Origin of the sequence: Pseudomonas sp. 34 E 7, assembly GCF_900005715.1 — a bacterium.
In the GTDB taxonomy this organism is placed as follows: Bacteria; Pseudomonadota; Gammaproteobacteria; order Pseudomonadales; family Pseudomonadaceae; genus Aquipseudomonas; species Aquipseudomonas orientalis_A.
Genome location: NZ_CVTX01000149.1, coordinates 3,678 through 117,180, shown reverse-complemented (window position 1 = coordinate 117,180; position 113,503 = coordinate 3,678). Strand labels below are relative to the sequence as shown.

General features: G+C 59.4%; 103 protein-coding genes, 1 tRNA gene and 6 pseudogenes (1 of these 110 running past the window's edge). 39 read left to right on the top strand and 71 right to left on the bottom strand.

Annotated features, from left to right (window positions below; translation table 11 throughout):
* The 4 genes from BFP96_RS17040 to BFP96_RS17030 form a co-directional block, all read right to left on the bottom strand.
* Nucleotides 1-87: the start of a VUT family protein gene (locus BFP96_RS17040; protein WP_065891540.1), read on the bottom strand. Its footprint begins 381 nt before the window's first position; the window shows 87 of its 468 coding nt (coding positions 1-87); its start codon is at nucleotides 85-87; the stop codon falls past the left edge of the window.
* A 125-nt stretch (nucleotides 88-212) separates the two neighbouring features.
* Nucleotides 213-428 (bottom strand): DUF1289 domain-containing protein, encoded by a 216-nt coding sequence (locus BFP96_RS29300; RefSeq protein ID WP_083216653.1) that lies wholly within the window; start codon nucleotides 426-428, stop codon nucleotides 213-215.
* Entirely contained in the window at nucleotides 425-949 is a 525-nt protein-coding gene (locus BFP96_RS17035; protein WP_065896364.1) for a gamma carbonic anhydrase family protein, read from the bottom strand. Before BFP96_RS17035 ends, BFP96_RS29300 begins: the two co-directional genes overlap by 4 nt.
* Before the next feature lie 35 nt (nucleotides 950-984).
* Nucleotides 985-1,587, bottom strand: a complete 603-nt coding sequence (locus tag BFP96_RS17030; protein WP_065891538.1) for a CoA pyrophosphatase — start codon at nucleotides 1,585-1,587, stop codon at nucleotides 985-987.
* 147 nt (nucleotides 1,588-1,734) lie between these two features.
* Here BFP96_RS17030 and BFP96_RS17025 point away from each other — a divergent pair, with 147 nt between their 5' ends.
* The 7 genes from BFP96_RS17025 (at nucleotide 1,735) to nagE (ending at nucleotide 10,244) form a co-directional block, all read left to right on the top strand.
* Nucleotides 1,735-2,283: an NUDIX hydrolase gene (locus BFP96_RS17025; protein ID WP_065896363.1), complete on the top strand. Its 549-nt coding sequence runs from the start codon at nucleotides 1,735-1,737 to the stop codon at nucleotides 2,281-2,283.
* Between the two features lie 37 nt (nucleotides 2,284-2,320).
* Nucleotides 2,321-2,824: a L,D-transpeptidase family protein gene (locus BFP96_RS17020; RefSeq protein ID WP_065887515.1), complete on the top strand. Its 504-nt coding sequence runs from the start codon at nucleotides 2,321-2,323 to the stop codon at nucleotides 2,822-2,824.
* 261 nt (nucleotides 2,825-3,085) lie between these two features.
* On the top strand, nucleotides 3,086-3,844 hold the full coding sequence (locus BFP96_RS17015; protein WP_065891536.1) for a GntR family transcriptional regulator: 759 nt from the start codon (nucleotides 3,086-3,088) through the stop codon (nucleotides 3,842-3,844).
* Between the two features lie 10 nt (nucleotides 3,845-3,854).
* The gene (gene nagA, locus BFP96_RS17010; protein WP_065891535.1) at nucleotides 3,855-4,961 is read left to right on the top strand and encodes an N-acetylglucosamine-6-phosphate deacetylase; all 1,107 of its coding nucleotides are present in this window, start codon (nucleotides 3,855-3,857) and stop codon (nucleotides 4,959-4,961) included.
* Nucleotides 4,942-5,964 (top strand): SIS domain-containing protein, encoded by a 1,023-nt coding sequence (locus BFP96_RS17005; RefSeq protein ID WP_139113416.1) that lies wholly within the window; start codon nucleotides 4,942-4,944, stop codon nucleotides 5,962-5,964. Before nagA ends, BFP96_RS17005 begins: the two co-directional genes overlap by 20 nt.
* A 30-nt stretch (nucleotides 5,965-5,994) precedes the next feature.
* Entirely contained in the window at nucleotides 5,995-8,520 is a 2,526-nt protein-coding gene (ptsP, locus tag BFP96_RS17000; RefSeq protein WP_065936635.1) for a phosphoenolpyruvate--protein phosphotransferase, read from the top strand.
* A 26-nt stretch (nucleotides 8,521-8,546) separates the two neighbouring features.
* Entirely contained in the window at nucleotides 8,547-10,244 is a 1,698-nt protein-coding gene (gene nagE / locus BFP96_RS16995) for an N-acetylglucosamine-specific PTS transporter subunit IIBC (RefSeq protein WP_065936634.1), read from the top strand.
* Between the two features lie 115 nt (nucleotides 10,245-10,359).
* Here the strand turns inward: nagE and BFP96_RS16990 are convergent, their stop codons facing one another.
* The 5 genes and pseudogenes from BFP96_RS16990 to purL all read right to left on the bottom strand — a co-directional run bounded on the left by BFP96_RS16990 (nucleotide 10,360) and on the right by purL (nucleotide 16,845).
* Nucleotides 10,360-10,629 (bottom strand): DUF6124 family protein, encoded by a 270-nt coding sequence (locus tag BFP96_RS16990; protein WP_065891531.1) that lies wholly within the window; start codon nucleotides 10,627-10,629, stop codon nucleotides 10,360-10,362.
* 485 nt (nucleotides 10,630-11,114) lie between these two features.
* A complete protein-coding gene (locus BFP96_RS16985) occupies nucleotides 11,115-12,053 on the bottom strand; it encodes a pectate lyase family protein (protein WP_065891530.1) in 939 nt (312 codons plus the stop codon).
* A 213-nt stretch (nucleotides 12,054-12,266) separates the two neighbouring features.
* Nucleotides 12,267-12,383 (bottom strand): annotated as a pseudogene (locus BFP96_RS31815) (DUF6124 family protein); the annotation flags it as partial.
* A 249-nt stretch (nucleotides 12,384-12,632) separates the two neighbouring features.
* On the bottom strand, nucleotides 12,633-12,944 hold the full coding sequence (locus tag BFP96_RS16980; protein WP_065891529.1) for an NGG1p interacting factor NIF3: 312 nt from the start codon (nucleotides 12,942-12,944) through the stop codon (nucleotides 12,633-12,635).
* Between the two features lie 4 nt (nucleotides 12,945-12,948).
* Nucleotides 12,949-16,845, bottom strand: a complete 3,897-nt coding sequence (gene purL, locus BFP96_RS16975; protein WP_065891528.1) for a phosphoribosylformylglycinamidine synthase — start codon at nucleotides 16,843-16,845, stop codon at nucleotides 12,949-12,951.
* A gap of 287 nt (nucleotides 16,846-17,132) precedes the next feature.
* On the opposite strand from purL, the gene mltF reads away from it, so the two are divergent.
* Nucleotides 17,133-18,593, top strand: a complete 1,461-nt coding sequence (gene mltF, locus BFP96_RS16970; RefSeq protein WP_065891527.1) for a membrane-bound lytic murein transglycosylase MltF — start codon at nucleotides 17,133-17,135, stop codon at nucleotides 18,591-18,593.
* Between the two features lie 127 nt (nucleotides 18,594-18,720).
* Here mltF and BFP96_RS16965 read toward each other — a convergent pair whose 3' ends face one another.
* The 5 genes from BFP96_RS16965 to treP form a co-directional block, all read right to left on the bottom strand.
* A complete protein-coding gene (locus tag BFP96_RS16965; RefSeq protein ID WP_065936633.1) occupies nucleotides 18,721-19,011 on the bottom strand; it encodes a PTS transporter subunit EIIB in 291 nt (96 codons plus the stop codon).
* Between the two features lie 2 nt (nucleotides 19,012-19,013).
* Nucleotides 19,014-21,545: a phosphoenolpyruvate--protein phosphotransferase gene (gene ptsP / locus BFP96_RS16960; RefSeq protein ID WP_065936632.1), complete on the bottom strand. Its 2,532-nt coding sequence runs from the start codon at nucleotides 21,543-21,545 to the stop codon at nucleotides 19,014-19,016.
* 171 nt (nucleotides 21,546-21,716) lie between these two features.
* Nucleotides 21,717-22,937, bottom strand: coding sequence for a maltoporin (locus BFP96_RS16955; protein ID WP_065887501.1), 1,221 nt, complete (start codon nucleotides 22,935-22,937; stop codon nucleotides 21,717-21,719).
* 164 nt (nucleotides 22,938-23,101) lie between these two features.
* Entirely contained in the window at nucleotides 23,102-24,748 is a 1,647-nt protein-coding gene (gene treC, locus BFP96_RS16950) for an alpha,alpha-phosphotrehalase (RefSeq protein WP_065891523.1), read from the bottom strand.
* A gap of 118 nt (nucleotides 24,749-24,866) precedes the next feature.
* Complete coding sequence (gene treP / locus BFP96_RS16945; RefSeq protein ID WP_065895825.1) at nucleotides 24,867-26,309, bottom strand: PTS system trehalose-specific EIIBC component; 1,443 nt, start codon at nucleotides 26,307-26,309, stop codon at nucleotides 24,867-24,869.
* Between the two features lie 255 nt (nucleotides 26,310-26,564).
* Between treP and treR the strand changes: the two genes are divergently transcribed.
* Nucleotides 26,565-27,269 (top strand): trehalose operon repressor, encoded by a 705-nt coding sequence (gene treR / locus BFP96_RS16940; protein ID WP_065887498.1) that lies wholly within the window; start codon nucleotides 26,565-26,567, stop codon nucleotides 27,267-27,269.
* Between the two features lie 176 nt (nucleotides 27,270-27,445).
* Nucleotides 27,446-28,750, top strand: coding sequence for a helix-turn-helix domain-containing protein (locus tag BFP96_RS16935; protein ID WP_065936631.1), 1,305 nt, complete (start codon nucleotides 27,446-27,448; stop codon nucleotides 28,748-28,750).
* Nucleotides 28,751-28,890: 140 nt separating this feature from the next.
* Here BFP96_RS16935 and BFP96_RS16930 read toward each other — a convergent pair whose 3' ends face one another.
* Both BFP96_RS16930 and BFP96_RS16925 read right to left on the bottom strand, forming a co-directional pair.
* Nucleotides 28,891-29,523 (bottom strand): NAD(P)H-dependent oxidoreductase, encoded by a 633-nt coding sequence (locus BFP96_RS16930; protein ID WP_065895827.1) that lies wholly within the window; start codon nucleotides 29,521-29,523, stop codon nucleotides 28,891-28,893.
* A gap of 81 nt (nucleotides 29,524-29,604) precedes the next feature.
* Complete coding sequence (locus BFP96_RS16925) at nucleotides 29,605-30,585, bottom strand: sterol desaturase family protein (protein ID WP_139113415.1); 981 nt, start codon at nucleotides 30,583-30,585, stop codon at nucleotides 29,605-29,607.
* A 723-nt stretch (nucleotides 30,586-31,308) separates the two neighbouring features.
* Between BFP96_RS16925 and BFP96_RS16920 the strand changes: the two genes are divergently transcribed.
* Together BFP96_RS16920 and BFP96_RS16915 are read left to right on the top strand one after the other, a co-directional pair.
* Nucleotides 31,309-33,381, top strand: coding sequence for a TerD family protein (locus tag BFP96_RS16920; RefSeq protein ID WP_065936630.1), 2,073 nt, complete (start codon nucleotides 31,309-31,311; stop codon nucleotides 33,379-33,381).
* Between the two features lie 420 nt (nucleotides 33,382-33,801).
* Nucleotides 33,802-34,125, top strand: coding sequence for a hypothetical protein (locus BFP96_RS16915; protein ID WP_371914772.1), 324 nt, complete (start codon nucleotides 33,802-33,804; stop codon nucleotides 34,123-34,125).
* An 85-nt stretch (nucleotides 34,126-34,210) separates the two neighbouring features.
* Here BFP96_RS16915 and BFP96_RS31810 read toward each other — a convergent pair whose 3' ends face one another.
* Complete coding sequence (locus BFP96_RS31810) at nucleotides 34,211-34,978, bottom strand: methyl-accepting chemotaxis protein (protein WP_371914771.1); 768 nt, start codon at nucleotides 34,976-34,978, stop codon at nucleotides 34,211-34,213.
* An 87-nt stretch (nucleotides 34,979-35,065) separates the two neighbouring features.
* Nucleotides 35,066-35,953 (bottom strand): annotated as a pseudogene (locus tag BFP96_RS31805) (cache domain-containing protein); the annotation flags it as partial.
* Between BFP96_RS31805 and BFP96_RS31345 the strand changes: the two are divergent.
* Both BFP96_RS31345 and BFP96_RS16905 read left to right on the top strand, forming a co-directional pair.
* Nucleotides 35,954-36,175: a hypothetical protein gene (locus BFP96_RS31345; RefSeq protein WP_237140444.1), complete on the top strand. Its 222-nt coding sequence runs from the start codon at nucleotides 35,954-35,956 to the stop codon at nucleotides 36,173-36,175. It begins immediately after the preceding pseudogene.
* Nucleotides 36,176-36,473: 298 nt separating this feature from the next.
* A complete protein-coding gene (locus BFP96_RS16905) occupies nucleotides 36,474-36,785 on the top strand; it encodes a hypothetical protein (RefSeq protein ID WP_065891518.1) in 312 nt (103 codons plus the stop codon).
* A 142-nt stretch (nucleotides 36,786-36,927) separates the two neighbouring features.
* On the opposite strand, the gene guaA is transcribed toward BFP96_RS16905, so the two are convergent.
* The 4 genes from guaA to BFP96_RS16885 form a co-directional block, all read right to left on the bottom strand.
* Entirely contained in the window at nucleotides 36,928-38,505 is a 1,578-nt protein-coding gene (guaA, locus tag BFP96_RS16900) for a glutamine-hydrolyzing GMP synthase (protein WP_065887494.1), read from the bottom strand.
* A gap of 81 nt (nucleotides 38,506-38,586) precedes the next feature.
* Nucleotides 38,587-40,056, bottom strand: coding sequence for an IMP dehydrogenase (gene guaB / locus BFP96_RS16895; protein WP_015885726.1), 1,470 nt, complete (start codon nucleotides 40,054-40,056; stop codon nucleotides 38,587-38,589).
* A gap of 242 nt (nucleotides 40,057-40,298) precedes the next feature.
* Nucleotides 40,299-40,847, bottom strand: coding sequence for a sugar ABC transporter ATPase (locus BFP96_RS16890; RefSeq protein WP_065891516.1), 549 nt, complete (start codon nucleotides 40,845-40,847; stop codon nucleotides 40,299-40,301).
* Between the two features lie 143 nt (nucleotides 40,848-40,990).
* Nucleotides 40,991-41,758 (bottom strand): sulfite exporter TauE/SafE family protein, encoded by a 768-nt coding sequence (locus BFP96_RS16885; RefSeq protein WP_065936628.1) that lies wholly within the window; start codon nucleotides 41,756-41,758, stop codon nucleotides 40,991-40,993.
* 123 nt (nucleotides 41,759-41,881) lie between these two features.
* Here BFP96_RS16885 and xseA point away from each other — a divergent pair, with 123 nt between their 5' ends.
* The 3 genes from xseA to leuA all read left to right on the top strand — a co-directional run bounded on the left by xseA (nucleotide 41,882) and on the right by leuA (nucleotide 46,086).
* On the top strand, nucleotides 41,882-43,261 hold the full coding sequence (xseA, locus tag BFP96_RS16880; RefSeq protein WP_065891542.1) for an exodeoxyribonuclease VII large subunit: 1,380 nt from the start codon (nucleotides 41,882-41,884) through the stop codon (nucleotides 43,259-43,261).
* 3 nt (nucleotides 43,262-43,264) lie between these two features.
* Nucleotides 43,265-44,086, top strand: coding sequence for a M23 family metallopeptidase (locus BFP96_RS16875; RefSeq protein ID WP_065891514.1), 822 nt, complete (start codon nucleotides 43,265-43,267; stop codon nucleotides 44,084-44,086).
* 320 nt (nucleotides 44,087-44,406) lie between these two features.
* The gene (gene leuA / locus BFP96_RS16870) at nucleotides 44,407-46,086 is read left to right on the top strand and encodes a 2-isopropylmalate synthase (RefSeq protein WP_065891513.1); all 1,680 of its coding nucleotides are present in this window, start codon (nucleotides 44,407-44,409) and stop codon (nucleotides 46,084-46,086) included.
* A gap of 167 nt (nucleotides 46,087-46,253) precedes the next feature.
* On the opposite strand, the gene BFP96_RS16865 is transcribed toward leuA, so the two are convergent.
* From BFP96_RS16865 to trmJ, 22 genes are all read right to left on the bottom strand, one after another.
* A complete protein-coding gene (locus BFP96_RS16865) occupies nucleotides 46,254-47,045 on the bottom strand; it encodes an amidohydrolase (RefSeq protein WP_065891512.1) in 792 nt (263 codons plus the stop codon).
* A complete protein-coding gene (locus BFP96_RS16860; protein WP_065936627.1) occupies nucleotides 47,033-48,181 on the bottom strand; it encodes a pyridoxal phosphate-dependent aminotransferase in 1,149 nt (382 codons plus the stop codon). Before BFP96_RS16860 ends, BFP96_RS16865 begins: the two co-directional genes overlap by 13 nt.
* A gap of 135 nt (nucleotides 48,182-48,316) precedes the next feature.
* Entirely contained in the window at nucleotides 48,317-49,786 is a 1,470-nt protein-coding gene (gene der / locus BFP96_RS16855; RefSeq protein ID WP_057723953.1) for a ribosome biogenesis GTPase Der, read from the bottom strand.
* Nucleotides 49,774-49,980, bottom strand: a complete 207-nt coding sequence (locus BFP96_RS31800) for a hypothetical protein (protein WP_158254504.1) — start codon at nucleotides 49,978-49,980, stop codon at nucleotides 49,774-49,776. The genes der and BFP96_RS31800 overlap by 13 nt, the downstream gene beginning before the upstream one ends.
* Nucleotides 49,981-50,040: 60 nt before the next feature.
* Nucleotides 50,041-51,192, bottom strand: coding sequence for an outer membrane protein assembly factor BamB (gene bamB, locus BFP96_RS16845; protein WP_065887486.1), 1,152 nt, complete (start codon nucleotides 51,190-51,192; stop codon nucleotides 50,041-50,043).
* Complete coding sequence (locus BFP96_RS16840; RefSeq protein ID WP_065887485.1) at nucleotides 51,185-51,826, bottom strand: YfgM family protein; 642 nt, start codon at nucleotides 51,824-51,826, stop codon at nucleotides 51,185-51,187. The genes bamB and BFP96_RS16840 overlap by 8 nt, the downstream gene beginning before the upstream one ends.
* A gap of 41 nt (nucleotides 51,827-51,867) precedes the next feature.
* On the bottom strand, nucleotides 51,868-53,157 hold the full coding sequence (gene hisS / locus BFP96_RS16835) for a histidine--tRNA ligase (RefSeq protein ID WP_065895833.1): 1,290 nt from the start codon (nucleotides 53,155-53,157) through the stop codon (nucleotides 51,868-51,870).
* Nucleotides 53,158-53,180: 23 nt separating this feature from the next.
* Nucleotides 53,181-54,290, bottom strand: a complete 1,110-nt coding sequence (gene ispG, locus BFP96_RS16830; RefSeq protein ID WP_065936626.1) for a flavodoxin-dependent (E)-4-hydroxy-3-methylbut-2-enyl-diphosphate synthase — start codon at nucleotides 54,288-54,290, stop codon at nucleotides 53,181-53,183.
* 2 nt (nucleotides 54,291-54,292) lie between these two features.
* A complete protein-coding gene (locus BFP96_RS16825; protein WP_065895834.1) occupies nucleotides 54,293-55,273 on the bottom strand; it encodes a RodZ domain-containing protein in 981 nt (326 codons plus the stop codon).
* The gene (gene pilW / locus BFP96_RS16820) at nucleotides 55,273-56,031 is read right to left on the bottom strand and encodes a type IV pilus biogenesis/stability protein PilW (RefSeq protein ID WP_065892370.1); all 759 of its coding nucleotides are present in this window, start codon (nucleotides 56,029-56,031) and stop codon (nucleotides 55,273-55,275) included. The genes BFP96_RS16825 and pilW overlap by 1 nt, the downstream gene beginning before the upstream one ends.
* Before the next feature lie 12 nt (nucleotides 56,032-56,043).
* Nucleotides 56,044-57,192, bottom strand: coding sequence for a 23S rRNA (adenine(2503)-C(2))-methyltransferase RlmN (gene rlmN, locus BFP96_RS16815; RefSeq protein WP_065887481.1), 1,149 nt, complete (start codon nucleotides 57,190-57,192; stop codon nucleotides 56,044-56,046).
* 29 nt (nucleotides 57,193-57,221) lie between these two features.
* On the bottom strand, nucleotides 57,222-57,647 hold the full coding sequence (gene ndk / locus BFP96_RS16810; protein ID WP_003175956.1) for a nucleoside-diphosphate kinase: 426 nt from the start codon (nucleotides 57,645-57,647) through the stop codon (nucleotides 57,222-57,224).
* A gap of 92 nt (nucleotides 57,648-57,739) precedes the next feature.
* Entirely contained in the window at nucleotides 57,740-57,940 is a 201-nt protein-coding gene (gene iscX / locus BFP96_RS16805; protein WP_003238461.1) for a Fe-S cluster assembly protein IscX, read from the bottom strand.
* 14 nt (nucleotides 57,941-57,954) lie between these two features.
* A complete protein-coding gene (gene fdx / locus BFP96_RS16800; RefSeq protein ID WP_015885743.1) occupies nucleotides 57,955-58,296 on the bottom strand; it encodes an ISC system 2Fe-2S type ferredoxin in 342 nt (113 codons plus the stop codon).
* A gap of 3 nt (nucleotides 58,297-58,299) precedes the next feature.
* Nucleotides 58,300-60,162: a Fe-S protein assembly chaperone HscA gene (hscA, locus tag BFP96_RS16795; RefSeq protein ID WP_065936625.1), complete on the bottom strand. Its 1,863-nt coding sequence runs from the start codon at nucleotides 60,160-60,162 to the stop codon at nucleotides 58,300-58,302.
* A gap of 53 nt (nucleotides 60,163-60,215) precedes the next feature.
* Nucleotides 60,216-60,737, bottom strand: a complete 522-nt coding sequence (gene hscB, locus BFP96_RS16790; protein WP_065936624.1) for a co-chaperone HscB — start codon at nucleotides 60,735-60,737, stop codon at nucleotides 60,216-60,218.
* An 8-nt stretch (nucleotides 60,738-60,745) separates the two neighbouring features.
* On the bottom strand, nucleotides 60,746-61,069 hold the full coding sequence (iscA, locus tag BFP96_RS16785) for an iron-sulfur cluster assembly protein IscA (protein ID WP_003175963.1): 324 nt from the start codon (nucleotides 61,067-61,069) through the stop codon (nucleotides 60,746-60,748).
* Between the two features lie 28 nt (nucleotides 61,070-61,097).
* A complete protein-coding gene (gene iscU / locus BFP96_RS16780; protein WP_003175965.1) occupies nucleotides 61,098-61,484 on the bottom strand; it encodes a Fe-S cluster assembly scaffold IscU in 387 nt (128 codons plus the stop codon).
* A 99-nt stretch (nucleotides 61,485-61,583) separates the two neighbouring features.
* A complete protein-coding gene (locus tag BFP96_RS16775; protein WP_065887478.1) occupies nucleotides 61,584-62,798 on the bottom strand; it encodes an IscS subfamily cysteine desulfurase in 1,215 nt (404 codons plus the stop codon).
* Between the two features lie 50 nt (nucleotides 62,799-62,848).
* The gene (gene iscR / locus BFP96_RS16770) at nucleotides 62,849-63,340 is read right to left on the bottom strand and encodes a Fe-S cluster assembly transcriptional regulator IscR (RefSeq protein WP_003194020.1); all 492 of its coding nucleotides are present in this window, start codon (nucleotides 63,338-63,340) and stop codon (nucleotides 62,849-62,851) included.
* Nucleotides 63,341-63,640: 300 nt separating this feature from the next.
* Entirely contained in the window at nucleotides 63,641-64,423 is a 783-nt protein-coding gene (gene cysE, locus BFP96_RS16765) for a serine O-acetyltransferase (protein ID WP_065892373.1), read from the bottom strand.
* Between the two features lie 2 nt (nucleotides 64,424-64,425).
* On the bottom strand, nucleotides 64,426-65,196 hold the full coding sequence (gene trmJ, locus BFP96_RS16760; protein WP_065936623.1) for a tRNA (cytosine(32)/uridine(32)-2'-O)-methyltransferase TrmJ: 771 nt from the start codon (nucleotides 65,194-65,196) through the stop codon (nucleotides 64,426-64,428).
* Nucleotides 65,197-65,341: 145 nt separating this feature from the next.
* Here trmJ and suhB point away from each other — a divergent pair, with 145 nt between their 5' ends.
* Nucleotides 65,342-66,157 (top strand): type III secretion system regulator SuhB, encoded by an 816-nt coding sequence (gene suhB, locus BFP96_RS16755; RefSeq protein ID WP_003175971.1) that lies wholly within the window; start codon nucleotides 65,342-65,344, stop codon nucleotides 66,155-66,157.
* A 222-nt stretch (nucleotides 66,158-66,379) separates the two neighbouring features.
* Here suhB and BFP96_RS16750 read toward each other — a convergent pair whose 3' ends face one another.
* From BFP96_RS16750 to queA, 6 genes are all read right to left on the bottom strand, one after another.
* Complete coding sequence (locus tag BFP96_RS16750) at nucleotides 66,380-66,922, bottom strand: glycine zipper 2TM domain-containing protein (protein WP_005791197.1); 543 nt, start codon at nucleotides 66,920-66,922, stop codon at nucleotides 66,380-66,382.
* 123 nt (nucleotides 66,923-67,045) lie between these two features.
* Entirely contained in the window at nucleotides 67,046-67,960 is a 915-nt protein-coding gene (gene secF / locus BFP96_RS16745; RefSeq protein WP_065892375.1) for a protein translocase subunit SecF, read from the bottom strand.
* Between the two features lie 9 nt (nucleotides 67,961-67,969).
* Nucleotides 67,970-69,838: a protein translocase subunit SecD gene (gene secD / locus BFP96_RS16740; protein ID WP_065892376.1), complete on the bottom strand. Its 1,869-nt coding sequence runs from the start codon at nucleotides 69,836-69,838 to the stop codon at nucleotides 67,970-67,972.
* 62 nt (nucleotides 69,839-69,900) lie between these two features.
* A complete protein-coding gene (gene yajC / locus BFP96_RS16735; protein ID WP_003175975.1) occupies nucleotides 69,901-70,239 on the bottom strand; it encodes a preprotein translocase subunit YajC in 339 nt (112 codons plus the stop codon).
* A gap of 43 nt (nucleotides 70,240-70,282) precedes the next feature.
* On the bottom strand, nucleotides 70,283-71,398 hold the full coding sequence (gene tgt / locus BFP96_RS16730) for a tRNA guanosine(34) transglycosylase Tgt (RefSeq protein ID WP_162303237.1): 1,116 nt from the start codon (nucleotides 71,396-71,398) through the stop codon (nucleotides 70,283-70,285).
* Between the two features lie 5 nt (nucleotides 71,399-71,403).
* Nucleotides 71,404-72,453 carry a tRNA preQ1(34) S-adenosylmethionine ribosyltransferase-isomerase QueA gene (queA, locus tag BFP96_RS16725; protein ID WP_065936622.1) on the bottom strand — a complete coding sequence of 350 codons (1,050 nt, stop codon included), beginning with the start codon at nucleotides 72,451-72,453 and terminating at the stop codon, nucleotides 71,404-71,406.
* 108 nt (nucleotides 72,454-72,561) lie between these two features.
* On the opposite strand from queA, the gene BFP96_RS16720 reads away from it, so the two are divergent.
* Nucleotides 72,562-72,646 (top strand) — tRNA-Leu (locus BFP96_RS16720).
* Between the two features lie 165 nt (nucleotides 72,647-72,811).
* Here BFP96_RS16720 and BFP96_RS16715 read toward each other — a convergent pair.
* Nucleotides 72,812-73,120: a DUF3077 domain-containing protein gene (locus BFP96_RS16715; protein ID WP_065936621.1), complete on the bottom strand. Its 309-nt coding sequence runs from the start codon at nucleotides 73,118-73,120 to the stop codon at nucleotides 72,812-72,814.
* A 436-nt stretch (nucleotides 73,121-73,556) separates the two neighbouring features.
* On the opposite strand from BFP96_RS16715, the gene BFP96_RS16710 reads away from it, so the two are divergent.
* The 4 genes from BFP96_RS16710 to BFP96_RS16690 all read left to right on the top strand — a co-directional run bounded on the left by BFP96_RS16710 (nucleotide 73,557) and on the right by BFP96_RS16690 (nucleotide 78,082).
* Nucleotides 73,557-74,261, top strand: coding sequence for a DUF6602 domain-containing protein (locus BFP96_RS16710; protein ID WP_065936620.1), 705 nt, complete (start codon nucleotides 73,557-73,559; stop codon nucleotides 74,259-74,261).
* 555 nt (nucleotides 74,262-74,816) lie between these two features.
* The gene (locus BFP96_RS16700; protein ID WP_065936650.1) at nucleotides 74,817-77,198 is read left to right on the top strand and encodes a PAS domain-containing protein; all 2,382 of its coding nucleotides are present in this window, start codon (nucleotides 74,817-74,819) and stop codon (nucleotides 77,196-77,198) included.
* 51 nt (nucleotides 77,199-77,249) lie between these two features.
* The gene (locus BFP96_RS16695) at nucleotides 77,250-77,582 is read left to right on the top strand and encodes a hypothetical protein (protein ID WP_065936618.1); all 333 of its coding nucleotides are present in this window, start codon (nucleotides 77,250-77,252) and stop codon (nucleotides 77,580-77,582) included.
* 131 nt (nucleotides 77,583-77,713) lie between these two features.
* Complete coding sequence (locus BFP96_RS16690) at nucleotides 77,714-78,082, top strand: cupin domain-containing protein (RefSeq protein ID WP_065892381.1); 369 nt, start codon at nucleotides 77,714-77,716, stop codon at nucleotides 78,080-78,082.
* Nucleotides 78,083-78,197: 115 nt separating this feature from the next.
* Here BFP96_RS16690 and BFP96_RS16685 read toward each other — a convergent pair whose 3' ends face one another.
* From BFP96_RS16685 to BFP96_RS16670, 4 genes are read right to left on the bottom strand one after another with little or no spacing between them, the layout of a single operon-like run.
* Nucleotides 78,198-79,400: a Wadjet anti-phage system protein JetD domain-containing protein gene (locus tag BFP96_RS16685; RefSeq protein ID WP_256549060.1), complete on the bottom strand. Its 1,203-nt coding sequence runs from the start codon at nucleotides 79,398-79,400 to the stop codon at nucleotides 78,198-78,200.
* On the bottom strand, nucleotides 79,397-82,756 hold the full coding sequence (locus BFP96_RS16680; RefSeq protein ID WP_065936617.1) for an ATP-binding protein: 3,360 nt from the start codon (nucleotides 82,754-82,756) through the stop codon (nucleotides 79,397-79,399). Before BFP96_RS16680 ends, BFP96_RS16685 begins: the two co-directional genes overlap by 4 nt.
* Nucleotides 82,753-83,418: a DUF4194 domain-containing protein gene (locus BFP96_RS16675; RefSeq protein ID WP_065936616.1), complete on the bottom strand. Its 666-nt coding sequence runs from the start codon at nucleotides 83,416-83,418 to the stop codon at nucleotides 82,753-82,755. The genes BFP96_RS16680 and BFP96_RS16675 overlap by 4 nt, the downstream gene beginning before the upstream one ends.
* Nucleotides 83,415-84,869: a DUF3375 domain-containing protein gene (locus tag BFP96_RS16670; RefSeq protein ID WP_065936615.1), complete on the bottom strand. Its 1,455-nt coding sequence runs from the start codon at nucleotides 84,867-84,869 to the stop codon at nucleotides 83,415-83,417. Before BFP96_RS16670 ends, BFP96_RS16675 begins: the two co-directional genes overlap by 4 nt.
* Before the next feature lie 310 nt (nucleotides 84,870-85,179).
* Here BFP96_RS16670 and BFP96_RS16665 point away from each other — a divergent pair, with 310 nt between their 5' ends.
* Nucleotides 85,180-85,509 carry a hypothetical protein gene (locus tag BFP96_RS16665; protein WP_065892385.1) on the top strand — a complete coding sequence of 110 codons (330 nt, stop codon included), beginning with the start codon at nucleotides 85,180-85,182 and terminating at the stop codon, nucleotides 85,507-85,509.
* On the opposite strand, the gene BFP96_RS16660 is transcribed toward BFP96_RS16665, so the two are convergent.
* Nucleotides 85,477-86,118: a LysE/ArgO family amino acid transporter gene (locus BFP96_RS16660; RefSeq protein WP_065892386.1), complete on the bottom strand. Its 642-nt coding sequence runs from the start codon at nucleotides 86,116-86,118 to the stop codon at nucleotides 85,477-85,479. The two genes, BFP96_RS16665 and BFP96_RS16660, sit on opposite strands and share 33 nt — an antisense overlap.
* Before the next feature lie 25 nt (nucleotides 86,119-86,143).
* Entirely contained in the window at nucleotides 86,144-86,950 is an 807-nt protein-coding gene (locus BFP96_RS16655; RefSeq protein ID WP_065892387.1) for a 2OG-Fe(II) oxygenase family protein, read from the bottom strand.
* 230 nt (nucleotides 86,951-87,180) lie between these two features.
* Here BFP96_RS16655 and BFP96_RS16650 point away from each other — a divergent pair, with 230 nt between their 5' ends.
* Entirely contained in the window at nucleotides 87,181-87,873 is a 693-nt protein-coding gene (locus BFP96_RS16650) for an NBR1-Ig-like domain-containing protein (RefSeq protein ID WP_065898241.1), read from the top strand.
* 1 nt (nucleotide 87,874) lies between these two features.
* Here the strand turns inward: BFP96_RS16650 and BFP96_RS16645 are convergent, their stop codons facing one another.
* On the bottom strand, nucleotides 87,875-88,510 hold the full coding sequence (locus tag BFP96_RS16645) for a LysE family translocator (RefSeq protein ID WP_065936614.1): 636 nt from the start codon (nucleotides 88,508-88,510) through the stop codon (nucleotides 87,875-87,877).
* Nucleotides 88,511-88,635: 125 nt separating this feature from the next.
* Here BFP96_RS16645 and BFP96_RS16640 point away from each other — a divergent pair, with 125 nt between their 5' ends.
* Nucleotides 88,636-89,007 (top strand): PH domain-containing protein, encoded by a 372-nt coding sequence (locus BFP96_RS16640; protein WP_065892390.1) that lies wholly within the window; start codon nucleotides 88,636-88,638, stop codon nucleotides 89,005-89,007.
* 66 nt (nucleotides 89,008-89,073) lie between these two features.
* Here BFP96_RS16640 and BFP96_RS16635 read toward each other — a convergent pair.
* Together BFP96_RS16635 and BFP96_RS16630 are read right to left on the bottom strand one after the other, a co-directional pair.
* Nucleotides 89,074-89,487: pseudogene (locus tag BFP96_RS16635) on the bottom strand (PIN domain-containing protein); the annotation flags it as partial.
* Nucleotides 89,484-89,954 carry a helix-turn-helix domain-containing protein gene (locus BFP96_RS16630; RefSeq protein WP_065892392.1) on the bottom strand — a complete coding sequence of 157 codons (471 nt, stop codon included), beginning with the start codon at nucleotides 89,952-89,954 and terminating at the stop codon, nucleotides 89,484-89,486. The gene BFP96_RS16630 and the pseudogene BFP96_RS16635, both read right to left, overlap by 4 nt.
* 186 nt (nucleotides 89,955-90,140) lie before the next feature.
* Here BFP96_RS16630 and BFP96_RS16625 point away from each other — a divergent pair, with 186 nt between their 5' ends.
* Both BFP96_RS16625 and BFP96_RS16620 read left to right on the top strand, forming a co-directional pair.
* Complete coding sequence (locus BFP96_RS16625; RefSeq protein ID WP_065936613.1) at nucleotides 90,141-91,295, top strand: S-type pyocin domain-containing protein; 1,155 nt, start codon at nucleotides 90,141-90,143, stop codon at nucleotides 91,293-91,295.
* A 7-nt stretch (nucleotides 91,296-91,302) separates the two neighbouring features.
* Complete coding sequence (locus tag BFP96_RS16620) at nucleotides 91,303-91,560, top strand: colicin E3-like toxin immunity protein (RefSeq protein WP_065936612.1); 258 nt, start codon at nucleotides 91,303-91,305, stop codon at nucleotides 91,558-91,560.
* A gap of 111 nt (nucleotides 91,561-91,671) precedes the next feature.
* On the opposite strand, the pseudogene BFP96_RS31795 reads toward BFP96_RS16620, so the two are convergent.
* Together BFP96_RS31795 and BFP96_RS16615 are read right to left on the bottom strand one after the other, a co-directional pair.
* Nucleotides 91,672-91,779: pseudogene (locus BFP96_RS31795) on the bottom strand (LysR family transcriptional regulator); the annotation flags it as partial.
* Nucleotides 91,780-91,984: 205 nt separating this feature from the next.
* Complete coding sequence (locus BFP96_RS16615) at nucleotides 91,985-92,359, bottom strand: c-type cytochrome (protein ID WP_065885091.1); 375 nt, start codon at nucleotides 92,357-92,359, stop codon at nucleotides 91,985-91,987.
* A gap of 174 nt (nucleotides 92,360-92,533) precedes the next feature.
* Between BFP96_RS16615 and BFP96_RS16610 the strand changes: the two genes are divergently transcribed.
* The 7 genes and pseudogenes from BFP96_RS16610 to BFP96_RS16580 all read left to right on the top strand — a co-directional run bounded on the left by BFP96_RS16610 (nucleotide 92,534) and on the right by BFP96_RS16580 (nucleotide 100,299).
* Nucleotides 92,534-92,914 carry a response regulator gene (locus BFP96_RS16610; protein WP_065885090.1) on the top strand — a complete coding sequence of 127 codons (381 nt, stop codon included), beginning with the start codon at nucleotides 92,534-92,536 and terminating at the stop codon, nucleotides 92,912-92,914.
* Nucleotides 92,915-93,110: 196 nt separating this feature from the next.
* Nucleotides 93,111-93,725, top strand: coding sequence for a biliverdin-producing heme oxygenase (locus tag BFP96_RS16605; protein WP_065936611.1), 615 nt, complete (start codon nucleotides 93,111-93,113; stop codon nucleotides 93,723-93,725).
* Nucleotides 93,722-95,965 carry an ATP-binding protein gene (locus BFP96_RS16600; protein WP_065892395.1) on the top strand — a complete coding sequence of 748 codons (2,244 nt, stop codon included), beginning with the start codon at nucleotides 93,722-93,724 and terminating at the stop codon, nucleotides 95,963-95,965. The genes BFP96_RS16605 and BFP96_RS16600 overlap by 4 nt, the downstream gene beginning before the upstream one ends.
* Nucleotides 95,966-96,126: 161 nt before the next feature.
* Nucleotides 96,127-96,333 (top strand): hypothetical protein, encoded by a 207-nt coding sequence (locus tag BFP96_RS16595; RefSeq protein ID WP_065898245.1) that lies wholly within the window; start codon nucleotides 96,127-96,129, stop codon nucleotides 96,331-96,333.
* 111 nt (nucleotides 96,334-96,444) lie between these two features.
* Nucleotides 96,445-98,334 (top strand): alkaline phosphatase D family protein, encoded by a 1,890-nt coding sequence (locus BFP96_RS16590; protein WP_065892397.1) that lies wholly within the window; start codon nucleotides 96,445-96,447, stop codon nucleotides 98,332-98,334.
* Nucleotides 98,335-98,452: 118 nt separating this feature from the next.
* Nucleotides 98,453-99,466 (top strand): annotated as a pseudogene (locus tag BFP96_RS16585) (diguanylate cyclase domain-containing protein).
* A gap of 116 nt (nucleotides 99,467-99,582) precedes the next feature.
* Nucleotides 99,583-100,299, top strand: coding sequence for a hypothetical protein (locus tag BFP96_RS16580; protein WP_065898248.1), 717 nt, complete (start codon nucleotides 99,583-99,585; stop codon nucleotides 100,297-100,299).
* Between the two features lie 119 nt (nucleotides 100,300-100,418).
* On the opposite strand, the gene BFP96_RS16575 is transcribed toward BFP96_RS16580, so the two are convergent.
* On the bottom strand, nucleotides 100,419-101,513 hold the full coding sequence (locus BFP96_RS16575; RefSeq protein ID WP_065936610.1) for a pyoverdine biosynthesis transaminase PtaA: 1,095 nt from the start codon (nucleotides 101,511-101,513) through the stop codon (nucleotides 100,419-100,421).
* Between the two features lie 214 nt (nucleotides 101,514-101,727).
* Between BFP96_RS16575 and BFP96_RS16570 the strand changes: the two genes are divergently transcribed.
* Both BFP96_RS16570 and BFP96_RS16565 read left to right on the top strand, forming a co-directional pair.
* Nucleotides 101,728-102,330, top strand: a complete 603-nt coding sequence (locus tag BFP96_RS16570; RefSeq protein ID WP_065892401.1) for a helix-turn-helix transcriptional regulator — start codon at nucleotides 101,728-101,730, stop codon at nucleotides 102,328-102,330.
* Entirely contained in the window at nucleotides 102,317-103,189 is an 873-nt protein-coding gene (locus tag BFP96_RS16565; RefSeq protein ID WP_065936609.1) for a queuosine precursor transporter, read from the top strand. The genes BFP96_RS16570 and BFP96_RS16565 overlap by 14 nt, the downstream gene beginning before the upstream one ends.
* Nucleotides 103,190-103,330: 141 nt before the next feature.
* On the opposite strand, the gene queC is transcribed toward BFP96_RS16565, so the two are convergent.
* The 6 genes from queC to cyoA all read right to left on the bottom strand — a co-directional run bounded on the left by queC (nucleotide 103,331) and on the right by cyoA (nucleotide 108,979).
* Nucleotides 103,331-104,029, bottom strand: coding sequence for a 7-cyano-7-deazaguanine synthase QueC (queC, locus tag BFP96_RS16560; protein WP_065892839.1), 699 nt, complete (start codon nucleotides 104,027-104,029; stop codon nucleotides 103,331-103,333).
* Nucleotides 104,030-104,151: 122 nt separating this feature from the next.
* Nucleotides 104,152-105,039, bottom strand: a complete 888-nt coding sequence (cyoE, locus tag BFP96_RS16555; protein WP_003176002.1) for a heme o synthase — start codon at nucleotides 105,037-105,039, stop codon at nucleotides 104,152-104,154.
* 11 nt (nucleotides 105,040-105,050) lie between these two features.
* Nucleotides 105,051-105,386, bottom strand: coding sequence for a cytochrome o ubiquinol oxidase subunit IV (cyoD, locus tag BFP96_RS16550; protein WP_003194051.1), 336 nt, complete (start codon nucleotides 105,384-105,386; stop codon nucleotides 105,051-105,053).
* Entirely contained in the window at nucleotides 105,386-106,012 is a 627-nt protein-coding gene (locus BFP96_RS16545; protein ID WP_003194052.1) for a cytochrome o ubiquinol oxidase subunit III, read from the bottom strand. Before BFP96_RS16545 ends, cyoD begins: the two co-directional genes overlap by 1 nt.
* A gap of 3 nt (nucleotides 106,013-106,015) precedes the next feature.
* Nucleotides 106,016-108,034, bottom strand: a complete 2,019-nt coding sequence (cyoB, locus tag BFP96_RS16540) for a cytochrome o ubiquinol oxidase subunit I (protein ID WP_065885079.1) — start codon at nucleotides 108,032-108,034, stop codon at nucleotides 106,016-106,018.
* Nucleotides 108,035-108,037: 3 nt separating this feature from the next.
* Nucleotides 108,038-108,979, bottom strand: coding sequence for a ubiquinol oxidase subunit II (gene cyoA / locus BFP96_RS16535; protein ID WP_065885078.1), 942 nt, complete (start codon nucleotides 108,977-108,979; stop codon nucleotides 108,038-108,040).
* Nucleotides 108,980-109,006: 27 nt separating this feature from the next.
* On the opposite strand from cyoA, the pseudogene BFP96_RS31790 reads away from it, so the two are divergent.
* A pseudogene (locus BFP96_RS31790) lies at nucleotides 109,007-109,298 on the top strand (hypothetical protein).
* Between the two features lie 473 nt (nucleotides 109,299-109,771).
* Here BFP96_RS31790 and BFP96_RS16530 read toward each other — a convergent pair.
* Nucleotides 109,772-110,278 (bottom strand): disulfide bond formation protein B, encoded by a 507-nt coding sequence (locus BFP96_RS16530; protein WP_065892841.1) that lies wholly within the window; start codon nucleotides 110,276-110,278, stop codon nucleotides 109,772-109,774.
* A gap of 221 nt (nucleotides 110,279-110,499) precedes the next feature.
* A complete protein-coding gene (hmpA, locus tag BFP96_RS16525; RefSeq protein WP_065936608.1) occupies nucleotides 110,500-111,681 on the bottom strand; it encodes an NO-inducible flavohemoprotein in 1,182 nt (393 codons plus the stop codon).
* Between the two features lie 147 nt (nucleotides 111,682-111,828).
* Here hmpA and norR point away from each other — a divergent pair, with 147 nt between their 5' ends.
* The gene (norR, locus tag BFP96_RS16520) at nucleotides 111,829-113,373 is read left to right on the top strand and encodes a nitric oxide reductase transcriptional regulator NorR (protein WP_065936607.1); all 1,545 of its coding nucleotides are present in this window, start codon (nucleotides 111,829-111,831) and stop codon (nucleotides 113,371-113,373) included.
* Nucleotides 113,374-113,503: the final 130 nt, after the last annotated feature.

Below are 113,503 nucleotides of genomic sequence, written 5' to 3'. Positions count from 1 at the left end.
GGACCAGATCACGTCCAGGTGCGGGGCGGTGGAAAAGGCGAAGTTGATCAGCACGACGCTGCTGATGTAGGCGATCAGGAAGAGCATGGGGCGAAAACCTGTAGGAGCGAGCTTGCTCGCGAAAAACGTTAACGATGACGCGGGGAATCTGACTATACGCGGTGTTCTTGGGTTTTTCGCGAGCAAGCTCGCTCCTACAGGGGGGGCAGCAGTCAGGCGCCGGATTTACCAGAAACCATAAACACTAACCCACTCGCCACCGCCCGCTCATGGCACAACCCCAACACCAGCCGGCGTTCGGCATTGTCCATGCGGCTCCAACACGTAATCTCGTCCACGGTACGCTGGCAACCAGTACAGATATCGTCATCATCTAGTGCGCAAATACTCACACAAGGCGAAGCGACAGGCCGTTCAACCGTACTCATTGTTCCTGCTCGACCAGATCACGCGCATACCGCTGCGCGTTATGCACATAGTGCGCGGCGCTGGCTTCGAGCATGCGTTTCTGCGCTTCGGTCAGCTCACGCACCACCTTGCCGGGCGACCCCATCACCAGCGAGCCATCGGGAATTTCCTTGCCTTCGCCGATCAGCGAATTGGCGCCGATGATGCAGTGCTTGCCAATCTTCGCGCCATTGAGGATCACCGCGTTGATGCCGATCAGGCTGTAATCATCGACGGTGCAGCCGTGCAGCATGGCGTTGTGGCCGATGGTCACGCCGGTGCCGAGAGTCAGCGGGTAGCCCATGTCGGTGTGCATCACGCTGCCGTCCTGCACGTTGCTGTTCTTGCCGATCAGGATCAGTTCGTTGTCGCCACGCAATACCGCGTTGAACCAGACGTTGGCGCCCTCCTCCAGCTTGACCTTGCCCACCAGCGTGGCATTGGGTGCTACCCAACTGTTGGGATGCGTCTCGACGCGGGCATCGCCCAGGCGGTATTTCATGGTTGTTCCTCACGGCTCGCCATTCAAACGATGGCTCAGATGTTGATGAAGCTCTTGGGTGGCTGATGCAGGCTGATCTTGGCGTCGTCGTAGAGCAGGTTGATCAGCTCGACGATCATGATTGCCGTCAGGCCCCAGATCTTGTATTCGCCGAACCTGTAGCTTGGCACATACCAACTGCGACCCTGATAGTCGATGCGGTGGGTGTGCTCGCGTGGGTCCTGGCGGAAAAAATCCAGGGGCACGCTGAAGACAGCGGCAATTTCGGCGTCGTTGGCCAGGTACTCGACGTAATCAGGGACCACGCCCACATAGGGCGTGACACGGATACCGTGCAGGGAGATCAACGGGCTCAATGGGCCAATGACCTCGACCAGACCCGGCGGCAGGCCGATTTCTTCTTCGGCTTCGCGCAGGGCGGTAAAGATCAGGTCCGGGTCTTCGGGGTCACGGCGCCCGCCGGGAAAGGCCACTTCGCCGCCATGGGTCGACAGGCCACTGGCGCGCAGGGTCAGGATCAGCTCGGGTTCGTCACTGCGGGTAATCGGCACCAGCACCGCGGCCTCGGGGAAACGCCCGTCGGTCTCCAGCGAGTGGGGGGTGTGATTGCTTACCCGGCGAAGTAGCTCGTCCAGCATGAGTCATCTCGGTCTGTTGGCTACCTTGCATCATGCACCAAAGCGCGCAGGCGCCCAACCCCAAAACCACCGGGGTGTCGCGAAACGACAACTTGCAGGAACGCCTGGCACCAAGCCAAGATGTGCCCACTCTCCAGGAACCCCAGCATGAATTTCTGCAGCCAGTGCGGCAAACCGGTCACCCAACGCATTCCCGAAGGCGACGCGCGCCTGCGCTATGTGTGCGATCACTGCTCGACCATTCATTACCAGAATCCCAATATCGTCGCCGGTACCGTACCGGTATGGGGCGACAAAGTGCTGCTGTGCCGTCGCGCCATCGAGCCCCGCCTGGGTTACTGGACCCTGCCCGCAGGCTTCATGGAAAACGGCGAAACCGTGGAACAGGCCGCCATGCGCGAGACCCTGGAAGAAGCCTGCGCCCGCGTGCGCGACCTGAGCCTCTATACCTTGATCAACGTGCCGCACATCAATCAGGTGCATATTTTCTATCGCGCCGAGCTGGCCGACCTGGACTTTGCCGCAGGCATCGAAAGCCTGGAAGTGAAGCTGTTCGCCGAGGCCGACATCCCTTGGTCCGAGCTGGCTTTCCGCACGGTCGGGCGTACCTTAGAATGCTTCTTCGCTGACCGTGCGCAACAGCTGTTCCCGGTGCGCAGCGAGTCCGTGCCGCCCCAGTCCAAGCCCGCCCAATAACAAGCCGGCCACTCGTCGCCAAAGGGAAATCGTTTCAATGCGTTGGTTGCTTGCTCTGATCTGCCTGTCGTTCGCTGCCCTGTCCTCGGCCTCCACGGTGCAAACCCTCGGCGGCAAACCGGTCGAAAAGGTCCTGGTGCTCAAATCCGCCCACCAGTTGCAACTGATCAACGACGGCAAGCCGCTCAAGACCTATCGCATATCCCTGGGAAAAAACCCGAAAGGTCACAAACTGATCGAGGGCGACCGTCGCACGCCTGAGGGCTTCTACTGGATCGACTGGCGCAAGACCAGCGAACGCTTCAACCTGGCCATGCACATCTCCTACCCCAATATCAGCGACGCCGCCCGCGCGCGCCGCGAAGGGGTGAAACCGGGCAGCATGATCATGATCCACGGCACGCCCGACACCGAAGACTACCCGGAACAGTGGTTCCACACCCTGGACTGGACCGACGGCTGCATCGGCATGCGCAATGTGGACATGCGCGAAGTCTGGAGCCTGGTCAAGGACGGCACCCTGATCGAGATTCGGCCCTGATCTGCGACCGCTCGTAAAATAATTCGAAAATATTTCCTGCCCAGGGCAGCGCCTGCCGGTGAATACCAGTTCACCGCGCGCGCTGTGCGTTTGTGCGCGCAACAAAGACCTCTCTAATACCACTTGATACCATGCACCATTAGCAAGCCCTGAAACCGGGGTTCGCACCGTTTTGGCAGCATTGACATGGTATTTAAGTGGTATTAATTTCCGGCCATTACCGGGCGACAACATTCCAATAACGCATCGGAAACCTGACAGATGAATCCCATCCTGGCCCTGCGCCCCGACGACAAGCAATCCACGCCGCTGTACCTGCAACTGGCCCGCAGCCTTGAAGCGGCGATCCATGCCGGCCAGTGGAAATCCGAGCAGGCCCTGCCCTCGGAGCGTGCGCTCAGCGAGCAGTTGGGCATCTCGCGGGTGACCGCCCGCAAAGCGCTGGAGGTGTTGCTTGCCCAGGGCCTGATTCGCCGCAGCCAGGGCTCCGGCACCTTTATCACGCCGCGCCTGGAACAACCGTTGTCGCGCCTGTCGGGGTTCAGTGAAATGTTGCGGCTCAAGGGCTTTGTGCCCACCTCCCAATGGCTGGAGCGCGACATCACCCCGCCGACCCACGAAGAACTGATCCGCCTGTGCCTGTCGCCCACCGACAAAGTGGCGCGCCTCAAGCGTCTGCGCAAAGCCGATGACACGGTGATGGCAATTGAAATGACCACCCTGCCCGCCTCGGTGCTGCCCCAGCCGCAAGCCATCGGCAATTCGCTGTACGAATACCTGGAAGGCATCGGCAAGCCCATCGTGCGCGCCCTGCAGCATATCCAGGCGATCAATGCGTCGGACGAGTTCGCCAGGCTGGTGGGCATCGCCCCCGGCACCGCCATGCTGCTGATGACCCGCGTGGGCTACACCGCCGACAACACGCCGATTGAAATCACCGACACCTACTGCCGCAACGACTACTACGACTTTGTCGCAGAGCTGCGCCGTCATGACTACTCCGCCGAATTGCGAATTTAGAGAACTGCCCATGTCAGAAGACAATATCCTCACGCCCAGCGGCTGGATGCGCGGCCGCCTGGTGCACGAGCACGGCAAGGTGGTCGCCGTTGAAGGCACCCCGTGCGACCCGGCCGACAACGAGCTGCCTTACTTGCTGCCAGGCTTTATCGACCTGCATGTGCATGGTGGCGGCGGTGCGGACATCATGGAAGGGGCGCACGCCTTCCAGACCATCACCCGTACCCACGTGCGGTTCGGCACCACCTCGCTACTGGCCACCACCATGACGGCGCCGGTGGAAGAAATCACCAAAGTGCTCGGTGAGCTCGGCAAGTTCTGTGAACAACGTCCGACGGGCAGCGCCCGGGTCCTGGGCGTGCACCTGGAAGGCCCCTACATCAATCCAGGCAAACTCGGCGCCCAACCCAACTTCGCCCACACCGCCTTGATGGCCGAAGTCGAAGCCTACCTGCGCCTGGCGCCGATCCGGGTGATCACCATCGCCCCGGAAATCGCCGGCCACGACGGCCTGATCCGCGCCCTCAGCGAACGCGGCGTGCGCATGCAGATCGGCCATACCCTGGGCAGCTATGAAGAAGGCGTCGCCGCCCTCGCCGCCGGCGCCACCAGCTTCACCCATTTGTACAACGCCATGAGCCCGCTGCATCACCGCGAGCCGGGCATCGTCGGCGCCGCGCTGGCCCACGCCCAATACGCCGAATTGATCCCGGATTTGCTTCACGTGCATCCCGGCGCGATGCGCGTGGCCCTGCGCTCGATCCCGTGCCTGTATTGCGTCACCGACTCCACCGCCGCCGCCGGCATGCCCGATGGCGAATACAAGCTGGGCAGCCACACCGTGACCAAATGCCTGGGCGGGGTGCGCCTGGCCGACGGCACCCTGGCCGGCAGCACGCTGACCATGGACCAGGCGCTGCGCAACCTGGTGAAGATCGGCCTGCCCATCAGCGAAGCCTCACAACGCCTGTCGCAATTTCCTGCGGACTACCTGGGCCTGGAAGAACGCGGCCGCCTGCAACCCGGCAGTTTTGCCGACTGCGTGCGCCTGGACCGCTCCCTGACACTCACCGACGTAATGGTCGAAGGAGAAACCATTGACTTCAAAAATGCTTGAAGAGGCCCTGGCCTCCTGCGACGCCGTCGCCGCACAACTGCAACGCCTGGACCCGTTGCTGGAGGAAGTCGCCGGTCGCCTGCGCCGCCAGCCGCCGCAAGTGGCGATGACCATTGCCCGTGGCAGCTCGGACCATGCCGCCAGCTACTTCGCTTACCTGGCCATGCAGCATGTGGGCATTCCGGTGGCGTCGTTGCCGATGTCGGTGGTGACCCTGTTGCAGGCGCCAATGAAAGTCAGCGGCCAAGTGGCGTTCGGGTTCTCCCAGTCGGGGCAGAGCCCGGATTTGGTCAACAGCCTGCGCCTGTTGCGCAAACGCGGGGCCTTGAGCATTTCGCTGGTGAATGCCGAAGATTCGCCGCTGGAAGCCGCGTGTGAATTCCATGTGCCGCTGTGCGCCGGGCCGGAACTCAGCGTGGCCGCGACCAAGAGCTTTATCGCCACCCTCAGCGCCAGCGCGCAGTTGATCGGCCACTGGAATCAGGAAGCCGATCTGCTGCAAGCCTGCCAGGCGCTGCCCGACGGCCTGCGCGACGCCGCCAGGCAGGATTGGCGCCTGGCCGTCGACGCCCTCAAAGGCAGCCAGCGCTTGATGGTCATCGGCCGTGGCGCCGGTTTCGCCATCGCCCAGGAAGCTGCGCTCAAACTCAAGGAGACCTCGGCGATCCAGGCCGAGGCCTTCAGCAGCGCCGAAGTGCGCCACGGGCCGATGGCCTTGATCGACGAACACTACCCGCTGCTGGTGTTCGCCCCACGCGGCGCCGAGCAGGCCGGCCTGCTGAGCCTGGCGGCCGACATGCGTCAACGCGGTGCCCGCGTGCTGTTGGCCGCGCCCGACGATATCGCCGAACGCGACCTGACTCTGAGCCGTGCCGAACACCCGAGCCTGGACCCGATCCTGGCGATCCAGAGTTTCTATGTGATGGCCGCCAGCCTGGCTGAGGCACGGGGCATGGACCCGGACCAGCCGCGCCACCTGAGCAAAGTCACCCGCACCCACTGAAGCGGCGTTTTCCTGATGAGTACCGTGCCCATGTCCAACAACAATAATGTACTGACCCTCAGCGCCCCCTTGAGTGGGCCGGTGCTGGCCCTGAACAGCGTCCCCGACGAAGTGTTCGCCAGCGGCGCCATGGGCGACGGTATCGCTATCGACCCGTTGAACGACTGTCTGCAGGCCCCCTGTGACGGCGTGATCATCCATGTCGCCCGCACCGGGCACGCCCTGACCCTGCGCGCCGACAACGGTGCCGAGGTGCTGATGCATGTGGGCATCGACACCGTGGAACTCAATGGCGAAGGCTTTGCCTTGCTGGTCAAGGAAGGCGCACGGGTCAGCCAGGGCCAGGCACTGGTGCGGTTTGACCTGGACCGTATTGCGCGTCAGTGCAAGAGCCTGGTGAGCCTGATCATCCTGACCAACAGTGATCGCTTTGAGCTGACGCCGGTGCCGCTGAAGACGGTCAAGGTCGGTGAGCCGTTGATGCACATTGCCGCGCGCTCCACCGCCACCGTTCAAGCAGCGGTGGATAACTCCAATTGCGAAGCCGGCTCCGAAGCCAGCGCCAGCGTACGCATCACCCACCGGGGCGGCTTGCATGCCCGCCCCGCCGCCTTGATCCGCAAGACGGCCCAGGGTTTCAGCAGCCAGTCGCACCTGCATTTTGCTGACAAGTCGGCGTCGTGCGACAGCCTGATTGGCTTGATGGGCCTGGGTATTGGCGAAGGCGACGAAGTGCGCGTGAGTTGCCGTGGCAAAGACGCCGAGGCCGCCTTGCAAGGGTTGCTCGCGGCATTGTCGGTAGCGGTCAGCGAAGCCCATCACGCCCCCGTGGTCGCTGCTGCGCCCCGTCGTGCCAGCGTAGAAGCCGATGTGCTGCAAGGTGTTTGTGCAGCCCCCGGCCTGGTGTGCGGTCCGCTGTTCCGCCTGACCGGCATCGAGCTGCCGCAAGACACCGGCAACCATTCGGCCGCCGAACAACAACAGCGCCTCGACACGGCACTGGAGCAGGTGCGCGATGAAATCCACAGCACCCTCGAGCATGCCCGCCAACGCAAGAACGTCGAGGAGGAAGACATCTTCGCCGCCCACCTCGCGCTGCTCGAAGACCCGGCGCTGCTGGAAGCGGCCAGCGCCGCCATCGCCCACGGCAGCGCCGCCACCCATGCCTGGCGCGATGCGATCCAGGCCCAGTGCGCGGTGCTGTTGGCACTGGGCAAGCCCTTGTTTGCCGAGCGCGCCAACGACTTGCGCGACCTGCAGCAACGCGTATTGCGTGCCTTGCTGGGCGAGGCCTGGCACTTCGAACTGCCCGCCGGGTCGATCGTCAGTGCTCACGAACTGACCCCGTCGGATTTGCTGCAGTTGAGTGAGCAGCAGGCCGTGGGTATCTGCATGGCCGAAGGCGGCGCCACGTCACACGTCGCCATTCTTGCGCGGGGTAAAGGCTTGCCCTGCGTGGTCGCGTTGGGTGCCGAGGTGCTGGATGTGCCCCAGGGCCAGCGTGTGGTGCTGGACGCCGTCAATGGCCGACTGGAACTGGCCCCCACAGACGCGCGCCATGCTGAAGTGCAGCAGATTCGCGACGCGCAAAAACTGCGTTGCCAGCAGCAGCAAGCCCAGGCGCAACAACCGGCACGCACCATCGATGGCGTGAGCATTGAAATCGCCGCCAACGTCGCCTCCAGCAGCGAGGCGCGGCTGGCGTTTGAAAACGGCGCCGATGGCGTCGGCCTGTTGCGCACCGAATTTCTGTTCGTCGACCGCCGCACCGCGCCGGATGAACAGGAACAGCGCCAGGCCTATCAGGCCGTGCTGGATGCCATGGGCGACAAATCCGTGATCATTCGCACCATCGACGTGGGCGGCGACAAGCAGCTCGACTACCTGCCGCTGCCTGTCGAAGCCAACCCGGTGTTGGGTCTGCGCGGCATTCGCCTGGCCCAGGTGCGCCCGGAACTGCTCGACCAGCAACTGCGTGCCCTGTTGCAAGTCTCGCCGCTGGCGCGTTGCCGCATCCTGTTGCCGATGGTCAGCGAGGTGGACGAACTGCTGCAGATCCGCCAGCGCCTGGATGAGTTGTGCGTCGAGCTGAAACTGACGCAGCGCCCCGAACTGGGGGTGATGATCGAAGTGCCCGCCGCCGCGCTGATGGCCGAGCAATTGGCCGAACACGCAGACTTTTTGTCCATCGGCACCAATGACCTGTCCCAGTACACCCTGGCCATGGATCGCGACCACGCAGGCTTGGCCGCCCGCGTCGATGCGCTGCACCCGGCCTTGCTGCGGCTGATCGCCCAGACCTGTGCCGGTTCGGCCAAGCATGGGCGTTGGGTCGGTGTGTGTGGCGCCCTGGCCTCCGACCCGCTGGCCACGCCGGTACTGGTCGGTCTGGGCGTCAGCGAGCTGTCGGTAAGCCCGCCGCAGATCGGAGAAATCAAGGACCGCGTCCGCCACCTGGACGCGGCGCAATGCCGGCAACTGAGCCTTGAGCTGCTCAACCTGAGCAGCGCCAAGGCCGTTCGCCAAGCCTGTCAACACCACTGGCCGCTGAGCTGAAAACAACAAGAATAGGGAGACACGCCATGTACCAACACTTTATCGAAGGCCTGCAACGCCTGGGCCGCGCCCTGATGCTGCCGATTGCGATCCTGCCAATCGCCGGCCTGCTGCTGCGCCTGGGCGACACGGACTTGCTCAACATCGCGGTGATGCATGATGCCGGGCAGGCGATCTTCGCCAACCTGGCGCTGATCTTCGCCATCGGCATCGCCGTCGGTTTTGCCCGCGACAACAACGGCACGGCCGGCCTGGCGGGGGCGATCGGCTATCTGGTGATGATCTCCACGCTCAAGGTGATGGACACCTCCATCAACATGGGCATGCTCGCCGGTATTGCCAGTGGCCTGATGGCGGGCGCGTTGTATAACCGCTTCAAGGACATCAAGTTGCCGGAGTACCTGGCGTTCTTTGGTGGGCGACGGTTTGTGCCGATTGTCACCGGCTTCAGTGCAGTCGGTCTGGGGGTGATCTTCGGCCTGATCTGGCCGCCGATCCAGCACGGCATCAACAGCTTCGGCGTGTTGCTGATGGAAAGCGGCAGCCTGGGCGCCTTCGTGTTTGGCGTGTTCAACCGCCTGCTGATCGTCACCGGCCTGCACCACATCCTCAACAATATGGCGTGGTTCGTGTTCGGCACCTTCACCGACCCGGCAACCGGCGCGGTAGTGACCGGCGACCTGACCCGCTACTTCGCCGGCGACCCCAAAGGCGGCCAATTCATGACCGGCATGTTCCCGGTGATGCTGTTCGGCCTGCCCGCCGCGTGCCTGGCGATGTACCGCAACGCGTTGCCGGAGCGCCGCAAAGTGATGGGCGGGATTTTCCTGTCGATGGCGCTGACCTCGTTCCTGACCGGGGTGACCGAGCCGATTGAATTTGCCTTCATGTTCCTGGCGCCGTTCCTCTACTTGCTGCATGCACTGCTCACCGGCCTGTCGATGGCCGTGACCAACCTGCTCAATATCCACCTCGGCTTTACCTTCTCCGGTGGCTTTATCGACATGGTGCTGGGCTGGGGCAAGTCCACCAACGGCTGGCTGGTGGTACCGGTAGGCCTGGCCTACTCGGTGATCTACTACACGGTGTTCAACTACTGCATTCGCCGCTTCAACCTGAAGACGCCGGGTAGGGAAGATATACAGGTGGTGCAGGCCGAAGCGATGAGTGATAACCAGCGTGCCACGGCTTATATCCAGGCGTTGGGTGGTGCTGAGAATCTGCTGAGTGTGGGTGCTTGCACCACGCGGCTGCGGCTGGACATGGTGGATCGCAACAAGGCGGTGGATGCGCAGTTGAAAGCGCTGGGCGCCATGGCGGTTGTGCGGCCGGGGAATGGGGGCAGTTTGCAGGTGGTGGTTGGGCCGATGGCCGATAGCATTGCTGATGAAATTCGCTTGGCGATGCCGGGGTTTGTTGCCGCAGCGCCTGTAGCGGTTGCGCCTGTGGATAAGCCGGTTGCAGTGAATGTGCAAGAAGCCGAGCAATGGCTGAATGCGCTGGGTGGCCGGGGGAATGTGCGCCAGCTGGAAGCGGTAGCGATGACTCGGTTGCGGGTGGAGTTGGGTGATGATTCAGGGTTGTCTGAGGCTCAACTTACTGCGCTCGGTTGCCAGGGTGTGAGTCAGCTTGAGAGCGGTGTTTGGCACCTGTTGATTGGGGACAAGGCGTCCGGGTTGGGTGAGGCGCTGGAACGGTTGGTTGCCCGCCCAATCAACGCCTGATCGATCGTTCCCACGCTCCGCGTGGGAATGCCGCCCCGGACGCTCCGCGTCCCGCCGTGCGCAAGGGTGACGCAGAGCGTCACAGGATGCATTCCCACGCGGAGCGTGGGAACGATCAGTTGGCGGTGGCTGTTGACACTTCGTGAAGATCCAGCACTCGATCCACCATCAGCTGGATCCCTTCCACCATACGATGAATCCCCAGCACTGCATCACGCTGGGGGCCGTCAACATCAAAAGCCAGATTCCCCGCCAGTGCCTGTACGGATGCCAGGTCTTGGGAGGCGTTGGCGAGCAGGGTTTCGCTGTTCAGGTGGGTCAGGACGGTGAAGATTTGGTCGGTGGGCGGAGAATCAGATGGGGGGGTTGGGCTGTCTTTGATCATGGTAAACCTCCTGAAAAATAGGAGCTGCCAGCATCACTTGCAGATGATGGGTGGCAGCTGTGCGCGGGCCTGCAAGACCGAGTCAGAAGCACCTCGGCAGACCCAAAGGTCTCCCGCGCACAGCCACCAGAAAACGATGACCATGAAAAGCGCCACGATTATAGCGGCGCTTCCGAGCCTCTAATATTATTTCGGCGGGCTTGCAGTCCCGGTCACTGAATTGGCAGCGACTCGAGAAGGTTAGTTGTGCGAGTTCCGACAGACAACCTGAAAGGCTTGTCGGAAATGTCTGAGGCGCCTGGGCGGACGCCATCGGGGGCAAGCCCCCTCCCACAGTTGACCGAGTTTCATCGTTTGAATGCAGTTGAATGTGGGATGGGGCTTGCCCCCGATGAGGCCCTTGCAGCCAACAAAAAACCCACCGGCCAAACTGGCCCGGCGGGTTTCTTGTTTATGCAGCCAGCCGATCAAGAATCCGCCAGGCTTTAGCCACCGAACACCAGGCTTACCGACTGGGCCCCCGCATTCTTGACGGTGAAATCCTTTGCCTGCGCGGCGGTCCTCAACGTGTAGGTGTAATTGGACGACGCGGTCCACTGTGCTTTGGGCGACTTCTGATTCGTGATAGCAGGCACGCTGCCAATATCGGTAAACGTACCGTTGCCTTTATCATCCAACATGCCGTTGCTTGCGCTGCCTTCGCCAAAGTTGTTGCTCTCGGAAAGAATGTTGGCGTTTTGCGCCAGTGTAAAACCGAGATGAAACTTGTTGATGTAGTTGTTATAGACATGGAAGTAGCCATAACGCATCAACCCCGGTGCGCGCACTTCCATATTCTCGAAGCGATTATGGCAAATAGTCAGCCGTGGGAAGCCATTGAAGGCTGTGTTGTTGTCATCGCTCGGATGGCCCAGGATCAGGCCATACTTGTGATTGCCGAAAAAACAGTTGCTGATGGTCGCGTAGTCGGCCTTGTCGCCGATGTATAACAGCTTGTCGAGGCTGCCATCGTTGGCGGACCAGTCATGGCCGTCAAAGGAGCAGTGATCGATCCAGTACTTGCTGCCGTAGTTGAGGTACAGCTGGATATCATCATTGGCCTTGATACCCGCCGAGTGCTGGAAAACGATGTTCTGAAAAATGATGTTTTGCGACTCAGGTGTCGCACGCAAGTGAATGTTGTTGAGCGTGCGGTTCTGGAACGAGCCGACCAGGGTTTTATTTGAACCCATGGAGACCTTGGTCAAACTGGACGCCGAGATATTGCTGTTGATCACCAGCACGCGGGGTGTGGAACCGGCAATATTGGTTTTGAGCTGATCCAGGTTAGTGATGCTGACAACCGGACCGGACCAGCCGCCAGTGACCTTAGCGGCTTTGGCGAAGCCGGTCATGCCGGTGAGTTTACTTTCTGGATAAGACATAGGAGTTCCCTCTCTTTCAACATGGGACCCGATGATCGAGTCAAGGATGAAACATGACCGTCCTGGTCATGTGCACAGTGGGATGAGCGGCGGCGCAACCTACCGAACGTGGCAAGTTACCGCAGCCCCGCAAACTGTACATTTATACAGTGTCATGTGAAAGAAATGGCGTCAAGCGTGGATTGATCGTTGCCATGTTCCGCGCGGGAATGATCAGTTGGCGGGGGCTGCTGACACTTCGTGAAGATCCGGCACTCGATCCCCCATCAACTGAATGCCCTCCACCATCCGATGAATCCCCAGCACTGCATCACGCTGGGGGCCGTCGACAATCGAGATAGTCGCAGGGAGGCTATTGAGACAGGTTCCGACGGGCAACCTGAAAGGCTTGTCGGAAAGGTCTGAGGCGCCTGGGCAGACGCCATCGGGGGCAAGCCCACTCCCACAGTGGAGCGAGTTTCATCGTTGGAATGCAGTTGAATGTGGGAGGGGGCTTGCCCCCGATGAGGCCTTGAAAGGCAACAAAAAACCCGCTGACCAAACTGGCCCAGCGGGTTTCTTGTTTATGCAGCGTGCGAATCAAAACTCCGCCAACTGCCACACCTCATACGCCGGTGTCTCATACGGATGGCTCAGTTTCAACGCAGCCACAACCGCCACGATCAACGCATCCGCCACCACCAGCTCAACCTTCCACTCCTCAACCACTTCAACCTGGCCCACTTGCCCGATGAACGGCTGACTGCCGTCCAACGCGCGGAATTGGCCCTGGCCCAGCACTTGCCAGGCGCAGCTGTCGTAGTCGCCGATGCGCCCGCCGCCGGCTGCGAAGACGGCGGTTTTCACCGTCTCCACGTGGCTGTCGGGTACGAAGAAGGCGAGCTTGTACACCGCCTTAGTTCACCCACACACGGGCGTTGCGGAACATGCGCATCCAGGCGCCGTCTTCGTTCCACTCTTCCGGGCGCCACGAGTTCTGCACGGCGCGGAATACGCGCTCCGGGTGCGGCATCATGATGGTGACGCGACCGTCGCGGCTGGTGAGGCCGGTGATGCCGCGCGGCGAGCCGTTCGGGTTGGCCGGGTAGCTTTCGGTGACCTTGCCGTGGTTGTCGACGAAACGCAGGGCCACGGTGCCGGACAGGTCGGCTTCGAGCAGGGCTTCTTCGCTGGCGAACTCGGCATGGCCTTCACCGTGGGCGATGGCGATCGGCATACGCGAACCGGCCATGCCCTGCAGGAAGATCGAGTTGGATTCCTGCACCTGCACCATGGCGACACGGGCTTCGAACTGCTCGGAACGGTTACGCACAAAGTGCGGCCAGAACTCGCTGCCCGGGATCAGTTCGCTGAGGTTGGACATCATCTGGCAACCGTTGCACACGCCCAGGGTGAAGCTGTCGTTACGCTCGAAGAAACCCTGGAACGCGTCGCGGGCGCGGCTGTTGAACAGCGCCGACTTGGCCCAGCCTTCACCGGCACCCAGCACGTCGCCGTAGGAGAAACCACCGCAAGCTACGAGACCTTTGAACTCATTGAGGTCAACGCGACCGGCGAGGATGTCGCTCATGTGCACGTCGATCGCATTGAACCCGGCACGGTCGAACGCCGCCGCCATTTCCACCTGGCCGTTGACGCCCTGCTCACGCAGCACGGCAACCTGTGGGCGAATACCCTTCTTGATGTAGGGCGCGGCGATGTCCTGGTTGACGTCGAAGCTGAGCATGGTGCTCAGGCCCGGGTTGTCTTCTTCCAGGATCGCGTCGAATTCCTGCTCGGCGCAGTCGACGTTGTCGCGCAGGCGCTGGACCTGGTAGCTGGTCTCGGCCCACTGGCGCTGCAGCAAGCGGCGCTGACCGGTAAAGACCGTGTCACCGTTGAACGAGATAGTAACTTCGCCGTTGTTGATCGGCTGGCCAATGACCGCCACGCACTCGGCAAGACCGGCAGCGCTGAACTGTGCGAGCACGTCCGGGGTAGCGTCCTGGCGCACTTGAATCACCGCACCCAACTCTTCGTTGAACAGGATGCCGTTGATCTCGGCGGCATCCTCGGCAACGCTGTCGAGCACGATGTTCAGGCCGCAGTGACCGGCGAAGGCCATTTCTACGACGCTGGTCAGCAAACCACCGTCGGAACGGTCGTGGTAAGCCAGCAGGTGACCGTCGGCATTCAGGCCCTGGATCACGGCGAAGAAGGCCTTGAGGTCTTCGGCGTCGTCGACATCCGGCGCGTGTTTGCCGAGCTTGCCGTGAGTCTGCGCCAGGATCGAGGCGCCCATGCGGTTCTGGCCACGGCCCAGGTCGATCAGGATCAGATCGGTGGTGCCCTTGTCCATGCGCAGTTGCGGGGTCAGGGTCTGGCGGATGTCGGTGACCGGCGCGAAACCGGTCACGATCAACGACAGTGGCGAGGTGACGCTCTTGTCGGTGCCGTCTTCGTTCCAACGGGTGGCCATGGACATGGAGTCCTTGCCCACCGGAATGGTAATACCCAGTTCAGGGCACAGCTCCATGCCGACCGCTTTAACCGTGTCGTACAGGCGCGCATCTTCACCCGGGTGACCGGCAGCGGACATCCAGTTGGCCGACAGTTTGATGTCGGACAGCTTACCGATACGCGAGGCCGCGATGTTGGTCAGGGTTTCACCAATGGCCATGCGGCCCGACGCCGGAGCGTCCAGCAGGGCCAGCGGCGTGCGCTCGCCCATGGCCATGGCTTCACCGGTGTACACGTCGAAGCTGGTGGCGGTGACGGCAACGTCGGCCACCGGAACCTGCCACGGGCCGACCATTTGGTCACGGGCCACGAGGCCGGTGATGGTGCGGTCGCCGATGGTAATCAGGAAGCTTTTGCTCGCCACGGCCGGGTGGTGCAGCACGCGCTCGATGCTGTCGGCCAGCTCAAGGGGGCTTGGGTCGAAATCATCGCCCAGCTCGGCTTCACGCACGGCCGAACGGTGCATGCGCGGGGCTTTGCCCAGCAGTACTTCCAGCGGCATGTCCACCGGGCTGTTGCCGAAGTGGCTATCTGTAACAGTAAGCTGCGGCTCGGCAGTGGCTTCGCCGACCACGGCAAACGGGCAGCGCTCACGTTCGCAGATGGCCTGGAAGCGCGCAAAATCTTCAGGGCCGACGGCCAGCACGTAGCGTTCCTGGGATTCATTGCTCCAGATTTCGTGCGGGGCCATGCCCGGCTCGTCGTTTGGAATATTGCGCAGTTCGAAACGGCCACCACGCTCGCCATCGTTGACCAGTTCCGGGAAGGCGTTGGACAAACCGCCAGCACCGACGTCGTGGATGAAGCTGATCGGGTTCTTGTCGCCCAACTGCCAGCAACGGTCGATGACTTCCTGGCAGCGGCGTTCCATCTCGGGGTTTTCGCGCTGTACGGAAGCGAAGTCCAGGTCCGCCGAGCTGGTGCCGGTGGCCATGGAGGACGCCGCGCCGCCGCCCAGGCCGATCAGCATGGCCGGGCCGCCGAGTACGATCAGCTTGGAACCGACCAGAATCTCGCCCTTCTTGACGTGTTCTTCACGGATGTTGCCCATGCCGCCGGCCAACATGATCGGCTTGTGGTAGCCGCGCACTTCATCGCCACGGGGGGTGGTGATGGACTGTTCAAAGGTACGGAAGTAACCGGTCAGCGCCGGACGCCCGAATTCGTTGTTGAACGCGGCGCCGCCCAGCGGGCCTTCGATCATGATGTCCAACGCGGTGACGATGCGCTCAGGCTTGCCGTACGGCACTTCCCACGGCTGTTCGAAGCCCGGAATCTGCAGGTTCGATACGGTGAAACCGGTGAGGCCCGCCTTGGGCTTGGCGCCACGGCCGGTGGCGCCTTCATCGCGAATTTCGCCGCCCGAACCGGTGGCTGCGCCAGGGAACGGGGCAATCGCGGTCGGGTGGTTGTGGGTTTCAACCTTCATCAGGATGTGCACCGGCTCCTGCACCGCGCCGTACTGGCGGGTTTCCGGGTCCGGGAAGAAGCGCCCGGCGACGGAGCCGACGATCACCGAGGCGTTGTCCTTATAAGCCGACAGAACGCCTTCGCTGTGCATCACGTAGGTGTTCTTGATCATGCCGAACAGGCTTTTTTCCTGGCTCTGGCCGTCGATGTCCCAACTGGCGTTGAAGATCTTGTGACGGCAATGCTCGGAGTTGGCCTGGGCGAACATCATCAGTTCGATGTCGTGGGGGTTGCGCTTCAAGCCGTTGAAGGCGTTGACCAGGTAGTCGATCTCGTCTTCGGCCAGGGCCAGGCCCAGTTCGGTGTTGGCCTTCTCGAGGGCGGCGCGGCCACCGCCAAGCACGTCAATCGCAGTGAGCGGCTTGGGCTCGGCGTGGCTGAACAGGCCGGCAGCCTGCTCCAGCTGGCTGACGATGATCTGGGTCATGCGGTCGTGCAGGCTGCTGGCGATCAGCTCGGCGTCGGCGTCGCTGAACTGGCCGGCCACGTAGAACGCGATACCACGCTCCAGGCGCTGGATTTTATCCAGGCCGCAGTTGCGGGCGATGTCGCTGGCCTTGCTCGACCACGGCGAGATGGTGCCGAACCGCGGCAGAACCAGGAACAAGCGGCCGGTCGGCTCTTGGACGGGAACGCTTGGGCCGTACTTCAGAAGGCGTGCGAGCACTTGCTGTTCGTCGGCGGTCAAGACGCCGGTTACGTCGGCGAAGTGAGCAAATTCAGCATACAGGCCTGTAACAGCTGGAACCTTCTGGCTCAGTTGCTCAAGGAGTTTGCTGTGGCGAAAGGCAGAAAGGGCAGGAGCGCCGCGCAGGATCAACATCTTCGGGACAGCCTCGGGAAGGGGGTGTGCTTTGAGGCCGTGCATTCTAGCGTAAACCTTCGCCCACGGCACCCGAAACGCTACCGCTGGCCGCTGCCGAACGTCAGTTGGCACGGTTTGCGCGGCGCCGGGGGATAATCCATGGCCTCGGGCGCAGATATTTTAACCGTCACAATCACGCGCCAGGCCGCGTTTCTGCGGGATACAGCACAGTTTTGCAGCGACTAGCAGACAAGTGTGCCGCTGTCGAGATATGGCGCTGTGGGCCGTTTGCGTATACTGCGCAGATGTTCTCCCCAACTGCTTTGCGCCCGCGATGCGCCAAATGGCTCATCGCAACCGGACTCTTCCTGATGCTCAGCGCCTGTGTTGATAAACCCAGCACGCTCGAGCGAATCAAGGAGGATGGCGTATTGCGGGTGGTTACCCGGAACAGCCCCGCTACGTATTTCCAGGACCGCAACGGTGAAACCGGTTTCGAATACGAACTGGTCAAGCGCTTTGCCGATGACCTGGGCGTCAAGCTGGAAATCGAAACCGCCGATAACCTCGATGACCTGTTCGGCCAGTTGGGCAAGCCCAACGGCCCGGTGCTCGCCGCTGCCGGCCTGGTCAGCAGCGAACAGCGCCAGCAGCAGGTGCGTTTTTCCCACCCGTACCTCGAAGTGACGCCGCAGATCATCTACCGCAACGGTCAGTCACGGCCGACCAATGCGGCGGACCTGGTCGGCAAGAAGATCATGGTGCTCAAGGGCAGCACCCACGCCGAGCAGTTGGCGGCGCTTAAAAAGCAGAATCCTGCCATCGAATACGAAGAGTCCGACGCCGTTGAAGTAGTCGACTTGCTACGCATGGTGGACGAAGGACAAATCGACCTGACCCTGGTGGACTCCAATGAAGTCGCCATGAACCAGGTGTACTTCCCCAACGTGCGGGTCGCATTCGACCTCGGCAATGCCAGCAACCAGAGCTGGGCCGTGGCCGCCGGCGTTGACAACAGCCTGCTCAACGAGATCAACAGTTACCTGGACAAGGTCGAGAAGAACGGCACCCTCCAGCGTCTGAAAGATCGCTATTACGGGCACGTCGATGTACTGGGTTATGTCGGCGCCTATACCTTCGCCCAGCATTTGCAACAGCGCCTGCCCAAGTACGAAAAGCACTTTCGCGCCTACGCCAAGGAAGAAAAGGTCGACTGGCGACTGTTGGCGGCCATCGGCTACCAGGAATCGCTGTGGCAGCCGGCGGTGACGTCCAAGACCGGCGTGCGCGGCCTGATGATGCTGACCCAGAACACCGCCCAGGCGATGGGCGTGTCCAATCGCCTGGACGCCAAACAAAGCATCATGGGCGGCGCCAAGTACCTGGCCAAGATCAAGGACGAGCTGGACGACAAGATCGCCGAGCCCGACCGCACCTGGTTTGCCCTCGCCGCCTACAACGTCGGCACCGGGCACCTGGATGACGCGCGCCTTCTGGCCAAGAAGGAAGGCCTGAACCCGAATAAATGGCTGGATGTGAAGAAAATGCTGCCGCGCCTGTCGCAGAAGCAGTGGTACAGCAAGACACGCTACGGTTATGCCCGGGGCGGCGAGCCGGTGCATTTTGTGGCGAACATCCGGCGCTACTACGACATTCTGACCTGGGTGACCCAGCCGCAGCTGGAAGGTAACCAGGTGGTGGAAGGCAACCTGCATGTGCCGGGTGTGGACAAGACCAAGCCGCCGGAAGAGACCCCGCAGTTATAAACCCGATGCTCCAGACACCATAGAGCAATGTGGGAGGGGGCTTGCCCCCGATGGCGGTGGATCAGTCACCTTATGTAGTGACTGACACTCTGCTATCGGGGGCAAGCCCCCTCCCACATTTTGATCTCTACTTGGCTTGGAGGCCGGTGAGCAGATGGACGACGCCTCCCGTCAACACCATGACGCCCGGTACGCCCGCTGCCTTCAGCGCAGCCTCATCCAACCGCCCCGCCTCTTTCAACTGCACCCGCACCCGCGTCAACGCCACGCGTTGTTGCGACGTGAGGTTGGCCTCGCCGCCCAATGCATTCAACACATCGACCGGTAACAGGTTCTCCCCCGCCGGCGCCGCGACCGTTTCCGCAATCAGATCCGGCGTCAGGGCTTTCCAGAACGCCTGCTGCAATTTCTCGAACATGCTCAATGCTCCACGACAGATGAGGTTTCAACGGTGGCGGCGTGGTACAGGCGCAAGGCCTCACGCACCTGGCCGGCTTCTTCCAGGCCCAGCACCTGACGGGCGATGATCTGGCAGTCGGCCAGGTCCAGTTCACGCACGGTGGCCTTGATGCTCGGGATCAACGGCACGCTGACCGACAGTTCATCCACACCCAGCCCGATCAGCACCGGCACCGCCAGGGTTTCGGAGGCCAGTGCACCGCAGACGCCCACCCACTTGCCATGGGCATGGGCGGCCTTGACCGTGGCCGCGATCAGGCGCAGCACCGCCGGGTGAAAACTGTCGGCCTGGCTCGCCAGGCGGGGGTGGTCGCGGTCCATGGCCAGGGTGTATTGGGTCAGGTCATTGGTACCGATGGAAAAGAAATCCACATGGGGCGCGAACACATCCGCCATCAACGCGGCGGACGGCACTTCAATCATGATGCCCAGCTTGGGCAACTCGCTGAGCCCGAGTGCCCGTGCTTCTTCCTCGAGCACCTTGCGCGCCAGGTGCAATTCCGAAAGCAGGCTGACCATCGGCAACATGATGTGCAGCCGCGCCAGCCCGGCGCAGGCAAGGATTGCGCGAAACTGTTCGCGCAACAGTTCCGGGCGCTCCAGGCACAGGCGAATACCGCGCAAGCCCAGGAACGGGTTGGTTTCGGCTTCCATCGGTACATAGGCCAGGGGTTTGTCGCCGCCGACATCCAGGGTGCGCACCACAAGATTGCGCTCGGTGCCCAGGGCACGGGCAATCGCACGATAGGTGCCGGCCTGCTCGGCGGGGCTGGGCGCGCGGTTGCGGTCCAGGTAGAGGAATTCCGAACGCAGCAGACCGACGCCCTCGCCGCCCAGGGCCAGGGACTGCTCCACTTCCTGCAACGAGGCAACGTTGGCCGTGACGTCGACGTGACGGCCGTCGCGGGTGACGGCAGCCTGGGCGGCCGCGGCCACTTCGCGCTGACGTCGCAACCCCTGCCGCGCACGGGCCGCCTGCAAGTGGTCAATGTCGACCTGATCCGGCGCCAGGTGCAGTTCGCCCTTGTCGGCGTCGAGCAGCACGTGCGTACCCTCGGCCAACGCCAATACGTCAGTGGGCGCACCGCAGAGGGCGGGCATGCCCAGCGCACGGGCGAGGATTGCGACGTGACTGGTAGCCCCGCCGCCCACCGTGACAAATCCCATCACCTTGCGGGTATCGAGATTCGCCGTTTGCGAGGGGGTCAGTTGCTCGGCGATCAGGATCGCCTGATCCGGCAGCGCCCAGGCACGATCCTCGACACCCAGGATCAGTTTAAGCACGCGCCGGCCGACGTCGGACAGGTCTGCCGCACGCTCGGCGAGCAACGTATTACCCAGGCCCTGGAACAATTTAGCCGTGGCGGCGGTGGCGCTGTTCCAGGCGAATGCTGCGCTCTTGCCCTTGGCCAGCAACAGGTGGGCCTGCTCAAGCAGCGTCGGGTCTTCAAGCAGCTCCTGATGGGCGCGGAAGATATCCGCCTGGGCACTGCCGGCGGCGCCGGCCTGCAAGCGTTGCAACGCCTCGTTGGCCGCCAGCAGGCCACGCTTCAATGCATCGCGCTCGGTGGCTTCGCCTGCACCGGCTTCATTGACTACCAGCTCAGGTTCAGCCACCTGGACCACCTGGCCGAACGCCGAGCCCGGTGATGCACATACGCCGCGCAGCAGCGTGGCCGACGACACCGGCGCGACAGGTTCGACCGGCTCGGTCGTAGCCACCACCGTTTCGCCACACCCCTCGGCCAACAACGCCGTCAACGCCCGGATCGCGGCCTGCGCGTCCTCCCCCGCCGCGCTCACCTGCAAGGTATCGCCCTGAACGGTTTGCAGCGCCATGATCGCCACCAACGACTTGGCGTTGGCGCTCTGGGTCTGCTTGTGCAGGTAGAGGCTCGAACTGAAGCCTTTGGCCGCCTGGGCCAGCACCGCCGCAGGGCGAGCGTGCAAGCCGTGGGCATTGAGCAAGGTCAGCGGTTTGGAGAACAGCGCCGAGCCCTGCGGCTCATTCGCGTCTGCCGCTGCCTCGCCGGGCGACAGTCGCAGCACCGGTCGGCCCTCTTCAACCATGTCGCCCTGCGCCGCCAGCACCACAAACGGCTCGCCACTGACCACCAGCATCAAAGTCAACAGACTGCGCGCATTGAGCGCCACATAGTCGGCGTCGAACTCGATCAACGGCTGGCCGGCCGTCACCCGCTGGCCCTCTTCGACCAGGCGGGTAAAGCCCTTGCCTGCCAGGCTCACGGTGTCCAGGCCGATATGCATCAGCACCTGTACGCCGTTGTCGTCGGTGACGCTGACCGCATGGCCGCTGTCCTGGATATTGCTGATCACTCCGGCGAGCGGTGCACAGAGGGTCTGCGAGGTGGGATCGATGCACACACCATCACCGATCATGCGGCTGGAAAATACCGGGTCCGGCACCTGATCCAGCGCCAGCAGCATTCCGGACAGGGGTGCCAGCAGTTCCAGGGGTTGAGAGGGGTTCATGGCTTCACCTGTAGTGTTGTCTTTAACATTCATTGAGTGGATACGAATCCTGGGATTGCGCAGATCAAATGTGGGAGGGGGCTTGCCCCCGATGACGGCGGACCAGTCAATGCATGCGTTGACGGTGACACCGCATCACGGGCAAGCCTGCTTCCACATTAAAGTCGCGGGTCATTTCCACCAGTATTCAACTTGCACCCCCATGTTCGACCCATGCCGCGCCGTGCCGTAGGCACCGGTGTCGGACAACGCCGAACCTGCCGCCAGCTCATTCGCCGCGCGCTTGGCCGCCTGGTTCCAAGTGGCATAGGTGTAGTACAAGCGCACTTCCGGCCGTGCCCAGAATTCCGGGCCCTTGGGCGACCAGGTCGGCGCGAAGGTGAATTTGCTCAGCTTGCGCGTACCGCCCGTGGCCTCGACCTGATCGTGCCCCAGCTCGGTGACCAGTTTGAATTGCTCGCTGATGGCATACGCCGGGCGCACGCCGAGCGACAGCCAGTTCAGGTCCTGACGCCCGGGCCGCACATCCTTCTGGTACACCGCCTGCACCTGCCCGCCAAAACGCGGGGTCAGTTGCCAGTCGAAAAACTCCACGGCACGGTAGCTTTTGCTGCTGTTGTCCAACCGCGTATTGCCGGTGTAGCCCAGGCCGGTGCCAGGACCTTCGCCATACTGCAACGCGAATTTGTTCTTGCCGCCCAGGAACGCGCTTTGCACATGCTGCGCGGTCAACGCCCAGCCGCTGTTGGTGTCACGCCCGCCAGCCTTTTGGATGTAGCTCAAGCCAAGCTCCAGTTCGCCGCCAGGGTTGGTGTTGAAGCCGGCCACGTTGAAGTCATGCCGGGTGGCGTATTCCTTCTGGTAGAGGTTGTCTTTGCGTGACAGCGCGTAGCTGTATTTCAAGCCGCCGATCAACACATCCTCGATCCCGCCACCGGTGGCGCTCTGGTTCCAGTAGTAGAAGTCGGAGATATGGATGTCGTTACGCTTGTAGTAACGCCGCCCGGCCCACAGCGAACCGCCATTGAGGCTGGGCAGGTTGGACCATTGCGCATACATCTGCGGCATACGCGCAGAGCCGTTGTCCTCGCCCTGGAATTTGAGGGCGCGGTCGTACTTGTTATAGAGCGACGCCATGGCATCGACGCTGAGCACCGAGCCATCGTCGAAGGTCAGCAGGTCCTGGCGCAACTCAAGTTCGCCGTACTGCTCGCATTCGTTGCCCAGGCGGTATTTGGTTTGCGCGCCCGGCAATTGGAAGCACTGCTGCTTGCCGCTGCCGGTAGAGGTGCCGGCGCCGCTGCGCAGGTAACCGCCAAACTCCAGGGCTTGAGCACCAAAGGGCAGGCTCAGGCAGGATGCAACGAGGCCCAGCTTTATTGTTGTTTTCATAAAGCACTCCGATATTTTTATTGTTTTTCTTACTGTCTTGCGTGACGCGATCGCCTGTAGGAGCGGGCTTGCTTGCGAAGCACTTCCAGGCTCCGCGCTGCACCTGGAAGGGCGCGTTATCGTTGACGATCTTCGCGAGCAAGCTCGCTCCTACAGGCGGCATTTCAACCAGTCAGGTGCAGCACAAACGATTCGTACGGGCGCAGCGCCACCGCGCCGGTACGCACCGGGCAGTCGGGGTAATTGCTGATCAGCAAGCGTTGCTCGCTCGCTGCGTTGACGAGCTGATCGGGCAACTGGATTTCACATGGCGTGCCGTAGAAGTTGTTGACCACCAGCAAGCGTTCGCCCCGGCCTTCGCGCAGATACGCCCAGACCTGGGGATGGCCTTGCAGCAGTTCGCGGTAAATGCCTTCCTGGATCAGGGGTTCACGGCGACGCAAGGCGATCAGCGCGCGGTAGTGATGCAGCACCGAGTCAGGATCATCCCGTTGGCGCTCGACGTTGATCTGCGCCGCATTGGCCGGGATGCCGATCCACGGCTCGCCGCTGCTGAAACCGGCGCCGGGCTGACTGTTCCACTGCATCGGCGTGCGACCGTTGTCGCGAGACTTCTGCATGATCGCGGCCATGCTCGACGCCTCGGATTCACCGGCATTGCGCTTGAGGCGAAAGATATTCAGGGTCTCCACATCACGGTATTGGTCGATCCTGTCGAAGCCCGGATTGGTCATGCCCAGTTCCTCACCCTGGTAGACATAAGGCGTGCCCTGGAGCAAGTGCAGTGCGGTGGCGAGCATCTTGGCCGACACCACGCGATGCTCGCCGTCATCGCCAAACCGCGAGACCACCCGGGGCTGGTCGTGGTTACACCAGAACAGCGCGTTCCAGCCGCCACCGGCCTGCATGCCCGACTGCCAGTCGGAGAAGATCTGCTTGAGTTGCAGGAAATCGAACTCGGCCTCCACCCACTTCTGCAGGTTCGGGTAATCGACTTTCAGGTGATGAAAGTTGAAGGTCATCGACAGTTCTTTCGACGCCGGATTGGAGTAGCGAATGCAATGCTCCAGGCTGGTGGAGGACATTTCGCCGACATTGATCAGGTCATGGCCCTCGAAGACTTCGCGGTGCATTTGCTGCAGGTAGTCATGCACGTTGGGGCCGTCGGTGTAGAAGCGCCGGCCATCGGTGTGGTCGTCGGGGAAATCCGCGGGTTTGGAGATCAGGTTGATCACATCCAGGCGAAAGCCGCCCACGCCCTTGTCACGCCAGAAGCGCATCATCTTGAAGACTTCGGCGCGCACCTTGGGGTTGTCCCAGTTGAGGTCGGCCTGGGTGTGGTCGAACAGGTGCAGGTAGTACTGGCCGGTTTGCGCCTCGTATTCCCAGGCCGAGCCGCCGAACTTGGATTCCCAGCTGTTGGGCTGGTCGCGCCAGATGTAGAAGTCGCGGTAGGGATTGTCGAGGCTGCTGCGCGCCTGCCGAAACCACTCATGCTCGACGGAGGTGTGGTTGACCACGATATCGAGCATCAACCTGATACCGCGCTTGGCCGCTTCGCTGATCAACAGGTCGCAATCGGCCATGGTCCCGTAGCTGGGATCGATGGCGTAGTAGTCGCTGATGTCGTAGCCGTTGTCGCGCTGCGGTGAGCGCAGGAACGGGGTGACCCACAGGCAATCGATGCCCAGCCATTGCAGGTAGTCGAGCTTGTCGACGATGCCCAGCAGGTCACCGGTGGCGTTACCCGCGTGGCTGTGGAAGCTTTTGGGGTAGATCTGGTAGATCACCGAGTGTTGCCAGGTTTGCATGGTGGGTTCCTTCAGTAGAATTGGGTGCTGGCCGTGCGGGCCTCATCGGGGGCAAGCCCCCTCCCACAGTGGAATGTATTTCAAATGTGGGAGGGGGCTTGCCCCCGATGGCGATTGATCAGGCGACCCTGTATCCAGGCCGAACAATCTTCATGCTCAACACACAGGTCACAACAAAGGGCACGACAATCGCCACGACCATGCCGATCACAAACATCGCAATGGCGCTCGGCACGATCGAGATAAATCCAGGCAGGCCACCGACGCCGATGGCCGACGCCTGCACCTTGTTCAGCGACAGGAAAATGCTGCCCAGCGCCGAGCCCAGCAGCGCGGCATAGAATGGGAACTTGAAGCGCAGGTTCACGCCGAACATCGCCGGCTCAGTGATACCGAAGTAGGCGGAAATCGCCGACGTCGACGCCATGCTCTTGTCCCGCGCATTGCGGCTCATGTAGAACACAGCCAGTGCGGCGCTGCCCTGGGCCAGGTTGGACATGACGATCATCGGCCAGATAAAGGTGCCGCCCTGGGTCGAGATCAACTGCAGGTCCACGGCGAGGAACATGTGGTGCATGCCGGTGATGACCAGTGGGGCATAGAGCAGGCCGAAAATCGCGCCGCCGACCATCGGTGCCAGGTCGAACAATGTCACCACACCCTCGGTAATCAGGATGCCCAGGTGCCGGGTGACCGGGCCAATAATGGCCAAGGCCAGCACGCCGGTCACAACGATGGTGGTGATAGGCACCACGAGCAGCTGGATGGCGTTGGGCACCCGTGCCCGCAACCACTTCTCGATCACGCTCATGACGTAGGCCGCCATCAGGATTGGCAGGATCTGCCCCTGGTAGCCCACTTTCTCGATCTGGAACCAGCCAAGAATATCGAAGTACGGCAGGCTCTGGCCGTCGAGGCCGGCGACTGCCTTGCCGTAGTTCCAGGCGTTGAGCAGGTCCGGGTGAACCAGCATCAGGCCCAGCACGATGCCGAGGATTTCACTGCCGCCAAAACGCTTGGCCGCCGACCAACCCACCAGTGCCGGCAGGAACACAAACGAGGTGTTGGCCATCAGGTTGATCAGGCTCCACAGGCCATCCAGGTTCGGATACGCCTCCAGCAGCGTCTGGCCCTCGATGAACATGCCCTTGGCGCCCATCAGGTTGTTGATGCCCATGAGCAGGCCGGCAATGATCAGCGCCGGCAGGATCGGCATGAACACATCGGAGAACACCCGCACCAGGCGCTGCATCGGGTTGGTCTTGTCGGCGCCCTTGCGCTTCACATCGGCGATGGTCGATGCCGCCAACCCCGTGACGTCGCGCAAGGCGGCGTAGACCTTTTCCACTTCGCCGGGGCCGATCACCACCTGGAACAAACCGCCGGTGAAGAACGATCCCTTGACCAGGTCGACCTGGTTCAACGCACTGCTGTTGACCAGGCTGGGATCCTTGAGCGCCAGGCGCAGGCGCGTCACGCAGTGGGCAGCTTGCTCAAGGTTGTCGCGCCCCCCGAGGTTCTCGAGAATCTCGCGGGCAATCATCGAATAGTCGTGGCTCATGCTCGTTTTCCACTGTGATTGTTTTTATGGGTGGCAGTCATTGGCAGCACGCCGAGAGGGCAAATTACTCGTCTGTACGAGTGAAATCAACAACTCGTCTATACGAGTTACAATTTTGTTTAACTTTTGAAAATGGTCCGTCAGACATTTCCACCCCCTGCACCGGTGGCGAATGGACAAACCCCACAGGTGCCACTAAGGTTCCTGCCTTGAAAGCGCCGTTCACCTTCATAGAGCCGGGCATCGAGCCATCCCATGAGCAAATACAACCAGATCTATACCGATCTGCTTGCCAGCATCACCACCGAACGCCTGCAGCGCGGCACGCGCCTTCCCTCCGAAACCGAACTGATGGACAGCTACCAGGCCAGCCGGGGCACGGTGCGTCGAGCGATCGAGCAGTTGCAGGAGCGCGGTTTCGCGCAGAAGATCCACGGCAAAGGCACCTTTGTGTTGTCGCCGAACCCGATCGAGTTTCAACTGGGCGGCATCGTGAGCTTCCATGAAACCCACGCCGACCTGGGCGATGACATACGCACCGAAGTGGTCGAGTTCACCCAAGTGCCGCTGGAAGGCTCATTGCAACAGCACATCGAGGCTGAACCCGGCACGCTGATCACCCGGATCAAGCGGGTACGGCGCATTGGCGGCAAACGGGTGATCCTGGACATCAACCACTTCGTCGCCGACCTGATCCCCGGCCTGGACCGCTCGATTGCCGAGCAGTCGATCTACGCGTTTATCGAGCAGACGCTGCAGCTGCAGATCAGCTATGCCCAACGCACCATCGAAGCCCTGCCGCGCAGCAAGGACGACCAGGCGCACCTGGACCTTGACGGGCAAAGCCATGTGATCGTGGTGAGTAACCAGACGTTCCTGCAGGACGGGCGGCAGTTCGAGTACACCGAGTCGCGGCATACGTTGGACAAGTTCTACTTTTCGGATATTGCGCGGCGGTAAGCGCAAGCCGGGAAACCCGCTGACCCAGTGTGCGCCGACCTCTTTTTCGCAACGCCAATGGTTGTGCGCTTGGCTAAGTGCCAATTTGGGATACGGATGCGGACGACCTGCCGCCTATGCTTAGGTCGAGCTCATCGCCTTATCCTCAATGGCGACGAGCGCAGTCAGGGTGTGAAATGGACAAGTCGCAGGAAGTTGACCAGGTAGATCGGCTCACAGCGCACGCGCACAGACTCTTGAAGAGTGGTGCGCTCGGTAAATCGCAACAGATCATTCGTCTTTTCGAGTTTCTCCTCGAACGATCGCTGACGGCGACCGCAACCAAAGAAATCGAGATTGCACTCGTCGTGTTTGGTCGATCCGCCAGCGTGGATCTCGCGGCTGATGCAACGGTTCGCGTGCATATTCATCGGTTGCGAAAAAAACTCGATGCGGCGCCCGTCGATGAGCGTGGCGAGCGGCTTATCCTTCCACGTGGTGAATATCGTCTGGTCGTCGTTGTGCCCGAAGAGCAAGACAACTACGCCGACCCTGTGCGCCGACGTTTCCTTGATTGGCGGTATTTAGCCGTCGCGGCGCTTTTCCTCACGCTCAACGCGCTGTGCTGGCTCTGGTTGGTAGGCAAATCACCCAGTGATTCGCGGATCGACAGCACGCTCTGGAGTGGTATCGCGAAGAATCTGGCACCGCTACTCATCGTTTCCGGTGATTTTTATGTATTCGGTGAACAAGGCACTGACGGTTCCATTCTGCGTATGGTCGCTGATTCCACCATCGCTTCCAGCGAGGACCTCAATAAGTACAAACAGCGGATGCCTGTGCCCGGCCAAAAGTATGTCGACATGAATGCCTATCACTTGCCGAGTGGGCTCGCATCAGCGCTGGTTTCGGTGATGCCCGTCATGGTCGCAACCAGGTCCGGAAATTCGAGCCTGATCAAGCATGTGACAACCTCACGTTTCACCAATGAGATGCTGAGCGATCACGATATTGTCTATGTGGGTTTGCTCGACACGCTCGGTGATCTGCAGGAGCCGTTTTTTGATCTCTCCGGATTTTCGCTGTCGGCCAGCGGCGATACCCTTGTGGATCTAGCGACCGGGGATAAATTTCAATCTGATTGGGCCGAACCCTCCACTGACAGAATCATGCGTCGTGATTATGCGTACCTTGCTCGCTTTCCGGGACCCGCAGGCAATCACATCGTTGTCGTTGCCGGCATTATGGATCCGGCACTGATTGAGGCCGCGAAAATTGCATCGGACAGTGCCGAGCTGAGTCGCTTGAAGACCGTGCTAGGCAATAGCGACGCCTTTGAAGCGATGTATGAGGTGCGCACATTTGGTCCGTCGAGTGTATCGGCAGAACTGCTGATCGCACGCCCGCTGGACGTCGGTCAGATGTGGCGTACAAGACGGGCGCCGCCTGCCAGTGACAAGGCCATACCAAGCCCCGGCAAGGCAGACGAGGCCGTTCAGTAGAAGCTGAGTGTGGGAATGCCTTGCGCAACGTGCATGGCCTGCATGGGGTCTCGGCAACGGCGCCTGAACCGGCATGCAGGCACATTTTATCTGCCCTGCTGATTACAACCTGTGTTGTTGGAAATTATCCGGAGTAGACCCTACGCAATCTCGACGAACATATGCGCCTTGTCGCGCCGGACCTTTTCGAGCTTTACCAGCCAATCGCTTTCAGTATCCCGGTAGCCCAGGGCCAAGAGAACGGAACTGTTCAACCCCTGCTCGGGAAGCTTCAGCAGCGCGTTCACTGCCTGGTTGTCGAACCCTTCCATGGGTGTTGCATCCACGCCCAGTTCGGCTGCCGCTACCAACGCGAATCCCAAGCCGATGTAGCACTGTTTGGACGCATGAACATACTGCTGCTCCTTGCTCATGCTGCCAAAAGAATCGAGCAGCGATAACCGGTAATCATCGGTGACACTGGCAGGCAAGTTACGTATCCCGTTGCTGTATTCAAAAAATGCATTGATCCGCTCAGGTGTGTACTCATCCCAGGCTGCAAAAATCAACAAGTGTGACGATGTGGAGATTTGCTGTTGATTGGCGCAAATCGGCTGCAATTGCGCCTTCAACTCAGGGTTAGTGATGATTAACACCTTGAAAGGCTGCAGGCCCGAACTGCTGGGGGCCAGGCGTATGGCCTCCAGGATCGAATCAATTTTTTCTTGCGCGACCTTGTCGTCGTTGTAGCTTTTGGTTGCATAGCGCCAATGAAGCGTGTCTTTCAATGCCATGATGATTCCCTTAACGCAATTGAGCCTGCGATTGCCTGGTGTGCTGTAAACCCTGGATGCTTCCCGAGTGCTCCGAACCCATCACGGATTCGGGCTTTGTCCGTCCTTCACGTGACGCCAGAGGGTTTTGAAAGGATCGATATAGAAGCCCTTCAGGGTATTGTGGGGATTGTTGGCACCGTACTCTTCGTCGTTACACCCCCAACGCCAGCTTTCGCCCTTCTTGGGCAAGTAGAGTGTTCCGAACATCCAGTCCCAGAGTGTCAGTACGACTGCATTGTTCTTGTCCCAGTGATGGGGTTCCATACTGTGGTGAAGGTTGTGCATGACAGGCGCCAAAACGATGCGGTTCATCCACCCGTAGGAGATCGGCAGATGGACGTGAGAAAACACATCGATAACAAAGAAGCAGATGTAGGCCATTGTGGTGACGGCAACCACCATGCCTGGGTGGATTTGGCTGCCCGTCGCATAAAGCACCAGACCGGTGAAGGCCCCGCCGACCACCGCCGGGATGATATTGAGGCCAAAGAACTCGATGGGGTGCTGGCGAAATAACGTCCAGGGCGTCAGTGTCTCGGCGGTATGGTGAGGTTTGTGAAGATGCCACATCAGTGCGTTGGTATGGCACCAGCGATGTATCCAATACCCGACGAAGTCGACACTGAGGAAATAGGTCAGAAACTGAACGGAGATGATCAGCCAGGTTGACGTCATCAACGGGGCTCGGACGCCGAACTCAGCAGTGATATAAGCGCCGACATTGTCAGCAATGGCGATGCCATTGACGGCGAAGACGCCTACCAGGGGAAAACCGAGCATCAACAGGATGATACCGTTCCACATATCCACGCGAGATGAGGGGTTGTCGTATTGCTCCTTGGGAAAGGCTGCATTGGCCAGAGAGCGGATGGTCAGGGGGCTCTGCCACTTTTGCGAGATGATGAACATCACCGCAAGCACTGAGACGAACAGAGGAAGACCCCAGGCCCACAAGCTCATTATTTCCAGAGTCGGTTCATAGAACGCGACAATTGATTCCCAAATGTCATGCATCGTCATCGTAAGTACCTCGCCATTTATTCTTTTGTTATTGTTTTGAGGCCATGGATAGCCTCGCTTTGTCTTTACTCTCCGTGCAGACCCGGTCGGATTTTCTGTTGCACCGGGCTATATGGATACTGCCCATGACTTAATGCCCAAGATAAGTTGGTTAACGGTTAATTAACGGTACGTAACAGGTTATTTTCAGCGCAGGTTTCGCTAAAAACGTAGTTGAATCAGTCAGATAGTCTTAAGGCATGCGGGTGAACTGATTTCCCCGTGGCCAGGTGTGTCAGCCGCACGGGATACGTTCGGGCACTGATTGGAACGTCGTGCGTTTGCCGGTTTCACTCTCTCTGAGTTCGAGAGCTACGAATTGGGGGCGCGGGTGGGGTTAGAAAGCTCGCACAAAGGTGCGGGATTTGCGGGAACGATCGTCCGGTTTTAAAGGAAACTTGATCAATCATTTCGCCACTCGTATGGCAAGTAGACAGCGACTTGTCGCCTAGCCCCTGTTCTTCTGGCGAAGCAGCTTGTTACCGTTGAGATACCCAGCGACCTGCCAAACAGATACAACCTTACGTAGAATGCCTCCGTGGCTATGGAACACCTTCCTTCCAACCTTCTATGACCTAGGGGTTCCGCTCTCCACACCGCGCCTGCTACTTGCAGGCGTTTTTACATCAGTTGCAGAACAACCCTGCAACTCGTCCATGACGGCGGCCAAGGGAGAAATCAAGCATGAATCAGGGTCTGTTCCTGCGTCGCCGCAGCAAAGTTCACGTCCCGATGGGCACTGGCGGCGCCACGCGTGCTCAGGTCGCGTTGGCTGTAAGGGAAGTCGCGGCGTTTCGATGCGTACTGTCAGAGCTTCTGATTGAGCAAATCGGTCTGTTGTCGGCGACGGAACTCAAGCACTGGTTGTACGAAATCGTCAAAGTGCTTCGTCGGGAAATGGGCGCCCATGTCCATCACAGGCCGTTTTATCCTGACTTTCCAGAGCAGGTTCTAACAGCCTCAGATGCGGAGTTGTACCTTAACGCCGTCATCCACTACCTCACGCTTTGGCGCTTGCCACAGACTGAACACGCTCGACCTGCGTTGCTTGAGGGGAACTTCATATCCCGCGTTATCGAACCGGGAAGCGTCGCTGAGTTCGAGTCACTGCTCGAGCCGCTGGTTTCATCGCGCACCTCGCTTTCAGAAGAAGAAACTGCCGATGTTGTCTGGTTTATCCGAGAGTACAAAAGCGATGTGTTCCGTCTCTTGCCTGAAGCCGTTCCGTTCAGGGAGAACCGTGCACAGGTTGGCGCCGCACTTATCCTCCATGTCGTCGGCGATGCGCGGGTGGACGCATTCCTGGAGCGAAACGTCGAAACGGCAACTGACGTGCTACGACTCACGATTGCGCTGAATGGAGGGGACGTATCACTGGCCACGGCTTCGACACGTTTCACAGCGATGAAGCGCTCCACGCGCCGCCTGCTGTTGCGCCTGCTCGACCGCATACCTAACGCTATAGAAGATGTGATGCGACATCCCGAGCGATGGAAACGTCTGGCTGAAGTACTGCATCCCGGCGATTACGCCGATAAGTATCCACGGGCGCTGGCCGCCATCACGGCAGCACGTCGCAATGAAGCGCCAGCCTCATTTGGATCACGTGTCGAAACATTGCTTGTCCAGCGTCACACCGCCACGCTGATGCCGATATTACAGAGCCGTCCTGGTGAGTTCGCGCGACGGCTGGACGCGACCCTGCGGCGCGCGACGGAGCCAGAGTCGGTACTCAACGCGTTCGAAACGGTTGCGTCACAAGTGTCCTCACCTGTCCTGCTGCAGTTGCTCGCCCAGGTGCGTGCGCCGCGCCCCCTTCTCCTGCGGGCTTTTACGCCGAAAGGGTCCTTTGCCAGAATCTATGCCATCAAGGATCGACGCGAACCTGTCGCTCCAGACGTGCTGGCTCGCGCAGCCAGAATCTGCGAGGACGCTCTCGTAACGCGTTTTGCGTCGCTACCGCCACTGGGCCGCTGTTACATTGATCCAGCACTGCGCGAATACCGAGTGCCGCTGGCGCAGCGTGCCGCCTCGAAGTCGCTACGTACACTGGTGCGGGGCAGCCGCTTGCCTATGCCTGACACAGGTTTCATTCGCCTGTTCCTATGGTGGAAGAACGGTACTGAACGTACGGACATCGATTTGTCCGCAGCATTTTTCGACGCCAACTTCGTGTTCAAACAAACGGTCTCGTACTACAACCTGAAGGGTCTCGGCGGCTACCACAGCGGCGACATTGTCGACGCGCCCAACGGGGCTTCGGAATTCATCGACCTCGACCTTGATGTGCTCGTCGAGAAGGGTGTCCGCTATGTCGTCACGTCTATCAATTCATTCACCGAGCAGCCGTACTGCGATCTTCCAGAATGCTTCGCCGGCTGGATGGCCCGCGCCAATGTGGCCTCGGGTGAAGTATTCGAGCCACGCTCAGTGTTCGACCGTATCGATATCGCATCCGACACAAGTATCTGCCTGCCATTCGTGATGGACATACAGGAACGACGCATGATTTGGGCCGATCTGGGGCTAACTTCATCTCCGTGGTGGAACAACGTTCAGAACAACCTTAGTGGAGTATCGTTGATGTTGCAGGCCCTGCTACATACACCAAGACCGGATTTGGAGACGTTGTTTGATTTACATGTTCGAGCACGGGGAGAACGAGTGGCGTCACTTCAGCAGGCACAGGCAATGTTTGCGCCTGATCAAGGGGTAACACCGTTCGATACGGATTTGATTCGATCGCAGTTTCTTTAATACCTGCGGCAGCTTCTACCGGTTATTGAAAACGACGGCTCTTGCTTCGCAGATTTCTATCCAAAAACAAAAATGCCAGTCAGTGATTACTGACTGGCATTGGTTAAACGACTTCCGGCGCTACTGCGAATCTGGTACTGCACGCTAGTCAGTTCCGGACGCCCAATCATTCCCACGCCATTATCAATCTGACAAATAAAACCTTATAAAACCGACTACACAGTATTTTTCCTCGCAACGTTAACGCTCTGCGGCGCTGATATGGGGCCGAGCATAGGGTGAAGCGACGAGCGACAATAAGCCAATCAGTGAAAGACGCAGGCAAAGGTAACGTGGACATGTGCAAGCTCGGTCGCATCCATGAGTCTGCGGTGTGTGACGGACGCCGATAATCGGGCATAGTCCGGGGCGCCCATGGACATGGAGAATGTGATGTTGCTGACGCGAAATCAGTTGTTGGGCCTAAGCCTTCTGGTAGTAGTTGGGGGCTGTACCCCTTTTCAACCGCCACCCGGGGACTACACGCAGTGGTACAAAAAAGGGGTAACCCAATCGGGCGTCGACAACGCCATGCGTGCTTGCGGGTATACCAATCTTGATGGCGCAGGAGACACCTCGCCGATTGATGTTGTGCTGACGCGGTTCTACTGTATGAAGGACGCAGGGTTCAAGCGCAGGGATAATCTCGACCTGTGCAAGCTAGGCCGCATTGGCGAATCGCCGGTGTGCGAAGGCCGTCGCTAATCCATCGCCCAAAAGACTATCCACTCAACGAGTCTTGGGAGGAATAATCTGCGTTGAACACATCATGCCTCCCGCCCTCACGTACTTACGACTTGAAGCGCCCTACCAGCCCGTTCAGCTCATTGGACAGATGCGAAAGCCGACCCGAGTCTTCCTGCGCAGAACTGGCGAGGCTCTCGACCAGTTGCGCCTCGTCGTAGATCTGCTGGATATGCTTGTTGATGTCTTCGGCCACGCTATGTTGCTCTTCGGCGGCGGCGGATATCTGCAGGTTCTGATCCCGGATTTCATTCACCGACAGCTGGATGCCTTCAAAGCTTTCACGTGCGTTTCCAATGGAGGAAACGCTGGCGCGTGACAGCTCCAGGCAACTTTCCATCTTCTGCGACACTTCTTGAGTCTTGCTACCGAGCGCGCTGAGCAACTGATCGATTTCCCCAGTGGAATCCGAGGTACGCTTGGCCAGCGCTCGAACTTCATCCGCGACCACCGCAAACCCTCGCCCCTGGTCACCGGCCCGTGCCGCTTCGATTGCCGCGTTCAGTGCCAGCCAGTTGGTCTGCTCCGCGATGGCGCGGATGGTGCCCAGAATCTGGTTGATACTGCGACTACCCTCCTCCAGCTCCACCATGGACTGTGAAGATTCGGTCAGGCGACGCCCCAGGCGATTGACGTTGTCGGTGGTCAACTCAATCTGCTCTTTACCTTCGGCGACACGATGATGACCACTCTCGGCGGAATTGGCCGCAGCGCTGCACGAGCGCGCCACTTCATTAGCAGTGGCGACCATTTCATTGAACGCCGTGGACACCAACTCCACCGCCTCACGCTGGCGTCCAGCCGCCTGGTTCATGTTAGTGGCCACTTCGCTGTTCACACGCGAAGCATCCTGCAGGTTGGTCGATGCCGCGCCGATGCTCTGGATCAACTGGCGTATTGCGGCGAGAAACTTGTTGAACCAGCCTGCCAGCTCGGCGGTTTCGTCTTTGCCCTGCACATCAAGATCACGGCGCAGGTCGCCCTCACCTTCAGCAATTGACTGAAGCCCGGTGCTGACCTGGCCGATGGGCTTGACGATAACCTTGGCGAAAGCCGCCGCCAGCAGTGCAAAAAGCAGCACCAGCACCACCACGATCGCAACCGTCACGTAGGTCATGCGTGTGGCCTCGGCCATGACTTCGCTGTACTCAATCAACCCCACGTAACGCCAGCCCAGACCCGGCGATGTCCACACGTTTGCCATGTACCGGACGCCGTTGATTTCCACTTCGGTTGAACCTTGCGCAGTGGCGGCCAGTTTGGCGTAAGGCTCACCCAGATCCTTGAGCTGCTTGAAGCTGTGCCCGGCATCACGCGGATCGACCAGTACTGTGCCGTCTTCGATGAGCATCACATAGCCGCTTTCGCCGAGCTTGATGCTTTTGACCAGTTCGGTGAGGTTGGTCAGCGATACGCTTACCACAAACACGCCCTTGGCCTTGCCTGCTTCATCGAGCATGGCCCTGGCGCTACCAACCAGCGCTACCGCATCCTTTTCGTAGTAATACGCCGCAGTCCTTACCGCTTTACCGGGGCTGGCCATGGCGGCCTTGTACCACGGGCGCGTACGCGGGTCGTATTTCGACAACTGAGGGTCATCCGGCCATTTCGCGTAACTGCCGTCTTCCAGGCCAATGGACAGGATTGCCGCAGCCGGATGCGTCGCGCCATACCGGGCAAACGCATCGATGACTTGCCGGGCTGCCGCAGGCAGCGGCTGACTGGCTGCATCAGCAGCCTCGTAGTGCTTTAGGCTGGCGACCGATGTGTAGAAAGGGTCTGTAGCCATTTGATCGACGTTTTGCTGCGTACCATCAAAAAACTGCCGGATATTACCGTCGATCTGGCGTATTTCTCGGGTGCTGCCATCCATGAACTGGCTGACCGCTTCGGACCGGGTATTGAGTACAGAGATCACGGCCACCAGACTTACGGGGATGAATGCGACGAGTACAAAAGCCAGGACGAGCTTGTTTTTTATTTTCATTTTGCAGATCACTACCTGAAATAAGTGAGATAACGCACCCGGAGCAAACCTGCTGGACGCGAGTCGCCGCAAAAGCGATATCGGCCTGCGTCGCGCAATCTTTACAGTCATCTACGCGAATGCCGCTTGGAACGTAGCGCCTGATAAAAGTGGCTGTGAGCCCTGCAGATGTCGCTGCCCTCAAATAATTACGAGGACAAACGACTGCATTCCGGCGGCGATAAACAGTGAATAACGACCAGGGCGTGTGCAGGCCTTTCTAGAAAGAGTCAGACGACGGCGTATCATATGCTTTGCGAGTCATACCATCAGGGAAGACGACATGGTTACCAGGAATCTGCTGTTGAGTTTTTGCGCGTTATTATTGATCGGCTGCACGGGTAGAGGCTTTCAACCGCCGCCGCCGGAATTTACCAATTGGAAAAAAAGCGGGGTCTCGCAAGAGGGTGTCAAGCACGCCATGACCGCATGCGGCTATACCAACCTTACAGGGACGGGGGACACGACGCCTATTGACGAGGTACTCACGCAGTTTTATTGCATGAAAGACTCCGGTTTCAAGCGCACAGATAACATTGACCTGTGCAAGGAAGGCCGCATCGGCGAATCACCGGTGTGCGAAGGCCGCCGGTAATCCATCGGCAACAGGACACAAGGGATTTGGCGATGCGCAGAGCTGCCGCAATTTTGCCAGACCCAAAAAGCCAAAAGCCCGCAATTACGCGGGCTCCAGGGCATTTCTTGCTAGATCGTGCCGGACAATGCCGGACGTCCCATCATTCCCACTCAATCGTCGCCGGCGGCTTGCTCGACACGTCGTAAGTAACGCGCGAAATACCTTCGATTTCATTGATGATACGGCCGCTGACCGTTTCCAGCAGTTCGTACGGCAGGTGTGCCCAACGCGCCGTCATGAAGTCGATAGTCTCTACGGCACGCAGTGCAACGACCCACGCGTAACGACGACCATCGCCTACGACGCCTACAGACTTGACCGGCTGGAATACCACGAACGCCTGGCTGACCTTGTGGTACCAATCGGCCTTGCGCAGTTCTTCGATGAAGATGTGGTCGGCGCGGCGCAGCAGGTCGGCGTATTCCTTTTTCACTTCGCCGAGGATGCGCACGCCCAGGCCCGGGCCCGGGAAGGGGTGGCGGTAGACCATGTCGTACGGCAGGCCGAGTTCCAGGCCCAGACGGCGGACTTCGTCCTTGAACAGTTCGCGCAGCGGCTCGACCAGCTTGAGGTTCATTTCCTCAGGCAGGCCACCCACGTTGTGGTGGGACTTGATCACGTGGGCCTTGCCGCTCTTGGCGCCGGCCGACTCGATCACGTCGGGGTAGATGGTGCCCTGGGCGAGGTATTTGATGTTGTCCAGTTTGTTGGACTGGGCATCGAAGACGTCGATGAAGGTGCGGCCGATGATCTTGCGCTTCTTCTCCGGGTCGGACTCGCCGGCCAGGTTGTTGAGGAACTGGTCCTCGGCGTTGGCGCGGATCACCTTGACGCCCATGTTCTCGGCGAACATGGCCATCACCTGCTCGCCTTCGTGCAGGCGCAGCAGGCCGTTGTCGACGAAGACGCAGGTCAACTGGTCGCCGATGGCTTTGTGCAGCAGCGCGGCGACCACGGAGGAGTCGACGCCGCCGGACAGGCCGAGCAACACGTTGTCTGTGCCAACCTGAGCGCGGACGTTGGCGATGGCGTCTTCAGCGATTTTCGACGGGGTCCACAGGGCTTCACACTCGCAGATGTCGAGGATGAAGCGCGACAGGATGCGCCCGCCTTGCTTGGTGTGGGTCACTTCCGGGTGAAACTGCACGCCGTAGTAACGACGCTCGTCGCTGAACATGCCGGCGATCGGGCAGCTCGGGGTGCTGGCCAGGATGTGGAAGTCCTGCGGCATTTTGGTGACTTTGTCACCGTGGCTCATCCACACGTCGAGGCCGAACAGGCCGTCGGCGTCGATGTGGTCTTCGATACCGTCCAGCAGGCGGCTCTTGCCGACCACGTCGACGCGCGCATAACCGAATTCACGCAGCTCGGAACCTTCAACCTTGCCGCCCAGTTGCTCGGCCATGGTCTGCATGCCGTAGCAGATGCCGAACACCGGTACGCCCAGGTCGAAGACCGCTTGCGGGCAGCGCGGGCTGTTGGCTTCGTGCACGGACTCGGGGCCACCGGCGAGGATGACGCCTTTCGGTGCGAATTCGCGGATCGCTTCGTCATCCATGTCGAACGGGTGCAGTTCGCAGTACACGCCGATTTCACGCACGCGGCGAGCGATCAGTTGGGTGTACTGGGAACCGAAGTCGAGGATCAGGATGCGGTGGGCGTGAATGTCGAGGGCCATGAAGTCAGTCTCGTCTAATGAATCAGAAACAACTCGGGGCTGAAAGAACAGCCCCGGTTACTTAACGTTTTGCTGGAAGCCTCAACCTACGCGGTAGTTTGGCGCTTCCTTGGTGATCTGCACGTCGTGGACATGGGATTCAGCCATGCCGGCGCCGGTGATCCGTACGAACTCTGGCTTGGTGCGCATTTCTTCGATGTCGGCGCTGCCGGTGTAGCCCATCGAGGAACGCAGGCCGCCCATCAGTTGATGGATGATCGCGCTCAGGGTGCCTTTGTACGGCACACGGCCTTCGATGCCTTCCGGGACGAGCTTCTCGGCGCCTGCCGAGGAGTCCTGGAAGTAACGGTCGGAAGAACCTTGCGCCTGGGACATGGCGCCCAGCGAACCCATGCCGCGATAAGCCTTGTAGGAGCGGCCCTGGAACAGTTCGATCTCGCCGGGTGCTTCTTCAGTACCGGCAAACATCGAGCCCATCATCACGCAGGAAGCACCGGCCACGATGGCCTTGGACAGGTCACCGGAGAACCGGATGCCGCCGTCGGCGATCAACGGAACGCCGGTGCCTTCAAGGGCAGCGGCGACGTTGGCGATGGCGCTGATTTGCGGCACGCCCACACCGGCAACGATACGCGTGGTGCAGATCGAGCCAGGGCCGATACCGACCTTGACCGCGTCAGCGCCCGCTTCGGCCAGGGCCTTGGCGGCAGCGCCGGTGGCGATGTTGCCGCCGATCACCTGGACGTCAGGGAAGTTCTGCTTGACCCAGCGCACGCGGTCGATCACGCCTTTGGAGTGACCGTGAGCGGTGTCGACCACCACCACGTCAACACCGGCGGCGACCAGCGCCGAAACGCGGTCACCGGTGTCTTTACCGGTGCCGACCGCAGCGCCGACGCGCAGACGACCCTGGTCATCCTTGCTGGCCAGCGGGTAAGCCTTGGCTTTTTCGATGTCGTTGACGGTCATCATGCCTTTGAGGGCGAATTTGTCGTCGACGATCAGCACGCGCTCGATGCGGTGCTTGTGCAGCAGTTCGCGCACATCGTTCTTGTCGGCGCCTTCCTTGACCGTGACCAGGCGCTCTTTAGGCGTCATCACTTCGCGGACGGTGACTTCAAGACGGTTCTCGAAACGCACGTCACGGGAAGTGACGATGCCGACCAGGTCGCCATCGTGCAGCACCGGAACGCCGGAGATGTTGTGCAGGCGGGTCAGTTCGAACAGATCACGTACGGTGGCGTCGGCTTCGATGGTGATGGGATCTTTCACCACACCCGCTTCGTAACGCTTGACCTTGCGCACTTCGGCAGCTTGCTGCTCGATGGTCATGTTCTTGTGGATGATGCCGATGCCGCCTTCCTGAGCCATGGCGATGGCCAGACGGGCTTCGGTGACGGTGTCCATGGCAGCGGAAACCAGGGGAATATTCAGCTCGATGCCACGGGTTAGGCGGGTCTTGAGACTGACTTCGTTAGGGAGCACCTCGGAATAACCGGGCACTAGGAGAATGTCGTCGAATGTCAGAGCTTCTTGGCTGATACGCAGCATCGCGGGGGCTCCCGAGCGGGAAAATGGAAGCGCGCCATTATACTCAGACACCCCTCAGGTCTCAATGTAAAACTCTGACATATTTGGGAATAGTGATAGATGGAAAAATTTCGCCACCCTGATCGTTCCCACGCTCTGCGTGGGAATGCCGCCCCTGGACGCTCTGCGTCCCGCCTTTAATAGTGACGCGGAGCGTCACAGGATGCATTCCCACGCGGAGCGTGGGAACGATCAGGTCGGGGTTAAAGCTCGACCTTGACCCACGCGATCTTCTGATCCAGCCAATCGGCAAACTCATCGATAAAGCTTTGCTTGAACCCCGCCTCCGCCCAATTGTTGAAAATAAATCCCAGGTTGGAAAACCCGCATTCCTGCAGAAACAGAAAGCCATTGATGTCGTCTTCATGCCCACACAGCGGGCAGGTGAAGTTATCGGTGTGGCCGGGCATCCAGTCTTCCAGGCTTTCGAACAGCGCTTCGCCGACTTCCTTCAGGCACTCCGGGCAGCCGGCTTCTTCGAGAAAACCCTTGGCCGGCGTGTAGATGCAGCGCTTGTAGATGATTTCCAGGCCATTGACCGGCTCGTTGAACGGCAGCGCTTGCGGGTGCAGCACCACCGCGCGGGCGCCGTCGGCCAGGGCGTAGGCCATGCGGTTGCCGGTGCGCCCGCAGGTGGTCAGTTCCTCCTTGATGATGTTCTTGCGCACCAGCCAGCGCACGATTGCCCGGGCGCGGGGTTCGTGGACGGGCAAGGTGGAGATTTTCGGGACAAGGATGCTTTGGGAATTCATGGGAGTCCTGCGGTGTGGCTGCTGACGCCATCGGGGGCAATTCCCCTCCCACATTTTGAATTGTGAACACAGCCAACTGTGGGAGGGGGCTTGCCCCCGATGGCGCTCTAAAGGCTGGCAGCTTAATCCCTGCCCCACACAGGTCAAGTACTCAAATACCGTCCAATCAACGCAATCCCACTGGCCAGCACCAACCACGTCACCAACCGCACAAACGCCTCGCGGGACATGCGCATCGTCAGCCTGCGCCCGCACCACAAGCCCAGCGCCATCGCCGGCAACAGGCACAGCGCCAACAGCAGCAGCGGCAAATCGGCATACACCCCGGCAATCAGAAACAGGCTCAGGCGCACCACGGTGCTGCAACTGATCAACGCACTTTGCGTGGCCCGCGCCGCCTCCTTGGACAGACGGCTGTTCAGGTAGATTGCATATAAAAAGCCGCCACTGCCAAACAGCGCGCCAAACAAGCCGCCGACCGTGCCCATGGGAATCGACCAACCCGCCGCCAACTGCGTGGGCCGCGCCTTCACTGCCAGGCTGTAGACCGCGTAGGCACTGATAAACAGCCCCATCAACAACAGCAAAAGATCCGAATGCAGATTGAGCAAAAACACCACACCCAAGGTGCAACCGATGGCCATGCACGGCAGCAGCCGCAGCAATTCCGGCTTGCTGACATCCCGACGTGTCTGCAGCAGGCCACCAAAGGCGGCGACAAAATCCAGCAACACCAACAGCGGAATGATCTTCGACAGCGGCATGAACAGAATAAGCACAGGCCCTGCCACCAGCGCCGTCCCAAAGCCGGCAATACCGAAAACGATATAGGCCACAACGATACCGAGACCGATCACCAGCCACTCAACTGCGCCGAACGACCACTGGCTCATCAGCTCAACCGCACTCATGGGTAATTCCTTGAAAGAGAATGCCGACACTTTAGTCATCCGTGAGCATTGCGCCAGCACGAAGACGCACGCGGGTGGAGCAGTTCTGTCAAACCTGGCACGAATGCCTATAAACTGCCGCCCATGATTAAAGATCCTTTTGCCCGACTGGGCCTGGACCGCGAAGTCCTGACTGTCAGCCAGCTCAACGGCCGCGCGCGGGTGTTGCTGGAAGACGTGTTCACCAATATCTGGGTGGAAGGCGAGATCTCCAACCTCGCCCGCCCGGCTTCGGGCCACGTGTATTTCACCCTCAAGGACAGCGGCGCCCAGGTGCGTTGCGCGCTGTTTCGCAACAACGCCGCGCGGGTACGCCAGGCGTTGAAGGACGGCCTGGCGGTGAAGGTGCGCGGCAAGGTCTCGCTGTTCGAGGGCCGTGGCGACTACCAGTTGATCCTCGACACCGTGGAGCCTGCCGGTGATGGCGCGTTGCGACTGGCCTTCGATGCCTTGAAGGAAAAGCTCAGCGCCGAAGGCCTGTTCAGTGCCGAGCGCAAGGTGCCCTTGCCGGCGCATCCTCGGCGCATCGGCATCATCAGTTCGCCAACCGGCGCGGTGATTCGCGACATCATCAGCGTTTTCCGCCGCCGCGCGCCGAACATCGAATTGACCTTGATCCCGACCGCCGTACAGGGCCGCGAAGCCATCGCACAGATTGTGCGTGCGCTGAAGCTGGCCGACGCACGCGGCTTCGACGCGCTGATCCTGGCCCGTGGCGGCGGCTCGCTGGAAGACCTCTGGTGCTTCAACGAAGAAGCCGTGGCCCGGGCGGTGGACGCCTGCGTCACGCCCATCGTCAGCGCGGTCGGCCATGAAACCGATGTATCGATCAGCGACTTCGTGGCGGACGTGCGCGCCCCTACCCCCTCCGCTGCCGCTGAACTGCTGGCACCGGACGCCAGTCACCTGGTGCGCCAGGTCGAAAACCTGCAGCGCCGCCTGGTGCTGTTGATGCACAACCGCCTGCGCCATGATCGCCTGCGCCTGGAGGGCATGGCCCGACGCCTGCGACACCCTGGCGAACGCCTGCGCCAGCAGGCCCAGCGCCTGGATGACCTGGACATGCGCCTGCGCCGCGCGTTCGAGCGCAGCCTCAATACCCGTCGCGAACGCCTGATTCGCCTGGAAACCCGCCTCGCCGGCCAACATCCGGGGCGTCAACTGGCCTTGCTGCGCCAGCGCCTGGACAGCCTCGCCGAGCGCCTGCCCCGTGCCATGCGCGAAGGCCTCAAGGCACGGCGCCTGCAACTGCAAAGCCAGGTGCAGACGCTGCACGTGGTCAGCCCGCTGGCCACCCTGGGCCGTGGCTACAGCATCCTGCTCGACGAGCGCGGCCAAGCGATTCGCAATGCCGCGCAAACCCACACCGGCCAGCGCCTGACCGCACGCCTCGGTGAAGGCCAACTGCAGGTGCGGGTGGAAGACAACCACCTGACCCCCGTCACCCTTTCGCTACTGGATTGACCGATGCCACGCTTTCTCAGCTTGTTGATGCTCGTTTGCCTGACCTTCAATGCCCACGCCGACAGCTACATCACACGCCTGCTGAACAAGCCGGTGCCCGGTGGCGTCGCTGTCGTGGACCTGGGCACGGCGGCGGCCGCACCCAAGGCCACCTACCTGAACAGACCGGTGCTGGTGGTGAAGGAACAAAACACCTGGCTGGCGATTGTGGGTATCCCGTTGACGGTCAAGCCGGGCACCGAACGCATCACCAGTGGCGGGCGCCAACTGCCGTTCGTGGTGGGCTTCAAGAAATACCCCGAGCAACGCATCACCTTGAAGAACAAGAGCCAGGTCAACCCGGAACCGGCGCAACTCAAGCGCATCGAGGGCGAACTGGCCGTGCAGCTCAAGGCCTACCGCAGTTTCAGCCCGAACACACCGAGCAACCTGCTGCTGGACAAGCCGGTCAACGGGCCGCTGTCGAGCAAGTTCGGGGTAAGACGTTTCTTCAATGGCGAGGAGCGCAATCCCCATTCGGGCCTGGACTTTGCCGTGGGCGCGGGCACACCGATCAAGACGCCGGCGGCGGGCAAGGTGATCCTGACCGGTAACTACTTCTTCAACGGCAACACCGTGTTCGTCGACCATGGCCAGGGCTTTATCAGCATGTTCTGCCATATGTCGAAGATTGACGTGAACGTCGGTGACCAACTGGCGCGCGGCGCGGTCGTGGGCAAGGTCGGCTCGACCGGCCGGGCAACCGGGCCGCATATGCACTGGAACGTCAGCCTGAACGATGCGCGGGTCGACCCGGCGATCTTCATCGGCGCTTTCCAACCCTGATCATTCGATTGCGCACCCGATAAAGGTCGCGCAATTAAATTCAGATATAGTTGTTTATCCAGCCATAAAATCGCTATTCCTACGCAAATAGCAGAACTTATCTCAATTTTTTTCGACTGCTTGCCATCTTTCACCCCGGCGGTTAGGGTTGGGCTTATGAAAACCTCTCACACCCTCATTCAGCGCCGCCAGCACCGCAGTCTGTGCCTCGTCAGCGCACGACTGCCAGGCTGAATCGATCTGTCTCGCCCAAGCGTCGTCCCCAATAATAGTGATTCGGCAGGCCGCCTCTTCTCGGCCCTACAACAAAGGATTTTGCGATGAGCATGCTCAAAGACCCGTCTTCGAAGTACCGCGCGTTCCCGACCATCGATATCCCGGACCGCACCTGGCCGTCGAAAACCATCACCAGCGCGCCGATCTGGTGCAGCTCCGACCTGCGTGATGGCAACCAGTCGCTGATCGAACCGATGGACGCGGCGAAAAAGCTGCGTTTCTGGAAGACTCTGGTTGCCGTGGGTGTGAAGGAAATCGAAGCCTCCTTCCCGGCCGCATCGCAAACCGATTTTGATTTCGTGCGCACCCTGATCGAAGACAACCACATCCCCGAGGACACCACCATCCAGGTGCTGACCCAGGGCCGTGAAGACTTGATCGCGCGCACCTTCGAATCCCTGCGCGGCGCCAAAAAGGCCATCGTGCATTTGTACAATGCCACGTCGCCGTCGTTCCGCCGCATTGTGTTCAACCAGGACAAGGACGGCATCAAGGCCATCGCGGTCAACGCCGCCAAGCTGTTCGTCAAATACGCCGCGCAGCAGCCCGAGACCCAGTGGACCTTCGAATATTCGCCGGAAACCTTCAGCGCCACGGAGCTGGAGTTTGCCAAGGAAGTCTGTGACGCAGTGATCGAGGTGTGGAACCCGACGCCCGAGCACAAGATGATCCTCAACCTGCCGGCCACCGTGGAATGTGCCACGCCGAATATCTACGCCGACCAGATCGAGTGGTTCGGTCGCCACATCAACCGCCGTGACAGCGTCATCATCAGCCTGCACACCCACAACGACCGTGGCACCGGCGTGGCCGCCACCGAACTGGGCCTGATGGCCGGCGCCGACCGTGTCGAAGGCTGCCTGTTCGGCAACGGCGAGCGCACCGGTAACGTCGACCTGGTCACCGTGGCACTGAACATGTACACCCAGGGCCTCGACCCACAACTGGACTTCTCCGACATCGACGGCGTGCGCAAAGTCGTCGAGGAGTGCAACCAGATCCAGGTGCACCCGCGTCATCCGTATGTCGGCGACCTGGTGCATACCGCGTTCTCCGGCTCGCACCAGGACGCGATCCGCAAGGGCTTCTCCCAGCAGAAAGACGATGCACTGTGGGAAGTGCCGTACCTGCCGATCGACCCGGCCGACATCGGTCGCAGCTACGAGGCAGTGATCCGGGTGAACAGCCAGTCGGGCAAGGGCGGCATCGCCTACCTGCTGGAACAGGAATACGACATCAGCTTGCCGCGCCGCATGCAGATCGAATTCAGCCAAGTGGTACAGGCCGAGACCGACCGCGTGGGCCTGGAGATGACCGCACCGCAGATCTACGCGTTGCTGCAGCGTGAATACCTGCAAGCCAACACTCCGTATGCGCTGGTCAGCCACCGCCTGCAGGAAGAAAACGGCAACAGCTATGTGGAAGTGGAAGTCTCCGGCAAGGGCCAGGGCGAAACCAACCTGCACTGGAAAGGCAAAGGCAACGGCGCATTGGAAGCACTGGTGGCCGGCTTGCCGATCGGTGTGGAGATCATGGATTACAACGAACACGCGATTGGCGCGGGCACCAACGCCAAGGCGGCGGCCTACATCGAACTGCGCGTGAACGGCGAGCGTCCGGTGCATGGCGTGGGGATTGATGAAAACATCACCACGGCAAGCTTCAAGGCGCTGTTCAGTGCGCTGAACCGCTCGTTGAGCCAGCAGGAAGCGAAGGCGGCGTAAGCGTTATCGGCGCCATGCAAAAGGCCCCTGGGTAAGAATCCAGGGGCCTTTTTGCTTTGGGTTAGGGTGGTGCTGCTGATGGCCTCATCGGGGGCAAGCCCCCTCCCACTTTTTGACTTGTGAATACCTTCAAATGTGGGAGGGGGCTTGCCCCCGATAGCGGCCTGTCAGACAAACTGAAAACTATCGGCATCCAGATTCGCCGGGAATTTGGTGCGATACGCCGCCAACTCCGCTGCATCCAGAATCACCTGGAATACCCCATCCGCCTCCCCCGCGCTCAGCAATGTCTCGCCCTGGAAGTCCAGCACCTGGCTATCGCCGGTGTAGGCAAAGCCCTTGCCGTCCGTGCCGACTCGATTCACCGCCGCCACATAACACAAATTCTCGATGGCCCGGGCCGGCAACAAGCGGTTCCAGTGCTGGCGCCGCGCACCCGGCCAGTTGGCGGTGTACAGCAGCAAGTCGGTGTCCTGGGCATCGCGACTCCACACCGGGAAGCGCAGGTCGTAGCAAATCAGCGGGCGGATACGCCAGCCCTTCAACTCGAACTGCACCTGGCGCTCGCCGGGCGTGTAGTGGTCGTGTTCGCCGGCCATGCGGAACAGGTGGCGTTTATCGTAATGCAACACTTCACCGTCGGGGCGCGCCCAGAGCAGGCGGTTACGGTGGCTGCCGTCGGCCGCCTGGATAATCACGCTGCCGGTGATCACGGCGTTGTATTTCGCCGCTTGGGTTTGAAGCCAGCGCTGAGTCGGGCCGTTTTCCCGCTCGGCCAGGGCGGCCGATTCCATGGAGAAACCCGTGGTGAACATCTCCGGCAATACCATCAGGTCGGCGCCGTTGGCTTGCTCCAGCAGCAGCTCGAAATGCTCAAGATTGGCCTGGCGGTCGTGCCAGGCCAGGGTGGTCTGGATCAGGGCAATGTTCAGATTCGGCAAGGCACTCAAATCACGCATAGTTTTTCCGCCGCTTGTTGCAGCGTCTCCTCGCGTTTAGCAAAGCACAGGCGCACCAGGCGCTGGCCTTGGGGTGGGTCGCGGTAAAACACCGAGATCGGAATCGACGCCACGCCGTGTTCGCGCGTCATCCATTCGGACATGGCGACATCATCCAGATCCGGGCGGATCCGGGAATAATCCACCAATTGAAAGTAAGTCCCCGCCGATGGGCTGAAGCTGAACCGCGACGGCGCCAGCAACTGGCAGAACAGATCGCGCTTGGCTTGATAGAACGCCGGCAGCGCATCCACGTGCTCCGGGTGCTCAGCCATGAAATCGGCCAGCGCGTACTGCAACGGCGTCACGCCACAGAAGCTGACGTATTGATGCACTTTGCGCAGCTCGGCAGTGAGGGCCGGCGGTGCAACCACATAGCCGGTCTTCCAGCCCGTGACGTGATACGTCTTGCCGAACGAGCTGACCACAAACGCACGCGAGTACAGCTCCTCATGGGCGAGCACGCTGACGTGGGGCACATCGTCGAACACCAGGTGTTCGTACACTTCATCGCTGAGCAAATAGATATCACGGCCGCGAATCAGCTCGGCCAACTGGTCCAGTTCCGCACGGCTGACCAGCGCGCCACTGGGGTTGTGCGGGGTATTGAGCACAATCATGCGCGTGCGCGGCGACAGCGCGGCCTTGATACGCTCCAGATCCAGGCTGAAATCCTGCAAGCCCAACTGCAGATGCACGCAGCGCCCGCCGGCCAGCTCTACCGAAGGTGCGTAGCTGTCGTAGCAAGGGTCGAAGATGATCACTTCGTCGCCGTTGCGGATGACCGCCTGGATCGCGCAGAAAATGCCTTGGGTGGCGCCGGGCGTGATGGTGACTTCACGGTCGGCATCGACGCTGACAGCGTAGCTGCGGGCGATTTTTGCCGCCACCTGCTGACGCAGCGCGGGCAAGCCGCTCATCGGTGCGTATTGGTTATGGCCGCTGGCGACGTGCCGACCCACGGCGTCGAGCAAATCCTGAGGGCCGTTGAAGTCGGGAAAACCCTGGGACAGGTTGATTGCGCCGGTGTCGGCCGCCAACTGCGACATGCTGGTGAAAATGGTCGTGCCGACGTTCGGCAGCTTGCTGGTGATCATGGGAGCCCCCTTCGGGTGAGCTGCAAGTTTTAAGCTGCAAGCTGCAAGCGGGTCAAGGGGCAAACCGCCGCGCACAAAAAAGGGCGCCAACGGCGCCCTCTCTTGCAGCTTGCAGCTTACAACGTGACGCTGCGGTTATTTCTTGTCGCGGCGCTTCTTGTCGGCCTTCTTGTGGTGAGTCATCAAACGACGCTTCTTGTTCACCTGACGGTCGGTCAATGTGTTCTTGTTGCCTTCGTATGGGTTCTCGCCACCCTTGAACTCGATACGGATCGGCGTGCCGACCAGCTTCAAGACACGGCGATAGGTGTTTTCCAGGTAACGCACATAGGACTTGGGCACCTTCTCGATCTGGTTACCGTGAATCACGATAATCGGCGGGTTGGCACCACCCAGGTGGGCGTAACGCAGTTTGATGCGGCGGTTGTTGACCATCGGCGGCGCGTGCTCGCCCACCGCGTCTTCCAGGATCTGGGTAAGGCGGTTGGTCGGCCAGCGCGTGACCGCAGACTTGAACGAGTTCTGTACCGAGGCGTAGAGGTTGCCCACGCCGGTGCCGTGCAGGGCCGAGATAAAGTGGATATCGGCAAACTCAACGAAGAACAGGCGACGCTGCAGCTCGATCTTGACGAAATCGCGCTCGCTCGGCGTCATGCCGTCCCACTTGTTGATCGCGATCACCAGGGCGCGACCGGCTTCCAGGGCAAAGCCCAGCAGGTTCAGGTCGTGGTCCACCACGCCTTCGCGAGCGTCCATCACAAAGATCACCACGTTGGCGTCTTTGATCGCTTGCAGGGTTTTGACCACGGAGAATTTTTCAACTTCTTCGTGGATCTTGCCACGCTTGCGCACACCGGCGGTGTCGATCAGCGTGTACTTTTCTTCGTTGCGCTCGAACGGGATGTAGATGCTGTCGCGGGTGGTGCCGGGTTCGTCATAGACGATTACCCGGTCTTCACCGAGCATGCGGTTGACCAGGGTCGACTTGCCGACGTTAGGGCGGCCGATGATGGCGATCTTGATACCGTCTTTTTCGCTCGGGCCAGGAATGCGCTTGGCTTCCTCGCCTTCGGCGACGATCTCCTCCTCACCCTCTTCTTCCTCATCGTCATCCTTGGGAAAGGTGCTGAGGGCAATTTCGAGCATCTGCGTGATGCCGCGACCGTGGGCGCCGGCAACCGGGATCGCGTCGCCCAGGCCCATCGGGCTGAATTCGGCGCGGGCCGCTTCAGGATCGATGTTATCGATCTTGTTCGCAACCAGATAGGAGCGCTTGTTGCGCTTGCGCAGGTGCTCGCCAATCATCTGGTCGGCAGCGGTGTAGCCCGCGCGGGCGTCCACCAGGAACAACACGACATCGGCTTCTTCAATGGCCAGCAGCGACTGCTCGGCCATTTTTTCGTCCATGCCATGTTCGTCACCGGAGATACCACCGGTGTCGACAATAATGTAGGAGCGCCCTTGCCACTTTGCCTCACCGTATTGGCGATCACGGGTCAGACCGGACAAGTCGCCGACGATGGCGTCGCGAGTCCTGGTCAGGCGGTTGAACAAGGTGGACTTGCCGACGTTAGGTCGGCCCACCAGGGCGATTACGGGAACCATGCGGCTCTCCACTTCGTTATTTCAGAAAATACAAAAGCCGCTGCAGGGCAGCGGCTGGTGCTCGGGGCGGCATTTGAATGCCACATGCCCTGCTCGACACTGAATACTGCAGGAGCGAGCTTGCTCGCGAAAAACCAGAGGACGCCGCGTTTATCCAGAAAACCCGCGTTAGCGTTGACGTCCTTCGCGAGCAAGCTCGCTCCTACAAACAGCATTGAGGCAAGGCCGCCTGGGGGTTACCCCAAGCATGATTCTTACTTGATGGTCAGGGCTTCCAGCTTGCCGCTGTTGCCATACACATACAGCATGTTACCCACCACCAGCGGACGCGCACGCAGGCCGTCGCTGTCGATACGCTCGCGACCCACGAAGCGACCGTCCACCTGGCTCAGCAGGTGCAGGTAGCCTTCGAAGTCACCGACCGCTACGTAGCTGGAGAAGACTTCCGGCGCCGACAGTTGGCGGCGAGCCAGGGAGTCGTTGCTCCACAGCGCAGTGGTGGAACGCTCGTCGACACTTTCAACGGTGCCGGACGCCAGGCTTACGTAGACGCTGCCAAACCCTTGGGCGACACCGGCGTAGCTGGACGCATCACGCTGCCAGTTGACCCGGCCGCTCTGCAGGTCCAGTGCCGCGACACGGCCCTGGTAAGTAGCGACGTAGAGGGTCTCGCCGGACAGCAACAAGCCACCGTCGATGTCCACGACGCGATCCAACTCGGAACGACCTTGCGGGATAGCCACACGGGTTTCCCAGGCCGGCACGCCGTTCTGGGTATTCAGGGCCACCACTTTACCGGTGGACAGCCCGGCAACGGCCAGATTGTTGGTCACAATCGGACCACTGGTACCGCGCAGGGTCAACACCGCCGGGGTGCTGTCGTACAACCAGCGCTGTTCGCCGGTGCTGGCGTCCAGACCGATCACGCGATCATCCTGGGTCTGCACCACGACGATATCGCCGTTGGTGGCAGGCGGTGCGAGCACTTCACTGGTCACGCGGGCGCGCCATTTCTCTTCACCGGTGCTGGAGTCCAGCGCCACGACTTCGCCTTTGAGCGTGCCGAGCATGACCATGCCGTAACCCACGCCAACGGCGCCGGAGACAGGCAGTTCAAGGTCTTTCTTCCACTTCACGTCGCCGGTCATGCGATCCAGGGAGGTCACGATGCCGGTTACATCAGCGGCCACAATGTTGTCACCGTCGATTGCCGGTACCAGCATGTTGTAGGTTTCGCCCTGACCGTCACCGATGGAGCGGCTCCACTGCTTTTGCAGGACCACTTCTTCCTTGAAGCTGGTCAGCTCCGCAGGCGGCAGTTCTTTTTTACTGTTGCTGCTGCAACCCGCGGCCAGAACGGCCAGAGCCAGCAATGCTGCATGTTTCCAACGGATCACGTCACGCATCCCCTTTGGCCAAGTCGTCCAGCTTGATTTGTAAGCCACCGACCGCCGCTTCATCAGACAGCGCCGCCTTGGCTTTTTGGTACGCAGCATTGGCTTCGTCGGTACGACCCAATTGGACCAACAGGTCGCCCTTGAGCTCTTCGCGAGTGGCTACAAATGCCTTGTCAGCATCGCCGTCGAGCAGTTTGAGTGCTTCGTCAGCCTTGTTCTGTGCCGCCAATACCTGTGCCAGGCGTTGACGTGCGATTTCACCCAGAGTCGGGTTGGTCGGTTTGTCGGCGATGGCCTTGAGCTCAGTGGCTGCCTCATCCAGCTTGCCGGTGTCGACCGCGACTTTCGCGACGAACAGGCTACCGTACTGGGCGTAGGTGGTACCGCCAAACTCGTTCTTCAGCTTACCGGCCAGGTCTGCCACTCGTGCAGGGTCCGGCTTGCCGTCCGGCGTCAGGGTGGTTTCCAGCAATTGCTGGTAAACGATCGAGGCGCCCTGGGACTGGTTGGCCTGATATTTGGTCCAGGCTTGCCAGCCGAACACCACCACTAAAGCCAGCAGACCGCCAGTTACCAGGGGCTTGCCGTTACGCTGCCACCAGTCCTTGAAGTCGGCCAGTTGCTCATCATCAGTACTCGACACCCCAATACTCCTTAATCGCTAAATTCGGCTGTTCGACAGCTTCAACCCTGCACGACGCAGGTGGCCAGGTGCGCAGCGAGCGCATCAAAGGCAATGTTCTGTTGTTCGCCCTGGCCACGCAGGGGTTTGAAACCTACCACTTGCTGGGCCAACTCGTCATCGCCGAGGATCAGCGCATACAACGCGCCGCTCTTGTCAGCCTTCTTGAACTGGCTCTTGAAGCTACCGGCGCCGGCATTGATTTGCAGACGCAGGTTCGGCAGTTGGTCGCGCACCTGTTCGCTCAAGGCCAGGGCAGCCAGTTCGGCAGCCTCGCCAAAAGCGCAAAGATACACGTCCACCTGGCGGGAAATCTCTTGTGGCACTTGCTCAAGGGTCTCGAGCAACAGGATCAGCCGCTCGATGCCCATGGCGAAACCTACGCCCGTGGTCGGCTTGCCACCCATTTGCTCGACCAGGCCGTCGTAACGACCACCGGCACACACAGTGCCCTGGGCGCCGAGTTTGTCGGTGACCCACTCGAACACGGTCTTGCTGTAGTAATCGAGGCCGCGCACCAGCTTGGGGTTGATCACATAGGGAATACCCGCCGCATCCAGGCGAGCCTTGAGGCCCTCGAAGTGCGTGCGCGATTCGTCGTCCAGGTAGTCGGCCATTTTCGGCGCGCCGACCAGTACGGCCTGGGTGTCGGCGTTCTTGGTATCAAGCACGCGCAACGGGTTGGTCTTCAGGCGGCGCTGGCTGTCTTCGTCCAGCTTGTCCAGGTGGGCAGACAGGTACTCGACCAGGGCTTCGCGATAGCGTCCGCGGGACTCACTGGTGCCCAGGCTGTTGAGTTCGAGCTTGACCGCGTCGCGGATGCCCAACTGGCCCCACAGGCGCCAGGTCAGGACGATCAGCTCGGCATCGATGTCCGGACCGTCCAGGTTGAAGACTTCGCAACCGATCTGGTGAAACTGGCGATAGCGACCTTTCTGCGGACGCTCGTGGCGGAACATCGGGCCGATGTACCACAGTTTCTGGGTCTGGCCGCCACCGGTGATGCCATGCTCCAGCACAGCGCGAACGCAGGCCGCAGTGCCTTCCGGACGCAGGGTCAGGGAGTCGCCGTTACGGTCTTCGAAGGTGTACATCTCTTTTTCGACGATGTCGGTCACTTCACCGATGGAGCGCTTGAACAGCTCGGTGAACTCGACGATCGGCATACGGATCTGCTTGTAACCGTAGTTATCCAGCAGACGCGCGACCGTGCTCTCGAAATAGCGCCACAGTGGCGTCTGCTCCGGCAGGATGTCGTTCATGCCACGAATGGCTTGCAGAGACTTGCTCACATCAAATCCTTAAATTCGTTCAATCAGCCGCGAGCGATCAGCGCTGCGTCAGCGGCGACCTTCTCGGCCGCTTTCTCGCGGATCAGCTTTTCCAGCTCATCCACCAGATTGTCATTCGTCAATTTCTGCGACGGTTTGCCGTCAATGTAAATCAGGTTCGGTGTACCGCCGGTCAAGCCCACGTGTGCCTCCTTGGCCTCGCCCGGTCCGTTGACCACGCAACCGATCACCGCGACATCCAGCGGCACCAGCAGGTCTTCGAGACGCAACTCCAGGTCGTTCATGGTTTTCACCACGTCGAAGTTCTGCCGCGAGCAGCTCGGGCAGGCAATGAAGTTGATGCCACGGGAACGCAAACGCAGGGATTTGAGAATGTCGTAGCCGACCTTCACTTCCTCTACGGGGTCTGCCGCCAGGGAGATGCGGATAGTATCGCCAATCCCTTCGGCGAGCAGCATACCGAGACCCACCGCAGATTTCACTGTGCCTGAGCGTAAACCGCCCGCTTCAGTGATGCCCAGGTGCAGCGGCTGCACGATTTCCTTGGCCAGCAGGCGGTAGGCTTCTACGGCCATGAACACGTCGGAAGCCTTTACGCTGACCTTGAATTCCTGGAAATTCAGGCGCTCCAGGTGTTCAACGTGGCGCAATGCCGACTCCACCAGCGCCGCCGGGGTAGGCTCGCCGTATTTCTTTTGCAGGTCTTTTTCCAGCGAACCGGCGTTGACCCCGATGCGGATGGGAATACCACGATCACGGGCCGCATCGACCACGGCGCGCACACGGTCTTCACGACCGATGTTGCCCGGGTTGATCCGCAGGCAGTCCACACCCAGCTCGGCTACGCGCAGCGCGATCTTGTAGTCGAAGTGGATGTCGGCAACCAGCGGCACCTTGACCAATTGCTTGATACGGCCGAAGGCTTCGGCAGCGTCCATATCCGGTACGGACACCCGCACGATGTCCACGCCGGCCGCTTCCAGACGATTGATCTGGGCGACGGTGGCAGCCACGTCATTGGTGTCGCTGTTGGTCATGCTCTGCACCGCGATGGGGGCATCGCCGCCCACCGGCACCGAGCCGACCCAGATCTTGCGCGATACGCGACGTTTGATTGGAGATTCGCCGTGCATGACTATTGTCCCAACTTGAGGCGAGCGGTCTCGCCACTGGTGAACGGCGCTACGTCCACAGGCTGGCCGTTGTAGGCCACTTGCGCGCCACGGGCATAACCCAGACGCAGCGTCAAAGGAGGCTTGCCGCCCTGGTCAAGAGTATCTCCCTTACGCTTCAGACCGCTAAACAGCACTTTGCCATTACCGTCGGTGACTTGCGTCCAGCAGTCAGCGACGAAGGTGATCTGTACGCGCCCGTCACCGGCGATCAACGCGGGGGTGGTGGGCGGCGAAATGGCAGGCGCAGCCGGTGCCGCAGGCGCTGGAGCCTGGGCCGGAGCGGCTGTTGCGGGAGCCTGGGCCACGGGCGCTACGGGAGCCGGCGCGGGTACGGCTGCAGTCGCTGCAGGTGCGCTGTCGGCTTGCGGAGCGGGTTGTTCAGCGGTGGCAGGCGCTTCCGGCGTGACTTGCCCTTCGACGACCGCCTGGTCTTCCGGCTCATCCAGCGGATGAATCTGGGTGGTGCCGTCGGCGCTTTCGACTTCGACGTGCTCCAGCGCGTTGCTGGTCAGGTCTTTATTGCGCTGGGAAGTCTGGTCCTGCCACCAGACGAAACCACCCCCGATCACGGCAATCAGCAGCAACAGGCTGACAATGCGCAGGATCGTGTGGGAAACCCGGGTCGGCTCTTCAATACGACCGAGGCCATGCACATTGCTGCCCTGGGAGTCGGTGCCGGTGAACTGGTCGAATTGCTGGACCAGTGCGGTCTGGTCGATACCCAGCAACTTGGCATAAGCGCGGATATAGCCGCGGGCAAACGTGTGCCCGGGCAGCTTGTCGAATGCGCCAGCTTCCAGGTTGGCCAGGGAGGTGCTGGTCAAATTGAGCTTGAGGGCCACTTGCGCCAGCGACCAACCATTGCTTTCGCGGGCCTCACGCAAGGTGTCGCCTGGGTTTACGCGATTAGCTGCTACAACTTCCGGGTGCGCGGCTTTCATCATTGCTCCGACAGGTATTGCTGATATTCCGGCGTACCGGGATAGAGTCGTTCGAGTTGCTGGCCAAAACGTGCGGCCGTGTCGCGTTCTTCATGAACCGTCGCCAGGCGCACACCGAGCAATAGACTACGTGCATTGTGCCCGCTGAGCAGGCTAAAACGCTCGTAATAGTCACGTGCCGGCACATAATGCCTGTCTTCGTAGGACAACTCAGCCATTTCAAGCAAAGCGCGTGGTTGGCGAGCGTTCAGGTGCAGGGCTTTTTCCAGTTGCTGGCGCGCCAGTTCGCGCTGTCCCAGGTGTATCGACGTCACCCCAAGGTTCTCGAAGATGCGCGAACGCTGGGAATAAAGGGTGTCGGTGCTGGCCTGGCGGAAATAAGCGGCCGCCTGTTCATACCGTTTCTGCTCGAACAGGAAACTGCCGTAGTTGTTCAGCAACCGCGCGTCGCCAGGACGGGAAGCCAGTGCCGTGGTGAAATACCGATCAGCCAACTCGGGCTCGGCCTGAGCCTGGAAGACCAGCGCCAGCGCGGCATTGGCATCCGCATCATCGGCATCCAGCTCCAGGGCCTTCTTCAATGGCACCTTGGCCTGCTCGCTCATGCCTTGTTGCAGATAGCCCAGCCCCAGTTGCACATACGCCACTCGCGCCGCTTCACGACCCTTGTCGGTTTGCAAAGGGCTGTCGTAGCCCGATGAAACACAACCGGCCACGAGACCGGTAACAAGTAAAAGCAGCGCAAGGCGCAAGGGCATAGAGATCCTCTCTCAGATTCGATTTACAGCAATCAGCGGCAAATCGTCGGCGGCGTTAAGTTCGCGTCCGGCGATATAACGCTCGCTGCGGCGGGTGCGGTCCATCACCTGCCCTACCAATTGGCCACAGGCGGCGTCGATGTCTTCACCACGAGTGGTGCGCACGGTGACGTTGTAGCCGGCCTGGTGCAGTTGATCCTGGAAACGGCGGATGGCGTTGTTGCTCGGCCGCTCGTAGCCAGAATGGGGAAACGGGTTGAACGGAATCAGGTTGATCTTGCACGGGGTGTTCTTGAGCAGCTCGATCATCTCGACCGCGTGCTCGACCTTGTCGTTGACGTCCTTGAGCATGGTGTACTCAATGGTCAAGACACGCTTTTCGCCCAAGGTCGCCATATAACGCTGGCAGGATTCGAGCAGCATCTTAAGCGGATACTTCTTGTTGATCGGCACCAATTGGTTACGCAATGCGTCATTGGGTGCGTGCAGCGACAACGCCAGGGAAACGTCGATGTGCTTGGCCAGCTCATCGATCATCGGTACCACGCCGGAGGTCGACAGGGTCACACGGCGCTTGGAGATGCCGTAGCCCAGGTCGTCCATCATCAGGTGCATGGCCGCAACCACGTTGTCGAAGTTCAGCAGCGGCTCACCCATGCCCATCATCACCACGTTGGTGATGGCACGGTCGACGGTCGCCGGGACGCTGCCAAAGGATTTGTTGGCAATCCACACCTGGCCGATGACTTCGGCGGCGGTGAGGTTGCTGTTGAAGCCTTGCTTGCCGGTGGAGCAGAAACTGCAGTCCAGGGCACAGCCTGCCTGGGACGAAACGCACAAGGTGCCGCGCTTGCCCTGGGGAATGTAGACGGTCTCGACGCAGCTGCCGGACGCCACGCGCACCACCCACTTACGGGTGCCGTCGCTGGAGATGTCCTCGCTGACCACTTCGGGACCACGAACTTCGGCAATGGCCTTGAGCTTGTCGCGCAGGGCCTTGCTGACGTTCGTCATGGCGTCGAAATCGTCGACGCCAAAGTGGTGAATCCACTTCATTACCTGACCGGCACGGAAACGCTTCTCCCCGATTGAGTCGAAGAATTTCTCCATTTCCGGCTGAGTCAGACCCAGCAGGTTGGTTTTAACAGTCGATGTAGTCATGGATTCACCCTCACTCTTTAAGCCGATGCTTAGCGAGCGGTTACTTCAGTAGCAGCGAAAAAGTACGAGATTTCGCGAGCAGCAGCGGCTTCGGAGTCCGAACCGTGAACAGCGTTGGCGTCGATGGACTCGGCGAAGTCAGCACGGATGGTGCCGGCAGCCGCTTCTTTAGGGTTGGTAGCGCCCATCAGCTCACGGTTCAGAGCGATAGCGTTCTCGCCTTCCAGCACCTGAACAACAACAGGACCGGAGATCATGAAGGCAACCAGGTCGCCGAAGAAGCCACGAGCGCTGTGCTCAGCGTAGAAGCCTTCAGCTTCAGCCTTGGACAGTTGCTTGAGTTTCGAAGCTACAACCTTCAGGCCGGCTTTTTCGAAACGAGTGGTGATCTCGCCGATGACGTTTTTTGCAACAGCGTCAGGCTTGATGATGGAGAAAGTACGTTGAACAGCCATGGTGTAACTCCAGAAACGGTAATTTACGAAAAATTAAACCCGCGAATTATACGCGGGTTATCAGGTATTGCCTAACTGCGTAATAAGGCGGCTCAGTCTGCTTCTTCGATCCACAGGCCTTGAATCGCCTCCAGGACCTTTTCGCCACCCCGATCAGGGATGTCGTCAAAATCCGGCAGTTCCATTACGAGGTTACGCAGCTTGACGAAGTTCACCGTAAGAGGATTGACCTCAGGATGAGCTTCAGCAAGTTGTATAGCGATTTCTTGTACATCAACCCATTTCAGGCTCATGACAGTTCCTTGAATCAATGCGGCGCTTCGGCCGCATGGTTGAGCGAATATTTCGGGATTTCGACCGTGATGTCTTCAGTGCCGACCTTTGCCTGACAGCTTAGACGCGAAGTCGCTTCCAGGCCCCAGGCGCGATCGAGGAAGTCTTCTTCCAGCTCATCGGCTTCCTCGAGCGAGTTGAACCCCTCGCGAATGACGCAGTGGCACGTGGTGCAAGCGCACACACCGCCACAGGCACTTTCGATCTCGATGTGGTTGTCGTGGGCGACCTCAAGGATGGACTTGCCGGTCTCAGCCTCCACGACCATACCATCCGGGCAATGCTCGGCGTGTGGCAGAAAAATGACCTGCGGCATCAGTTATTCCTCAATTTCATTCAGGTTGCGACCCGCCAGGGCGGCTTTTACCGTCTGGTCCATACGGCGGGCGGCAAAGGCATCGGTTACTTGTGACAGGCGCTTGGTCTGCTGCTCGATGGCGTAACCATCGTTGCCTTTCATCAGTTCGGCCAGCTCCTGCATCTGCAGGTCGATGACCATGCGCTCCTCGGCATCCAGCAAGCGCTCGCCATCGGCATCCAGAGCGCCCTGCACCGCTTCGAGCAGGCGCTGGGCATCGACTTGCTGCTCACGCAGCACGCGGGCGACCTTGTCATCGCCGGCATATTGGAACGAGTCCTTGAGCATCTTGGCGATTTCACCGTCAGTCAGGCCGTAGGACGGCTTGACCTGGATACTGGCCTCGACGCCCGAGCCCAGTTCACGGGCCGCCACGCTGAGCAGGCCGTCGGCGTCGACCTGGAAGGTCACGCGAATCTTCGCCGCGCCCGCCACCATCGCCGGGATACCACGCAACTCAAAGCGCGCCAGGGAGCGGCAGTCGCTGATCAGCTCGCGCTCGCCTTGCAGCACATGAATCATCATGGCCGTCTGGCCATCTTTGTAGGTGGTGAAGTCCTGGGCGCGGGCGACGGGAATGGTGGTGTTGCGCGGAATCACTTTCTCCATCAGGCCGCCCATGGTTTCCAGGCCCAGAGACAACGGAATCACATCGAGCAGCAGCAGTTCGCCACCATCGCGCTTGTTGCCGGCCAGGGTATCGGCCTGGATCGCAGCCCCGATGGCCACCACTTGATCCGGGTCGATTTCGGTCAGCGGCTGGCGGCCAAAGGCTTCGGCAACGGCCTCGCGAACCCTTGGAACACGGGTGGAGCCGCCTACCATGACCACCGCGCCGACCTCTTCGAACTCGATACCGGAATCACGCACCGCGCGGCGGCAGGCCTTGAGGCTGCGGGCAACCATCGGTTCGATCAACGCATCGAAGGCTTCGCGGGTCAGCTGGGCCGACCAGCTACCGTAGGAAACTTCAACGGTAGCAGCGTCCGTCAGCGCTTCCTTGGCAGCGCAGGCGGCTTGCAGCAGGTTGCGCTGAGCGCCCGGGTCCAGGTCGGCCGACAAGCCGGCACTGCTGATGATCCAGCCCGCGATGGCATGGTCGAAGTCATCGCCACCCAGGGCGCTGTCGCCACCGGTGGCCAGCACTTCGAACACACCGCCAGTCAGGCGCAGGATCGAAATATCAAAGGTGCCGCCGCCCAGATCATAAATGGCGACCAGGCCTTCGGCGTGCTGGTCCAGGCCGTAAGCCACGGCGGCAGCGGTCGGTTCATTGAGCAAACGCAGCACGTTCAGGCCGGCGAGCTTCGCCGCATCCTTGGTGGCTTGGCGTTGCGCGTCGTCGAAATACGCCGGAACCGTGATCACCGCACCAACCAGCTCGCCGCCCAGGGTGGTTTCCGCACGCTGGCGCAGCACCTTGAGGATATCGGCCGACACTTCCACCGGGCTTTTCGGGCCCTGGACGGTGTCGATGAACGGCATATGGGATTCACCGCCGACAAAGCGGTACGGCAGCTGGTCGCCCAATTGCTTGACGTCGGACAGACCACGCCCCATCAAGCGCTTGACCGACAGCACGGTATTGAGGGGGTCGGAGGACGCTGCCAGCTTGGCCGACTCGCCGACTTCGATACGGTCGGCGTGATAGCGCACGGCGGACGGCAGGATGACCTGGCCATCGGCATCGGGCAGCGGTTCGGACAGGCCGCTGCGCACGGCAGCAACCAGGGAATTGGTGGTGCCCAGGTCAATCCCGACCGCCAGGCGACGCTGGTGCGGTTGAGGGCTTTGACCGGGTTCGGCGATTTGCAGTAGAGCCATGGTAATCAGGTCTTATCTGTCTATCAGGCGTGCATCACGGGCAGCACACTGGGTTAATCGTCGAGGCGCTCTTCTAGCTGGCGCACTTCGTAGGTGAGCTTGTCGAGAAACTGCATGCGCCGCATCAGGCGTTCGGCCTGTTCGCGTTGCGCAGCATCATCCCAACAGGCTGCGAAGCTTTCGTTGAGCTCATCCTGGGCCGCCTTCAGACGACGCTTGAAGACCGCGACGCCAGCCACATCGGCTTCGTCCTGCAAGTCTTCGAGTTCTTCGCGCCATTGCATCTGCTGCATCAGGAAGTCCGGGTCATGCACGGTGACTTCCATCGGCAACTCGCCGCCCTTTATCGCCAGTAGATAACGTGCGCGTTTCGGGGGGCTTTTGAGCGTCTGATAGGCTTCGTTGAGGCTGGCCGATTGCTCCAGCGCCAGGCGTTGCTCACGCTCGGAAGCGTCAGCGAAGCGGTCCGGATGCACGCCACGCGCCAATTCTCGATAGCGCGTGGCAAGCTGCTCAAGGTCCAGCCGAAAGCTCGGCTGCAGCTCGAATAAAGCGAAATGACAAGGAGTACCCACAAGAAGCCTCAGATGTTGAAGCTTTCGCCGCAGCCACATTCACCGCGTACGTTGGGGTTGTTGAACTTGAAGCCTTCGTTCAACCCTTCCTTGACGAAATCGAGCTCGGTGCCGTCCAGGTAGGTCAGGCTTTTGGGGTCGATGATCACTTTCTCGCCGTGACTTTCGAACACCTGGTCTTCCGCAACCACCTCGTCGACAAACTCCAGCACGTAGGCAAGGCCGGAACAGCCCGTGGTGCGAACACCCAGACGAATCCCCTCACCTTTACCGCGCCCATTCAGGGAGCGGCGAATGTGCTGCGCAGCCGCTTCTGTCATGCTGATAGCCATCGTTGACTCCTTACTCGTCGCCAAATACTTAGATCAAGCCTTTCTTCTGCTTGTAGTCGCGAACGGCCGCCTTGATGGCGTCCTCGGCGAGTACCGAGCAGTGAATTTTCACCGGCGGCAGGGCCAGTTCTTCGGCCAGCTGGGTGTTGCTGATGGTGACAGCCTCATCCAGGGTCTTGCCTTTCATCCATTCGGTCGCCAGGGAGCTGGAGGCGATGGCCGAACCGCAGCCGTAGGTCTTGAACTTGGCGTCTTCGATAACGCCGGCGTCGTTGACCTTGATCTGCAGGCGCATCACATCGCCGCACGCCGGAGCGCCGACCATGCCAGTGCCGACATCAGGATCTTCCGCGTTCATCTTGCCGACGTTGCGCGGGTTTTCGTAGTGGTCGATGACCTTTTCGCTGTAAGCCATGGTACTGAATCCTCACTCATCAGGGCCGCTCTGGAACCCTGTAGAAACGCCTGCGTTTTCCGCCACGTTGCTACAGAGCTGGGGTGGCGGCTTCTATATTTAGTGTGCCGCCCACTCGATCTTGGAAATGTCGACACCGTCTTTGTACATGTCCCACAGCGGCGACAGAACGCGCAGCTTGTTGACGGCTTCGCAGACTTTCTGCGCGGCGTAGTCGACTTGCTCTTCAGTGGTGAAGCGGCCGAAAGTAAAGCGGATCGAGCTGTGTGCCAGTTCGTCGTTGCGGCCCAGGGCGCGCAGTACGTACGAAGGCTCAAGGGACGCCGAGGTGCAGGCCGAACCGGACGAAACCGCCAGGTCCTTGAGCGCCATGATCAGCGACTCGCCTTCGACGTAGTTGAAGCTCAAATTCAAGTTGTGCGGTACACGGGCGGTCATGCTGCCGTTGATGTACAGCTCTTCAAGGTTCTCGACCTGCTTGTAGAAGCGGTCACTCAAGGCCTTGATGCGCACGTTTTCGGCAGCCATGTCTTCCTTGGCTACGCGGAAGGCTTCGCCCATGCCGACGATCTGGTGGGTCGCCAGGGTGCCCGAACGCATGCCGCGCTCGTGACCGCCGCCGTGCATGGTGGCTTCGATACGTACGCGCGGCTTGCGGCTTACGTAAAGGGCGCCGATGCCTTTGGGGCCGTAGGTCTTGTGGGCGGAGAACGACATCAGGTCGACTTTCAGCTTGGACAGGTCGATCTCGACCTTGCCGGTGGACTGAGCGGCGTCGACGTGCAGCAGGATGCCCTTGGAACGGGTCAGCTCGCCAATCGCTTCGATGTCGTTGATGGTGCCGATTTCGTTGTTCACGTGGATCACGGAAACCAGGATGGTATCGTCACGCAGCGCGGCCTCGATCATGGCCGGGGTGACGATGCCGTCGGTGGTGGGCTCGAGGTAGGTGACCTCAAAACCTTCACGTTCCAGTTGGCGCATGGTGTCGAGGACAGCCTTGTGCTCAATCTTGGTGGTGATCAGGTGCTTGCCCTTGGTCGCGTAGAAATGCGCCGCGCCCTTGATCGCCAGGTTGTCGGACTCGGTGGCACCGGAGGTCCAGACGATTTCGCGCGGGTCGGCGCCAACCAGGTCGGCGACCTGGCGACGAGCGTTCTCGACCGCTTCCTCGGCTTTCCAGCCGAATACGTGGGAACGGGAGGCCGGGTTGCCGAAGTTTCCGTCAACCAGCAGGCATTCGCTCATCTTTTGCGCGACACGCGGATCAACCGGGGTGGTCGCTGAGTAATCAAGGTAAATCGGCAATTTCATGGACTTTCTCCTAAATCAGGCTGGCTGGCGCGCCGTTAGCTCTGCGGCTGTCACTCGACGGCGGACGCTTCGATCTTGTCCAGACGCGGCGCCTTGGTGTTGCAACGGCGCTGGTCCTGACGCTGGGCTACTTCTTGCACCTCACGGCGAGTCACAAGATCAGCCAAGCTGATACCACTCAAAAACTCATGGATCTGCAGGCTCAAGTCACACCACAAGTGGTGCGTCAGGCAGGTGTCACCGGCATGGCAATCACCCAGCCCCTGGCATTTGGTCGCATCGACGGATTCGTTGACCGCGTCGATCACCTGGGCTACCTGGATGCCCTGCATATCGCGGGACAATTGATAGCCGCCACCTGGGCCTCGCACGCTGGAAACCAGATTGCTGCGGCGCAATTTGGCGAACAGCTGCTCGAGGTAGGACAGGGAAATGCCTTGGCGCTCGGAGATATCGGCCAGGGACACCGGCCCAGTTTGCGCGTGCAAAGCCAGGTCGAGCATGGCAGTCACCGCGTATCGGCCTTTTGTAGTCAGTCTCATGGACAAGTACCAAGGTGTTTCAGAATGGGAGCAAGTATGCGATTCCCGAGTATTTAAGTCAACTATAAGACCTAGTACTTTAGTCAGGATTACCCGTAAAAAGGGCGCGCGAATCATAGCAGGCTGGGGTGGGGACGAACAGCGTCACCGGATAACCAGCGATGCCAGACACAACGAAGGTCAAATGTGGGAGGGGGCTTGCCCCCGATGGCGGTGGATCAGCCAGCACATAGGGCAACTGACCTACCGCTATCAGGGGCAAGCCCCCTCCCACAGGAGATCTCTGGCGATGCCGGGATCTTAGCTTGCCTTGGTGGCGGTTTCGTCCTTGATCTCGGCGAAATCTTCTTCGCGCAGCTCAGGCAGATCCTTCGCACAGTAAGGGCTGCCCAAGTCCTTCAGGGCACCACACATGCCCTCCAGCTTGCCATCCACCGCTTGCAGGTGGTCGAGCAACTGGCCAATGGCACGCGCCACCGGGTCAGGCATGTCTTCGCTGACGCCATAGGCATCAAAGCCGATCTTCTCGGCCATGGCCTTGCGCTTGGCCTCCTGTTCGTCGCCGACTTCCGGCTTGACGATGATCCGGCCCGGAATACCCACCACCGTCGCACCGGGCGGCACGGCCTTGGTGACCACGGCATTGGAGCCAACCTTGGCACCGGCGCCGACCGTGAACGGGCCAAGCACCTTGGCACCCGCGCCCACCACCACACCGTCGCCCAGCGTCGGGTGGCGCTTGCCTTTATTCCAGGTGGTCCCGCCCAGGGTGACACCCTGATAGAGCGTCACGTCATCGCCAATCTCGGCGGTCTCGCCAATCACGATGCCCATGCCATGATCGATGAAGAAGCGACGGCCGACCTTGGCGCCGGGGTGAATTTCGATCCCGGTCAGCCAGCGCCCGAAGTTCGACACCAGCCGCGCCAGCCATTTCCAACCCATGCCCCACAGGGCGCCGGACAGGCGGTGAAGCCAGATCGCGTGCATGCCGGGGTAGCAGGTCAGCACTTCAAAGGCGTTGCGCGCCGCCGGATCACGGTGGAAAACACTCTGGATATCTTCTCGCAAACGCTCGAACATCTTTAATCCTTCCGCTTAAGGAGCTCGCCACGGGCCGCTTTCTGGGTTTCCGTGAGGATGCCACGCAATATATTCATTTCCGCCCGAGTGACCGAGCTGCGCCCGTAAAGGCGGCGCAGGCGCGCCATCAAGTGCCGTGGTTTTTCAGGATCAAGGAACTCGATGGCCACCAGGGTTTGCTCCAGGTGCTCATAGAATCGCTCCAGTTCGTCCATCGTGGCCAGCTCGCCACTTTTGGTCGACGCCACTTCGTCCTTCTCCATCTTGCTCGGCTGGCCCTCAGCCGCCAACCAGGCCATGCGCACTTCGTACGTCAGCACCTGCACCGCCGCACCCAGGTTCAGCGAACTGAACTCAGGGTCTGACGGAATGTGCACGTGGTAATGACATCGCTGCAGCTCTTCATTGGTCAGGCCGGAGTCCTCACGGCCAAACACCAGGGCGATTTCTGCGCCACCGGCCGCCTCTTCCACCACTTTGGTACCGCACTCACGCGGGTCCAGCAATGGCCAGGGAATGCGGCGGTCGCGGGCGCTGGTGCCGAGCACCAGGTTGCAGCCGACCAAAGCGTCCTCCAGGGTGGCGACAACCTGGGCGTTTTCCAAGATGTCATTGGCGCCGGATGCGCGGGCATCGGCCTCATGGTGCGGAAACACACGTGGCTCGACCAGCACCAGCCGCGTCAGCCCCATGTTTTTCATGGCTCGCGCCACCCCACCGATGTTGCCGGGATGACTGGTATTGACCAAAACGACACGGATGTTTTGCAGCAAGGGAGGCGCTCTCGGACACGGGAAAGGGGAGCAAATCTTACAGAAGCGCTTAGGGTTATGCCACGAAAGCTAACGTCGCCCTTCACCTGAAGAAAGTTTCTGCTAAACTGCCCGGCTTTCTTTAACAACCTTAGGTGACCTATCCATGCAGCCCATGCTGAATATCGCGCTGCGCGCCGCCCGCAGCGCCAGTGAATTGATCTTCCGCTCCATCGAGCGCCTGGATACCATCAAGGTCGACGAAAAAGACGCCAAGGATTATGTGTCCGAGGTGGATCGCGCCGCCGAACAGAAAATCATCGACGCCCTGCGCAAGGCCTACCCGACCCACGGCATCCTCGGTGAAGAAACCGGCCTGCACAAAGGCAGCGGCGAAGGCGAAGACTACCTGTGGATCATCGACCCACTGGATGGCACCACCAACTTCCTGCGCGGCATCCCGCACTTTGCCGTAAGCATTGCGTGCAAATACCGTGGCCGCCTGGAACACGCCGTGGTGCTGGACCCGGTTCGCCAGGAAGAATTCACCGCCAGCCGTGGCCGTGGCGCCCAGCTCAATGGCCGTCGTCTGCGCGTCAGCGGTCGCACCAGCCTGGACGGCGCCCTGCTGGGCACCGGTTTCCCGTTCCGTGACGACCAGATGGACAACCTGGAAAACTACCTGGGCATGTTCCGCGCCCTGGTCGGCCAGACTGCGGGCATCCGTCGCGCCGGCGCAGCGAGCCTGGACCTGGCCTACGTGGCCGCCGGTCGTTTTGATGCGTTCTGGGAGTCGGGCCTGTCCGAGTGGGACATGGCTGCGGGCGCCCTGCTGATCCAGGAAGCAGGCGGCCTGGTGAGCGACTTCACCGGCGGTCACGACTTCCTGGAAAAAGGCCACGTGGTTGCCGGCAACACCAAATGCTTCAAGGCAGTGCTGACGGCGATCCAGCCGCACCTGCCGGCTTCGCTGAAGCGTTAAGCGAGCGCGCACAAAAAAGCACCCCGAGGGGTGCTTTTTTTATGCCTGGGATTTGAGCCAGGCCCATCTATCAGCAGCAATACAGATCAAATGTGGGAGGGGGCTTGCCCCCGATTGCAGAGTGTCAGTCAACCAAGCATCAACTGACCCACCGCTATCGGGGGCAAGCCCCCTCCCACATTTTGAATTGCACAGTTTTTTGAATCTGTGCCTGGCCCTGGATTACTGCTGGTTCTGACCCAGGATCAGACGCCCTTCCTTGTCCACCGGAATCTGGCCGCCTGGATCACGCTCCATACGCACAGTACCTTCCTTGCCATCCAGGTTGTAACGCACGTCGTAGCCCACAACCTTGTCGCTGATGTCATTCACGGTGTTACAGCGAGTCTGGGTAGTGGTGTAGGTATCGCGGTTCTGCATACCTTCCTGAACCTTGTTACCCGCATAACCGCCACCGACCGCACCGGCGACCGTTGCCAGCTTCTTGCCGTTACCACCACCAATCTGGTTGCCGAGCAGGCCGCCTGCCAGGGCGCCTACGACGGTACCGGCGATTTGATGCTGATCCTGCACCGGACGCTGCCGGGTCACGGTGACATCCTTGCAGACCTCACGCGGGGTTTTAATCTGGGTTTTTACCGGCTGTACCGCCAGCACTTGCGCATACTCAGGGCCGCTTTTTACCAGGCTGTAGGTGGCAACAGCGCCCCCGGCAGTCACACCGACAGCACCCAATACCGCACCAACCAGCAACGACTTGTTCACGTTGAACCTCCTGACCATCACAAGCGGACCGAAAGATCCGCGCTATACCCAGCCTTGGAGCAAAAAAAAAGACACGAGTTCAATCTCGTGCCTTTCTTCGTACCGCCGATCAACAAACGCCCATCAAGGACGGTCGTCGACCTCCTTGCCAGTGCTGGCCGGAGGGATCAGGTCTTCGCTGTTGAGGTTCAGCCAGATCAGTACCACGTTGGCGATGTAGATCGACGAATAGGTACCGGCCAGAACACCGATGAACAGTGCCAGGGAGAAGCCCCACAGGTTGTCGCCACCGAAGATCATCAGTGCCGCGATCGCCAGCAAGGTGGAGATCGACGTCGCCATGGTCCGCAGCAGGGTCTGGGTGGTGGAGATGTTGATGTTCTCGATCAACGTGGCCTTGCGCAGTACACGGAAGTTCTCGCGAACCCGGTCGAATACCACGATGGTGTCGTTGAGCGAGTAACCAATGATCGCCAGCACGGCGGCCAATACGGTCAGGTCGAAGGTGATCTGGAAGTACGCCAGGATACCCACGGTCACGATCACGTCGTGGATCAGCGACACGATGGCGCCGACCCCGAACTTCCACTGAAAGCGGAAGGCCAGGTAGATCATGATGCCGACCAGCGCCATCAGCATGCCGAGGCCGCCCTGATCGCGCAGTTCTTCACCCACCTGCGGGCCGACGAACTCTACGCGCTTGACCGAGGCCGGGTTGTCGCCGCCGACCTTCTGCAAGGCCTCGGCAACCTGGTGACCCAGTTGCGGGTCTTCGCCAGGCATGCGCACCAGCAGGTCGGTAGTGGCGCCGAAGCTCTGCACCACCGCCTCGTGATAGCCGGCCTTGACCAGCTCATCGCGCACCAGGGTGACGTCGGCCGGCTTCTCGTAGGTCAGCTCGATGAGCGTACCGCCGGTAAAGTCCAGACCGTAGTTCAGGCCCTTATGGAACCAGCTGAACAACGCCAGAACGGTAAGGAGCACGGTGACGCCGAACGCAACGTTGCGAACGCCCATGAAGTTGATTGTACGTAACATGGCAGCCCCTTAAATCCACAACTTCTTGAAGTCACGCCCGCCAAAGATCAGGTTGACCATTGCGCGGGTCACCATGATGGCCGTGAACATCGAGGTAAAGATACCCAGGGACATGGTCACCGCAAAACCTTTGACGGGGCCTGTGCCCATGGCAAAGAGAATCCCGCCGACCAGCAGAGTGGTCAGGTTGGAGTCGAGAATCGCGGTAAATGCCCGGCCGAAGCCTTCGTTGATTGCACGTTGTACGGTCATGCCCGCCGCGATCTCTTCACGGATCCGCGAGAAGATCAGCACGTTGGCGTCCACCGCCATACCCATGGTGAGGACGATACCGGCGATACCCGGCAGGGTCAGCGTGGCGCCCAGCAGCGACATCAGCGCCAGCAGCATCACCATGTTGCCCGCCAGGGCCACGGTGGCAATGATGCCGAAGAAGCGGTAGATGGCGATGATGAACAGCGACACGAACAACATGCCCCACAGCGCCGCATCGACACCCTTGGTGATGTTGTCGGCACCCAGGCTCGGGCCGATGGTACGTTCTTCAGCGAAGTACATCGGCGCCGCCAGGCCACCGGCACGCAGCAGCAGGGCCAGTTCCGAGGATTCGCCCTGGCCGTTCAGGCCAGTGATGCGGAATTGCGCACCCAGCGGCGACTGGATGGTCGCCAGGCTGATGATCTTCTTCTCTTCCTTGAAGGTCTGTACCGGCACGTCTTTTTCGACGCCATTGACCATCTGCTTGGTGTAGGTGGTAACCGGGCGCTGCTCGATGAAGATTACCGCCATGCTGCGACCGACGTTGCTGCGCGTGGCGCGGCTCATCAGCTCGCCGCCGTGACCATCCAGGCGGATGTTCACTTCAGGCGTGCCATGCTCGCCGAAACCGGCCTTGGCATCGGTCACCTGGTCACCGGTGATGATCAAGCCACGCTCGATCAACGCTGGAGGACGGTTGCCTTCACGGAACTCGAACTCTTCGGAAGTCGCGCGGGTAGCACCCGGCTCAGCCGCGAGGCGGAACTCCAGGTTGGCGGTTTTACCCAGGATACGCTTGGCTTCAGCGGTGTCCTGCACGCCCGGCAGTTCAACCACGATACGGTTGGCGCCCTGACGCTGCACGATCGGCTCGGCCACACCCAGCTCGTTGACGCGGTTACGTACCGTGGTCAAGTTCTGCTTGATGGAGTATTCGCGGATTTCCGCGATCTTGGCCGGGCTCATCGCCAGACGCAGCACCGCCTGACCATTGAGGTCGGCCGGTACGATGTCAAAGTCGTTGAAGTTCTTGCGGATCAGCGCACGGGCCTGTTCGCGGGAAGCTTCGTCAGCGAAGCCCAGCTGGATCGCACCGTTGAGCTGCGGCAGGCTGCGATAACGCAGTTTTTCTTTGCGCAGCAGGCTCTTCACATCGCCTTCATACACTTTCAGGCGTGCGTCGAGGGCTTTGTCCATGTCGACTTCCAGCAGGAAGTGCACACCACCGGACAAGTCCAGACCCAGCTTCATCGGGTGCGCGCCAATGCTGCGCAGCCATTGTGGCGTGGTCTGTGCCAGGTTGAGCGCGACAACATAGTCGTCACCCATGACCTTGCGTACGACATCCTTGGCCGGCAATTGGTCTTCTTGCTTGGTCAGGCGCAACAAGCCGCCTTTGGAACCAGCTGCCAAGGTTGCCGCTTTAACCTGGATGCCCGCGTCAGTCAGCGCTTTGCTCGCGCGTTCCAGATCAGCCTGATTGACCTGCAGCGAAGTGCTGGCGCCAGAGATCTGGATCGCCGGGTCATCAGGATAGAGATTGGGAGCGGAATAAATAAAACCGATCGCCAGCACCGCCAGGATCAGTACGTATTTCCACAGAGGGTATTTGTTCAGCATCACGCCGCCCGCTTATAACGCGGGGCGCCTTGCGCGCCCCGTCGATTGGTAAAGGTTGTTACTCAGATCGCTTTGAGCGTGCCTTTTGGCAGCGTGGCGGCGATGGCGCCCTTCTGGAACTTCATTTCTACGGTGTCGGAGACTTCCAGTACCACGAAAGCATCGGAAACCTTGGTGATCTTGCCGGCGATACCGCCAGTGGTCACGACTTCGTCGCCTTTCTGCAGGCTGCCGAGCAGGTTTTTCTGCTCTTTGGCGCGCTTGGCCTGTGGACGCCAGATCATCAGGTAGAAGATGACCAGGAAGCCGACCAGGAAAATCCACTCGAAACCACCGCCCATCGGGCCGGCAGCAGCAGGCGCGGCGGCGTCAGCCATGGCGTTAGAGATAAAAAAGCTCATTTAGCACTCCAGTTGCAAATAGTGAATCTTAGGGTCGGGAAACTCAGTCCAAGGGCGGCACAGGGAGCCCGCGCTTGGCATAGAAGGCATCGACGAAGGCGGCCAATGTACCCTGTTGAATAGCCTCGCGCAAACCAGCCATCAGGACTTGGTAGTGACGCAAATTGTGGATGGTATTCAACATGCTACCCAGCATTTCCCCGCACTTGTCCAGATGGTGCAGATAAGCACGGGAGAAGTTCTGGCAGGTGTAGCAATCGCAGGTCGGATCGAGCGGCGAATCATCATGGCGATGGAACGCGTTACGGATCTTCAGCACGCCTGTATCAATGAACAGATGCCCATTGCGGGCATTACGGGTTGGCATCACGCAATCGAACATGTCCACACCGCGGCGCACACCCTCTACGAGATCTTCCGGTTTGCCAACGCCCATAAGGTAACGAGGTTTTTCTGCGGGCATCAGGCCCGGCAGGTAATCGAGCACCTTGATCATCTCGTGCTTGGGCTCGCCCACCGAAAGACCGCCGATAGCCAGGCCGTCGAAGCCGATCTTGTCGAGGCCTTCCAGCGAGCGCTTGCGCAGGCTTTCATGCATGCCGCCCTGCACAATGCCGAACAGCGCCGCGGTGTTGTCACCGTGGGCATTCTTCGAGCGCTGGGCCCAACGCAGGGACAGCTCCATGGAGATGCGCGCCACGTCTTCGTCAGCCGGGTACGGCGTGCACTCGTCAAAAATCATCACGATGTCCGAGCCCAGGTCGCGCTGCACCTGCATCGACTCTTCCGGGCCCATGAACACCTTGGAACCGTCCACCGGAGAGGCGAAGGTCACGCCCTCCTCCTTGATCTTGCGCATGGCGCCCAGGCTGAACACTTGGAAACCACCGGAGTCGGTAAGGATCGGGCCTTGCCACTTCATGAAGTCATGCAGGTCGCCGTGCTTCTTGATCACTTCCGTACCCGGGCGCAGCCACAGGTGGAAAGTGTTGCCGAGGATGATCTCGGCGCCGGTGGCGACGATGTCACGGGGCAGCATGCCCTTGACGGTGCCGTAGGTGCCGACCGGCATGAACGCCGGGGTCTCCACGGTGCCGCGCGGGAAAGTCAGGCGACCACGACGGGCTTTGCCGTCGGTGGCCAGCAGTTCAAACGACATACGACTCATAAGTTGTCCTCAGGGCCGCGCGGCGCCGGGTTACGGGTGATGAACATCGCATCACCGTAGCTGAAAAAACGGTACTCGTTGGCGATGGCGGCGTGATAAGCGGCCATGGTTTCCCGGTAACCGGCAAAGGCCGACACCAGCATCAACAGCGTGGATTCCGGCAAATGAAAGTTGGTGACCAGGCAATCGACCACATGGAACGGCCGGCCCGGGAAAATAAAGATATCGGTGTCACCACTGAACGGCTTGAGCACACCATCGCGCGCCGCGCTCTCCAGCGAGCGCACGCTGGTGGTGCCCACCGCCACCACCCGCCCGCCGCGCGCCTTGCACGCGTTAACCGCGTCCACCACGTCCTGGCCGACTTCCAGCCATTCGCTGTGCATATGATGGTCTTCGATGTTCTCCACACGCACCGGCTGAAACGTCCCGGCCCCCACGTGCAGGGTCACATAGGCGCTTTCGACGCCCTTGGCGGCAATCGCATCCAGCAGCGGCTGGTCGAAATGCAGCCCGGCCGTCGGCGCCGCCACCGCACCGAGGCGCTGCGAGTACACCGTCTGATAGCGCTCGCGGTCCGCGTCTTCGTCGGGGCGGTCTATATAAGGAGGCAATGGCATATGGCCGACACGCTCCAGCAGCGGCAACACTTCCTCGGCGAACTTAAGCTCAAACAACGCATCATGCCGCGCCACCATCTCGGCCTCGCCGCCGCCATCAATCAAGATGCTCGACCCCGGTTTCGGCGACTTGCTGGAGCGCACATGGGCCAGCACGCGATGGCTGTCCAGCACCCTTTCCACCAGAATTTCCAGCTTGCCGCCGGACGCTTTCTGGCCAAACAGCCGCGCCGGAATCACCCGGGTATTGTTGAACACCATCAAATCGCCTGGGCGCAAATGCTCAAGCAAATCAGTGAATTGACGGTGTGCGAGGGCACCGCTCGGCCCGTCCAGGGTCAGCAGTCGACTGGCGCGACGCTCGGCCAAAGGGTGGCGAGCGATCAGCGAATCAGGGAGCTCAAAAGTAAAGTCAGCAACGCGCATGATGGGGTTCGTCTAGCAGGGCCGGGAAGTCTAGCGGAAATAGTCAAAATTGACCATGAAACGTGATTGACCAACGGTAATCACCTCTCTATACTTCGCCGCCATTGAGCCCTGATGGCGGAATTGGTAGACGCGGCGGATTCAAAATCCGTTTTCGAAAGGAGTGGGAGTTCGAGTCTCCCTCGGGGCACCATCTTAAAAAAAGACCTTGAAATTCAAGGTCTTTTTTTTCGTCTGTAGAAAAGTGGGCGACAGCTGATTCATTGCTTGCCGCCCATTACCAACCTGAAACACGATCCAAATGTGGGAGCTGGCTTGCCTGCGACTGCGTCAGCCCCAACACCCTCAAACCACCTGCCTACACACCAACCGAATCCCCCTCCTCCGTCACCCCATTCGGCAACATCCCATTCGCCAAATCATCCACCACCGCCTTCGCCATCTCGCCCAAATAATGTGCTGCCCAGGCGTAGCGATCCGCGCTTTTGTCCATCGCTGCATCCAATGCCAGCATTTTGGAACAGTGCAGAAGCTCGGAGGCGTGTTCCAGGGCATCGCGGATGGGGACGCCGGAATTGACGCGGAATAGACGGTGGAGGTTGGGCTGTTTGCCGCAGGTGGAGAAGGTGATGACGCCGAGGGTTTTGTTGAGGGGTGGGTTGATCATTGGGCACCTCCCAGGTGGGTGGAGGTGTGGACCATCGAATTGCAAAGGCACGATTGATCAGAAACGCTCATTGATAAGCTCCTAAGTAAGTGAGCCTATTTTTTTCGGATTATCAGGTCCGGTCGCTGGATTGGAAGCGACGGTGGAAGGTAGCGCAGGAAGGGTTGGGGTTGGAAGGCCGGATCTGTGGCGAAAGGTTTCCGGCAGGCAGACCGAAATAAGGTTATGGGACCGCGGAACCAAATAATGGGCATCCCTGCCATGCCTCAACGGGTAAGGGGAACTCCGAAAGACCCCAATCGGCTAGAAGCGGCCCCTAACAAAAATTAATATCGTGATCAGTGTTCGGTTATTCTCAATTCCGATAAGCAAGGGTGCATCTTCATAGAAATCAAATACGATGTACATTAGCTTTCTACTCAAGGAGAACACTTAAATGAAGCCATTAGTCGAATACTGCTCTGGAGCAGTCAGATCGTTGAGTGCTCAGTATGAGATGACTAATGTATTGGGGCACTCAGCGACTGCAGGCTCAGCCCGAGAACGATTGATTCAAGACTTTCTCGTTGCCCACCTCCCCGAAATGACTAGCGTCGTGAGTGGCATGATCATCGATTCATATGGTCAACGTTCAAAACAGCAAGATATTGTCCTTATGTTGAAATCAATGCCTCGACTACCATTTGCTAGCGGGCATGATTTGATTTTTCAGGAGGCCACGATAGCAACATTCGAAATAAAGACTGAAATCACACCAGGCACACTTGAACATATCGCGTCAAACATCCAAAGCGTTAAGGCATTGAAATCAAGCACAGGAGAAGGAGTCCAACTTGGAAACCTTTCTTGGCCATACAGAAAAATACTTAGCGTCATTATAACTTACAAAGGCTCTCCGCTAATAAATATAGAAGAAAAATTAAGCACCCTTCCAGAAAGTTCCCAACCTGATGTTTACTTAGATCTAACCAGAGGAATTTTGATCAAGAACGAGGGGACTTTATTCGAACAAGAGGGAGAGAATGATTATCTTAAATTTGACGACCCTGCGATAGGACTCGCTCGATTGCTCGCGTTACTATCCAAGGTTACGGGTCGCCTAGTAATGCACGGAGTAAAATGGGAACAGTACATACTATAAAGCCGGGGTCAAACCACGATTATTTCAAATGTAATCTGCCCCTGATCTCACTAGACCTTTTGCCACTGTGGTAGGTACTAGTTCCCCACCCCAGCGGCAGCTTTTTTGGCGTCGATGATCGCCTTAGTCTGCCCCACGATTTTAGTGAATACCTCGGAAGCCGACGTAACCGAGGACGGGGCGCTCAATGAATCAAAGCGGCAGCCAGAATGGACCGTCATCTTAACTTTCTCGGGGAGTTTCAGTGCCTGCACATAATTCGGGTCCGCAACAACTGAGAGTTGCCGGTCGCGCACGTCAGCAACCGGCCAGAAACGCTCACTCGGCGACCTCATGAATCCTGGGACGATTCACTTCACGCATTACATTGAACACAGCATCAGAGCCTGACTCCAAACCCGACCGAAGGCACCTCCAGGTTTTTTTATAGATGGCTGTGCTGCGGGCATAAATGACATCATGCCCGCTCTATTCTCGCAGCGTATTGGCCACCTTTTGGCCGAGGGAGCTTTCAAGTACATGGTTTCGTTTGACCTCCCTGCCGGCGGCGGAGATATGGGGCGCCTCATACGCGAAACGGATTGGTCTGCAACCCCTCTGGGGGCCAGAGAATCTTGGCCTATGGCGCTCAAAAGCTCACTCAGTCTGATGCTGAACTCACCCGAGAGCATGTACCTCGTGTGGGGAGACGCGTTACAACTGTTCTTCAATGACGCTTACCTCATCAATCTCCCATGCGCGCCAGAAGTTGCCTTGGGCGCGCCGATTCATTTGATTTGGGGCCAAGCATGGGAGCAAGTACGCACCATTGCGCAAAGCGCGCTTCAGGGGCAGGCAAGCCGCTTTGAAAACCATCCGATTACACTTGTTCGAGAGGGGGTGACCGAGTTGACTTTCTGGTCATTCTCGTTTTCGCCACTGCATGGGGATACTGGAAAGCCTGAGGGAATGTTCTGCCGTGTCCACGAAACCACGACGCAGGTGCACGGAGCGCTGAAACTGGAGGAGAACGAGGCATTCACCGACCGTGTTCTCGCGAGCATAAACGACTGCATCAAGGTACTGGATCTGGACGCCCGCCTGACGTTCATGAGCGAGTTGGGTAAAGAGATCATGGAGGTCAGCGATTTCAACGAAATACGCGGCTGTCCATGGCCTGACTTCTGGCAGGATCAGGGAAACGTGGATGCCAAGGCTGCCGTGCAATCTGCTCGCGAAGGTAAGAGTGCGAGCTTTATGGGATCTGCTTTCACCATGGGTGGGACGCTGAAATGGTGGCACGTTCAAGTCAGTCCTATTTTTGGCTCGGATGGGAAACCTGAAAAAATCCTTAGTGTCTCTCGCGACATGACAGCCCTGCGTGATGCCCAAAATGCATTGGCCAAACTCAACGAGTCGTTGGAGCAGCAAGTTGTCGAGAAAACCCAGGACCGAGATCGCATTTGGCGGCTTTCCGCAGACCTCATGCTGGTCGCTCATTTCGATGGGAAAATCTCGGCGGTCAACCCTGCGTGGAGTAAAACGTTGGGATGGCCTGAAGAACATCTCATAAATAGCCAGTTTCTTGACTTCGTTCACCCTGATGACTTGGAGCGGACGATTGATGCGATGACCGATCTGAAGCGAGGGGAGCATTTCCCTACTTTCAAGAATCGCTACCGGCATTCGAATAACTCATATCGCACCATCTCTTGGACGGCGGTGCCGGATAAAGACTTTATCCACGCTGTTGGCCGGGATACTCAAGCGGAGGAAGATGCCAACGAGGCATTGAAGCTTTCAGAGGAGGCGCTGCGGCAATCGCAAAAGCTGGAAGCTATTGGGCAACTCACGGGTGGTGTCGCCCACGATTTCAATAATCTACTGACGGTTATCAAGTCCTGTACAGATCTTCTCAGCAGCCCAGTCCTATCAGAGGATCGCCGCGATAAATACATCAAAGCGATTTCAAGTACGGTAGAGCGCGCGGCGCGGTTGACGAGCCAGTTGTTGGCATTTGCACGACGACAAAAGCTGCAACCGGAAATCTTTAACGCTGGCGAGAGTGTTGTGCGAATAGGCGAAATGATGGACACGCTCACTGGGTCACGGATCAGTGTGACCATCGATATTTGTGATGAGCCGTGTTTTATCAATGCCGATGTAAGCCAGTTCGAGACTGCGCTGGTAAACATGATCGTTAACGCTCGGGACGCAATGGGCGGTGTGGGGGAGCTTTCGATCAACGTTAATACGAATAAATCGCTCCCCGCAGTGCGCTCACACCCCGAGCGTCCTGGAAATTTCGTAACTGTTTCTATATCTGATACCGGCACAGGAATTTCTGCGGACAAATTAGAGCGCATCTTTGAGCCGTTCTATACAACCAAAGGTGTGGGGCAAGGCACCGGGCTCGGTCTGTCTCAAGTCTTCGGGTTTGCAAAGCAATCAGGCGGAGAGGTCCTGGTCAGTAGCTGTGAGGGTGTTGGCAGCACGTTTACTCTGTATCTGCCACGGGTCGAGGCATTCGTGCAAAAGACCATTGATGCCGCACCTGCAGTTACGGAGTGCGGCGAGGGATATGCAGTGCTGGTTGTAGAGGATAATGAAGATATCGGGACTTTCACTTCTGACACCCTGCAGCAGCTGGGTTATACCGTCCACTGGGTATCTGGCGGGCAGGAAGCGCTTATCGCGCTCTCACCTAATCCGGAAAATTTTCATGTCGTCTTCTCAGATATCACGATGCCCGGCATGAGCGGGATCGAGTTGTTCGAACGTATCGAAGTACTTTATCCATGGTTGCCCGTGGTCCTCACAACAGGCTATAGCTCCGAGTTCGCCAAAATTGAAGCGGGTGGTCAGCGGTTCGAGCTATTGCAGAAACCTTACTCAATCGAATCGCTTTCCAGTTTGCTTGCCAACGTGGTGAAGCGCAGAGCTTCACTGCGATCATAATAAATTTCGATTGCGTCCAACGGTCTTTGGACAAAGTGAAACAGGAAAATCATGGCATTCACCGCTACCTGTATTGTTTCCCTATTTTTTTGGGCTGTTGTTTCAGCAGTTACGGGGACTAAAGAGCCATGGGACCTGGCTAATTATTGGACCTTCATCTATCCCGCCGCGCTTGCTCTGTCGGTGATTCTTGGAGTCCTGCTGAAAAACGCCCAGTGGTCCGCAGGCGCCGTCGTAATGCTTGCTCAGATCCCGGTGATGTTGGTTACCTCTGGTGTTTCCCCGTTGCTGGGCGTCGGCATTCTGTATGCGGCTTTTCTTGCGATTCCGGCGATAGCGCTATCGTGGCTCGCCGGCAGGGTGCGGCAGGCTTACACGCCATAAAGCCCTGATCGTTCCCACGCTCTGCGTGGGAACGATCACAAATCGCCCAGCGTAGTGCTGCAAGATCGTACAAGCTCTCCCACCCTCCCCCTCGCTAACCTGACGACTCTCCACCACCACGAGTACCCGTCATGGTCCAGACACGTCCTATAAACCTAGCCCAAAAAGCCTCACTGATCGAGCAACAATGGAGCCCACGGGTCGTCGCCGAAATGAACGACTACCAGTTCAAGGTAGTGCGCATCGAAGGCGAATTCATCTGGCACGCCCATCCCGAAACCGACGAGGCATTCCTGGTACTGGAAGGCACGCTGCGTATCGACCTTGCCGACGGCCCGGTCTATGTGGCGCCAGGCGAACTGTATGTGGTCCCTCGCGGCGTAGAGCACCGCACGGCCGCCGAAGGCGAAGCCAAGCTGATGATGATCGAGCCACGTGGCATCTTGAACACCGGTCATGAAGGTGGGGACCGGACCGCCTTGAATGATCAGTGGATCTAGGGCTGCCTTTGGATCATACGAATCAATAAAGCTGACGGGCGCGTTATCGTTGAGGTTTTTCGCGAGCACGCTCGCTCCTACAGTGGGGCAAGTTCCGTCAAGCAAATTAGCGACATCAACAAAGGCGCGAACTCGGTGACTGGCTTATCGATTTCAGCGCCCTCTCCAACCAACCAAACCCCACATGTTCCTGTTCCAACCTGACCCCACTCCCCAGCCTGTTGTCGCGCAACTCATCGAACAACCCACGCTCTTCTGGCGTAAGAAAGGGCAAATCGTGAGCCACCTGCCGGCTCTCCTGCCCCCACAACTCCTTGTGGGCCTCCAGGGTTTGGCGGTCCATCAATAACGATTCGACATGCCCAAACTTGCGCCGCAGTTGATCAAGAATGGCAAAGCCGTGGGTATCAATATCACCCCAGTAATACATCGTGCAGCGCGACAACCACTCGGCACGTCCCAGGGTTTCCCAGCCATAGCCTTTACCAAAGATCACGATGGCCTCTGGCACAGGCGGAAAGGCGAGGAAATTGGTTTCGTTTTCGGTCACGAATACTCGCGTTACGGCGATGTGCAGCCGGGAAAAGCTCGCGGCGTCGAGGGTGATGTCCGGCAAGTCAGCCCCGGGCAGCAGGGCCAAGCCAGAGTCGAGCACACGAAAGCGAAGTACGGCGGTTTTTTCAAGGAAGCCGTAGCGAGCGCAAAACTGCGAGGCGCCTTTGTACTGTGTCGCGATAGCTTGCTCCGGCAGCACTCGATCAAACAATTCGCTCAAGACGGCTCGGTGGCCTTCGATGAATTTGGTATGGATGTCCGGAATGTCGACCTGTCGCAGGTAGATTCCGGGATATGGGTGTTGCTTCATCCACGCCACGACCTCCAAAAGCGCCGGCCAATGCGGCGCGAGTTCTACGGCCTGCAAAGGCCGAACGCCCAGCCAGCCGACAAGCGAGGGTTGCCGCTGAAGGGTCAGCTCAAGCATGCCGCGCAAGGCTTGCAGCTCAATCTGTTTGCCGATCAGCTTAATGGCATCTTCGGCCGAGTCCAGCCACACCGCCGCCGGTAACCGCTGCAAACCGATAACCCGATGGTTGATGTCCCGCCATTGAATGCGAATACCGTCGACAGCACTGAGCTGTGCGACCCACTTGCGGACATCTTCGAAGTGTTCACTTAACTGAGTCGTATCCGGCGTTTTCAGCGCAAGTCGGCGTGGCTCCCAGGGCGGCCCTGCAACCAGCGCGCGCAGTAAGTCCCCGCGCAACCAAAGACGCAGCATCTGTTGCTTGAGGTCCTGCACCGTAGTCCAGTTCATCATGACAAATCGCCTCGGTGCTCCCGGTACTCCTCAATCGACAAATTACGCAACCGGGAGGCCTTGCCGCCCTCGTTTTGCACAAAGCCCACGCTGGAAACAAAAGGCTCGATGATGTGGATTTTCTGCAAGGGGGTGACGATCAGCAATTGCAGGTTGAGCTGTTCAAATAACCTCAGGCCGTACTCGGCCGATTCGTCGGAGCCGCGGCCGAAGGCTTCATCGATCACCACAAAACGGAACGAGCGCGAACGCACGGCGCCCCATTCCAGACCGAACTGATAAGCCAGGCTGGCCGCCAGAATGGTGTAGGCCAGTTTTTCTTTCTGCCCACCCGACTTGCCGCCCGAGTCGGAATAATGCTCGTGCTCGCGATCATCCTCGCGCCAGCGCTCGCTGGCGGCGAACAGAAACCAATTACGCACGTCGGTCACTTTGGCGGTCCAGCGTCGATCCTGTTCAGTCAGCCCTTCGCGCCCGCGAAAGCGATCAATGATAGTTTTGACTTGCAGGAACTTGCTCTCCGAATACTGGCCGTCTTCGGAGCCGGTCAAGGCGCCTTCGGTGCAGGCGCGCAATTGCATCTGGAAGTCGCGAATGTCGGCATCCGGGCTCAGTTGCGACTCCAGCACGATATAGCGGCCGGGGTTGTAGTCGATCTGCCCCAGGGATTGATTGATCAGGTCAATACGCTCCTTGATGGTCTCCCGCTCCCGCGCCAGTTGCCCGTTGAAGTTGGCGATCTCATTGATGGTGTTGACGTTGAGCAGTTCCTTGAAGCGTTGCTCAAAACGCGGCAGATCGTCACGGATGAGCTGATCCAACAGGTTGCTGTACTCGTCGACGGCGTTAAGGTCGGCATCGAACTCGTTGGTTTCCAGCTTGTAGGCTTCCTTGAACGCCGCCATCGCACGGATGATTTTGTCGCGCAGACGCTCCAGTGCTTTGGCTTCGGCGTCCATTTTGCCTTGCAGGGCTTCACGCACTTCGCGTTCGGCGTTATCGCAGGATTCAACGGTCAACAGCCGCTCGCCCAGCACCTGGGCACGCAGGGCCTCCAGATGGAGCCGCGTGGCGTCTGCGATCGTGATGATCAAGTTGAAGGTTTCGACGCGAAGCGCGGTGGCGACTTCGTGCTTGGCCTGCACGCTCCCCAATTCCTTGTCGAGCCTGGAGATTTCTTCTTCCGTCAGCCCCAGCGTGTCTTGCATGGTTTTCAGTTGGGCGGTCAGTTGCAGCAAGGTGTCACTGGCCGCTTCCAGCGTGGCCTTTTCATCCTGCAAGCGCGCCACGAGGGTTGCACACTCCGCCCAGTCAATGTCCCGATAGTCAGTGAATTCATTGAGCGCCGCCAACGATTCAAGCTGCTGACGCAACTGGCTGCGCCGTTTTTCGGCATTGGCGATCTGTGCGCCGATATCGGCCAATTGCCCTTGCAGCCGTTCTTTTATCGCCTCAAGCGCAACGATTTTTTCCGCGTTGCTCCAGCCCAGCACATACCGACTGCGGTCATCCAGCCGATGTCGATCATCCTTTTCATGCCGCTCACCAGCGCCCTTGATCTGCCCCGACAACGACAGGGCACGCACCTCTCGACGAAATTGTTCCGGTGTGTCGCAGCAGGCGTAATTGAAACGATGGCTCAGTTCGCGCAGCAGCCAGGCGTAAAACGCCGAGTCGGGTTTAACACTGAGTTTTGTCACCAGCGACTGTGGATGCAGATCCGGCGCATCGGACTGCCGACCGGACCGTACGCGGAAATACACCAGGCGACCCGCCAAGTGGGTTTTATCCACCCAGGCGGCGACCTGGTTGTACTGTTCATCCGGCACCAACAGCGCCAGGCCGAAATTGTGCAGCACGCGCTCAATGGCGCCCTCCCACGGGCGATGGTCTTCGCGCACCTGCAACAGTTCGCCGACGAAGGGCATGACGTCTTCCGCCAACCCCAACGCCAGGCACATGGCCGTGCGCAACTTGATCTGCGCATCGGGGATATTGCTGCGCCGCGCCTTGAGACTGGTGATTTCACTCTCCAGTGCCGCGTGCTCAAGCCGGCCCTGGCGCAACGAGACGCCCCATTCGGTGATCTGGTTTTGCAGGTCGGCTTCCTGGGTGCCCGACTGTTCTCGACGGGTTTGCAACTGTTGTCCAAGACGGGTGAACGCCGCTTCATCGTCAATCGGTGACTCGCCCACAGCGGCAAGTAATTGCCCGTGGCGCTGCGCTCGCTGTTGGCGGCGTTCGCGCTCGGTATCGTACTTGCGTATGTCTATCGCCAACTGCTCGAGACGATCACCGCCCTGCTCGGCCACCGCCCGCTTGATGGATTCCACGTCCTGGCGCTGACGATCACGCTGCTCGATCTGACGCTCCTTTTGCGCGCCGAGCCGCTGTTGATCCTGAGCCAGCAGTTGCAGGCGTCGATCCAACAGCGTCAGCTTGAGTTCGGAAAACCAGGGCTTGAGCGCCTCCCGACAATCACGCAAGCCGTCCTGCTCTGCGCACAGGCCCTGGTACTTGTCGCAATCGGCCACCAGCGGCTCCAGCAACACGCGCTGCTGCTTAGCCTTGAGCACGGCCTCATGGGCACGGCTCAGATCATCGAAGTGGGCGATCAGCGCAGCGATGCGCGCGGCAACATCAAAGGGTTCAAGCATGTGGCTGCGCACAAAATCGGTGAGGTTACCCACCGACTTCATCGAGACGGTTTGATGAAAAAGCTCCAGGGCCTGCTCGTTATCAATGCCAAGGCGGCGCCGGAACCACGCACCGTATTTGGGGAAACTGTCCTGAATATCCGCCCCGCTGTTACGCAGGCGCTTGCGCAGTTGCGGGATGTCCGAGCCAAAGTCGGCAAAGTCCGCGGTGATGCACAGGTCGCGCTCAGCGCCGACGTAAAAGCGCTCGGGCTGGCTTTGCCCGTCTCTCATCCAGAACACCTGGGCCAGGGTGACCGTCTGATCGTAGCCGGCGTTATGAAACACCCCCAGAATCACCGAGTAGCTGTTGTGGTCACGCAGGGCGACGGGTTTGGCGGCACCGGTGACGTCACTGCGCTCGGATTTGTAATGACCCAGGACATAGGAGCGCAGGCTGCGCTCTTTGTTTTCTGCGCCGGCGGCCTTGTTATAGGCAATCCGTTGATTGGGTACCAGCAGGGTGGTCAACGCATCCACAAGCGTCGACTTGCCTGAGCCGATATCGCCTGTCAGCAGGCTGTTTCTGCCCTCGGGCAACAGCGTCCACACGCGTTGATCGAAGGTGCCCCAGTTGAAGACTTCCAGGCGTTTGAGGCGAAAGCCTGACAGGCTGTCATCGCCGATAAAGTCCAGCTCGGGTAGCAATAAGTCACTCATGGAACCACCTCCGGTTCGCTGTGTGGCGCGGCAGGGCTCTCGCCGCACAGATGGGCACGGTACTCACTCAGGCGGGTGTCGAATTCAGACAGCCACTGAGCATCCACGAACGCCTTCAGAATGCGCCGTACTTCATAACTGAGGGGGCCGCTGCTGCTCTTGAGACGCCGCAAAAAACCCAGGTCGACGACCTTGCCGATATGCGTGTCAATCTGATCGACCAGCCGCGCTTCGTTGCTGCTGTCGGGCAGAAACACGCGAATCAGTTCGACGATGTCATCGCGGGTCAGCACCAGCCGTGTTTCACCGCCACTGGCATCGAATTCCGCGAGTTTTTTACGCAGCAAGGCCAGCAGCAGGCTGACCGGAAATGACAACGGCCGGCGCGCAATCAGGCGCGGTACGCGAACCGTCGATTCATCGTCTGCAGGTTCGGTTCGGCTTCTCAAAAAGGCGTAGCCTTCGGCCTCATCCACCATCAGCTCCAAACCCAACACGGTCACGTAGTCGCGCACTCGCGTCTGCAAGTTGAGCAATACGCTCCACAAGCGCTCGTCGGCTTCGTGATACATCACCCCTTTAAGCAGCACAACCAGCAGCGTCGACAAATCCGCCGCGCCACTGTCCATGACCTCACCCGATGCGGGTTGCTCTTCGCTCATCCTTGCCTCACAAAAATAACGCGTGCCAACCGTGCGTGCTTCTGAACCGAATGGCCATCACGATCCGTCGCGACCCACGCAATCGGCTCGTCCTGAGTGTCGTCGACAACGGTGGTAAAGGTTTCACTGCCCAAATGAAGATACGCCACCAATTCGGCCAACCCCTGCTGCAAGGGCCGCAACCGAGTCAGCTCATGCAAGGTAACTTGCGAGCGTAGCTGCAAGGTTTGCTGAATATGAGCGGCCAACCGAACCAGATCGACCGTCTGGTCGTTATACAATGCGCTGATATCGATATGTTCGTCGCCGACTTGCACCGCGATACCGGCAAAGTCGGGCTTTACGCTCAAGGTGTGCAGCGGGCGCTCCATGGGCAATTCAATACTGGCGGCCACGTCGGCCATGTCCATGAACGCCCCTGCCGGCGCTTGCTCACGCAGGCCCAGCGCCTTGGCTTCAACCCCGTGCAAAATATCCATGATGCGGCGGTTTTCCAGCCAGACCTGATCGTCCAGAAAGCGCCGTAATTGCTGGGACAGTTGCGCGACCATGCGCTGAGTGTGCTCGCCGGCCTCAAGCCAGTCGTAATGCACCCGCCGGGTACGAATATCCGGCTTGAGTTCCATCACCGGTTCCAGGGCCAGCACACGGTCAAGCATCTGCGTCAATTCCTCTTGACGACTGCTCGACATCAAAAAGCCCCAAAACGCCCTGAAACTACGGCCCTGGTCCGAATCGGAAATAGCGTCGCGCTCGCCCATGATCTGTTCGAGCAACGCGCCTTTGGCACCTTCCCACAAGGCAATCCGCTCCCGCACACGGCGGTCGAGCAGACGAAAGTTATGCTCGACCTCGCGAAAGTCAGCCAGCAACTCCCGTGATAACTGCGTGAATTGCTGAAAGCGATCTTTGAGCGCCGTATCGTCAAGCAGCGGCACGTCACCGCGCAGAATTTGTGCGATTTCCGCATCCAGCTCATCACGGCGCTTACGTAAATCGGCAACGCGCTTGGCCGGGTCGGCTTCACTGCCTTCACTCATTTGCTTGAGCAGCTCGAACAGCGTCAGTAAGCGCGACTCGGTACCGACGAATCCTCGCTCGGCGAGGGTGGCCAACCAGGCGATGGCTTTCTCGGTGGACGGGGTCAGGTCGAATTGCGGTTCATCATCGTCTTGACGATAGAACTTGCGCAGCCAACCTTTTTCCGGACTGGCCCATTCATTGAGGTACTGCAAAGCAGACTTGGGGAAAACATCGTCATCCAGCTGCCGGCGCAAGACATAGAGCTCGTCTTCCAGCGACTCGGCCAGATCGGCAGCAGGAACAGTCCGAACGTTGGTCGCGACAAACGCACGATGTAAAAAACTCGCAACCAGCGGCCCATGGTCCGAACGCAAGAGGCGCCAGGCCGGATGGTGCGTGCGCAAGCTTTCAAGGGTGGCGTAATCCATCACTCACCAATTTGCAGGGTTGATCAGCGGGTAACAGTGGCGCGAATCATGGACTTTTTCCACCCTTTACTAGCGCAACTAGCCGAACGGATAGGTATCGCTAAGTGGTGCGAGGTTGAGGCCATAGAAGACATCGCGGTGACGGCAGAAGACAGTTCACTGCTGGCGGGAGAGTTGTGTACTGTGGTTTCGCGTTTAAAGTTGTAAGGCAAAGAGTACGCAAACCAAACGGTTCAAAACATCAGGGTCTTTTTTTTCCCGCGCAGAACAGTGATCATCGCCCCCCCAAAAAACCGCAGGAACCAAAACCATGGAATTGACGCTGGAAGCGGTTGCGCTTTATGCACTGAAGCTGGTGCACGAGACGGACGGCGGCAGCCCGGTTTTGCGCGATGATCCGGTGATGGAAGCGTACGACCGCGAGGTGTTTGGGTTGTTGGTGCGCCAGGGGGATTTGGCGGGGATTCAGGTGAAGCTTGATGAGTGCATTGCACAAGCATTGATTGCCTTAGGCGGTACCGACACGGTACTGGGGCGAGAACTGCAAAAACTATCCGCTGATGTTCAAGGCGTCTCTCACCTTGATGAACTGTCCTTGCCACTCAGCCTACTTAAGGACTACCTCAAAGACATCCAGTGAATCGGCGATCAGCATACTGGCCAAATACACCATCAAGATCGCAACACCCGCGTCCAACCAACGCCAGACTGCCGGCGTTCGAAACAACCCCGTCAACCGCTGACAGCCCAGCGCCAGCACCACGAACCATATAAGCGATGCCGTCATGGCGCCCGCGGCAAACAGTGCTTGCTGGCTTGCCGGTTTCGCAGCACCAATGGAACCGATCAGCACCACCGTATCAAGCCATGCGTAGGGGTTGGCGAACCCCAGCACTACCGCCGTGCGCAACAACCCCCGTTGCGAGTTCCCGCCGTGGGTGTCCGGCATCGATTGATCACGCAGGCAAGCCAATAGGCGCTGAGCACCGAACCAGAGCAAGTACGCCGCGCCGGAGAGTAGCAACAGCGCTACCAATGTTGGACGACGCTCTAAAATCGAACCTAACCCAGTGATGCCGAGAGCGATCAGCAGGACGTCGGCCACTATGCAAATTGCGACCACGCCCCAGACGGGACCACGGCTGACACCTTGGCGGATTACCAAGGTGTCTTTGGGGCCGGGGGCGGCGAACAAACCCATACCTAAAAGCAAGCCTTCGAGGTAGAGCGCACTGAAGTAGGGAGCCATGGAGTGTCCGTGCCCGAGGAGATAGTTACAGGAGTTGAATAGGTTGATTACCGAAGCCGATGTGACGGGCGTTTACGGAACGACTCAAATCGATTCTCTGCCTGCGGAAAAAGCTGGTCAGCACTTGCTCAGGATTCGGGTTAACAAAATAAATCAACGAGCTTCTGTCCACCGGCTTCTGAGGTGCGAGGACCGCGTGATAAGCCGCAGGAATTGCGTGATCGGACAGCTCAGTGAGTAAAGACCCTGCTAGCACCGCAATCTCATTCTCCAAAAGACGCACCGGCTCAAGCGAGAGCCCCTTCACCAACACCAGCCCTTCGCGGCTAGGCTTGATAAGCGACAGCATGTGACCATCTTCATGGGGGTCCTGGACGAACCGCCGCTCAATGCTTGCAGCCTGAGCACGATAAACACACAACTGCACGTAGGACGCCGAGCGAAAAGGGGCAAGTGGAGATACTCCAAACTCGCTGCATATACCGTCCATCAACTCTTGAGCCAACTCGCTGACCTGGCGCTCAAAAATTTCTACAGCCGCAAAAAAATCGCTCCGAGTAAATTCAAAACCATTTCTTTTCGACGCATGCGCCTGCCAATAACAGAATCGCTCACAGAGGTCAGGATGTTCCTCAACACTTGAGTATTCGGCACCGAAAGGGAAAAAACCGTCAGTGTCCTGGCTGAAAGAAAATGACGCTTTGGTGGCATGGGATATTGCTGAGTATCCATCAACAATTTGTTTGTAGTCCTGCAGCATGGCTTCCGGTAATTGCAAAGTGCCGAAACCTGATCGAGCAATGGAAGCGCAGCACGTCTTTAATTGAGTCATCGCTATATCCAAAGGTAGACGTAAAGGAATACAACAAACACTAGGTTCGCAAGCATGCGAGAAACTACGACACTGGATATAGCCAACCAGAAAGCGACCAATCCATGTCCTTCACAACATCACCAGCAGGTCGCAAGTGTGCATTGCGTATTACCCGCAACGGTGGTCAGGTTGTCTTTTTTGGCGAACAACGTGTGGGCCTCTCCAAGCACTAGGGATAGCAATCGAATATGAGCATACGAACTCGCGACACCCTCCGCTCCCTCGTTGTACGACGCAGTCGAGAGTTGGGTAAATCCATGACCACCCTGGCCAGGGAAGCCGCAATTTCCAGAACCTATCTGTACGGCTTGGCCAGCGGCGTATCTCAAGATCCCTCGGTTCGCACCCTGATCAAACTCGCCAAGGCGCTTCAGGTTTCACCGCTGCTACTGTTTCGCTATTTTGCCGACCTGACTGGCGCACCCGTCGATGCTTATTCAACTGCAGCCACGAACCGCGCCATCGGCCTACGCGACCCCAGTGACATCGCCGTATTCAATGCAGACGTCACCACCCCCGATCAAACCGTGGTAATGCCCAGTGAGACTTTTCATAAGACCTGGGAAATCCAGAACCTCGGCACACGTCCATGGCGTGGACGAAGATTGGTGCGCGTTGACGGTGAGTACGTCATCGCACGGCGCACCGCCATGGGCGCGCCATTGGAAGTCGTCATGGACACGCATCTGCGCAGCCTTAACAACGAAATCCTCATCGCAGAAACACTGCCTGGCCAACCCGTGCATATCACGATGGAATTCGCCGCGCCCAAGGAAACCTGCGCAGTCACTTCCATCTGGCGGATCGAGGATGAACATGGGCAACCGTGCTACGGCCCTGAGTTCATTTTGCATGTGATCGTAAACGTGATGGCGCGCTGAGCTACTTGCGCCCTTCCACCACCATCCGCACCGCCAACCCCGTCAACACCGACCCCATCAGCCAACGCTGTACCACCTGCCAGCCCGGCCGGGTGACGAAAAATACGGCGATGGAGCCCGCCAGCGTGGCAATCACCGCATTCATGCTCACGCTGATAAGAATCTGCGTGAAGCCCAGCACCAGAGATTGCATCAGCACACTGCCATGGCCGTTCGGGTCGATGAACTGGGGCAACAGCGATAGATACATCACCGCAACCTTGGGGTTCAGCAGGTTGGTCACCAGGCCCATGGTGAACAGTTTGCGCGGGCTGTCCTGGGGCAGGCTGTGCACCTGGAACGGCGAACGGCCACCCGGCTTGAGCGCCTGCCAGGCCAGATAGGCCAGGTACAGCGCCCCGCCAAACCGCAGCGCGTCGTAGGCAAAGGGCACCGCCATCACCAACGCGGTAATCCCCAAGGCCGCGCACAACATATAAACCAGAAACCCCAACGCCACGCCGCCCAGGGAAATAAACCCGGCGACGCGCCCCTGGCAGATCGACCGTGAGATGAGGTAAATCATGTTCGGGCCGGGCGTCAGCACCATGCCCAGGGATATCAGCGCATAGGCAAGCCAGCTGGACAGTTCGGGCATGATTTGGCTCCTGCAACGCTGTAGGGTTGGACGCCATGGTAGGGCGTTCAAACCGCGCGCGTCAGATACAGATCCGCGCGCAAAACGTCATACACCGAGCGCACCATTCACCCGAGGGCAGGCACATGATTGATTTCAACAACAAAGGCTTCTTCAAGCTCAAACAGAACAACGAATACGCCGAACGCGTGGCGGCATTGCTGCTCGATGGCGAGGAAGTGGTGGATGCGTACAAGGCCATGCGCGACGGCGTGGTGTTCACCACCCAGCGCATTATCGCGGTGAATGTGCAGGGAATTACCGGCAGCAAGAAGGACTTCACGTCGCTGCCGTACAAGAACATCGTGGCGTATTCGGTGGAGACGTCGGGTACGTTTGATCTGGATTCGGAGCTGGAGATTTACTTTTCGTCGTTGGGCAAGGTGAAGTTTGAATTTACCGGGAAGACGTCGATTGTCGAGATTTCACGGTTGATTTCAAAGCATCTGCTGACTTGATCAGCGGACAAAAGAGACCTCGGTGTGCCAAGGTCTTTTTTACTACCAATACGGTTCGGCTACTGCATCCCGATCAAAAAAATGTGGGTGCATTGGCTCAATGTCATAAGCAGCCAAGATATGCGATGGGAAGTCTTTCAAGTTGAACGTAACGATGACCTCCGCCTTACTACGAATCGCCGCCGCCAGTACGTGACGATCATCAGGATCGGGCAAATCCAGGCTCGAACATAACTCCTCATACCCTGTCACCAGCCCGTCGGGTATAGCCTTGTCCATCATCGTTGAAGTGTTATCCACTTGCTCCGAAGTAAGGTCGGGGCGATTTTTTAGCACATTGCGCTTCCACTCTTCATGGATCTGGCTGGTCCATCGCGCTCGATACAGACCAGACAATCCCAGCCACATCAACAGATCCCGGAGTGCTGCCGGGTAAAGAACACAAGCATCGTATACCGCAGTGAACGGCGAACACCTCATAGGTCATACCCCATGCCTAACTCCTGAGCCTGCCGTACCAACGCCTCCATCGCCTCTTGGCTTTCTGCATCGCGCTGCTGTTTAAACGCCATCAAATCTGAAAACCGGATACGCCGATGGCGACCCGTCTTCGTAAAAGGAATGGCGCCTTCTTCCAGCATCTTCACCAGGTGCGGGCGTGAAACGTTAAGCAGGTCGGCAGCTTCCTGGGAGGTCAACTCAGCATGGACGGGTACAACCTTGACGGCATTGCCCAGCGCCAGCTCACCCAAAATATCAACCAGCAGACGTAGCGCGGATGTGGGGAGTACAAGGGAGTGGGGTTTGTCTTCTTTGTCGAAGATATCGATGCGTTGAGTGTCGAATTTGGTCGACAGCAATGAGGCCAATTCGCGCTGGCCCTGAACGGCGGCTTCAACTTCCTTTTCCAGCGGAGGAATTGTTTTAGGGAGGTGCGGGGTGATCATGATGCTACTCCGTCGTCACATAGTTCAATTGAGCTCAAGCTAAACGAAACAAACGAAAAACGCAATATTCGAAACCCGCTGAAGTTACTGTCTACTTTTCCCACACTCCCCATCGAACACTGCCAATTCCAGCCCCGTGATATCCCCCCGTAGGCTCACTCCCTCGCACAAGGAAGTGAGCCGGTCATGTCAGAACGTTCTTATCCACCTACTGAAGAAGCGCTACGCAGACAGCGAATCCTGACACCGCAACCGTCGCGGGCACCCTATTCGCCGGCGATTGATCTATACGAACCCTCCCCTGCCCCAGCCCCCACGCCGGCCAAACCTGTCGGCTGCGTCTTTATCAAGCCTTGCCAATTGCCGGACGGCTTCACCCGCTACGCAGACCCCACCGGTTATGTCCCGCTGGAGTTGGTCAAGGAGTACGCCCATTTCAGCCTGCTGGGTGGGCGCGAACTGGACGGCCGAGGCGCGGTGGCCTTGCGCAGGATCGGCGGCAGCGCGTTGCCCGCCGGCTTGGGGCAGTTGGCGTTGCGCTCTGCAGTGTGGGAATCGGCGACGACTGCCGTCGGGTCTGTCGCCGGTGGCCTGTTGGCCGGTTTGGTGGCGCTGGCCTGGCCGTCTGAGATGGGTGATAGCGCGCTCTACAGTGAGGAGCAGTTGCGCTCGATGGCGCGGGCGCGGTCGCAGATGCGTTTGCATGTAGAACAACGCGAGGACGGTACGCTCAAGGGGTATGGCTTTTACACCGGCAACCATCCGAGCTGGCAGACGATCGATGTGGTGCAGTTCCAAACCCGCGGCCAGCAGTTTGTGGCGGATTTGGGTGAGGGAGTCGAGTTGATCTGGACGCCTGCGGTTGATCCCAGTGACACGCTGGGAATTCCAGCCTTGGAGGCTGCGCCGCAAGCGCCGGTGATCTGGATTTACCCGCCGACGGAGAAGGCCGCGCAGATTCTGGTGAATCCGGTTTATCCGCCGGAGTACCGGGATTTTATTCTGGTGTTCCCGGTGGGGTCGGGGGTTCGGCCGCTGTATGTGGTGGTGAGTCTTAAGGCGGGGGATCACAAGTACCACAAGGCTCCGAATACTGGACAAATTACTGGCTTTGAAAAACTGAAAAAAGCAAAACCCATGACTCCCAAGCAGGGAGGTGCCGGCCTGAGAGAGCGCTGGATAGATGAAAAAGGTCGAAAAATCTATGAATGGGATTCCCAACACGGCGAGCTGGAAATTTATCTAGCAAGTGATGGAAGCCATATGGGTGCGTTCAACCATCTAACCGGCGAGCAGCTAAAAGGGCCAAAAAAGAAACGAAACATCAGAAAGTATCTGTGAGGGTTACATGGGACTCAAAGTGAGATTGGAATGGTTCGACAGAACCACAGAGTGGCTAATCGGAACTGAGGATTCGGCGGACTTAGGAAACGATTACTCCGTGATTTCTGAGCTCGGATTGTCGGTAGACGAAGACGTCAATAACGGCATGTTTGAATTGCAAAGGGAGTGGCTATCAGTGATACAGGCACATTTCTCCCATGAGATAGTTCTTTCAGAAAACGACTACTTCATCGCATTCGATCACGAGGACACGCTTGACTGATACGAACAGAATCAATGGGCGTATTTGATACGTATACCGTTGAATGTTGAGCAAAGGCGGGTCAAGAACGTCGAACTCACAGGCCACGGCTGCGCAGTCGAACCGGGACGATCAACGCGTACATGTGCCCGCCAACGTCGAGGCGATGAGATCGCGCAGCCACATATGGGCGGGATCCCGGTGCAGTCGTTCGGGCCATAGCATGAGCATGATCGTTCCCACGCTCCGCGTGGTAATGCCGCCTGGGACGCTCCGCGTCCCGTCGTACAATTCAATGCGTACAGGTGACGCAGAGCGTCATGGGATGCATTACCACGCGGAGCGTGGGAACGATCAACGCGTCCGGCCATCACGATTTCGGGATCCACAGGGTTGAGAACGTGACGCCTGAAGGCTAGCCATACGCCGGCAACCGTTTACGCCATCACTCGTGCTGAAACGTCTCAAGATACGCCAATATATTTTCAATCTTCTCCGGATCACTGATGCCCCAGAAAATCATCCGCGTCCCTTTCACAACCGATTTCGGATCTTCAATGTAGGCCGCCAGTTTGTCCCGGGTCCAGACCACTCCCGAGGTCTTCATCGCCTCCGAATACTGATAGTCCGCCGTGGTACCGGCAGGTCGATCAATGATGCCGTTCAGTTGCGGCCCAAAACCGCCACGGGCGCCTTCGCCAATGCTGTGGCAACCGCCGCAGGTCTTGGCGAAGAGCTTGCCGCCCGCTTCCGCATCGCCGGCGGCGGCGGCCTGGCCGGTGGTCAGCATCAGGGCGAGGGTCAACAAGGCATACTTCATCGGACAGCTCCGCGTCGAGTGTTGATGCCAATTATGCCTGTTTACACAGCAACGCCCTCAGCCACATTCCTGCACACCGCCAAACGACCACCCATCGTTTAAAAAACATCCAATCGAACCTATGCCTGCAGCCTCCACTCAACCCTACTGAACCCTGATGGTGGAGTAAGGATCATGGCTCGGCCATCGATTTTAGTATTGGAAGACGACGAAATCATTCGGGCGTTAATGGTGGATGTGCTGGAGGACTTCGGCGCGTCGGTGACGTCGTTCCCTTCGGCGGACGACGGGATGATTTATCTGGAACGGGGCGATGACCCCGTGGACCTGATTGTCAGCGATATTCAAATGCCGGGTTTGCTCAATGGCTTTGACCTGAGCAAGGTGGTGGCGCACCGCTGGCCGACGGTGCAGGTGGTGCTGACGTCAGGCAACGCCCATCTGGCGGCACAATTGGGCGGCTCGGTGCGATTCCTGCCCAAGCCCTGGAGCACCCAGCATCTGATTGACTGCGTGCAAACAGCGCTGAATCAGCAGGGTTTGGCTATGCATTGATAGCGTCGCGATATCACCTTGAGCGAACTTCCCGGTGAAACCATCGGTCCATTAATGACGCAAGGAGCGACATTTCTGATCCGTTAGTCAGCCTTTTCGCCTTGCGCGTTTAGTTACTGACTGCGAGTTGTGTAGAATCGTCGCCCTTTTCCGCGCGTCACTCATGGCCGAGAGGCCCACAGTTCGAGCTTACTGAATGCATTCTCAGGCCCATGACGTCGATGCGCCCCCACTGCTGGAAGCGTTGCGCACAGGCACGGCCTTGCTGCATACCGCGCTGGAAAAACGCCTGCCGTTTTTCTCCGATCGCCTTGATGCGCAGGGGTACCGGCATCTGCTGCAGGCGTACTTCGGGTTTTATCAGCCTATGGAGGCTGCACTGTACGGCAGCGGCTTGATTCCCGACGGGTTTGATACCGCAATGCGTGTGAAAACACCGATACTGGTCAGTGACCTCCACGCGCTGGGCCTGGATGATCAGGCCATCGACACCCTGCCCCATTGCACGCAACTGCCAACGCTCGACACCCCCGCCGCCTGCCTCGGTGCTCTGTATGTACTGGAGGGTGCGACGCTGGGTGGCCAGGTGCTTCGTCGTGAAATGGCGCAGCGCCTGGGCGTCAATGCCGACAACGGCGGCGCCTTTCTCGACATCTACGGGGTAGAGACCGGACGGCGCTGGAAAGACTTTCTTGTTTATCTGGGCGACCAGCCGCTGGACGCGCCCGCAAAACAATGCGCCGTGAACGCCGCCCGCTCGACATTCAGCTGCTTTGAGCAATGGCTCGACAGCCAGGAGGTACTGCTATGAAAACCGAAGATTTTGAAGAGCTGCTTGCCAACTGTGCCAACGAGCCCATCCGCTTTCCCGGGGCGATCCAGCCCCACGGTGCGCTGCTGACCCTGTCGGAGCCCGGCCTGAATATCATCCAGGTCAGCGCCAACGTCGGCACCTTGTTCGGCCATGCGCCCGAAACGCTGCTCGGTCAGCCGCTGCACAGCGTGATCGGCACCGAACACGCCCAGGCCGTGCAGGTCATGGCCCGGACCAATACCTTCTTCGACATGCCACCGTTGCACGTCACCCTCAACGGTGCGGATTTCGAAGGCTTGCTGCACCGCCACCAGGACGTGCTGGTGCTGGAGTTCGAGCCGCGGCTCAAGGACTTTCGCCCGCGCGCGTTAAACGGCCGCACCAGTAACCTGGGCAAGATGCTGCAACGTTTGCAGGCGGCGAAAACCCTGCAGGCGCTGTACGAAATCAGCGTAAATGAAATCCAGGCCATGACCGGTTACGACCGTGTGCTGATCTACCGTTTCGAAGACGAAGGCCATGGCCAGGTGATCGCCGAAGCGTCGGCGCCGTCCATGGAGCTTTTCAACGGGCTGTTCTTCCCTGCGTCCGACATCCCGGAGCAGGCTCGCGAGCTGTATCGCACCAACTGGCTACGGATTATTCCCAATGCGGCCTACGAGCCAGTCCCGTTGGTGCCCAGGCTGCGGCCAGATACCGGCGAACCGCTGGATTTGAGCTTTGCCACCCTGCGCAGTGTGTCGCCGATCCACTGCCAGTACATGCAGAACATGGGCGTGCTGTCATCCATGAGCATCTCGCTGATGGACGGCGACAAGCTCTGGGGCCTGATCAGCTGCGGCAATCGGGAGCCCCTGCTGGTGCCGAACGAGTTGCGCACCGCCTGCCAGACCATCGGCCAGGTGCTGTCGTTGCAGATCAGCGCCATGGAAGCCTTGGAACTGAGCCGTCAGCGCGAGGAAAAACTTCAGGCACTGGCGCTGCTTGATCAAGCGATGAAGGCCTCGGAGGACAATGTGTTCGATGGCCTGGCCCAACAGGGCCAGTTGCTGATGGACCTGACGCGGGCAGGCGGCGTGGCGATCATTGATAACAAACAATTGCACCGCTACGGTAACTGCCCGGAACCGGCGCAGATCCGTGCGCTGCACAAATGGCTGCAGGAACGCGACGAACCGGTGTTCGCCAGCCACAATCTGGTTTCGTCATACCCCCCGGCCGCCGAGTTCCAGGCACTGGCCAGCGGCGTCCTGGCCATGCAACTGCCCAAGCCTGTGGACAACGGTGTGCTGTGGTTCCGCCCGGAAGTCAAAGAGAACATCAACTGGAGCGGCGATCCGCAAAAGCCGCTGGACCTGGAAAACTCCGACGCCGGCCTGCGCCTTCGTCCCCGCACGTCATTTGAAATCTGGAAGGTCGAAATGGCCGGCATCTCCACCAAGTGGAGCCATGGCGACCTGTTCGCCGCCAATGACCTGCGCCGCTCGGCCCTGGAAAACGACCTGGCCCGCCAGGTGCTGCGTGAACAACAAGCCGTGCGGGCGCGTGAAGAGCTGGTGGCGGTGGTGTCCCATGACCTGCGCAACCCCATGACCGTGATTTCCATGCTCTGCGGCATGCTGCAAAAGGCTTTCAGCTCCGACGGCCCTCATACGTCACGGCGGATTTCCTCGGCCATCGATACCATGCAGCAGGCGGCCGGGCGCATGAATGTGCTATTGGAAGACTTGCTCGACACGTCGAAAATCGATGCGGGGCGGTATGTGGTCAAGCCGGTGGCGCTGGATGTCAGCCAGATGTTCGAAGAGGCTTACTCCTTGCTCGCACCGCTGGCGTCGGAGAAAGGCATTGACCTGTCGTTCAACGCCGAGCCCGGCCTGCTGATCAACGCCGACCCGGAGCGCCTGTTCCAAGTCCTGTCGAACCTGATCGGCAATGCCATCAAGTTCACCCCACGCCAGGGCAATATCGGCATCAGTGCCATGAGCAATGGCGAAGAAATCGTGTTCTCGGTGCGTGACTCGGGCGAAGGCATAGCGCCGGAACAATTGCCCCATGTGTTTGACCGCTACTGGACGCAGACCGAAAACAACCCCACCGGCAGCGGCCTGGGACTTTACATCACCCAGGGCATCGTCCAGGCCCATGGCGGCAAGATCGTTGCCGAAAGTGAGGTGGGCCGAGGGAGTGAGTTCCGGTTTACGGTACCCAAGATGATTGAAGATTCGTACACCTGATGCGGTAGAGCATGGGCGGGACCCTTTCTAAAAAACGCTCGTCAGTTGCAGTCATATCTTGCAGCAACGCGTTTATAGCGGCCCTTGCGGGCCGCTATTAAGGTAGGCCTTGCTTCGCTCCGATAGGCGAAGTCATCCTCTACTCATAGAAGGAAACATCCATGGTCAGCGGAATCAATCATTCACTGAGCAGCTTTCAATACCCACCTCTGCAGCAGGATGATGCAGGGCCCCAACGCACGAAGCGCAGCATCGACTCCACCGCCACGCAACAAAATGCCTTCGAGCCTGAAGGCATGGCGGCCGATGACCGACGCAAAACCAAGGGCGGTGGGCTGGACAGCCTGGGTCGAGGCAACGTTCTCTAACCGGGCGCGTACGAGGGGCCGTGTACGGCCCTTCGTACCCCCCGATAACAAAACCATGACATTCACTCGCTTAAACTCACCGGTTCAATCCAGCCCCGGACCACTGCCTGCATGCCGCATTCCGACACACTGCCCGCCGTTCTGGCGGGCCCTCTGCTGCGACGCCTCGAAGCTCGGCGCCTGGTGTTGTGGCTGGTAGGAAGTCGAGCACTGGAACTGACGCTGAAGCTGCATCTGCCCGAGCAGACACTGGAGATTATCCTTGACTGCAACGTCGTACCCGTCGGGCGTCACGCATTTATTCACTTGATCGATGTGTCACTGGACGAAGCGCTGCCGCTGGACGTGGCGATCGGCTACGACCTGGTTTTCGCCGATACTGGCATCGCCGAGTGGGCACCGCACCTCCTGTACGCCGACCACCAATACCCCAGTTTCGTCCTGCATAGCCGTATCCATCAGTTGGTGCACGGCTCATGCCGCAAACCCCATCACAGTGCCAATGACGGTTTGCTGTGCGTCGACCGTCTGCTGGCCGACGCCCAAACCCCGGTCGAACGTCCGGCCTTGCTGATGATGAGCGGCGATCAGGTTTACGCCGACGATGTCGCCGGGCCGATGCTGCGTGCGATTCATGGGCTGATTGCACGGCTGGGCCTGGTCGATGAATACCTCGAAGGCGCCGTGGTCGATGACAGCGCAAGCCTCTACCGGCATCCCGCCAGTTATTATCACCGTGCCGACTTGCTGCCGGCACTGGACAGCAATGAGACGTTGCGCGAACGCTTCTTTGGTGGCGTGAAAAAGCCGATTTTCACCAGCAGCACCGCCGATAATCATCTGGTGACCTTTGCCGAAGTCATCGCGATGTACCTGCTGGTGTGGTCACCCACGCCCTGGACGCTGATCACGCTTCAAAGCCCGCCCCTGAGCCTGGAACGACAGCAGCGTTATGCCAGCGAAGAGCTCCGGGTCGAAGGATTCCGCGATGGGCTGCCGGGGGTCGCGCGAGTCTTCGCCCACCTGTCGACCTTGATGATCTTTGACGACCATGACATCACCGACGACTGGAACCTCAGCGCCCAATGGGAGGAAACCGCTTACGGCCACCCCTTCTCCAGACGCATCATCGGAAACGCCCTCCTGGCCTACCTGCTATGCCAGGGCTGGGGCAATCAGCCCGATGCATTTGGCGAACTGGTGAGCCGAACCCAAGCGTTGACCCGTCAGACCCGGGCCAACCATCTGGACGCAGCCGCGCAGGACGAATTACTCGAAGCGCTGCGCAAATTCCAGCACTGGCACTACGTACTACCCACCAACCCCGCGCTGGTGGTGCTCGACACCCGCACCCGGCGCTGGCGCAGCGAGTTCACGCTCAAGCAACCATCCGGCCTGCTGGATTGGGAAGCCTTGAGCGAGCTGCAGCAGGAACTGCTCGATCACCCTTCGGCGATCATCGTCTCGCCCGCGCCAATCTTTGGCGTGAAGCTGATAGAGACCGTGCAGAAAATCTTCAGTTGGTGCGGCCACCCCTTATTGGTCGACGCCGAAAACTGGATGGCCCATCGCGGCAGCGCCCAGGTGATTCTCAATATCTTCCGCCACTCCCGTACACCCGGTAATTACGTGATTCTGTCGGGGGACGTGCATTATTCGTTTGTCTACGAAGTGCTGATTCGCCACCGCAATGCGGGCCCCAGAATCTGGCAGATCACCAGCAGCGGCATCAAGAACGAGTTCCCGCCGCGTCTGCTGGAATGGTTCGACCGTCTCAACCGCTGGCTCTACTCCCCGCGCTCACCGCTCAACTGGTTTACCCGGCGCCGTACCATGCAGGTGGTGCCGCATATCCCGGAACATGCCGAGGCTGGCGAGCGCTTATGGAATTGCGCGGGAATCGGTCAGGTGTTTTTCAACGAAAAGGGCCAACCTGAAGCGATTTTTCAGCACAACGCGAATGGCAAGCCGCGTACGAAAATGACCGCGCCACGCCCCTGAAACAATACATCTGCCCTATTCAAAGCACACCGGCCGCGTTGTACAGTAGCGCCAGCCACGGAGTATCGGCGTCAACCACAGCTGGCCTCGGGAGCCAGTTCACGCAGGAAGCGCGTAAATGGACGATACAACCGGCAGTGAAATACCGCGCAATGACTTTTCCGACCTCAGCGCCGACCTGTTGCATGCCATCATGGAATTGGTCAGCGACGGTATCTGGGACTGGAATGCCAATACCGGCTTCGTCTACCGCAATCCCGGTTGGTACGAAATGCTGGGTTACTCGCGCCACTCCCTGGAAAACAGCGTATTCACCTAGGAGAACCTGATCCATCCTGAGGATTACCCCCGGGTGATGAGCGGATTTGATGACTATATCTGCCAACGCGCGCCCCAATACCGGGCCGAATACCGCTGCCGCAAGCGCGACGGCAGCTACCTCTGGATCGAAGACCGGGGCTACGTCATCGCGCGTAATCCCGATAACTCGGTCGCGCGCATGGTGGGTGCGCACCGCGATATTCATACGCGCAAATGCTCCATGGAGCGCCTTCAACAGCGTAACGAGTCTCTTGAAGCACTGGTGGTGGAGCGCACCCTTGAATTGTCGCGCGTCAATCAGCAGCTGCAACTGCAATTGGACGAAAACCGCTCCCTGGCCGAACGGGACGCCTTGACCCGCATCGCCAACCGTTATCGCCTGGAAAAGGTATTGCTCGAACAGTGCAGCCGCGCCGAACGCTTTCGCCTGCCACTGGCGCTGGTGGCCATGGATATCGATGACTTCAAGCCGATCAATGACCGACATGGCCATGCCGTAGGCGATCAGACGCTGATACGGGTGGTTGAAGGCCTGGAAGCGTGCGTGCGTGCGGATGACGTGCTGGCGCGCTGGGGCGGTGATGAATTCATGCTGGTCTTGCCCAACAGTACCCTGGAGACGGCCAGGGAACTGGCCGAACGGGTGCGTCATAAAATCCAGGAAATGCCCGCCGTGGGTGGCGCCAGGATAACCCTGAGCCTGGGCGTGGTGGAGCGTCAGCTCGGTGAGTCACCGGCAGCCCTGATGACCCGCGCCGATCAGGCGCTGTATCGGTCCAAGGCGGCGGGGAAGAATGGTGTGTCGGAATAAACCAGCGACCTGAGCGGGCTCACCTTCGATGAGTTGCCTTGACCTGACTCCCCTGCCCCCTGAAAATGCGCGACGCTTTTTTGTCTCTCCCCGTTTACTGAAGTAGTGAAATTTCAATGTCCGATTCGTACACCGCTGAATCCGCCGAAGCCTCCGTAACCGCCTTGCACGCCAAAGCCGAGTACGAGAACGCCATCAATCTTTCACAGCATGTGCCAGCGGCCAAGATCATCAGCGAAATGGTGCTGGACGCGTTTCACACCTCCAAGGAAAGCGACCAGATCCGCGAATTGCGCCTGGCCATCCGTCAGGCCCATGACGCCTTTGACGATGACAAGGCGTACGAGCTGATGGGCCGGCTCAAGCAATTGAAGGACGCCGAAGCGGCCGATAACGCCGCCCTGGAAGACTTGAGCAGCAAGTTCTCGATCAGCCGCATCCTGTCCAGCTTCAAGGACGACCCCGAGTTCCAGGAACTGGTCTATGGCCTGGCCCTCAAGGTGCTGAACCAGTCGCACCAGGCCATCAGCAACCCGAGCGCCGGCAAGGGCAAGGCCGCGCGTGCCAAGAAAGAAGCCGAGGTGTTTGTGATCAGCAAGGACGGTACCAGTGTCACCCTGCCACTGCGCACGCCGCGCTCCAAACTCAACGTCGACCGTGAAGCATTCGAATTCCTGGGGTTCAACTTTGTCGGTGAGGGCGATGAAGCCGAGCCGGAAGTGGAAAGCTTTGTCGATAACGCCGGCACTGAACAGCCGCTGAGCCGCAAGAACGTGATTGCGGCCCTGCAACAGCAGACAGCCTTTGATGGCTACAGCATCGTCCAGCAGTAATCCATTGCCGGTCACACAGCAGGACTGAAGTTGGGGACGGGGCAAGTCCTGATGCAGGTCAGTTAGCGCAGATCCCCTGTGGGAGGGGCGGTGCTCCGTTCCCACCTTTTGTATGCGGTTCAGCCGACACCCACGATCTGCGTGGCGAACACGTGACGAAACCGCTCCATCTCCTGCCGGTTACCCACTGTCACCCGCACCCACTGCGGCCAGTTGCTCCATACCCGCCCCACCAGCACGTTCTGTGCAGCCAGCCGCTCGATCACCTGCTCTGCGGGTTGCCTGACGTCGATCATGAAGCAGTTGCTCTGCGAGGCCGTGCACCTGAACCCTCGGTCCTTGAGCCACGCGATAGTCTCATCACGCACGGTGGCATTGAGCGCCTTGCGCTGGCCCAGCAGCTTGACGTCCTCCAGGCTGGCATGGGCACCCAGCAGGCTGGCACCCGCCGGCACATTGTCACCGCCGAACACCGCCAGTTGCTCCAGCAATGCCGGGTGGCCGATTGCCAGGCCCAGGCGCGCACCGGCCATGCCGTAGATTTTCGAGAACGTGCGCAGTACCAGCAGGTCGTCGTGGTCGCTGGTCCAGCTCACGCAACTGGGGGCATCGCAGAAATCGATATAGGCTTCGTCCACCACCAGCACGCTGCCTTTGGGTTTGTTGGCCAGCGCCTGACGGATGGCCTCGGTTGGCGTCAGGGTACCGGTCGGGTTGTTGGGGTTGCACAGGTATAGCATGCCGGCCTGGGGATCAGCCGCGAGCATGGCCGGTACATCATGGGCATGCGCGGCATCGAGGTTCACTTCGCGCACCGGTGCCTGGTTCGACGCGGCCGCCTGGCGCGGCACTTCGTAGGACGGCGTGGCCATCACCAGGCCACGGGTTGGACTGGTGAACGCCAACACGGCATAGCGCAGGGCGGCCATGGAGCCGGCAAACACGGCCACGCGCTCTTCGGTAATACCTTGCTGCCGGGCGAACAGCGCAGCCAACGCGTACATGTGCGGGTAGGGATAACGTCCTGCTGCCGCACTGCCCCGCCCCATCGCCTCAAGCGCCGCCGTTGACGGCCCGTAAGGGCTTTCGTTGTAGTTGAGCAGTACCGTGTCAGAGGTCGCCGGCGCGGGGCTGGCGACTGCCCAATCCAGGCGCCCCAGCACCGGCAAGGCCGCGCCCAGAGCGAGAAGAGATCGACGGCTGACGCTGACCATGGCAACTACTCCTTGTAGACGAACGATGATTCCTACGGGTCGTACAGAGAAGTATGACGAGGAAAACGCAGCCTGATTTAGCGCTTTATTGTTGAGCAACACACATGTAACACTCGCGATCGCGACGTTGAAAAGCCCCGTGGCAGGCTCTAAATCGACGGTTTCGCGAAGGAAAAATGGACGATCATGACTAAAGGGAACTGGTGAGCACGTGATGCACAGACGGGAAAAAACCGAGCACCTGAAGAGCAACATCAGGTACTTGATCAAAAGTCGCGGCGAAACCCAGCTTTCGTTAAGCAGCGCCGCCGGCCTGACCAGGACCACCATCTACAACATCCTCGAAGGCAAGGTCGCCAACGTACAACAGTCGACCCTGCGCAAAATCTCCGACTTCTTCGGCGTCTCCTACGAAGAAATCGAAACCATCAATTTTGAAGCCAAGGAAATCATCGAGAGCCATGCTTCACCCCTGGGCAACATGAACCCGGCGGCGGTGCCTGTGCTCAAGGAAAGCCAGGTCATGCAGCACCTGGGCAAGCGCATCGGTGAGCTGTCCACGCTGTTCCCGCTGACTTACTACTTCGGCCTGTCCTGCAACTTGATCGGCGTACTGCTGGAGCACGCCATTACCGGTCTCAATGAGCCAGGGGACCTGCTGATCGTTCAAAAAGGCGCGTGCAGCGACGACAAGGAAAAGCTGGTGTACGACCGCGCCACCCAAAAGCTCTTCATTACCCTTGAACCCTGTGCGAACTCGGATCGCCTGTGTGTCATCGGCGATATCTTCGAGGAGCGCTTCAATGAACAGGCTTGAGGCACCGGTTGAAAACAGCAAATACAAGCTGCTGGGGTTTGAAAATGACAAGCGCCTGGCGGTGATCATGGTGATCGACACGGGCAAGGTCATCAGGATCAAGCTCAGTGAAGTGCTCAACAGCGAAATGATGGACAACTTCAACAGGATGGAAATCAAGAACCTCTACAAGAAGTTCTATTCACAAGGCGGTGCGCTCACGGCCTACGACATGAACGACCGCAATGAAAACTCATGGATGATCTACATCATCCTGAATCTGCTGCTGTTCACGTTTTATATCTTTACCAGTATCGCCGCGACCAAACCGATCTACCTGGAGTCGATGGGCATCATCGTGACGCCGGGCACGTTCCTGTATCCCCTGACCTTTCTGATCGTGGACCTGCTGAACGAAAACTTCGGACTGCGCCTGGCACGCCGAGCGATCCTGTTTGCGTTTGCCAGTAACGCGATGATCATCATCCTGCTCTACGGCTCGACCTTCCTGCCGGGGCTGCCGGGCTGGAAACTGGATGGACCGTACACCGACGTGATCCTGCAAGTCTCGTCGGTGCTGATCGCCTCGTCGGTGTCCTTCCTGGTGTCGGAGAACATCAACTCTTATCTGCTGTGCAAAATCAAGGAACTGACCAACTCCAGGTACCTGTACCTGCGGATTTTCCTCAGTACGTTCTTTGCGGTCATTATCGACAGCTTCCTGTTCTGCTTTATCGCCTTCTATGGCGTGATGCAGACCGGTGACATCCTGAGCATGATCTATGTGCAGATCGCGATCAAAGTCGGCTTTGCGTTCTTCAATATCCTGCCGGCGTATGGGGCGCGGTCGTTGTTCAAGCGCTATCTGACCAGTGCATGAAACTCACTGGTTCACCGCTATCCCTGTGGGAGGGGGCTTGCCCCCGATAGCGGTGTGTCAGTCAAAAATGCATTTGCTGACACTCCCTCATCGGGGGCAAGCCCCCTCCCACATTTGGATATCACCCGGCTCTTGATCGAGTTACTTCAGCTGCAACTTGTGCTTGAGGCTCTGCATCACATCCGCTTTATTCTGCAGATACTCATTCAAGCCCCGGGCGCGCAGGTTGCACGCATCGCAGTTTCCGCAGCCTGTGCCAATCACGCCGTTGTAGCAGGTCAGCGTCTGCTCGCGGACCAGCTCAAGTTGCCCGTGGTAATCGGCCAGGGCCCAGGTCTCGGCCTTGTTCAGCCACATCAGCGGGGTATCGAGGCGTACGTCATATTCCATGCCCAGCTTGAGGGCCTGGTTCAGCGCTTTCACGAACTCGTCGCGGCAATCCGGGTAACCCGAGAAGTCGGTTTCGCACACGCCGGTGATCACGGTCTCGGCCTTGACTTGATAGGCGTAGATCGCGGCCAGGGTCAGGAACAGGATGTTACGCCCCGGCACGAAGGTGCTCGGCAGGCTTTCGCCTGAGCTGTTCACGGTGGGCACGGGGATGTTGTCACGGGTGAGGCTGCTGATCGCCAGCTCATTGAGCAGGGACACATCCATCACCTTGTGCACGGTGGCGCCCAACTGCTTGGCCAACGTGCGAGCCACTTCGATCTCCGCCACATGGCGCTGGCCATAATCGAAGGTGATGCAGTGCACTTCGTCATACTGCTTCAATGCCTGGATCAGGCAGGTGGTCGAGTCCTGCCCGCCACTGAAGACCATAACGGCTTTTTTACTCATTGCTTTGCTTCCTGCATTCGAAGAATTTGGGTATAGGAGCGAGCTTGCTCGCGATCATAAAGGGCATACCATAAAAAACCCCGCGCTTCTTGCGAAGGCGGGGCCTTTACTGCTTAGACCACTCAGTGCGCGTAGGTCAGCAACAGCTCTTTCGGCACCTGGAAATCCAGGGACATCATCACGCTGAGCGCGGTGATGGTGAAGATCGAGAACACGAACAGCTTGCGCGCCCAGACGGTGTCATCCACCGCCTTGTAGCCGGTCCAGGCCATGTACAACCAGTACATGCCCATGGCCGCGGCGACGGCGAGGTAGCTCATGCCGGCATAGCCACTGAAGGTCAACATCAAGGTCGCCACGAGGAAGGCCAGGATGTAGAGCAGGATGTGTTTCTTGGCCACCTGGATGCCACGCTTGACCGGCAGAACCGGAATCGACGCAGCCAGGTAGTCATTGAAGCGGAAAATCGCGATGGCGTAGGAATGCGGCATCTGCCACAGGCTGAACATCACCAGCAGCACCAGCGCGGCCATGTCGAAGCTATTGGTTACAGCCACATAACCAATCACCGGCGGCATCGCCCCCGACAGACTCCCCACCAGCGTGCCGTGTACCGACTTGCGCTTGAGGTAGAGGCTGTAGAGGCCGACGTAGATGACAAAGCCGATCACGGCAAACAGCGCCGCCAGCGGGTTGGCCACCTTGTACAACAACACCACGCCCGCAACACCCAGGACGGTCGCGAAGATCAGTGCCAGTTTCAGGGAGATAAGACCCTGGACCAGCACGCGATTCTTGGTGCGCTCCATCTTGATGTCGATGTCACGGTCGATGCAGTTGTTGAACACGCATCCGGAAGCTACCACCAGGGAGGTGCCGATCATCGCCGCCAGGAAGATGGCCAGATCGACATGTCCCTTGGAGGCCAGGAAGAAACCGCCCGCCACAGAAAGCACGTTACCGAAAATGATCCCCGGTTTGGTGATTTGGATAAAGTGCTTAAGCGACATCGGGTCTTACCTCACTTCGCCATCATGTAGGTGTGGATGCTGAACATGATCCACAGCGACAGACCAACCAGCAGAACGATCACCAGGCCTGCAAACACGAACGCAATCACGTTCTCGCGCTGCTCTTTGGAACGATCCAGGTGCAGGAAGTACACCAGGTGAACCAGGACCTGAATTACCGCGAACGCCAGGACGATCATCAAGGTGATCGACTTCGGCAGGGTTGGGTACATCACCAGGCCGAACGGGATCAGGGTCAGGATGACCGACAGGATGAAGCCGATGGCGTAAGACTTTACGCTGCCGTGGCTTGAATCGTGGCTGTCATGGGAGTGTGCATTAGCCATTACAGAGTCCCCATCAAGTAAACGACGGTGAATACGCAGATCCAGACCACGTCCAGGAAGTGCCAGAACAGGCTCAGGCAGCTCAGGCGGGTCTTGTTGGTGTTGGTCAGGCCGTGCTTATTGACCTGATACATCATCACCGCCATCCACAGCAGGCCGGCGGATACGTGCAGACCGTGGGTGCCGACCAGCGTGAAGAACGCCGACAGGAAACCGGAACGGTGCGGGCCGTAGCCTTCGGAGATCAGCAGGTGGAACTCGTTGATCTCCATGCCGATGAAGCCCAGGCCGAACAGGAAGGTCAGGCCCAGCCAGCTCAGTACGCCTTTCTTGTTGCCCTTGTAGAAGGCCAACATGGCGAAGCCGTAGGTGATCGAACTGAACAACAGCAAGGCGGTTTCGCCGAGCACGTAAGGCAGTTCGAAAATGTCGTGGCCCGACGGGCCACCCGCTACGTTGTTTACCAGTACCGCGTACACCGCGAAGATCGACGCAAACAAGATGCAGTCGGTCATCAGGTAGAGCCAGAAACCGTAGACGGTTATTGGCCCCGAGTCGTGGTGATGGTCATCGTGCCCATGGTCATCGACATGGGCGTGTCCAGCATTGGTCACTAAGTTCGACATGGTTTAAGCCTGTTCCAACGAGGTTTCTACACGGTTGGCCGGGATTTTCTTCTCGGCTACCAGGCGAGCGTGCTGCTCGGCTTCGATGCGTTCGATCGTTTCGACCGGCACCATGTAGCCTTGATCATCACGGGCAGCGTGAATGATGAAGTAACCGATGGTGCCTACCAGGCCCACGATTGCCAGCCACCAGATGTGCCAGATCATCGCGAAACCGAACACGGTCAACAGCGCACCCATCACCACGCCAGTGGCGGTGTTGTTTGGCATGTGGATCGGCTCGTAGTGCTTGGGCTTCTGGTACGCAGTACCGTCTTCCTTGGCTTCGGTGAACGCATCGATGGTGTTCGCGGTAGGGATCACGGCGAAGTTGTAGAACGGTGGTGGCGACGAGGTCGACCATTCCAGGGTGTGGCCATTCCATGGGTCGCCGGATTCGCACATGTTCTGCTTGCGGTCACGCACGCTGACGTACAGCTGGATCAACTGGCAGGCAATACCCACAGCGATCATCACCGCACCGAACATGGCGACGTACAGGTACGGCACCCACTCAGGGTTGGTAGTGGCGTTCAGACGACGGGTCATGCCCATGAAGCCCAGTGCATAGAGCGGCATGAACGCGACGAAGAAGCCCGAGATCCAGAACCAGAATGCAGCCTTGCCCCAGCCTTCGTGCAGCTTGAAGCCGAACGCTTTCGGGAAGTAGAAGCTGAAACCTGCGATGTAGCCGAATACCGCGCCGCCGATGATCACGTTGTGGAAGTGCGCGATCACGAACAGGCTGTTGTGCAGGACGAAGTCAGCACCCGGGATGGCCAGCAGTACGCCGGTCATGCCGCCGATGGCGAAGGTCACCATGAAGCCCAGGGTCCACAGGACCTGGCTGGTCATGCGCAGACGACCGTGGTAGATGGTGAACAGCCAGTTGAATAGCTTCACCCCCGTCGGGATGGAAATCAGCATCGTCGCCAGGCCGAAGAAGGCGTTGACGCTGGCCCCCGAACCCATGGTGAAGAAGTGGTGCAGCCACACCATGAAGCCCAGTACCGAAATGGCGCCCGATGCGTAGACCATCGAGTGGTGACCGAACAGGCGCTTGCCGGTAAAGGTCGAGATCACTTCGGAGAAGATACCGAACGCCGGCAGGATCAGGATGTACACCTCAGGGTGACCCCATGCCCAGAACAGGTTCACGTACATCATTGGATTGCCACCAAGTTCATTGGTGAAAATGTGGAAATCCAGGTAACGGTCAAGCGACAGCAGCGCCATGGTAGCGGCCAGGATCGGGAACGAAGCCACGATCAGCACGTTTGCCCAGGTGCAGGTCCAGGTGAAGATCGGCATGTCCATCAGTTTCATGCCAGGGGCGCGCATCTTCAGGACGGTGGCCAGGAAGTTGACCCCCGTCAATGTCGTCCCGAGTCCTGATAACTGTAGTGCCCAGATGTAGTAGTCCACACCCACGCCCGGACTGTATTGCAGCCCCGACAATGGCGGATACGCAACCCAACCGGTCTTGGCGAATTCGCCGACGCCCAGGGACACGTTGATCAGCACCACGCCGGACACCAGCAGCCAGAAGCTCAGGGAGTTCAGGAACGGGTAGGCAACGTCACGCGCACCGATCTGCAGCGGCAAGGCAAGGTTCATCAGGCCGGTGAAGAAAGGCATCGCCATGAAGATGATCATGATCACACCGTGGGCGGTGAAGATCTGGTCATAGTGTTCAGGTGGCAGGTAGCCAGGCGAACCCTCGGTGGCCATGGCCAACTGGGTACGCATCATGATGGCGTCGGCAAAACCACGCAGCAGCATGACCATGGCCACGATGACGTACATGACACCGATTTTCTTGTGGTCGACCGAGGTCAGCCACTCGGTCCACAGGTAGGTCCACTTCTTGAAGTAAGTAATACCTGCAAACAGTGCCAGACCACCCAGCGCGATCATGGCGATGGTCACCATCACGATCGGCTCGTGGAATGGGACCGCGTCCCAACTTAATTTACCAAACATCGTTTACTCCTCTGCCCCAGCAGTTGAATGCGCGCCTGTGTCAGAACCTTCAACCACGGCCACTTCTTTCTTCTCGTGCTTGACCGGCTTGCCTGGCTTCATACCTTCGTACTTGTCGACGATTTTCTGAAACAGGTTCGGTTCAAACGCGGAGTACAGCGCGACAGGGTTGTTCTGGCTTGGTTTGGTCAGGGCGTCGTATTCAGCTTGATCAAGCTGTTTAGGTGCGGCCTTGACTTCGGCTACCCAGGCGTCAAATTCTTCCTGGCTCGTCGAGATCGCTTTGAATTTCATGCCGGTGAAGCCAGCGCCGCTGTAGTTGGCGGAGATGCCTTCCATTTCAGCTTTCTGGTTGGCGATCAGGTGCAGCTTGGTCTGCATGCCTGCCATCGCGTAGATCTGGCCGCCCAGGGCTGGGATGAAGAACGAGTTCATCACGGCGTCGGAGGTGATCTTGAAGTTCAGCGGAGTGTGTTCCGGGAACCGGATCTGGTTCACAGTGGCGATACCCAGGTCCGGGTAGATGAACAGCCACTTCCAGTCCAGCGCGACCACTTCGATGTTGATCGGCTTGACGTCAGATTCCAGCGGACGGTACGGGTCCAGTGCGTGGGTGGACTTGTAGGTCACATAACCCAGGGCAATGATGATGAGGATCGGGACCAGCCACACCGCGATTTCGATCTTGGTGGAGTGCGACCACTTCGGCGCGTAGGTGGCGCTGGTGTTGGACGCGCGGTATTTCCAGGCGAAGGCGAAGGTCATGATAATCACAGGGACCACGACCAGCAGCATCAGCAGGGTGGCGGTGATGATCAGGTTTCGTTCATCCAGACCGACCTGTCCTTTTGGGTCGAGCAAGGTCCACTTACAGCCTCCCAGCATTAACATCATGCCAAGCAGCGGCAAAAAGCCTAGTAATCGGGGGTACCTGTTTTTACTCATCTCACGACCTCTAAAGCAGCTTGCGCAATGCAGTTGGGTTTTGATCGCCAACACTTCACCCTGCCAAGGGTTGGCATTTCTCTTCGATTGAATAAGAGCCAGCCCGCTACGTCATAGCTGTACGTTTCACGGACCTGCGGTGAGTTCTTATTCGATTTCGTGGCTAAAGGCCTTGTTACAGACCAATTCCATTTGGTGCGGAATAGTTGAAAGGCTGCCGGAACCTGGGATCGCACAGAGCCTTCCATCTGCTCCTCGACCGCTCCAATGCTCAAATATTGAACAGCACCGGACATTCAGTGCGGGCGATTGTAGTTAGCTAGCGATGTATAAACCATGTCTGATACAGAAATAATTTTTATCGATTACAGCAATAATCCTTCACCATTCCTGCAACGGTTCGCGATGTTATCGCGTTCAATTCTCAACAAAAACCACAAAAACTGCCGGGCTATTGGGCAGATTGCCACTCCCCTTACAACCTGTAAGGGCATGGCAAAGGGTGTAAAGTCCCCATAAAACCAGGCATTTAATCACCCTGCCCCTGCTGAACCCGTGAGCGTTTCGCGCTGCCTTTCAAACCACGAACTGACAGCACAGTTTGCGCACCGGATGCAAATCCAAAGGTCGATTCTGCTCGTTGCGCAGCTCCTGCGACGGCCTCCGTGTGACAACATGTCGCATGCTGCGCGCCGCTTTTGTTGCCGCTCGTCACAGCACTTTCACAAATCCCCGCGAACAAAAACGCCCCGGCCTGCGCTCAAGCAGATCGGGGCGTTTGGTGGCGCGGGCTCAGGCGTTGGGGTGACGATTACGGTAGATGCACAGGGGCACCAGGATCACGGTCAGCACGAACGCCACCAATGCCCATTGCGCCAGGGACAGGCCAAGGATCGGCGGATAGGGCGTGCTGCAGAAGCCGTCGACCTGAAAGCCCAGGGGAAACACTTTGGCCAGGGGCAGGTCATCGACGATCGGCTGCAGCACATCGATGCCGCAACTGACCTGAGGGAAGAACTGGGTGTACACATGGTGACCGGCAGCCGCCACACCGCCCACGGCGCTGAGCACCACCAGGCCCTCAAAGAACGTGACGGCCCCTTTGGTACGCATCGCGGCCCCGATGAACGCAAAGAACGCGATCAGCAGCAAGGCGTAGCGTTGCAGGATGCACAGTGGGCACGGCGCTTCGCCCAACACCACTTGCATGTACAGCGCGCCGCCGATCAGCGCCAGGCAGATGATGCCCAGCAACACCAGAAAGCGCCGCTCCCTGCCCAAACGCATTTCGTCACTCATCTCCGGTTTCCTTTGTCTGTTTGCCTGATGGCAACAAGTTTACACACAGGCAGTGGTTAAAACAGAGAAGGGTTAACGCCGGATTAATCAGGAAAAATGGCGAACCCAATGTGGGAGGGGGCTTGCCCCCGATGCGATGTGGCAGCCAAAGACAAGCTGACTGACCCATCGCTATCGGGGGCAAGCCCCCTCCCACATTGAACAGCGTGGCTGCTGAGGGATTATTCCAGCGCCGCAGCGGGGCCGAAGAACTCATAGCGCACCTGCTTGTGCGGTACGCCCAACGCCTTCAGATGCCGCTTGATCGCCGCCATGAAACCCTTGGGCCCCAGGAAGTACGCATCAATATCGCGCTGCTCGGGCAGCCACGCCGCCAGTTGCTCCTGGCTCAGCAGGCCGACCTTGTCCGCCGCCGGGCTCACGCCGTCGTCCTCGGCATAGCAATAGAAACGCTTGAGCTGCGGGTGCCTCGCCGCCAGCGTATCCACCCAGTCACGGAACGCATGCACGCCGCCGTTACGCGCGCAGTGGATAAAGTGCACCGGGCGCTGGGTGGCCAGGGCCGCTTCGAGCATCGGCAGGGTTGGCGTAATGCCCACCCCGCCGCTGATCAGCACCAGCGGCTTGTCGCTGGCGGCCAGGGTGAAGTCGCCTGCAGGGGGGAACAGGTCAACAGTTGCGCCAACATGCAGTTGATCATGCAGGTAATTGGAGACCCGCCCGCCGGCTTCGCGCTTGACGCTGATGCGGTACACCCCGGCATCGCTCAAGGCCGACAGGGAATAGTTGCGACGCACTTCCTCGCCATCGAGCACCAGCTTCATGCCGATGTATTGGCCGGGGGCAGCGTTGAGGATCGGGCCGTTGTCCACCGGGGCAAAGTAGAACGAGATGATCTCGGCACTCTCCTGCACACGCTTGACCAGCACGAACGGCCGCGCACCGCGCCAGCCACCGGGCGCCTGGGCTTTCTCGTCGTAGATAGCCGCTTCGGCGCCGATCAGGATGTCCGCCAACTGGCCATACGCCGTGCCCCAGGCGCTCATTACTTCAGGGGTGGCTATCTCGCTGCCCAGCACCTCGGAAATAGCCCGCAGCAGGCACGCACCGACGATCGGGTAGTGTTCCGGCAGGATCTGCAAGGCCACGTGCTTGTTGATGATCCTGGCCACCAGGTCGCCGAGTTGGTCCAACTGGTCGATATGCCGCGCGTACATCAACACGCCATTGGCCAGGGCGCGGGGCTGGTCGCCACTGGCCTGGTGGGCCTGGTTGAACAGTGGGCGAACCTCCGGGTATTCGGCGAGCATCATGCGGTAGAAATGGGTAATCAGCGCCTCGCCGCCACTTTCCAGCAGGGGCACGGTGGATTTGACGATGGCACGGTCTTGGGCACTCAGCATGGGAGACTCCTGGGTTTTTTCAGTCATTACCCTTAGGTAGTCAGTAATCATGCCAACTAATAAACCTTTATTTTTCATAGCGTTAAATATCGTGTAGTCAATATGACCTCCTACAGCTTATAGTCATAAAGACTACAAGGAGTCATTATGACTGCAAAGCCGCTGCTCACCGCCCTGCTGCCGCTGGTTGCCGACCTGACACGGGAACTGCCCGAAGGCGAGCGTTATCGACGCCTGCTGCAAGCCATGCGCGCCCTGCTGCCATGCGATGCCGCCGCGTTGCTGCGCCTGGATGGCGAGTGGCTGGTGCCGCTGGCCGTGGATGGCTTGAGCGCCGATACCCTGGGCCGACGTTTCAAAGTCAGCGAGCACCCGCGTTTCGAGGTGTTGCTGAGCAGCCCCGGCCCTACCCGCTTCGACAGCGACAGCCCGTTGCCCGACCCTTACGACGGCCTGGTGGACGGCCTGCATGGGCACCTGGAAGTCCACGACTGCATGGGCTGCCCGCTGTTTATCGACGACCGGCCCTGGGGCCTGCTGACCCTGGACGCCCTTGACACCGAGCGCTTTGAACGGGTCGAACTCGACGCCCTGCAAGCCTTTGCCAGCCTTGCCGCCGCCACCGTCAACGTCGCCGAGCGCATTGAACGCCTGGCGTTGCGCGCCGAAGACGAGCACCAGCGTGCGGAGATCTACCGTCAGGCCAGCGGCCAGCAGCACAAGGAAATGATCGGCCAGAGCAAGGCGCACAAGCACCTGGTGGAAGAAATCAAACTGGTGGGCGGCAGTGACCTGACCGTGCTGATCACCGGTGAGACCGGGGTCGGCAAGGAGCTGGTCGCCCAGGCGATCCACGCCGCGTCGGCGCGTGCCGACAAACCCCTGATCAGCCTCAACTGCGCCGCGCTGCCCGAGACCCTGGTGGAAAGCGAGCTGTTCGGCCATGTGCGCGGCGCCTTCACCGGTGCGCTGAATGAACGCCGGGGCAAATTCGAACTGGCCAATGGCGGCACGCTGTTCCTGGATGAAGTGGGCGAGCTGTCGCTGACGGTGCAGGCCAAGCTGCTGCGGGTGCTGCAAAGCGGCCAGTTGCAGCGCCTGGGTTCGGACAAGGAGCATCAGGTGAATGTGCGCCTGATTGCCGCCACCAATCGTGACCTGGCGGAGGAAGTGCGCAATGGCCGCTACCGCGCCGACTTCTACCACCGCCTGAGCGTCTACCCACTGAAAGTGCCTGCGCTGCGTGAACGCGGGCGCGACGTACTGTTGCTGGCCGGGTTCTTCCTGGAGCAGAACCGCTCACGCATGGGCCTGGGCAGCCTGCGCCTGACCGGCGATGCCCAGGCGGCGCTGCTGGCCTACGACTGGCCGGGCAATGTGCGCGAGCTGGAGCACTTGATCGGACGCAGCGCGCTCAAAGCCCTGGGCCACTGCCGCGAGCGGCCGAAAATTCTCAGCCTGAGCGCTTCAGACCTGGACCTGCCGGATGTCAGCGCAGCGACCCTCGACGCACCGCTCGCCAGCGCCCCCGACGTCATTGCCGACCTGCGCCAGGCCACCGAACACTTCCAGCGCCAGGTCATCAGCGCCTGCCTGGAACGCCATCAACGCAACTGGGCCGCCGCCGCCCGCGAACTGGGCCTGGACCGTGCCAACCTCGGCCGCATGGCCAGGCGGCTGGGCCTGAAATAACCCGAAATGTGGGAGGGGCTTGCTACCCAACTCTGTAGCGCCCAACCGTAACCACGATGCGAAGCGAGTCGCTCTTGATCTTGATCTGCTTTTGATCTTGATCTCAGGCGCCCCGTTAAACCACGCTGGC

What these genes read in the sequence shown, in the direction of transcription:
- BFP96_RS29300 (WP_083216653.1), bottom strand. Translation starts at nt 428, where the DNA reads ATGAGTACGGTTGAACGGCCTGTCGCTTCGCCTTGTGTGAGTATTTGC.
- BFP96_RS17035 (WP_065896364.1), bottom strand. Translation starts at nt 949, where the DNA reads ATGAAATACCGCCTGGGCGATGCCCGCGTCGAGACGCATCCCAACAGT.
- BFP96_RS17030 (WP_065891538.1), bottom strand. Translation starts at nt 1,587, where the DNA reads ATGCTGGACGAGCTACTTCGCCGGGTAAGCAATCACACCCCCCACTCG.
- BFP96_RS17025 (WP_065896363.1), top strand. Translation starts at nt 1,735, where the DNA reads ATGAATTTCTGCAGCCAGTGCGGCAAACCGGTCACCCAACGCATTCCC.
- BFP96_RS17020 (WP_065887515.1), top strand. Translation starts at nt 2,321, where the DNA reads ATGCGTTGGTTGCTTGCTCTGATCTGCCTGTCGTTCGCTGCCCTGTCC.
- BFP96_RS17015 (WP_065891536.1), top strand. Translation starts at nt 3,086, where the DNA reads ATGAATCCCATCCTGGCCCTGCGCCCCGACGACAAGCAATCCACGCCG.
- nagA (WP_065891535.1), top strand. Translation starts at nt 3,855, where the DNA reads ATGTCAGAAGACAATATCCTCACGCCCAGCGGCTGGATGCGCGGCCGC.
- ptsP (WP_065936635.1), top strand. Translation starts at nt 5,995, where the DNA reads ATGTCCAACAACAATAATGTACTGACCCTCAGCGCCCCCTTGAGTGGG.
- nagE (WP_065936634.1), top strand. Translation starts at nt 8,547, where the DNA reads ATGTACCAACACTTTATCGAAGGCCTGCAACGCCTGGGCCGCGCCCTG.
- BFP96_RS16990 (WP_065891531.1), bottom strand. Translation starts at nt 10,629, where the DNA reads ATGATCAAAGACAGCCCAACCCCCCCATCTGATTCTCCGCCCACCGAC.
- BFP96_RS16985 (WP_065891530.1), bottom strand. Translation starts at nt 12,053, where the DNA reads ATGTCTTATCCAGAAAGTAAACTCACCGGCATGACCGGCTTCGCCAAA.
- purL (WP_065891528.1), bottom strand. Translation starts at nt 16,845, where the DNA reads ATGTTGATCCTGCGCGGCGCTCCTGCCCTTTCTGCCTTTCGCCACAGC.
- mltF (WP_065891527.1), top strand. Translation starts at nt 17,133, where the DNA reads ATGTTCTCCCCAACTGCTTTGCGCCCGCGATGCGCCAAATGGCTCATC.
- BFP96_RS16965 (WP_065936633.1), bottom strand. Translation starts at nt 19,011, where the DNA reads ATGTTCGAGAAATTGCAGCAGGCGTTCTGGAAAGCCCTGACGCCGGAT.
- ptsP (WP_065936632.1), bottom strand. Translation starts at nt 21,545, where the DNA reads ATGAACCCCTCTCAACCCCTGGAACTGCTGGCACCCCTGTCCGGAATG.
- BFP96_RS16955 (WP_065887501.1), bottom strand. Translation starts at nt 22,937, where the DNA reads ATGAAAACAACAATAAAGCTGGGCCTCGTTGCATCCTGCCTGAGCCTG.
- treC (WP_065891523.1), bottom strand. Translation starts at nt 24,748, where the DNA reads ATGCAAACCTGGCAACACTCGGTGATCTACCAGATCTACCCCAAAAGC.
- treP (WP_065895825.1), bottom strand. Translation starts at nt 26,309, where the DNA reads ATGAGCCACGACTATTCGATGATTGCCCGCGAGATTCTCGAGAACCTC.
- treR (WP_065887498.1), top strand. Translation starts at nt 26,565, where the DNA reads ATGAGCAAATACAACCAGATCTATACCGATCTGCTTGCCAGCATCACC.
- BFP96_RS16935 (WP_065936631.1), top strand. Translation starts at nt 27,446, where the DNA reads ATGGACAAGTCGCAGGAAGTTGACCAGGTAGATCGGCTCACAGCGCAC.
- BFP96_RS16930 (WP_065895827.1), bottom strand. Translation starts at nt 29,523, where the DNA reads ATGGCATTGAAAGACACGCTTCATTGGCGCTATGCAACCAAAAGCTAC.
- BFP96_RS16925 (WP_139113415.1), bottom strand. Translation starts at nt 30,585, where the DNA reads ATGACGATGCATGACATTTGGGAATCAATTGTCGCGTTCTATGAACCG.
- BFP96_RS16920 (WP_065936630.1), top strand. Translation starts at nt 31,309, where the DNA reads ATGAATCAGGGTCTGTTCCTGCGTCGCCGCAGCAAAGTTCACGTCCCG.
- BFP96_RS16915 (WP_371914772.1), top strand. Translation starts at nt 33,802, where the DNA reads ATGGAGAATGTGATGTTGCTGACGCGAAATCAGTTGTTGGGCCTAAGC.
- BFP96_RS31810 (WP_371914771.1), bottom strand. Translation starts at nt 34,978, where the DNA reads ATGAACCAGGCGGCTGGACGCCAGCGTGAGGCGGTGGAGTTGGTGTCC.
- BFP96_RS16905 (WP_065891518.1), top strand. Translation starts at nt 36,474, where the DNA reads ATGGTTACCAGGAATCTGCTGTTGAGTTTTTGCGCGTTATTATTGATC.
- guaA (WP_065887494.1), bottom strand. Translation starts at nt 38,505, where the DNA reads ATGGCCCTCGACATTCACGCCCACCGCATCCTGATCCTCGACTTCGGT.
- guaB (WP_015885726.1), bottom strand. Translation starts at nt 40,056, where the DNA reads ATGCTGCGTATCAGCCAAGAAGCTCTGACATTCGACGACATTCTCCTA.
- BFP96_RS16890 (WP_065891516.1), bottom strand. Translation starts at nt 40,847, where the DNA reads ATGAATTCCCAAAGCATCCTTGTCCCGAAAATCTCCACCTTGCCCGTC.
- BFP96_RS16885 (WP_065936628.1), bottom strand. Translation starts at nt 41,758, where the DNA reads ATGAGTGCGGTTGAGCTGATGAGCCAGTGGTCGTTCGGCGCAGTTGAG.
- xseA (WP_065891542.1), top strand. Translation starts at nt 41,882, where the DNA reads ATGATTAAAGATCCTTTTGCCCGACTGGGCCTGGACCGCGAAGTCCTG.
- BFP96_RS16875 (WP_065891514.1), top strand. Translation starts at nt 43,265, where the DNA reads ATGCCACGCTTTCTCAGCTTGTTGATGCTCGTTTGCCTGACCTTCAAT.
- leuA (WP_065891513.1), top strand. Translation starts at nt 44,407, where the DNA reads ATGAGCATGCTCAAAGACCCGTCTTCGAAGTACCGCGCGTTCCCGACC.
- BFP96_RS16865 (WP_065891512.1), bottom strand. Translation starts at nt 47,045, where the DNA reads ATGCGTGATTTGAGTGCCTTGCCGAATCTGAACATTGCCCTGATCCAG.
- BFP96_RS16860 (WP_065936627.1), bottom strand. Translation starts at nt 48,181, where the DNA reads ATGATCACCAGCAAGCTGCCGAACGTCGGCACGACCATTTTCACCAGC.
- der (WP_057723953.1), bottom strand. Translation starts at nt 49,786, where the DNA reads ATGGTTCCCGTAATCGCCCTGGTGGGCCGACCTAACGTCGGCAAGTCC.
- bamB (WP_065887486.1), bottom strand. Translation starts at nt 51,192, where the DNA reads ATGCGTGACGTGATCCGTTGGAAACATGCAGCATTGCTGGCTCTGGCC.
- ispG (WP_065936626.1), bottom strand. Translation starts at nt 54,290, where the DNA reads ATGCACGGCGAATCTCCAATCAAACGTCGCGTATCGCGCAAGATCTGG.
- BFP96_RS16825 (WP_065895834.1), bottom strand. Translation starts at nt 55,273, where the DNA reads ATGAAAGCCGCGCACCCGGAAGTTGTAGCAGCTAATCGCGTAAACCCA.
- pilW (WP_065892370.1), bottom strand. Translation starts at nt 56,031, where the DNA reads ATGCCCTTGCGCCTTGCGCTGCTTTTACTTGTTACCGGTCTCGTGGCC.
- rlmN (WP_065887481.1), bottom strand. Translation starts at nt 57,192, where the DNA reads ATGACTACATCGACTGTTAAAACCAACCTGCTGGGTCTGACTCAGCCG.
- ndk (WP_003175956.1), bottom strand. Translation starts at nt 57,647, where the DNA reads ATGGCTGTTCAACGTACTTTCTCCATCATCAAGCCTGACGCTGTTGCA.
- iscX (WP_003238461.1), bottom strand. Translation starts at nt 57,940, where the DNA reads ATGAGCCTGAAATGGGTTGATGTACAAGAAATCGCTATACAACTTGCT.
- fdx (WP_015885743.1), bottom strand. Translation starts at nt 58,296, where the DNA reads ATGCCGCAGGTCATTTTTCTGCCACACGCCGAGCATTGCCCGGATGGT.
- hscA (WP_065936625.1), bottom strand. Translation starts at nt 60,162, where the DNA reads ATGGCTCTACTGCAAATCGCCGAACCCGGTCAAAGCCCTCAACCGCAC.
- iscA (WP_003175963.1), bottom strand. Translation starts at nt 61,069, where the DNA reads ATGGCTATCAGCATGACAGAAGCGGCTGCGCAGCACATTCGCCGCTCC.
- iscU (WP_003175965.1), bottom strand. Translation starts at nt 61,484, where the DNA reads ATGGCTTACAGCGAAAAGGTCATCGACCACTACGAAAACCCGCGCAAC.
- BFP96_RS16775 (WP_065887478.1), bottom strand. Translation starts at nt 62,798, where the DNA reads ATGAAATTGCCGATTTACCTTGATTACTCAGCGACCACCCCGGTTGAT.
- iscR (WP_003194020.1), bottom strand. Translation starts at nt 63,340, where the DNA reads ATGAGACTGACTACAAAAGGCCGATACGCGGTGACTGCCATGCTCGAC.
- cysE (WP_065892373.1), bottom strand. Translation starts at nt 64,423, where the DNA reads ATGTTCGAGCGTTTGCGAGAAGATATCCAGAGTGTTTTCCACCGTGAT.
- suhB (WP_003175971.1), top strand. Translation starts at nt 65,342, where the DNA reads ATGCAGCCCATGCTGAATATCGCGCTGCGCGCCGCCCGCAGCGCCAGT.
- secF (WP_065892375.1), bottom strand. Translation starts at nt 67,960, where the DNA reads ATGTTACGTACAATCAACTTCATGGGCGTTCGCAACGTTGCGTTCGGC.
- secD (WP_065892376.1), bottom strand. Translation starts at nt 69,838, where the DNA reads ATGCTGAACAAATACCCTCTGTGGAAATACGTACTGATCCTGGCGGTG.
- yajC (WP_003175975.1), bottom strand. Translation starts at nt 70,239, where the DNA reads ATGAGCTTTTTTATCTCTAACGCCATGGCTGACGCCGCCGCGCCTGCT.
- tgt (WP_162303237.1), bottom strand. Translation starts at nt 71,398, where the DNA reads ATGTCGTTTGAACTGCTGGCCACCGACGGCAAAGCCCGTCGTGGTCGC.
- queA (WP_065936622.1), bottom strand. Translation starts at nt 72,453, where the DNA reads ATGCGCGTTGCTGACTTTACTTTTGAGCTCCCTGATTCGCTGATCGCT.
- BFP96_RS16715 (WP_065936621.1), bottom strand. Translation starts at nt 73,120, where the DNA reads ATGATCAACCCACCCCTCAACAAAACCCTCGGCGTCATCACCTTCTCC.
- BFP96_RS16710 (WP_065936620.1), top strand. Translation starts at nt 73,557, where the DNA reads ATGAAGCCATTAGTCGAATACTGCTCTGGAGCAGTCAGATCGTTGAGT.
- BFP96_RS16700 (WP_065936650.1), top strand. Translation starts at nt 74,817, where the DNA reads ATGGGGCGCCTCATACGCGAAACGGATTGGTCTGCAACCCCTCTGGGG.
- BFP96_RS16695 (WP_065936618.1), top strand. Translation starts at nt 77,250, where the DNA reads ATGGCATTCACCGCTACCTGTATTGTTTCCCTATTTTTTTGGGCTGTT.
- BFP96_RS16690 (WP_065892381.1), top strand. Translation starts at nt 77,714, where the DNA reads ATGGTCCAGACACGTCCTATAAACCTAGCCCAAAAAGCCTCACTGATC.
- BFP96_RS16685 (WP_256549060.1), bottom strand. Translation starts at nt 79,400, where the DNA reads ATGATGAACTGGACTACGGTGCAGGACCTCAAGCAACAGATGCTGCGT.
- BFP96_RS16680 (WP_065936617.1), bottom strand. Translation starts at nt 82,756, where the DNA reads ATGAGTGACTTATTGCTACCCGAGCTGGACTTTATCGGCGATGACAGC.
- BFP96_RS16675 (WP_065936616.1), bottom strand. Translation starts at nt 83,418, where the DNA reads ATGAGCGAAGAGCAACCCGCATCGGGTGAGGTCATGGACAGTGGCGCG.
- BFP96_RS16670 (WP_065936615.1), bottom strand. Translation starts at nt 84,869, where the DNA reads ATGGATTACGCCACCCTTGAAAGCTTGCGCACGCACCATCCGGCCTGG.
- BFP96_RS16665 (WP_065892385.1), top strand. Translation starts at nt 85,180, where the DNA reads ATGGAATTGACGCTGGAAGCGGTTGCGCTTTATGCACTGAAGCTGGTG.
- BFP96_RS16660 (WP_065892386.1), bottom strand. Translation starts at nt 86,118, where the DNA reads ATGGCTCCCTACTTCAGTGCGCTCTACCTCGAAGGCTTGCTTTTAGGT.
- BFP96_RS16655 (WP_065892387.1), bottom strand. Translation starts at nt 86,950, where the DNA reads ATGACTCAATTAAAGACGTGCTGCGCTTCCATTGCTCGATCAGGTTTC.
- BFP96_RS16650 (WP_065898241.1), top strand. Translation starts at nt 87,181, where the DNA reads ATGAGCATACGAACTCGCGACACCCTCCGCTCCCTCGTTGTACGACGC.
- BFP96_RS16645 (WP_065936614.1), bottom strand. Translation starts at nt 88,510, where the DNA reads ATGCCCGAACTGTCCAGCTGGCTTGCCTATGCGCTGATATCCCTGGGC.
- BFP96_RS16640 (WP_065892390.1), top strand. Translation starts at nt 88,636, where the DNA reads ATGATTGATTTCAACAACAAAGGCTTCTTCAAGCTCAAACAGAACAAC.
- BFP96_RS16630 (WP_065892392.1), bottom strand. Translation starts at nt 89,954, where the DNA reads ATGATCACCCCGCACCTCCCTAAAACAATTCCTCCGCTGGAAAAGGAA.
- BFP96_RS16625 (WP_065936613.1), top strand. Translation starts at nt 90,141, where the DNA reads ATGTCAGAACGTTCTTATCCACCTACTGAAGAAGCGCTACGCAGACAG.
- BFP96_RS16620 (WP_065936612.1), top strand. Translation starts at nt 91,303, where the DNA reads ATGGGACTCAAAGTGAGATTGGAATGGTTCGACAGAACCACAGAGTGG.
- BFP96_RS16615 (WP_065885091.1), bottom strand. Translation starts at nt 92,359, where the DNA reads ATGAAGTATGCCTTGTTGACCCTCGCCCTGATGCTGACCACCGGCCAG.
- BFP96_RS16610 (WP_065885090.1), top strand. Translation starts at nt 92,534, where the DNA reads ATGGCTCGGCCATCGATTTTAGTATTGGAAGACGACGAAATCATTCGG.
- BFP96_RS16605 (WP_065936611.1), top strand. Translation starts at nt 93,111, where the DNA reads ATGCATTCTCAGGCCCATGACGTCGATGCGCCCCCACTGCTGGAAGCG.
- BFP96_RS16600 (WP_065892395.1), top strand. Translation starts at nt 93,722, where the DNA reads ATGAAAACCGAAGATTTTGAAGAGCTGCTTGCCAACTGTGCCAACGAG.
- BFP96_RS16595 (WP_065898245.1), top strand. Translation starts at nt 96,127, where the DNA reads ATGGTCAGCGGAATCAATCATTCACTGAGCAGCTTTCAATACCCACCT.
- BFP96_RS16590 (WP_065892397.1), top strand. Translation starts at nt 96,445, where the DNA reads ATGCCGCATTCCGACACACTGCCCGCCGTTCTGGCGGGCCCTCTGCTG.
- BFP96_RS16580 (WP_065898248.1), top strand. Translation starts at nt 99,583, where the DNA reads ATGTCCGATTCGTACACCGCTGAATCCGCCGAAGCCTCCGTAACCGCC.
- BFP96_RS16575 (WP_065936610.1), bottom strand. Translation starts at nt 101,513, where the DNA reads ATGGTCAGCGTCAGCCGTCGATCTCTTCTCGCTCTGGGCGCGGCCTTG.
- BFP96_RS16570 (WP_065892401.1), top strand. Translation starts at nt 101,728, where the DNA reads ATGCACAGACGGGAAAAAACCGAGCACCTGAAGAGCAACATCAGGTAC.
- BFP96_RS16565 (WP_065936609.1), top strand. Translation starts at nt 102,317, where the DNA reads ATGAACAGGCTTGAGGCACCGGTTGAAAACAGCAAATACAAGCTGCTG.
- queC (WP_065892839.1), bottom strand. Translation starts at nt 104,029, where the DNA reads ATGAGTAAAAAAGCCGTTATGGTCTTCAGTGGCGGGCAGGACTCGACC.
- cyoE (WP_003176002.1), bottom strand. Translation starts at nt 105,039, where the DNA reads ATGTCGCTTAAGCACTTTATCCAAATCACCAAACCGGGGATCATTTTC.
- cyoD (WP_003194051.1), bottom strand. Translation starts at nt 105,386, where the DNA reads ATGGCTAATGCACACTCCCATGACAGCCACGATTCAAGCCACGGCAGC.
- BFP96_RS16545 (WP_003194052.1), bottom strand. Translation starts at nt 106,012, where the DNA reads ATGTCGAACTTAGTGACCAATGCTGGACACGCCCATGTCGATGACCAT.
- cyoB (WP_065885079.1), bottom strand. Translation starts at nt 108,034, where the DNA reads ATGTTTGGTAAATTAAGTTGGGACGCGGTCCCATTCCACGAGCCGATC.
- cyoA (WP_065885078.1), bottom strand. Translation starts at nt 108,979, where the DNA reads ATGAGTAAAAACAGGTACCCCCGATTACTAGGCTTTTTGCCGCTGCTT.
- BFP96_RS16530 (WP_065892841.1), bottom strand. Translation starts at nt 110,278, where the DNA reads ATGAGTGACGAAATGCGTTTGGGCAGGGAGCGGCGCTTTCTGGTGTTG.
- hmpA (WP_065936608.1), bottom strand. Translation starts at nt 111,681, where the DNA reads ATGCTGAGTGCCCAAGACCGTGCCATCGTCAAATCCACCGTGCCCCTG.
- norR (WP_065936607.1), top strand. Translation starts at nt 111,829, where the DNA reads ATGACTGCAAAGCCGCTGCTCACCGCCCTGCTGCCGCTGGTTGCCGAC.